Raw genomic sequence first — 115,343 nt, forward strand, 5'->3', positions numbered from 1 at the left:
TCCGAGCATCCGGCCCTAGGGTTGGTCGCGTGTCGACACGCATCTACATCACGTCAGCAGAGGGCCACACCGGCAAGTCGACTGTGGCGCTCGGGGTGCTCGACACCCTGAGTCACGAGTTGGGCCGGGTGGGGGTGTTCCGGCCGGTCGCCAGGTCGACGTCGGAGCCCGACTATGTGCTTGAGTTGCTGCTCGCTCACGACAGCGTCGATCTGCCGTATGACGAGTGCATCGGCGTCACCTACGACGATGTCCACGCGGATCCGGATGCGGCGCTGGCGACGATCGTGGGGCGTTTTGCAGCCATCGAGCGGCAGTGTGACGCCGTGGTGATCGTCGGTTCCGACTACACCGATGTCGGCAGCCCGACCGAACTGTCGTTCAATGCCCGTATCGCTGCCAACCTCGGGGCGCCCGTGCTGTTGGTGCTCGGCGGGCGCACGGCCGATGGTGACCGGTCTCGCACGGGGGCCGATATGCGTCAGGTCGCCGAGCTGACGACCATCGAGCTCCGCAACGAGCACGCGAGTCTGCTGGCCGTCGTTGCGAACCGCGTCGAGCCCGACTTGATGGCGGAGGTCGTTGCCGGCATCCGCGGGGCCCTCGAGGCCGGCCCCGAGGGCACCGTGCCGGTCTGGGCGCTGCCCGAAGACCGCGTGCTGGTCTCGCCGACCCTTCGCGCCGTGATGTCGGCGACGCGGGCTCGGCTGATCCGTGGTGACGACGCTCTGCTCGACCGCGAGGCCGTCGGCGTCGTGGTCGCCGCCATGTCGATGGAGAACGTGTTGCCCCGCCTCACGGAGGGCGCTGTCGTCGTGGTTCCCGGCGATCGCTCCGACGTGCTCGTCGCGACCGTTCTCGCGCACGCGTCCGACACGTTCCCGTCGCTGGCCGGCATCGTCTTGAACGGCGGGTTCGACCTCGCGCCGCAGGTGGTCCGCCTCATCGGCGGCCTGAACAGCCCGCTCCCCATTCTCTGGTCGGAGCTCGGCACCTACGACACGGCCCTGCGCATCACGCAGACGCGCGGTCGCCTGGCGGCCGAGTCGCCGCGCAAGTACGACCTCGCCCTGTCGCTGTTCGAGACCAACGTCGACGGCGCCGAGCTGCTCCGGCTGCTGCAGGTCAGCCCCTCCGAGGTCGTCACACCGCTCATGTTCGAGTACCAGTTGCTCGAACGCGCTCGCGGCAACAAGAAGCACATCGTGCTGCCAGAGGGCGACGACGACCGCATTCTGCGCGCTGCCTCGTCGCTGCTCCAGCGCGGGGTCGCCGATCTCACCCTGCTCGGCAACGAGTCGAGCGTGCGCTCCCGTGGCGCTGAGCTCGGCCTCGACCTCGACGACGCCACCGTGCTCGATCCGAACGATCACGACCTGCAGACGAAGTTCGCCACTGAGTACGCCGCCCTCCGCGCGCACAAGGGCGTGACGATCGATATGGCGATGGACACCGTCACCGACGTCTCGTACTTCGGCACGATGATGGTGACGATGGGGCTCGCCGACGGAATGGTCTCGGGCGCGAAGCACACCACGGCGCACACGATCCGTCCGTCGTTCGAGGTCATCAAGACCCGCCCGGGTGTGAAGGTCGTCTCGAGCGTGTTCCTGATGGCGCTCGCCGATCGCGTGCTGGTCTACGGTGACTGCGCCGTGATCCCCGACCCGACGGCGGAGCAGCTCGCCGACATCGCTATCTCGTCGGCCGAGACGGCAGCGCAGTTCGGAATCGAGCCGCGCATCGCAATGCTCAGCTACTCGACCGGAACCTCAGGATCCGGCGCCGACGTCGAAAAGGTCCGCGCCGCCACGGCGCTGGTGCGCGAACGCCGACCCGACCTCCTGGTCGAGGGCCCGATCCAGTACGACGCCGCCGCCGACCCCGGCGTCGCGGCCACCAAGATGCCCGACTCGCAGGTGGCAGGCCGGGCGACCGTGTTCATCTTCCCCGACCTCAACACGGGCAACAACACGTACAAGGCCGTCCAGCGGAGTGCTGGCGCGGTCGCTATCGGGCCGATCCTGCAGGGGCTGAACAAGCCGATCAACGACCTGTCGCGCGGCGCCCTGGTGAGCGACATCGTGAACACGGTCGCCATCACCGCGATCCAGGCCGGTACCCAGTAGCAGTCGGGTCTGTCTCGGATCCTCGTTTTCTCTTCTTAGGAGCACCACTGTGAGCGCAGTCCTCGTCGTCAACTCCGGTTCGTCGTCGTTCAAGTACCAGCTGATCGAGCTCGAGGGGGAGCGGACTCTCGCCTCCGGCCTCGTCGAACGGATCGGCGAGGTGACCGGCGTCACGAAGCACAAGAACGCGAAGACCGGCGACGAGACGTCGAACGACTCGATCGCGATCCCCGATCACGCCGCGGGGTTCGCGGCGATGCTGAAAGCCTTCGAGCAGCACGGGCCCTCGTTCGACGAGCACCCGCTGATCGCGGTCGGGCATCGGGTCGTGCACGGCGGCTCGGAGTTCGATCGCGCCACCGTCGTCACCCCCGACGTCGAGAAGGCCATCGAGCGGCTCTCCGCTCTCGCGCCGTTGCACAACCCGGCGAACCTGCAGGGGATCCGCGCGGCTCGCGAGGCCTTCCCCGACTCGCCGCAGGTCGCCGTGTTCGACACGGCGTTCCACCAAACGCTCGCCCCCGCCGCCTACACGTATGCGATCGACGCGGCGCTCGCCGAGAAGCACTCGATCCGCCGCTACGGGTTCCACGGCACATCGCACAAGTTCGTCTCGCAGGCCGCCGCAGACTTTCTCGGCAAGCCGCTCGCCGAGCTGAAGATGATCGTGCTGCACATCGGCAACGGCGCCTCCGCGACCGCAATCGACGGCGGACGCAGCATCGAGACGTCGATGGGTCTCACGCCCCTCGAGGGCCTCGTGATGGGCACGCGCTCCGGCGACGTCGACCCGGCTGTCGTGTTCCACCTGCACCGCGAAGAACGGCTCTCGTTCGAAGAGCTCGAAACGATGCTCAACAAGAAGAGCGGACTGCTCGGCCTCACCGGCAACGGCGACATGCGCGACGTCCAAGACGCGGCTTCGCGGGGCGACGAGGTCGCCGAGGGGGCCCTCGCCGTCTACCGGCACAGGATCCGGCACTACGTCGGCGCGTACATCGCGCAACTGGGCGGTCTCGACGCGATCGTCTTCACCGCCGGCGTCGGCGAGAACAACGCGCTGCTGCGGCGCCGAACCCTGCTCGGCCTCGACTTTCTCGGCATCACGATCGACGACGACCGCAACGAGCTCGGATCCCGCGACGCCCGCTACATCTCGGCGGAGGGGGCGCCGGTTGCCGTGCTGGTCGTGCCGACCGACGAGGAGCTCGAGATCGCGCGGCAGGCGGCTGCTTTGGTCTGAGTCTGTTGGGCGCGACAGCGGTCGCGGCCCGGGCTGTATTTGTTGGGCGCGACAGCGGTCGCGGCACCGGACCTCCGACAAGCTCCGGTCGTTCGATGCTGCGACCGCTGTCGCGCCGCCATGGCGTAGGGAGGGGCGCCGGCATGCGGGCAGACCCTGTACGGACTGGGGGACGTGCCGCGGCGCGGAGGTTAGTCCGGAGGGGGTGTGGATCGGAGGCGGCGCGAATTTGATAGCGATCGGGTTCGGCGCCCGGGCGGTTGGGGCGATCTGTGGGGTGCCGGATCCTGATTGCTCTCAAATTTGCGCCGCGACCGGCATCACGATCGGCACCGCGACCCACGCCGCGACCAATAAGTTCAGTACTTGATGGTGCTCAGGGCATCGCCGATCGGGATCTCACCGGCGGTGACCTCGAACTGCGTCTTGACCGCGGTGCCCTCGATCAGCGACGTGGCGATGACGTCGGCCACATCGGCGCGCGAGATCTCGCCGCTGTCGAGCCGCGATCCCACGGCGATCGTGCCCGTCGCGGGGTCGTCGGTGAGGGTGCCGGGGCGGACGATGGTCCAGTCGAGCCCGTCGCGAGCGCGAACGTTGGCATCGGCCTCGCTCTTCGCGCGCAGGTAGACCTGGAACACGTCGTCGTCGGCCGCGGGAAGCTCAGCACGCTTCGCGTCGAAGTCGTCGGTGTGCATGGCTGACACGAGCACGTAGCGCGAGACCCCCGCCGCCTCAGCGGCATCGGCCAGCAGGATCGCGCCATCTCGGTCGATGGTGAGCTTGCGCTCCGCCCCGCTGCTACCGCCGCCACCGGCAGCGAAAACGACGGCGTCGGCCCCGTCGAGGTGACCCGCGAGGGTGGCGACATCGGTTCTCTCAAGGTCGAGCACGAGTGCGCGCGCCCCGACTTTCTCGAGATCAGCGACGTGATCGGTGTTGCGGACAATGCCGACCGGGTCGTGACCCGCTGTCGACAGCTGACGTTCAAGGAGCTGGGCGATCTTGCCGTGACCACCGGCGATGACGATTCTCATGGGTCTATCCAACCCGGGTGTCCTGCACGCGCGGTGGAAACCGCTAAAGTGGATGTCGGCTCCCCACGTGGCGCCATCCAGGCCAACTCCCCCAGGGCAGAAATGCAGCAAGGGTAACCGGGCTCTGGCGGGTGCGTGGGGAGTCTTTTGTTTTCTCGCTTCGCTCGAAGACCGCAGCGCACCGGCCAGTGGTGCTTTTAGGCAGCGGCTTCGCCGCGCCGGCGGGTGCGTGGGGAGTCTTTCTTTTTGCGCGCTGGTGCGCGGGGCAGGCTGCAGGGGGTCTGCAAATTCGAAGGAGAAACGTCGGGGGTAGGCCGCCCGATCGGCATAAGTGCGCTCGGCTGGGGCGGTTTTTCCTTCAAATTCGGGCGGGGGGACGGCGCGACACTCGTTCTGGGGGTACGAGCGAACCAGATTGGTTGGTTCGGCGTCCAGTGATCTGCTTATGATTGCCACACCAAAACGGCCTAGCTCCTCACCAGAGTGAAGCCACCTCCCTCACCAGGAGGTCCTCGCAGGGAAAGGACGCGACCGTGACGTCGCACACCAGGATCAGGATCACCGCGGCACGCGGCAACTCACCCTTGTCGTCTTTTGCCTTGCGCACTCCGTCTCGCTGCCCCCGTGCGGCGCGAGGCGGCTCCGCGGGATGCGCGCCTCACCACCGCGCATCCCGCATCTCTCCGTCGACCCACTCGGCCTGACGGCACCACCCGCACACCGCCGACCCTCACCAGGTCGGCACTCGCACCACCTGCACCACCGCCGACCCTCACCAGGTCGACAGCCGCAGCACCAGCACCAGCACCACCCGCATCGCCTCACCAGCACCGCGGCAGCTCGACCCTCCCGACCCACCACCGGGGGGTTTCCGGATCAGTGACAGGCCCGACCTGTCAGGAAGAAGCACCCCATGCACCGCCAGAGGTCTACCCGAACCCTCCTCCGAGGCCACCTTCTTCTCCGCGCCGGTGTCGCCACCGTCGTGGGCGCACTCATCGCCGCGTCGGCCGTGGTCCCCGCGCAGGCGGCCACGACTGACGTGACCGAGGCGGAGGGTGCGCTCCTCTCCGGTTCGGGGATCGTCGACCTCGACAACATCGCGGCACTGCGCGGGGCGTACTCCGCGACTCCGACCGCCGGGGGAGTCGTGGCCAACCCCCTCGACGTGACGGCTGCCAACGCGGTCAACGTCGATCTCGGCAACGGCGTGCGCCTGCTCGGCACCAACGGGCTCCTGACGCTCGGCGTCACGGGGCAGTACGCGAGCACGACGCCGACGTCGGCGACCGCCGCTTCGGGCCTGATCGGCTCCGACGGCTCCATCGGGGTCGGGCCGGGCACCGCCGGGGGCGTCTCGACGCTGAACCTCACTCCGCTGCTCAGCCGGGTGGGCGCAGCATCGGCTGTGGCCTCCGCCGCCCAGCTCGACATCGGCGCTCTCGCCTCCCGCATCCAGGCTCAGCGCGGAACCACCGTGCAGCCCACCACCGACTACGGCATCGCGAGCGCGAAGTTCGCCGTCACGAGCCCGGCTGTCGCCGGCCTGAACACGTCACTGCAGACGTCGGTCAACGGCATCGGCAGCAGCATCAACAACCTCGCGTCGAACCAGTCCGCGCTGAACGGCGTTGTCTCGGGAACGACGGGCGACCTCACGACGGCTCTAGGCACTCTCATTCCGGGCGTGGTGAGCGTCAACAACACGAATCTGACCGCGACGATCACCGGCCTGAACCTCGGAGCGGTGACCGCGCCGGTTCTCGCCCGGAGCTACACCTCCGGTGCCGTGACGATCACCCCCTCGACCGGTCAGATCGTCATCGACCTCAACACCCTCCAGGCTCTGAACGGCCAAGCCCCCAACACTGAGTTGCTCTCGACGCCTGCTCTGCGGAGCGTCATATCGGCGGCCATCCAGGACATCCTCGTCACCCAGGTTCCCGCGGCTCTCAACACCGCGGTCGTCGCGGCGATCGGAACCGCGACCGTCAACGCCACGCTCACCGCCAACGTCGCTGTCGCCGGACTCAATGTCACTCGCCTCAAGGTCGGCATCACGACGACCCTCGGGAACCTGCTCACGACCACCGGTCGCACTCCGGCGACGGTCACCGCGACCGGTCAGGCTCTGGGCCTCGGCGGCATCGCGCTCTCGTCCGCAGTCCTCACCCCTGCACTCCAGTCGGTTGTCGACGGCACCCTCGTTCCCCTGCTCGGCGGAGTGTTCCAGCCGACGGTCGCCGGCATCCCCGATACCCTCGCGGCCGTCACCCGGCCCGTGAGCACCACCCTCGGTGGGCTGCCCGGGATCTTGAACCAGCTGGTCTCGATCACGGTCAACGCGCAAGACGCCTCCGGGTTCCAGGACGGGCGCGGCACCGACGCGGGCTCGCGATCGGTTCACGCGCTGCGCCTGAGCGTGCTACCCGCGGTGAACGCGGCCACCGTCGATCTGGCGACGTCGACAGTGAAGGCCACCGTCACCGCGCCGGTCACGATCACGGCGCCGACGGCGGGCCAGCAGTTCACCGTCGCCACGTCGACCGCAACCCGTTCGATCACCGTCACGGGAACCGGCGAACCCGGTGCCGACATTGCCGTTGACCTGGGTCAAGGCCGCACCGGCACCGCGACGGTCGCCGCCGACGGCACCTGGAGCTCCACGATCCCGGCCGTGGGGGTGGGCTCTGTCACCGCCAGTGTCACGCAGACGTTCGGCGGCGCCACCACCGGCCCGGTGACCCGCGCCTTCACCGTCGTCGCGCAACAGCCGCTGACCATCACGGCTCCCACCGCGGGTCGCGCCTTCACCGTCGTCTCGCCGACTGCGAAGACGCCCGTCACCGTCTCCGGTACCGCTACACCGGGCGCTTCGATCGCCCTCAGCCTCGGCGCCCCGTCGGGCATCACGGGAACAGCGACCGCAGGATCCGACGGCACCTGGACCACGGATCTCACGGGCGTGCCCGTCGGCACGTACACGGTCAGTGCGACCCAGACATCGGGCGGTGTCACCTCGGCCCCCGTCACCCGGCCCTTCTCGGTCGTGGCCGGTGCAGCCCTCACCGTGACCGCGCCCGCCGACGGCACGCAGATCGTCGTGCCCGGCGCCGACTCCACGGCGACCGTCACGGTCGTCGGAACCGCCCAGCCGAACGCGACGGTCGACGCCTCGCTCGGCGGCAGTCTCACCGGCACCACGACGGCTGCGGCCGACGGAAGCTACAGCATCCCGGTCTCGGGCGTCGGCGTCGGACCGCACACCGTCAGCGTCACGCAGACCGTCGGCGGCGGGACCTCCGCTGCCGTCACCCGCGACATCACCGTCGTCGCGTCGTCGCCGCTCGTGATCCAGTCGCCCGCCGCGGGCGCCGAGTTCCGCGTGGCCGGGCCGACCGCCACGACGCCGGTGACCGTCTCGGGCACCGCCCAGGCCGGCGCGACCGTCGCCGTTCAGCTCGCCCCGGGCATCTCCACCTCGGTGACCGCGGGCGTGACCGGCACCTGGTCGGCTCCGTTCAGCAACGTCGGGGTCGGTGACTACACGGCCAGCGTCACCCAGACCGTTGCCGGCACGACCTCTCCCGCTCAGACCCGCGGGTTCCGAGTCATCGCTGGTGACCCGGTCGTCATCGAGGCGCCGGCCGCCGGTACGACGTCCGTCGTCGCGGCACCCACCTCTACTCGCCCCGTCACCGTCTCCGGCACCGCCGAGCCGCGTGCCGAGGTCACCGTCGTCCTCGACGACACCCACCAGGCGACCGTGACCGCCAGCCCGACCGGAGCCTGGACCACGACCTTCACCGCCATCCCCGTCGGCGACTACCAGATCAGCGCTGCGCAGACCGTGAATGGCTCGACCTCGACCCCGGTCGTCCGGCCTTACTCGATCGTCGCCGCTGCGCCGGTCACGATCACGAGCCCCGACCCCGCGGTCGACGTCGTCGTGGCTCAGGACGGCCAGACCACCGCAGTGACGGTGGCCGGAACGGCCCAGCCGAACGCCGGCATCGCAGTCAGCCTCGGTGGCGGACTCACCGCCACGACAATCGCTGACGGCACCGGAGCCTGGAGCGTTCCGGTCACCGGAGTCGGCACCGGCGACTACGTCATCGCCGTTACCGAGACCGTCGGCGGCACCACCTCCCCGGCCGTCACTCAGCCCCTGACCGTCCGCGCGGGTGACCCCGTCGTGATCACCGCTCCTGCTCCTGGCACCGAGGTCACGGTGTTCGGAGCGAACGGAACCACCACGGCGGTCATCACCGGTACGGCTCAGGCCGGAGCGCGGGTGACAGCCGACCTGGCTCCGGGATTCACCGGAACCACCACGGCGTCGGCCGGCGGATCCTGGACTGTCCGGATCGCCGATGTGCCGGTGGGCGACTACCGCCTCAGCGCGACCCAGACGATCAACGGCACCAGCTCGACCACTGCGGCGCGTGACTTCTCGGTCGTCGTCGGTGGCGCCATCGTCATCGAGACGCCGGCCACCGGAACGGCATTCGCCGTGGCCGACCCCGACTCGGTGCGAGCCACCACGACCATCGCCGGTCGTGCTGACGGCGGCGCCGCGGTCGAGGTGACCCTCACGCGAGGCAACGACGCACCGATCATCCGCGACACCGTCGCCAGCGGGGCCGGCGCCTGGACGGTCTCGTTCGCCGACTTGCCCGTCGGTGACTACTCGGTCGAAGCGACGCAGACCGTGGGCGGCGCGACGGACTCCGCCACGGCGACGACGTTCTTCGTGGTCGCGGGCGAGCCGATCGCGATCACCGCACCCGTGGCGGGCACCGCTTACCGGGTGGCCGACGACGCTTCGGTGCTGCCGGTGACCATCCGCGGAACCGCTCAGCCGAACGCGACGGTCGACGTGCTCGTCGACGGTCGCACGCTGACCACGACCGCCTCCGCGGGCGGCACCTGGTCGGTTCGCGCCGACGGCACGGCCGACGGCACCGGAGCGGGCCTCGCCACCGGAACCTACCCCGTCTCGGCGACCCAGACGGTCGGCGGAACGACCTCGGCCACCCCGGCGACGACTTCCTTCTCGATCGTCGCGGGGGCGCCCTTCGACATCTCGACTCCGATCGCCGGAACCGAGCTGCAGGTGGCCGACGCCGACGCCACCCTCACCGTTCCTGTGACCGGCACCGGCGAACCCGGCGCCAGCGTCGCGGTCACCTATAACGGCGTCACCAAGACCGTCACGGCCGACCCCGTGACCGGTAACTGGTCGACCTCGTTTTCGGGAGTCGGGGTCGGTACCCCGACCTTCCGCGCCATCGAGACCGTCGGCACCACGTCCACGCCGGCCAAAACCCGCACCATCACGGTGACGGCCGCCGCGGCGGTCCGCGTCACCTCACCCGCTGCCGGCGACGTCATCACCGTCGCGGGCCCGGGCTCCACCGTCGACGTCACCGTCACCGGTCGTGCCGAGCCGAATGCTCCCGTGAACGTGAACCTCGGCGGCGGCCTCACCGCAGCGGTGACCGCCGACGGCAATGGCGTCTGGACCGCTCCCTTCGCAGACCTGCCGGTCGGCGGCTACACCGCCTCCGTGACCCAGACGGTCAACGGCACGGTGTCGACACCCATCACCTCCTCCTTCTCGGTGGAGGCGGGCGACCCGGTCGTCATCACCAGCCCGGTCGACGGCGGTCGGATCACGGTGGCCGATGCCGACGCCACCGCAACCGTGCGCGTGGTCGGCACCGCCGAGCCCAACGCCGACATCAGCATCGACATCGACGGCCGCACGGCCGCGACGACGGCCGACGCCAACGGCGACTGGGCGGCACCCGTGACCGGTGTCGACGTCGGGACGCACACCATCGCGGTGACGCAGACCGTCGACGGCACGACCTCCGACCCGACCACCTCGACGGTGACCGTCGCGGCGGGCGCACCCCTCGTGATCGCGGCACCCCGGGCCGGCAGCACCATCACCGTCGCCGATGCCGCCTCGCGGGTCGACGTGCCGGTCTCGGGCACGGCACAGCCGCGCGCCACCGTCCGCATTCGCCTCGACGCGGGTGACCCCGTCGACGTGACCGCCGACGCCGACGGCAACTGGGCGACGACGTTCGCCCGCGTCGCCGTCTCCGCCGACGCCTACACGCTGCACGCGACCCAGACGGTCGGCGGCACGACGTCGGCCGAACTCGACCGCAGCTTCCGGGTCGTTGCCGGCGCCGAGGTCACGATCGCCACGCCGACGGCCGGACAGACCTACACGGTCGCCCGCGACGACTCGACGACCGATCTCGTGGTGCGCGGAACGGCCCAGCCACGAGCGACCGTCACGGCCGAGATCGCCGGCGGAACCGCGGCGACGACTACCGCGACCGTGGGCGGCACCTACGAGCTGACGCTCGAGGACGTCCCCACCGGCACTCCGACGATCGAGGTCCGCCAGACCATCGGCGGCACCACGTCGACCGATCCCGCGACGGTCCGCATCGTCGTGGCACCGGCTGCGCCCGTCACCATCACCGACCCCGCGACCGGCACGACCCTCCTGGTCGGCACCACCGGCGAAACGGTCGACGTGCCGTTCAGCGGCACCGGCCAGCCCGGCGCCGACCTCACGGTGTCGCTCGGCGGCGGTCTCACCGCCACCACGACGGTCGACGGCGACGGCAACTGGACGACCATCGTCCGCGACGTGACTGTCGGCGACAAGACCGCCACCGTCACGCAGACGATCGACGGAGTCGACTCGACCCCGGCGACCCGCGACCTGACCGTCGCCGTCGCGGATGGCGTGACCATCTCGGATCCTGCCGTCGGAGCCTCGTTCCCCGTCGCGACAGCCACCGGGCTGGTGGATGTGCCGGCCGCCGGCACCGCGCAGCCGAACACCACGGTGCGCGTCACGCTCGACGACGGCACCGCGGTGACCGTGACGTCGAACGACGACGGCCGCTGGAACCACACGTTCCTGGACGTCGCCGTCGGTGACCACACCGTCAGCGCCCTGCAGATCCTCGACAACGGCGCCACCCCGGCAGTCGTCCGGGCCTTCGAGGTGGCCGTCGCTCCGGCCGCGACCATCTCGACGCCCCGCCCCGGCCAGCAGTTCGCTGTGGCTGCGGGTGACACCGCGACGGTTCCCGTCTCGGGCACCGGGCTGCCGGGCGCATCGATCCTGGTGACGCTCGACGGAGGTCGCGCGAGGACCGTCACGGTCGACGGCTCCGGATCCTGGTCGACGACCTACGCCGGCGTCGCAGTCGGCACGGGACAGGTGGTCGAGGCCACGCAGACCGTCGGCGGAACAGCGCAGGATCCGATCGATGTCACCTTCGACGTCGTGGTCAGCGCCGCTCCGGCGGCTCCCGTGGCGATCACCAGCCCCGCAGCGGGCGCCGTGATCCCCGACACGACCGGTGACGGCACGGTCGACGTGCCCCTCACCGGAACCGGCGAGCCGGGTTCGACCATCGACGTCGACCTCGGCGGCGGGTCCACCGCCACGACGACCGTCGGCACCGGCGGCGACTGGGCGGTCACCGTCTCGGACGTGCCGGTCGGACCGATCACCGTCGTCGTCACGCAGACGACCGACGGCGTCGTCACGGGCTCCGACAGCCTCGCGATCGTCGGCGAGACCGTCGCGCCGGCCGTCATCACGGCCCCGGATTCGGGGGCTTCGTTCCCCGTGTCGACCGCTGACTCGACCGCCGACATCACCGTGCGGGGTACCGGCGAGCCGGGAGCCCGGGTGACCGTGTCGCTCGGCGCCGGCCTCACCGGCACCGACACCGTCTCTGCGGGCGGCACTTGGTCCGTCATCGTGGCCGACGTCCCCGTGGGTCAGTTCACCGTCACGGTGAGCGAGACCGTCGACGGAGCCACCCTGCCCGATGTGACTCAGCCGCTCGAGGTGGTGGTCGGCGACGCCGTCGCGATCACGACACCGCGCGACGGATCGACCGTCGTCACTCCGGTGGGCAGCACGACGTCGAGCCTGCCGGTCTCCGGGACGGCCGACCCGGGAGCCCTCGTCAGCGTCACGCTCGACGGCGGCACACCGAAGACGGTCAACGCCGACTCCGACGGCGACTGGTCGGTGACCTTCACCGGCGTCGACAACGGCGACCACACGATCGCCGCAAGCGAAACGCTGGCCGACGGAGCCACGACACCGGTCACGAGCATCATCACGACGCGGGCCGCGGCCGCCGCAGCGATCACCTCGCCGCAGCGCAACCAGCAGTACGAGGTCACCGCCGGAACCACTCCCACGATCGTCGTGACCGGAACCGGTGAGCCCGGTGCCACCGTCTCGGTTGCGGTGACGGGTTCGCCAGCCACGACCGTCAGGGTGACCGCGCAGGGCACCTGGTCGGCACGGTTCGCGAACGTCTCGGTCGGAGATCACGTCGCCTCGGCGACGCAGACCTTCGGGGGAGTCGCCGGCGATCCCACGCGGGTGCCGTTCTCGGTCGTCGAAACCACGACCCCGGTCGTCGGACCGACGATCACCAGCCCGACCACGGGTCAGATCGTCCGCGACGACGACGGTGACGGCTACTTCGACGTCACCGTCCGCGGAACCGGCGACCCCGGCTCGACCATCGAGGTCGACCTCGGCTCCGGGATCACCCGCACGGTCACGGTCGGCACCGACGGAACCTGGGCGACGACGGTCACCGCAGTTCCCGACGGCCCGCAGACGATCGTGGTCACGCAGACGACCGGCGGCGACGTCACCGGCTCGGCGAGCGTCTCGATCGAAGGATCCCAGGCAGCGCCGATCACCATCAGCGCACCGACTGCGGGTCAGCGCATCAACGCCCCGGCGACCGGACCGGCGACGATCACCGTCACCGGTCGGGCCGAACCCGGCGCCGCCATCCGACTGCGACTCGACAACGGGACGGTCGTCACGACCACCGCCGCCGGCGACGGATCCTGGAGCATCCCGCTCGAGGGGGTCGGCGTAGGCAGTCACAGCGTCTCGGCCACCGAAACCGTCGGGGCCTCGACATCGGCTCCCGTCAGCGTCGCCTTCACGGTGGTCAGCGCGGCTCCGGCAGGCACGATCACGGTTCTCGCCCCGGCGCCTGACGAGCTGATCGTCGACCGCGGCGGCAACGGCTCCGAGCCGGTCACCGTCTCGGGCACCGCGACCGCGGGCGCCCTGGTGACCGTGGTCCTCGACGACGGCGTCACCCTGACGACGACTGCGAGCGACGCGGGAGAGTGGAGCGTCCTGTACCCGGGAGTCTCAACCGGTTCGCACTCGTTCGTGGCATCGCAGACCGCTAACGGACTCACGACGAACGCCCCGAGCCAGGACTTCTTGGTGCGGGCGACCGATCCGATCGTGATCTCGCAGCCGGCACCGGGCTCGACGTTCCTGGCGACCACAGACGGAACGGCCACCATCCGCGTGGCCGGGACGTCGGATCCTGGAGCTCTCGTGACGGTGTCCGTCGACAACGGCCGCAACTTCACGACCACGGCCGATGACAACGGCGCCTGGACGCTGGACATCCCGGGGGTCGCTCCCGGCCAGCACACCGTGACCGCGACGGAGACCGTGCTCGGCTCCACCTCCGACCCGGTGTCGACCGTGTTCGGCGTGATGAGCCCGCCGTCGACCGGTGGTGGCCAGCCCGGTACCGGTGGCGGCGAGCCGGGCACCGGAGGCGGCGACCCCGGCACCGGTGGCGGCGACCCCGGCACCGGAGGCGGCCAGCCGGGAAAGGGTGGCGGTCAGCCGGGCACGGGTGGCGGCACAGGCGGCGGTACCGGTACCGGTAACGGCGGCACGGGCTCCGGCTCTGGTGGCACCGGAACGGGCTCCGGCTCGGGAACGGGCTCCAACCAGGATCCGGCTCTCTCGCCAGCAGGCACCGGCGTAACCGGCACCCCCGGGTCGCTGGTCGACGGCGCCCTCGCTTTCACAGGCTCGACCGTCCTCCCATGGGCGGCCGTGGGCGCAGGCATCCTCGCGCTCGGTCTCGGGATGTTGGGTGCATCCCGCGCACTGAGCAAATTCAGGTCGAGGAGACGCTAGCGCCGTGAGGAGCGGCCTTCCCCCTTCGGGTGGGGGAGGGCCGCTCCGTTCGTGTTCCCGGGGCTCCGAGTGTCGGTGGCGACGGCTAGTCTTTCTCCGTGGTCACCGCTCTATATCGCCGCTACCGGCCCGAGACTTTTGCCGAACTCATCGGTCAGACTCAGGTGACCGATCCGCTCCGCACAGCGTTGCGCACCAACCGCGTCAACCACGCCTATCTCTTCAGCGGCCCCCGGGGCTGCGGTAAGACGACGTCGGCGCGGATCCTTGCTCGCTGTCTCAACTGCGCTGAGGGCCCCACCGACACGCCCTGTGGCGTCTGCCCCAGCTGTGTCGAGCTCGCTCGCGACGGCAGCGGCTCGCTCGACGTCATCGAGATCGACGCCGCGAGCCACGGTGGTGTCGAAGACAGCCGCGACCTTCGCGACCGGGCGATCTTCGCGCCGGCTCGCGACCGCTACAAGATCTTCATCCTCGACGAGGCCCACATGGTCACGAACCAGGGCTTCAACGCCCTGCTCAAGATCATTGAAGAGCCGCCCGAGCACGTGAAGTTCATCTTCGCGACCACCGAGCCCGAAAAGGTCATCGGCACGATCCGGTCGCGTACCCACCACTACCCGTTCCGGCTGGTTCCGCCCGCGCAGATGCTCGACTACATCGGGTCGCTCTCCGAGACCGAGGGTGTCGTGGCCGCACCCGGCGTGCTGCCGCTCGTCGTCCGCGCCGGTGGCGGGTCTGTGCGCGACACGCTCTCGCTGCTCGACCAGCTCATGGCCGGGTCCGAGGCCGGGTCGATCGAATACGAGCGGGCCGTCGCGCTGCTCGGCTACACGCACGCATCACTCCTCGACGGCGTGATCGATGCTCTCGGTGCCCGCGACGGTGCCGCGACCTTCGCCGCCATCGATCGAGTCGTCCAGACCGGTCAAGATCCGCGCCGGTTCGTCGAAGACCTCCTCGAGCGCCTGCGCGACCTCATCGTCGTCGGCGCCACCAACGAGGGCGCCTCCGCCGTGCTGCGCGGCATCACCGCCGACGAGCTCGATCACCTCGGCCGCCAGGCCCACTCGTTCGGCCAGGCCGAGCTCTCTCGCTCGGCCGACGTGGTCAACCGGGCACTCACCGACATGACCGGCGCGACCTCGCCGCGACTGCACCTCGAGCTCATGGTGGCGCGCATCCTCGTGCCCGAGAGCGACGAGTCCGGCCGCGGTGCCCTCGCGCGGGTCGAGCGGCTCGAGCGTCGGGTCGGGGTGTCTGATTCTTCCGCTCCTGCCGGGGCTTCTGCTGGTGGCGCGCCTGCTAGTGCTGCCCCTGCTTCTTCGGCTCCTGCTGCTCGTGCCGCCTCTGCGGCTGCCGGTTCGTCCTCTCCCGGTGCAACCGCATCGTCGTCGGCGCCTGCTTCGGCAGCACCGACTTCGTCGACGCCTGCCTCGTCGGCACCTGACTCGTCGTCTCCTACTTCGTCCTCTCCAGCGGCCGCCGCCGACGCTTGGGCCCAGGTCGCGCCGGCTGCTGCGCCTGCCGCCTCTAGTGTCTCTGCGTCTTCCGACGTGCCTGCCGCCTCTTCTTCTTCTGCTGCCGTGCCTGCCGCTGCCGCTGCCGATTCGTCGCCCGCATCGGCGTCGTCGTCTCCGTCGTCCGCCGCTCAGCCGGATCCCGCCGAACCGTCGCTGCCTGGCTCGTCGCACTCCGCAGCCTGGGCGCAGACGCCCGAGGTCGAGAACGCGGTCGAGAAGCCCGGCGCCGGTGTCGCCGGGGGCACCGTCAGCTTGCAGCAGCTCCGCGACAGCTGGCCCGAGATCCTCGAGATCGTCGAGCGCGACAAGCTGTCCGCCTGGATGGTCGTCATGACCGCCACCGTTCGCGACTTCACCGGCGACGTTCTGACACTGCTGTTCCCGAGTCACAACGACGTCGAGCTGTTCAAGCGACCCGTCGGTGCCGGCGAAGGAGTCAGCGAATTCCTCCGACGTGCCATCCAGCAGGTCCTCGGCATTCGTGTCAAGTACATCGCCCGCGTCGACGAGGCGGGCGGCACCTCGCAATCGACGACACCGGCCCAGCCGTCAGCCCCGGTGGCTACGCCGGCGCCCGTCGAGTCGGCCCGCGCCAGCGACTCGCCCGCATCGGCTCCGGCACCGGCTACCGCCCCGTCGGCTTCCGGCGCCTCGGCGTCGGCTCCCTCGGCATCGGCTCAGGCTCCGGCCCAGTCCGCACCACGGGCATCGGCACCGGCGCCCAGCCCCTCGACGTCCGTGTCGGCACCGCCCAGCGCGTCCGCACCCACCACGGGCTGGGATGTCGCTGCCATCCCGCAGTCCGCTCCACCCGAGCCTGACGAGCCCATCGGCGACATCCCCGAGCCCGACCTTCCAGAAACGATCACGGAGGAGCCGGCCGGAGGAGTGCCCCCGTTAGGCGCGACACCGCCGATCGAGGGCGGGGCAAGCCAGTCGCAGCCCGACGCGGCGGGGCGGCAGCCGGATCCTTCGGTTTCGACTCCGGCCACGGCACCGCGAAGCGCCGGACGCACCATTCCTCAGACCTCGCGCTACGGCGAGGCGGTCGTGCGGGAGATCCTTGGGGCGCAGTTCATCCAGGAAGAGACGATTGCGCCGCGCGTGAGCCCGCTGTCCGCACCACCGAACGAGAGCAACTGACGTGTACGAAGGCATCGTCCAAGACCTGATCGACGAGTTCGGGCGCCTTCCCGGTATCGGGCCGAAGTCGGCTCAGCGCATCGCCTTCCACATCCTGCAGACCGAAACTTTCGACACGACGCGACTCGCCGAACTGCTGGTCGACGTCAAGACGAAGGTGCGGTTCTGCGAGATCTGCGGCAACGTGACCGAAGAAGAGCGGTGCTCGATCTGCCGCGATCCTCGTCGGTCACCCGCGACCATCTGCGTCGTCGAAGAGGCGAAAGACGTGCAGGCGATCGAGCGCACCCGTGAGTTCCGCGGCCTGTACCACGTGCTCGGCGGCGCGATCAGCCCCATCGACGGCATCGGGCCCGACGACCTGCGTATCCGCCAGCTCGTGCAGCGCCTCGCCGACGACACCGTCACCGAGGTCATCATCGCGACCGACCCCAACCTCGAGGGCGAGGCCACAGCCACCTACCTGTCGCGGATGCTCTCGCCGTTCGGGCTGCGCGTCACCCGGCTCGCCTCGGGGCTGCCCGTCGGCGGCGACCTCGAATACGCCGACGAGGTCACGCTCGGGCGTGCGTTCGAGGGGCGGCGGGTCGTCAGCGACTAGCGACGCGCTTGCTCGGGGCTCGGGGCTCGGGGCGAGGCACGCTGCAACCTGACGCGAATCGGCCAAACCGACGCGGCGCGCTGCGTCTGGATGGCCGATCCGCGTCGGTTTGCCTAGCGTCAACGGTCACATCCAGTTATCCACAACTTGCTTGCAGGCCCTCCACGCGCATGCTCACTCCGACATCGTTGATGTATGACATTTTCGTCTTTCGTCTCCCGCCTTATTCGAACGTCTAACCTCCTGCGGGCCGGTCACGACGACCATTCGCTCCGACGCGCGGCCGATCGGGGCGAGCTCACGCGGATCGTGCCGGGGGTTTTTCTTCCCTCGAGCACCTGGTCCGGCCTCGACCTCAGAGTCCAGCATCTGCTCCGAGCCGAGGCCATCCGGCCAAGCGTGAGCGACAGCAGCGCCTTCTCACATCTCACGGCCGCGGCCTTTCATGGTTGGGCGTCACTCCAGCCGTGGCCCGATAGGCCGGCGGTGACCGATCCCGTCGTAGCTCGATCTCGCAAAGGGGCGACGCGGTTGGTGCACGCGTCTCCTTTGGCATCGAGCGACACGGAATGGCGCTACGGCTACCGCGTGACGGAGCCCGGTCGAACGGCGCTCGACTTGGCCACGAACCTTCCGTTTGCAGAAGCCGTCGTCTCACTCGACAGCGCTCTCCGCGATCCTCAGGAGCACGGTCCTGTGGTTCCCGGCAGCGATGAAGCCGATAAAACCGTTCTGACTCTCGATCAGCTCGATGAGGCATCTCGTCGACGAGGCGCGATTCGAGCCCACCGCCGATTCGGAACTGTTCGATCGTTCGTGGATGGGCGGTCGGGGTCGCCAGGAGAATCGCTGAGTCGAGTGGTTCTCAACGAGCGTGGATGGCCGCCACCTGTGCTGCAGCAGCCTTTCGTCGATAGGTGGGGCCTGATCGGGTACGCCGATTTTTGGTGGCCGCAATTCGGCGTGATCGGCGAATTCGACGGCTATGTCAAGTACTCACAGGGGAACTACCTCAAAGGGGCGGCCCCTGCCGACGCTGTCGTTGCTGAAAAGCGGCGAGAAGATCGACTTCGGGCGCTCCCCGAGGTTCGTACCGTCGTGCGCTGGATGTGGAGTGACGTCACCCGTGCTGAACGCCTCGATGGGTTGCTCGCGGCCGCAGGCGTGCGGAATTCAAGGTGATGTGACGCGTTTCGGCCAAACCGACGCGGCGAGCCAGGCCAGATTGGCCGAAGCGCGTCAGGTTGCACGCGCGGGGCGGACCGGGTGCATCGCCCACAGCGCCGTAACGCCGACGAAACGTCCCATACAATTTCAAGGCCAGTACCCCCGACCCCCAGGAGCCCTTCCGTGAGCTTGATCGTGCAGAAATTCGGCGGATCGTCCGTTGCCGACGCCGAGAGCATCAAGCGGGTCGCGAAGCGCATCGTCGAGACGCGCAAGGCGGGCAACGAGGTCGTCGTCGCGGTGAGCGCAATGGGCGACACCACCGACGAGCTGCTCGATCTGGCCAACGAGGTCACCCCGATCCCGGCCGGTCGCGAGCTCGACATGCTCCTGACCGCGGGGGAGCGCATCAGCATGGCCCTGCTTGCCATGGCGATCCGCGGTTTGGGTGTCGAGGCCCGCTCCTACACGGGCAGCCAGGCCGGAATGATCACCGACGCCCAGCACGGCAAGGCCCGCATCGTCGACGTCACTCCCGGCCGCATCCGCGAAGCGCTCGACCAGGGTGCGATCGCCATCGTCGCCGGCTTCCAGGGCTTCAACCGGACGACGGGCGACATCACGACTCTCGGCCGAGGCGGATCCGACACCACGGCCGTCGCGCTCGCGGCAGCCCTCGACGCCGACGTCTGCGAGATCTACACCGACGTCGACGGAATCTTCACCGCCGACCCCCGCGTCGTGCCGAAGGCCCGCAAACTCGACCGGATCACCAGCGAAGAGATGCTCGAGCTGGCCGCTGCCGGGTCGAAGGTCCTCTACATCCGCGCGGTCGAGTACGCCCGGCGCCACGGCGTCACCCTGCACGTCCGCTCGTCGTTCAACAACAACGAGGGCACACTAGTCGTCAACCCGAAAGAGGGAGAGAACGTGGAAGAGCCGATCATCGCCGGCGTGGCCGGAGACCTCAGCGAGGGCAAGATCACGGTCGTCGGCGTGCCCGACAAGCCCGGCAAGGCGGCCGAGATCTTCCGCACCGTCGCCAAGACGGGCGCGAACATCGACATGATCGTGCAGAACGTCTCCGCTGCGGCGACGAGCCTCACCGACATCTCGTTCACCCTGCCGAAGTCAGACGGAACGACCGTCATGCAGGCTCTCGAATCCGAGCGCGAGGCGATCCAGTTCCAGAGCCTCCTGTACGACGACCAGATCGGCAAGCTCGCCCTGGTCGGGGCCGGCATGCGCACCAACGCCGGGGTCAGCGCAAAGCTCTTCACCGCTCTTTACGAGTCGGGCATCAACATCGAGATGATCTCGACCAGCGAGATCCGCATCTCGGTCGTCACGCGGGCTGACACCCTCAACGACGCCCTGCGAGTCGTCCACGCCGCTTTCGGCCTCGACAGCGACGAGATCGCAGTCGTGCACGGCGGCACCGGCCGCTGACGCGCCGGGAAGAAACAAGGATCCCACGGGGTTCAGCGAGCAGACACCTCGCTACACGACACCCAACGACACCCCGCTCTACGACACGAAAGAGACGAACCCATGGCTGAAGGACTCCGCGTAGGCGTTGTCGGCGCAACCGGCCAAGTGGGCGCCGTGATGCGCCGCCTGCTCGAGGAGCGCGAGTTCCCGATCGCCGAGATCCGTTTCTTCGCGACGTCGCGCTCGGCCGGCACGACGTTGCCGTTCCGCGGCGAAGAGGTCGTCGTCGAAGACATCGAGTCAGCCGATCCCACGGGCCTCGACATCGCTCTGTTCTCGGCCGGGGCGACGGGGTCGAAGAAGCACGGGCCGCGGTTCGCCGACGCCGGAGCGCTCGTGATCGACAATTCGAGCGCGTGGCGCATGGATCCTGATGTTCCCCTGGTCGTGAGCGAGGTCAATCCGCACGCGATCGACGAGGCCGTCAAGGGCATCGTCGCCAACCCGAACTGCACGACCATGGCGGCCATGCCGGTGCTCAAGGTGCTCGACGCCGAAGCGGGCCTCGAACGCCTGACAGTCAGCACCTATCAGGCGGTCTCCGGGTCGGGGCTCGCCGGAGCCGAAGAGTTGCTGTCACAGGTGACCGCGGCTGTCGCGCAAGACACGATCGGCCTCGTGCAAGACGGTTCGGCAGTGAACTTCCCCGAGCCGGTCAAGTACGTCGCACCGATCGCGTTCGACGTGATCCCGTTCGCCGGCAACCTCGTCGACGACGGTCTGAACGAGACCGACGAAGAGAAGAAGCTTCGCAACGAGAGCCGCAAGATCCTCGAGCTTCCCGACCTACGCGTCAGCGGCACCTGCGTGCGCGTTCCGGTTTTCACCGGCCACTCGCTGTCGATCAACGTCGAGTTCGCTCGCGACATCACGCCCGAGCGGGCCACCGAGATTCTCTCGTCCGCGTCGGGTGTCGTTCTCACCGATGTGCCGACGCCGCTCCAGGCTGCGGGGCAAGATCCGAGTTTCGTCGGGCGCATCCGCCACGACGAGGGGGCGCCGGGCAACCGCGGCCTGGCCCTGTTCATCTCGAACGACAACCTGCGCAAGGGCGCTGCCTTGAACGCCGTGCAGATCGCCGAGATCGTGGCTGAGAGGCGTGCGAGCGCGACGGCTTAGAATCGGCATCGTGACTGTTGCAACGGAGCCCATCGACGTCGCCCTCATCGGCGGCGGAATCATGTCTGCGACCCTGGGGGCGCTGCTGAAGCAGCTCCAGCCCGACTGGTCGATCGAGATCTACGAGGCGCTGAACGACGTCGCGCAGGAGAGCAGCAACCCGTGGAACAACGCGGGCACCGGCCACTCCGCTCTGTGCGAGCTGAACTACACCCCTCAGAAGGCCGACGGCTCGATCGAGATCTCGAGTGCCGTCAAGGTCAACGAGCAGTTTCAGGTCTCGCGCCAGTTCTGGTCGTTCCTGATCGGCGAGGGTGCGCTGCCCGAGCCGGATCACTTCATCAACGAGACGCCGCACATGAGCTTCGTCTGGGGCGCAGCCAACGTCGAGTACCTCCGCAAACGGCACGAGGCTCTCGACGGACACCCGCTCTTCACGGGCATGGAGTTCAGCGACGACCCCGAGACGATCGCCAAGTGGGCGCCGTCGCTGATTCCCGGCCGCGCCGCGGGGCAGCCGATCGCCGCGACGCACATTCTCGCGGGCACCGACGTCGACTTCGGCTCACTTACGCGTGAGCTGCTCGACTACCTCACGAGCAACGGCGCCGGGCTGTCGCTCGGGCACCGGGTCACGAACCTGACCAAGAATCGCGACAGCACCTGGACCATCGCCCTCAACCGCGGTGCGACCAACGAGCCCATTGAGGTTCGTGCGCGGTTCGTGTTCGTGGGTGCCGGTGGCGGCGCTCTCGGGCTTCTGCAGAAGTCGGGCATCCGCGAGATTCGAGGGTTCGGCGGTTTTCCGGTGTCGGGCGAGTTCCTTCGTACCGACAACCCCGAGGTCGTGGCGACCCACCAGGCAAAGGTGTACGGCAAGGCGTCGGTCGGCGCCCCGCCCATGTCGGTGCCCCACCTCGATACACGCGTCGTCGACGGCGAGGCGAGCCTCATGTTCGGGCCCTACGCGGGCTTCAGCCCGAAGTTCCTTAAGAGCGGCTCGTATCTTGACCTGTTCAAGTCGATCCGTCTGCACAACCTCTACCCGATGATCCGGGTCGGCCTTGCGAACTTCGACCTCATCAAGTACCTCGTGAGCCAGCTCGCCGCCTCCAAGCGAACCAAGTTCGAGGCCCTTCTCGAGTTCATGCCGAACGCCGACCCGAAAGACTGGTACCGCATCACCGCCGGTCAGCGCGTCCAGGTCATCAAGAAAGACGCCAAAAAGGGCGGGGTATTGCAGTTCGGAACCGAGGTCGTCGCGGCGGCCGACGGCTCGATCGCGGGCCTCCTCGGTGCGTCGCCGGGTGCCTCTACCGCCGTCCCGATCATGCTCGACGTGCTCGAGCGCTGCTTCCCGGCGAAGAAAGACGAGTGGGCTCCTAAGCTCAAGCGCATGATCCCGACGGTCGGCGAGCTGCTTGCAGTCGACGAGCAGAAGGCGGCGGCGACCATGCAGGCCACGGCGGAAACCCTCAGGATCCACGCCTAAGCCCGATCACCCCCGACGCCGGGGTCCCTTCGGCGTAGGCGAAAGCCTCGGACTCCGGCCTGTCTGGCGAGGTTGGGTCGCGCGCGTGCGGCCAGGTTGGGTCGTGCGCGCCGGGCCAGGTTGGGTCGCGCGCGCCGGGGGCCACTCCCTCGTAGAGACGTTTTGCGCGCGGTCAAATTCGACGCGAATCAAAATGCAGGCACGCTTCGAAATCCGTCAAATTTGACGCCGCGCAAAACGCCGTCAGCAAGGTGCCGCCTCCCGGAGCGAGATTTTGGCCCAGATGTCGAGCGACTGTGCCTCTGACGGGCCCGTGCGGGCACCCCTGGACCGCGTTCGGGGCACAAATCCCGGGGAGGCGACGGTCACTTTCGCCTCTGTCCCCTGAAACCGGGGTACACAGAGAGGCGCCGGGTTTGCCATACTTCGAGTAGCCCCCGGCACCCCTCGGCGGCTGCGATGCCTTGAGAGAAGGAGGATGCGTGCTGCTCGGCCTCCCGACCCACCTCGCTCCTCAAAGCTCGGCACGGGCCATCGCACGAGCCTGTCACGCGATCGCGACGGTCCTTCTCGTAGCTGCCACGGTCCTGCTCATCACGCTCCAATTCGCGCGTCCGGCCCTGATCCTCTGGCCCGCTCTCATTGCGCTGGTGCCGATGCTCCTGCTGCTCGTTCTGGTCGAGCGGGTCCGGTCGACCCTCACGACCGTGGCGTACCTCATCGTCGGGGGTGCCTCGGTCTACGTCTATGCCATCACCGTCCTCTCGCAGATCGCCAGCGTCGACTCCTCCGACGCGTTCACGGTCTCGCTCCCCAAGCTCGCGCTCATTCTGGTCGGAGGATCAGGACTCTTCGCTCGCCGCGGCCCGCTCTGGGCCACGGTCGGTCTCGTGCTCGGGGAGGTGGCGACGCAGGTCGCGTCGTTCCAGACGGGGTCTGCTCACCGGGTCGATGTGGCGGCGCTGCTGTGCTTCCTCTTGATCGTTGCCACGATGGGCGGATCCTTGGTCGCTCGCGAACGGGCCTCGCGCCTTCAGCCGAACCTCCACCGGGCCGCCCGCGAAGAGCAGGTGTCGGTCATGCGGTTCGAGATCGAGCAGCAGGCCTCCGCGCTTGTTCACGACACCGTCCTCAGCCATCTCGCGGCGCTGTCGCTGAGCGAGCCCGGGCGACTCGACCCTGAGCTTCGCGGGGCGATGGAGCGCGACCTGCAGGTGCTCATCGGGCAGGAGTGGCTGGAGCAGGCTGACTCCCGAGACAGCACGTTCGACGAGTGGGAGACCTCACCGCTGGGGGCGGCCGTCGTCCGTGCCGAAGACCAGGGCCTCGACGTGACGGTGACGGGCGACGTCGCCGCTCTGACGAGGCTCACCGCCGAGCGGGCGAAGGCGCTCGCCCTGGCCGTGACCCAGTGTTTCGCGAATGTACTCCGGCACTCCGGCACGACCGAGGCGGAGCTGGTGATTCTCGGCGCCGGCCCCGACGTGTCGATCATGGTGATCGATAACGGCGTGGGCTTCACCGAGAGCGAGACCCCGCGAGACCGTCTCGGCGTGCGCAACTCCGTCAGGGCCCGCATCGAGCGCGTCGGCGGCACCGTGCAGATCTGGTCGTCACCCGGCAGCGGTACCTCGGTCATGATCGGACTGCCGGCCGACGCGCAGCAGGCCGACGCGCAGCAGGCCGACACGCAGCCGGCCGACACGCAGCAGACCGACGCGGAAGACGCCGCGTGAGCGCCCGAGAAGACACCGCCCAGCAGATCGATCCGCTCGGCGCTCTGAAGCTGCGACCCATTCCGCTCGGTCTCGCGTTCTTCGCCGGCGCCCTCGCCCTGTGGCGAACGCTGTTCCTGAGTGATGCGAACGTCGACCACGCTCTCACCGTGCTCGCACTCGTGTTCCTCGCCGGGGCGATCGTCATCGTCGCAGTCGGCTCGAGCAGCATGCGCGCCCCGTTGCGGCGGTCGCACTTCATCGCGCTCGTCGTTCTCGCCATCGGTGCGATGGTCGCCGAAGCGCTCGCGTCAGCGGGTTCTGACGGGTTGATCCGCGACGACTGGGGACCGACGGCCGTCGGGCTCCTGCTGCTTTCGTGCGCACCCTATCGACCGGCGCGCGACCTCGTCGTGGCGACCAGTGTCGGATCCTTGGTCGCTGCCGTTGTCGTCGCATTCGAGGTGCCGTACTTCGAGACTCCCGCGCCCCTGCTGGCCTACCTCGCCATCGGGGTCACACCGCTCTCGGCGCTGGGAGTGGGGGCGGCCGCCTACTCGTCGTCGTTCGTGTTCCAGGTGCGAGCGTGGATGGCCCGTGCCACCACGCTGAACGACGAGGATGCCTCGTCGCTCCGCCCCGGGATCGCCCGCTCGGTGCAGCAGGATCGCGTGACCGGACTGAACCGCGACGTCGTGCCGTTCTTCTCGCAGCTCGTCGAGAGCGGAGAGATCACCGCCGACGACAGCCGTCGCGCGGGCGAGGTCGCCACTGTGATTCGGCGTCGCATCGTCGACGACGCCGACCGCTCCTGGCTCGAGCAGGCCATGCTCGACGGCAGCCCGCGGGGCGAGGTGGGCACAGTGCTCGACCGGTCGCAGCTGGCAGTCCACATGACCGGCGATCAGCGCACGGCGATCCGTGCCATCGTGAGTGCGCTCGCCGTCGACGCCACCACCCGCACCTCCAGTCTGAGCGTCGTGCTTCACGACGACGACCCGGTTGTCCGGGCACTTCTCCGCATCGAGAGCACTTCGCCCGACGTTGCCATCCGGCAGCGCTACGCCCCCTATTTCGCCGTCCTCCGCATCCTTTTCGCCGACCTCCACGTCGACGTGAACGGATCCCTCCTGACACTAAGGTTTTCTTATGCCCAGCACTGATTCGAACGGTAGCAACACTCTCCGGTCGGCTTCGGCGCGGCCCGTCCCGGTCGCTTCCTGGAACTCCCTCACGCCCGATGCGCCGTCTCAGCGTCGCGTCCGTCTGGCGATCCTCGACGACCACGAAGTCCTCCTCGACAGTCTGTCGAGCTGGATCAACGTGAACGCGTACGACTTCGACCTCGTGCTCACCGCTCACACTTGGCTGCAGCTCGTGCACAGCGACAACTTCCCGACCGACCTGGTGTTCCTCGACTTCCAGCTCAAAGAGCCGGTGTCGATCGAGGCGCGCGTCCGCACCTGCCGCGCCGCCGGTGCCAAGGTCGTCGTGCTCTCGAGCCTCGACACGCGGGAGTCGCGCGAGCGGGCCCTTGACGCCGGCGCCTCGGCCTTCCTCTCGAAGGCCCTGCCCATGCGCGAGGTGATGGATGCCGCTCGCCAGGTGATGGGTGTGGCCCGCGACAGTGCTCCTCAGCGTGACTGGCGCCCGCTGCCCGTCGGTGCGGCCAACCAGAGCCGCCCCAAGCTCAGCGCGGGCGAGGCCGAGGCCTTCCGCCTCTACGTCTCAGGCTTCTCGACCAACGAGGTCGCGCAGCAGATGAACGTGCAGTACGAGACCGCCAAGACGTACCTGCGTCGCGTGCGCGAGAAGTACGCGAAGGCGAACCGTCCGGCCTCGAAGAAGGCCGAGCTGATCCGCCGCGCGGCCGAAGACGGCTACCTGCAGTAGGGCGCTGTAACCTCTCGGGGTGGCGAAACTCTACTTCCGGTACGGCGCGATGAACTCCGGCAAGAGCACGTCGCTGCTCCAGGCCGCCTACAACTACGAAGAGCGCCACCAGCGGGTGCTCCTCGCGAAGCCCGACACCGACACCAAGGGCGACGACCAGATCGTCTCCCGGCTCGGCGTAACCCGCACGACCGACTTCCTGGTGCGCCCGGGCGACGACCTCGCCGAGACGTTCGCGGCCGCCCGTCGGGCCGTGGTCGCCGAGACCGACACCGAAGGATCCAGCCGCGACGTCGCCTGCCTCCTCGTCGACGAGGCTCAGTTCCTCTCTGCGCCCCAGGTCGATGCTCTGCTGCGGATCGCCGTCCGCGACGACATTCCCGTACTGGCCTACGGCATCCGCACCGACTTCCGCACGCACGCATTCGAGGGGGCTGCGCGATTGTTCGAGGTGGCCCACTCGCTCGAAGAGCTCAAGACGATCTGCCGGTGCGGCCGCAAGGCGATCTTCAACGCGCGTCTGTTCGACGGCCGCTACGTGTTCGACGGCGAGCAGGTCGCGATCGACGGCGAGAAGGTCACCTACGAGGCGCTGTGCGGGGCCTGCTACCTCGACGAGTCGGGCGGCGCGCTGGCCTAGGTGGCACCGGTCTAGCTGACCTGGATCTCGGCGTGCCCGGCGGAGTCCACGATCGTCACGTGCGCCGTCGTCGCAGTTCCACCCGCGACGACTACTCGGCAGCTGAACGACACGCTCACGGCAAGAGCCTCGGAGGCGGGGCACGCCACCCGGGCCGGTTCTGACTTCAGGGCCGAAGCGTAGGCGGCGGCGATCGACGACTGGGCCTGCGCCCGCGAGTAGACGAGTGCTCCGTCGGGCTGTGGGATTCCGATCACGGGCGCCCGGTCAGGGGCCGAGGATCCGGCAGCTCCCGCGGGGCTCACCGCTACGGGCCCGTAACCGCCGGCCACGGCCAGCGCCGTCTCCGTCGTCTGGCCGAGCAGGGACACCACACAGAGCACGAGCCCCGCGACGGCGCGCGCACGTCCGATCGGCACGAGCCCTCGGGCCTCCCACCCGTTCGCGCGGACGATGCCGACGATGCTGCAGATGAGGCCGACGACGGTCCAGAGCGACCAGACGGTGTAGAGCCGGCCGGTCACGACCGTGGCGCCGACCACGCCGATCAGGATGAGGGTGCTAAGGATTCCGAGCGCGAACCCGTTTCGCGCAGGGCGGTTGGTCGCCCGCACGAGCGGCACTCGCCGCTGCTGACGGGCGAAGGGCACCCCGGTGCCGTATACGGCGTGATCGGGCTGCTGCGGGGCGTTGGCGATCCAGGCTGCGGGCGTCGACCAGCGGGCAGTCGCCGGCGAGGCAGAGCCGTGGTGGGCGTTCTCGTGCGCCAGAGGATTCACCGGCACGTAAGTGGACTGCGTGCGATCACTCGCCGGTGGGCAGGGGGTAGCGGTCGGGGAGGTCGCTGTCACGCCGGATGCAGGTTCCCCTCCGACCGGACGTGCCTCGCGGAGGCTGCGCCGGGTCGGGAGAGCGGCTTCGCTGCAGTCGACGAACGCCTCGGAGGGGAGGCTTTCGAGCGTCTCGGTCGTCCAGTTCTCGCCACTCCACCAGCGGTACGGCGCCCGGCCCGAGGGGTCGGCGTACCAGCCCGAAACGGGCGCCCTGGTGGTGGTGTCGGTCACGCGATTCTCCCCTGATAAGTCGCGATCACAGCCTAGGCAGGGCGTCACAGTCGGGGGAGCCCCCAAGCGGGTCACGCGGCTACTTCGTGACGGTCAGGGTGCCGGCCGAGGCCTTGCTCGACGCCGTCGAGGTCGACCCAATGAAGCTCGTCGTGATCGCGTACTTCTTCGCCGTGGTGAACTTGGGCAGCGACAGCGTCACGCGACCCTTCTTCGCGCTCGTCAGGGAGTAGCGCTTGACGACCTTGCCGTTGGCCGACACGGTCACGGTTCCCGTCGGTGCTGTAACACCCGGGGCGCTGACGGCGACGGCCACCTGGGGCGTGCCACTGCGGGCGATCTTCGTGTGCGACAGCGAGGAGCTCGTCGTCGACTTCGCTTTCGTCACTGCGACCTTGACGGTCGACGATGTCGACGCCGCGAAGGCCTCCGACGTCGGCGCATACGTTGCCTTGAGCGCGTACGAGCCGGCAGCGAGTGTCTTCGGCAGTGTGTACGCGACGGCGCCATTCTTCGGAACAGCGCCCTTTGAGACGGTGGTTCCGCCGCGCTTGAGGGTCAGCGTGCCGTTAGGAATGCCCCCCTCGCGATCCGAGACCCTCGCGGTCGCGGTGATACGGGTCGACGAGCCGTAGGTCTGCGTGGCTCGGTTGACCTTCAGGGTCGTGGTGGTCGCCGCGGTGGCGGGCTTCTTGGCCGAGAAGGTCGGGGCCGTCCCAAGACGGACCGACACGACCGCCCCGGACGACGGGTTGAGCGAGGTGACCTTGAGCGAGAAGCCGCTGCCGTAGTCGGTGAAGCTCTCGCCCTTGTCGAGGTGGGTGTCGCGGCGCGTGGGGTCGTTCTTCGAGTCGAGCCCAGCGGCGAGCACGACGGTGGCGGGGTAGGTGCGCGAGTCGTTCGAGTTGGGGAGGGTGCGCAGGATCCTGACGCTGCCGCTCGTGGCGCTACTTCCGAGCGCGCACAGCGTGAACCCGCCCGTGATCGACTCGCAGTTCTGTCGGTAGCCCGCGAACTCGGCATTCGACGCGTCGGCTCCGGACTTGATGCGGTACTCCACGTAGTAGACGGCCTTGCTGACCGGGTCGACGATGCGGAGCGAGCGGCCCGAGGCGCTACCGGAGAGCGGCTTGATGGTGAAGCTCCTGGTGCCGACCGCGCTGTCGTCGGTCACATCGCTGATGTAGCCGGCGAGGGAGCGCTGCAGGCTCGAAAGCCCGGGCCTGGCACCGTTCAAGGAGTAGCCCATGATGTCGGCGTAGTCGCCGTACTCGCGGACGGGGCACTGGACGCTCGTGGTCGTATTCGCGGGTACGAGGGAGAAGTCGTCGTCGGTTCCGTCGAAGACCTTGGCGCTGCGGCAGAAACCGGCGTTGGCGTGCTGGAAACCGAGGTTGTGGCCGAACTCGTGCAGCAGGATCGGGACGGCCAACGACTGCTCCGTGCCGTAACCGCTGAAGATCAGACCGCCGTTGCCGCCCAGGGTGCCGAAGGCCACGGTGCCGCAGGCCTCGCGGCTGAGCACGAGGAGGTGGCGGTGCGTGTTGATCCAGGAGAAGTTCGCGAACGAGCCGCCGAACGCCTTGGCTGAGACGCCGTTGAGGGTGGTGTTGGCGTCACAGGTCTTCTGGGCGAGCGAGTCGTTCTCGATTCCGGCGAGCTGGATGTCGACGGTGTGCGACGACTGCTCCCACCAGTAGTCGTGGAGCGACGAGACGGCGGCCTTGATCGAGGCGTCGTCGAGCTTGAGGCTTGACGAGTCGTCGGCCGTTGTGGCGGTTGCGGCAGCGCGGCTGACGTAAATCTTCTCGACACTGACCGTGGACGCTGCCTGAGCTGACTGGGACTGGGCCGACTCGGACTGCGCTGACTCGGACTGCGTGGATTCCGACTGCGTGGTCGCGCCGGTGCTTCGTCGGGAGGAGGGGGTGGAGGCGGTGGGCGGCACGGCGATTATGTCGCCGGAGAGGTCGGCCGTGGTCGGAGCGGCGGCGGCCGTCTGTGGCTGGGGGACCTCAGCGGCGGTGGCCGCGGTGGGTCCGGTTGTTAGCACGCTCGCGAGTATCGCGGCGGCGGTCAGGGTGGTCAGGGCAGCGCGAAGCGCTGCCGGCCGGGGTTTCATCACTGGGGATCCTCGTGGTCATCGGGGTCTTTCCCCACAACGATCAAAACAGAGAACGCTCGTTCTCACGAGTCCCCGTAGTGGGCACGTGCTGCTGCTTCTCGTGTCGTGGCTCCGAATTTGAAGGAGATCCGGCGCTTCGCAACCCAAAACATCAGGATCCGACGGGGTCGCCCCCACGTTTCTCCTTCGAATTCGGCAGCGCACCGGGCCAGAGAACTCAAAGCAAAAGTGGCCAGCCCCGAAGGGGCTAGCCATTTCGCGCCGCCCGAAGGGCGGGCCCATAAGCACAACGAAAAATGGCCACTCCCGAAGGGAGTAGCCATTTTGCGCCGCCCGAAGGGCGGGCCAGAGAGCACAAAGCAAAAGTGGCCAGCCCCGTAGGGGCTAGCCACTTTTGATCGTCGGGGTAGCGGGATTCGAACCCACGACCTCCTCGTCCCGAACGAGGCGCGCTACCAAGCTGCGCCACACCCCGAGGTGTGATGCCGCCACCAGGGGCCTAAACCCGCGGTTGCGACTCCACTACATTAGCCCATGTTCGAGGCGGTCAGTGTCACGAGCACGGCCTCGGGGCGGCAGGCGAACCGGAACGGCGCGTAGATCGAAGTGCCGAGCCCGGCCGAGACTTCGAGGTGCGCGCTCTTGAAGGCGTGCGTCCACGTGCTGAGGCCGGAGACCTGCTTGCGGGGGATGTCGCAGTTGGTGACGAGGGCGCCGTAGCCGGGTACGCAAACTTGGCCCCCGTGGGTGTGTCCGCCGAAGATGAGCTGTGCGCCATTGGTGACGAACGAGTTCAGCACCTGCTGGTAGGGGGCATGGGTGAGCGCGATGCTGACCGATTCGGGGCCGTCTTCGTCTTGCCAGCCGACGTTCTCGCGAAGCTCGTCGAGTGCTCCGGGGATCTTGTCGAGGCGAGCCCACTGCCGGTGGGCGTCGTTGACCCCGAAGAGTTCGAGGCGGGATCCTCGGATTTCGAGCGCGCGCGCGGTGTTGTTGAGGTCGAGCCAGCCGAGCGACTCGAAGAACGAGGTGAGCCGGGCATTGTCGAGATCGTCGGGGGCGCGGTGTGCCTTGCTCGGGCCGCTGAAGTAGGTGAAGGGGCTCTTAAACCGGGGCGCGACGTAGTCGTTCGAGCCGTGGACGAAGACACCCGGGATGCCGCGGAACGGCTCGAGGGTGTATTCGATGGCGTCGTACGCGTCGTCGTGCCCCAGGTTGTCTCCGGTGTTCACGACGAGGTCGGGCTCGAGCACGGCGAGAGAGCGGATCCACTCCTGTTTCGCCGTCTGCCACGGAGCCAGATGGATGTCGGAGAGGTGGAGGATCGTGAGCGGCCGGGATCCTGCGGGAAGGATCGCCAGGTGCTCGCGACGCACGGTGAAGCGGTTGCGTTCAACGAGCGCACCGTAGGCGAAGGCGCCGGCCGAGGCGACCGCCGCCGCCGTCGACGCGGCCAGGGCTACGTCGGCGGCGCGGCGGGACGTCACGAGCAGTCCCCGGGGTCGCGACCGTCTTTGCCGCCATTCACGGTCAGGGTGATGGTCGTGTCTTTGGACGCGGAGGTTCCGTCACCCGGGTCGGATGAGATGACGTCGCACTTCTGGTCGTCGTCGCCCCGCGCGTACTTCACCGAGACGTTGGTGAAGCCGGCGTCTTCGAGGTCGTTCGTGGCGTCTTCGTAGCTCTTGCCCGAGACCGCGGGCACCTCGGCCGACTTCGAGCCGTCGCTGGTGTACACCGTCACCGACGAGCCATCCGGGACGAGGCTGCCAGCGGCGGGGTTGGTCGCAGACACCTGGCCGGCGGGTAGATCGGACTCTTGCGACCCACCGTCGACATAGGTGAGGCCCACCCCGCTCAGGAGGTTCTTCGCCGAGTCGACGTCGGAGCCCGTCATAGTGGGCACGTTGACGCCGGTGCCCTGGACGAGATTGCCCGTGGGCGTCGGGAAGGCCGTGCCGGAGTAGACCGTGTTGTTGACCGCCTCGATCTCGCGGAAGAGGTTGGTTCGGCTCAGCGAGTAGAGCTGGCCGGAGGGTCCGGCATACTGCCTGAGGCTGTTGTGGTTTCCCGAAGTGTCGCCCATCCAGGTAACCGTGGTGAGTGCGGTGGTCGAGCCGTTGAGCCAGATCTGGTCGGCATCGTTGGTGGTACCCGTCTTGCCGAAGGTCGGCTGGGAGTCGGGCAGGGCGCCGCTCGCGGTTCCGCCGGCCTGGAAGACACCCTGGAGCGCCTGAATCGCGGTCGCGGCTACATCGGGGTCGATGGCCTGCTTGCAGCTCTTGGGCTGCCCCGCGATGGTCTTGCCGTTCGGAGCCCGCACCTTGTCGACGACGATGGACTCGCAGAAGACGCCCTTGTTAGCGATTCCGGCGTAGGCCGTCGCCATGGTCAGAGGCGCGATCTCGTTCGTGCCGAGGAACGACGAGAAGTTGTCTTGCAACGGCGTCCCGTCAGCACGGTGAACGCCGAGGCTCTGCGCCACGTTCTTGATGTCAGCGAGGTCGAGCTGCTGGGCCATGTCGGCGTACGCGACGTTGACCGAGGCCGCGGTCGCCCGGGCAACCGTCATGTAGCCGGAGATGTACCCCTCGTCGTTTTTCGGCGTGTAGCCAGCGGGGGAATCGCCCGTCACCGTTGATTGCTGCGCCCCGTCGATGGTCATCGTCGGGAACGGGCGCGGGGTGGCGTTGACGAGCTCGTTGAGGCCGTGACCCTTGTCAAGCCAGTCGATGAGGGTGAACGGCTTGTAGGTCGAACCGACCTGGAACCCCTTCGACGCGCCGTATTTCTCGTCGACCGAGTAGTTGAGATAGGTGGTGGGCCCGGTTGTCGACGCCTTGTTGTCAGTCGTCAGGTTTTTGTTCTGCGTCATCACGATGACGCGGCCCGTGCCCGGCTCGACCGAGTCGACCACACCGCCGAGCGGGAACCGGGTCTCGGTCGCCGGGGCGTACTGGTCGATCTTGCCCTTGGCGTTCGCCGTGAGGTCGAGGTTGATGGTGGTGAACACCTTGTAGCCACCGGTCTTCCAGGCGGCTTCGCGCTTTTCTTCGGTGGAGCCGAGGAAGGCGTACGACTTGATCATGTCGGGAGAAGTCACGTAGTCGCAGAACTGCTGGGCCCCGCCGGCCGTGACAGCCGCACAGCCCTGGACAGCCGGGGTGAGGTGGACGGAGGTGCCGACCTTCTTCGCGAGGCCAGCTTTGAGCACGGCGTCCGAGATGTAGCCCTGAGCGTTCATGGCCTTCAAGATCACGTTGCGGCGAGCGACGTTGTTCTTGTAGTTCTTCGGCGTCGACAGGTCGCGACTCTCGGGGTACTGCACGATCGCGATGAGGCTCGCGGCTTCGGTCGGCGAGAGGTCTTTCGCGCTCTTGTCGTAGTAGTGCTGAGCCGCTGCCTGCACACCGTAGGTGGCGTCGCCGAAGTAGGCGATGTTGAGGTAAGCCAGGAGGATCTGGTCTTTGGTGTATTTCTTCTCGAGGCCGATGGCGAACTTCATCTCTTGCAGCTTGCGCGAGACGGTCACCTCCTTGGCATCCTTGATAGCAGCGGCCTGCTTCTTCGGGTCTTTGATGTCTTGCGCCTCCGCGAGACGGATGTTGCGAACGAGCTGCATTGTCAGCGTCGAGCCACCGCCGCTGTCGCCGAGACCGCCCGCAACCGAGCCGACGCCGGCGCGCACGATGCTGGTCAGGTCGACGCCGCCGTGCTGGTAGAAACGACGGTCTTCACCGGCGACGACCGCGTGCTTGAGGTTGATCGAGACCTGATCCCAGGTGAGGTTGACCCGGTTCTGGGAGTAGACGGTCGCGAACGGCACCTGGTGGCCGTTCGACTTGCCATACAGCGTGTTGCGCTGCTGGAGCTGCCCGATCGAAATGAATTCGGGGAGGCCTTCGAAGATACCGATCGACGATGATGCGGTCACACTCGAGACGGCGAGAGCCGGGGTCACACCGATCGTGACGAGGAGACCGGCGAGGGCGCTGAATCCGACGAAGCCGAACAGGGCGCCGACCACGGAGGTAGGCCTCTTTTTTTGGGCAGACATAAGATCAGGGTAAGTGATTCATAACCGCAACTGACTGAACGGACGCCCAATATGGTCCTCTGGGAGTACTTCACCGCTCCGCTGATCGTGCACAACACGACAGCCATCCTCAACAACTTCGGCTCGGAGGGCTGGGAGCTCGTCCAGGTGCTCCAGACGCCCGAGGGCGGCCTTGTCGCCTACCTCAAGCGCCCGGTGCAGCAGGTATGACGTCGATCGACGCGCGCCTCGCCGAACTCGGCATCGAGCTCCCCGAGGTAGCGACCCCGGCCGGCTCCTACGTGCCCGCCCTCCTGGTGGGCTCGATGGTCTACACGTCCGGTCAGCTGCCGTTCGTCGAGGGCGCACTGCCCGCCACCGGCAAGGTGGGCGCGGCTGAAGGCCTTGTGTCAGCGGACGACGCCCACGCCTACGCGCGACAGGCGGCACTGAATGCTCTGGCGGCAGTGAAGTCGGTGCTCGGAGACCTCGACCGGGTCAAGCAGGTGGTGAAGGTGACCGGGTTCGTCGCGTCGGATCCTTCGTTCTCGGGTCAGCCCGGTGTGATCAACGGCGCCTCGAACGTGCTCGGCGAAATCTTCGGCGAGGCGGGCGTGCATGCGCGCAGCGCCGTGGGTGTTGCGGTATTGCCGCTCGACTCACCCGTCGAGGTGGAGATCATCCTCGAGATTGACTAGTTCTTTTTAGCGCGCCGAAGGGATGTGCGTCAGAGGCGCCCAGCTCCAGCGAGCTCTCGCCAGGCGCGTCGCGGGTCGCAGTGCCGGACGACCGAGGCTTGTCCGAGGTCCGGCACCGCGACCCGCGGAGCGCCAATAGGGTCGGCGCGTCGCGGGTCGCTGTGCCGGACGACCGAGGCTTGTCCGAGGTCCGGCACCGCGACCCGCGGAGTACCAATCAAATACGAATCGCGTTCATCACGCTGGTGTCGGCGAGAGTCGTCGTATCGCCGATCTCGCGCCCCTCGGCCACATCGCGAAGTAGCCGACGCATGATCTTGCCGGAGCGCGTCTTCGGCAACTCCTGCACGATCATGACCGTCTTGGGCTTCGCGATCGATCCGATCTCGTGAGCAACGTGACCCCGGAGGGCCGACGCCGCCTCCTCCGGCGACATCGAGCCCGCCTGTGAGGTGCGGAGGATCACGAACGCGACCACCGCCTGCCCGGTCGTCTCGTCGGACGCCCCCACGACAGCGGCCTCGGCCACCAGCGGGTGCGATACGAGTGCGGATTCGATCTCGGCGGTCGAGAGTCGGTGGCCGGAGACGTTCATGACGTCGTCGACGCGGCCGAGCAGCCAGATGTCGCCGTCTTCGTCTTTGCGCGCCCCGTCGCCGGCGAAGTAGACAGTCGGGCCGAACTTCGACCAGTAGGTCTCGACGTACCGGTCGGGGTCGCCCCAGATGCCGCGGAGCATCGACGGCCAGGGCTCGGTGATGACCAGCAGCCCGCCCTCGCCGTGGCCGACGGGCACACCGGCGTCGTCGACGACGTCGATCGCCACACCGGGGAGGGGAACCTGGGCGGCGCCCGGCTTCAGGGTCGTGAGCCCGGGCAGCGCCGAGATCATGATCGAGCCGGTCTCGGTCTGCCACCAGGTGTCGACGACGGGCGTCTTTCCGCCTCCGATCACGTCGCGGTACCAGACCCAGGCCTCCGGGTTGATCGGCTCGCCCACGCTGCCGAGCAGTCGGAGCGATGACAGGTCACGTGTCGCCGGGATCTGCCGCCCGGCCTTCATGAAGCCGCGGATGGCCGTCGGGGCCGCGTAGAAGAGCGTGACGCCGTACTTCTCGATGATGTCCCACCAGCGCCCGGGCTCGGGGGAGTCGGGGGTGCCCTCGTAGAGCACCTGCGTCGCCCCGTTGGCGAGCGGGCCGTAGACGACGTAGGTGTGCCCCGTGATCCAGCCGACGTCGGCCGTCGACCAGTAGACGTCGGTCTCGGGGTGCAGATCGAAGACGTTCTTGTGCGAGTAGGCGGCGCCGGTCAGGTAGCCGCCCGAGGTGTGGAGAATCCCCTTCGGTTTGCCCGTCGTGCCGCTCGTGTAGAGGATGAAGAGGGGATGCTCCGCCTCGAACGCCTGGGGCTCGTGCTCGTCACCGGCCTCGGCCAGGAGGTCATGCCACCACGCGTCGCGGGAGTCGTTCCAGTCGATGTCGTTGCCGCCGCGCTTCACGACGACGACCTTCTCGACGCTGCTCGAGCCGTGCAGGGTCTCGTCGAGTGCCTCATCGACCGCGGGTTTGAGGGCCGAGACGGCACCCCGACGCCATCCACCGTCGGCCGTGATGACCACCTTCGCTTGCGCGTCGTCGACACGGGCACGAATGCTCTCGGCGCTGAAACCGCCGAAGACGACGGAGTGCACGGCGCCGATCCGCGCGACGGCGAGCATCGCGACGACGGCCTCGGGAATGAGCGGCAGGTAGATGATCACGCGGTCGCCGGCCACGACGCCGAGCGCCAGCAGCATGTTGGCGGCCTTCTTCACATCCGCGGTGAGCTCGGCATACGTCAACGTGCGGGTATCGCCGGGCTCACCCTCCCAGTGGATGGCGACTCGATCGCCGTTGCCGGCCTCGACATGACGATCGAGGCAGTTGTAGGCCACGTTGAGTGTGCCGTCGTCGAACCACTTCGCAAAGGGCGGGTTGGTCCAGTCAAGGATCCTGGTGAACGGTTTCGACCACGACACCGACTCGCGAGCCTGCTCGGCCCAGAATTCGAGTCGATCCTGCTTCGCCCGGGCCACCAGGTCTTCCGTCGCGACCGCCGATCGGGCGAACTCGGCAGAGGGGGAGAACCGCCTGGTCTCGGTGAGGAGATGGTCGATGTTGTCCGGCATGGATCCTTCTTTCGCGACGGTGCGAGGTATCGACACACGACACGTGTGGCTCCCGGGAACGATACTCCGGGTCGGGATTCGGATCGACGCGAAATCGCCGATGCCAGCCGGTTGCGCCGCGCGCGTTTTGGGGTACACTCGTTCTTGTCGGACTTGTTCCGGCAGGTACCGCCCACGATTCCCCCCAATCGCGCGGTACCGTGGCGGCACCCGTTCCCCCCAACTGGTGCCGCCCCTCTCGTTTAACCCGCCGGTCGGTTTTCGCCGCCCGCGGGTGACGGTCACAGCGATGGTCAGCGGTTCGCTTCTTACTGGACGAACCGCCAAGAAGCTCAGCTGCCCCGGTCTCCACAAGCGCGCTGGCGCGCGGAATTCTCCACCCCCGCGGCCGACGTGCGCTCAAGCCGCAGCGGCGATTTACCGTCGACCATGAATTCACCTCAGCACCGGTCGCCTACCGGGTCAGCAGCCGTGTCGTTCCTTCCCGAGCACGACCGACCGCCCGGTCACTCACCCGTCCGATTCGTGCCGTCACCCCTCGGCTCGTCGACCGCCGACCGGGGGACGACTGATCAGATCGGGGTACGAAACGGGGTACGCCGAACCGTACCCCGCCAGTTCGGCCCGCTCCGCCCGCTGATCGCCGATCCGAGCGTCACCGACCTCTTCGTGAACGCGACCGGCGAGGTCGTCGTCGACCGGGGCGCCGGTCATGAGCTCTTCGACGATCTCGTTCTCGGAGAACCGGCCGCCCGGGCGCTCGCGACCGCTCTCATCGGCGCGGGCGGCCGACACGTCGACGAAGCGAACCCCTGCGCCGACGTGCGACTGGCCGACGGGATCCGGGTGCACGCGGTGCTCCCTCCCATCTCGACCGGTGGTGCCCTGCTGTCGATACGCGTGCCCGCACTCGAGCCGCTCTCGCTGGACGACCTCGAGACTTCCGGCGCCTTCGCGACCGTGCCCCGCTCTCTGCTCGTCGACCTCATCCATCGCCGAGTCAACCTGCTCATCACCGGTGCTGCAGGCTCGGGCAAGACGACACTCCTCTCGGCGCTCCTCGCCGAAGCCTCACCCACCGATCGCATCATCACGCTCGAAGACGTCGCCGAACTCCGCATCGATCACCCCCACGTGGTGTCGCTCGAGACTCGGCAGGCCAACCTCGAGGGCGCCGGAGAGATCGGTCTGGCCCGGCTGGTACGCGAAGCCCTACGGATGAACCCGGGTCGGCTGATCGTGGGGGAGTGCCGCGGGCCCGAGATCAGAGAGCTGCTGACAGCGCTCAACACGGGGCACGACGGAGGCGCCGGCACCCTGCACGCCAACGGACTCGATGCTGTTCCGGCACGACTCGAAGCCGTGGGTGCTCTCGCCGAGCTCTCGCCCGCGGCGGTCGCCCGCCAGGCGGTGTCGGCGTTCGGCGCGGTCGTCCACCTGAGCGTCGGCCCACTCGGGCGTCGGGTCTCCGGCGTCGCGCGCCTGACCCTCGACGACGACGGACGCCTCACCACGGAGGCGTACCGGTGAGTCGTCGCGCACATGGTCCCGGTTCATCGACATCGGTGACGTCGGCCGCGCGATCGCTTGAGAGGCTTGCGGTACTGCTCGAGGCGGGGATCGCGCCGGCCGCCGCGTGGAGGCATCTGGCCGAGTCGACTCTCGAACCGGACGAGCGCAGGATCCTGGCGCTCACCGCCGACTCCCTCCGCCGCGGGCTCGTCGGCTCGGCGGCGATCTCCTCCGCGTGGTCCGACGCGCGCGCCCCGGTGGTCGCCCGCGCCCAGTGGCTGCAGGCCGCGGCAGCGTGGGAGGTCGCGGAAGCCTCCGGCGCCCCGCTCGCGCACTGCCTGCGGTCGAGCGCCGAGTCGGCGCGGGTGCTCGTGCAAGCCCGTCGAGACGCCCGAGTCGCTGCCAGCGGGCCGGTGGCGACGGCACGGATCGTGCTCGCTCTGCCGGCGTTCGGGATCCTCGTCGCTTTAGGGCTCGGAATCGATACGGTGCGGGTGCTCGCCTTCACTCCGATCGGCTGGGTTTGCGTGGGCGTGGCCGGTGCCCTCGTGCTGGCGGCCCGGGCGTGGAACCGGCGGCTTCTCGCCGCGGCGGCGCCGCCCGATGGGATTCCCGGGCTCGACCTCGAGCTGATCGCGCTGGCGATGCAGGGTGGCGGCGCCTGGGGAGAGGCCCGGGCCCGGGTGAGCGCGGCGCTCGAGCGGCACTGCGCGGGGCTCACGATCCCCACCGCTGCGGCCGAGATCGATGCGCTGGTCACCCTGTCGGAGAACGCGGGGGTGCCGGCGGGAGGGCTGCTCCGGTCGGCCGCCGACGAGCTGAGGCGCGACTCTCGCGCAAGGGCCGAAGAGGCCAGCGAGCGGCTGGGCGTTCGACTCATGCTGCCGCTCGGCGTGTGCATCTTGCCGGCGTTCCTCCTGGTCGGGGTCGTGCCGCTGATGGTGGCGCTCCTCGCCTCCACCGGGCCGATCGGGTGACGGGTTCTCCACCTCGTCGACCGGAGCAGCCGGATCCTGCCCCCGCCTCGATCAGGCTGGAGTCACCGACGAAAGGACATCCGTGCTCATCCCCTCTCTTCCTTCTTCTGTTGCCCTCCACTTCTCGCGCGGTCGAGCTGCCCTACGGCGGATGGACCTCGCCGACGACACGGGTGCCGCGACCGCCGAGTATGCGGTCGTGATCATGGCCCCCCGTTTTCGGTTTCCCCGTCTGCAGGTGTGAACAGGCGTGCATCGAACCGTCCGGCAATGTGGACGTGGTCGGGACGGGACGCGGCGTAAGGCCCGGCCATCTGCACCTCAATGCCCAGAATTTCGATCACTTCGCGGCGCTGCTCACGATCCATGCCCCGGAGCCTTCCCTTGGCCCTCTCGGCAAGCTGCACGATGTCGGTAAGGCTCTGGGCCTTCGCGGTCTCCGAGGCCAGGAGAAGGGCGTAGGCGGCTTTGCGCTCGCGGAGGTCGGCCAGCTCCTTGCTCAGGCCCGAGACTGCCTGGCGCAGCGGTTCCGGGTCGTCGGCCAGCAGAATTTCGCGAGATGCTCGGCCCAAAGCTCGCTCCCACTTCTCGATCTGCCGGTCGATCCCTGACACGGCGTCGGCGGTCCCCGACACAGTCGCATCTGCGGGCACTTCGAGCCATTGACGGGCAAGGGATTCGAGGCGATTTGGATCACCGAGGAGTTGCTCGACCTGAGCCCACACGCGAGCGTCGAGGTCCTGCACCTGCACCTGGACACAGGAGCATTTGTCCTTGCCCTTGAGGTGCTTCCGCCCAGAACAGCGATACACGTCGTAGTCCTTCCCAGCAGTGCTGACGCCGTAGTAGACCTCGCCACACTCACCCTTGAGGCGAGTCGCCAGCATCTGCTTCACCTCTGGTCGAGACTGGCCCCGCGTACTGCGGCGAGCGAACTCCCGGATCAGGGCCAGATGCTGTCGTCGGGTAAGCGGAGGGTCAACCAGCTGGAGTTCGATGGGATCGCCGTAAAGAGGTTTGCCGTGCCGGTCGAGTTTCGTGTGGTGGCTCCGCTTGTACATCGACCCGGATTCAACCGCGCCCCAGATGGTCTTCCCCGTGTAGAGCACGTCGTTCGCGAAGGTGCGACGGAGGACTTGCGGATCCCAATGTGCCCCGCCTGCGCGTCCCCGTTCGAGATTCTCCTGGGCCGACCGAGTAAGCATCCCAGCGTCGTTGAGGCGGTCGGCCACTTGCCCCGCAGTGAGGTGCTTCCGGACCAACAGGTCGTAGACGAGGCCGATGACGTGCCGCTCACGTTCGTCAGGTACGGGTCGGGCGTTCCGGCCCACATCTTGGAGTCGCCAGCCGAAGGGAGGCTTTCCGCCGGGCCAGTCTCCGTTGGTGGCTTTCGCCCGCTGCCCGCCGACAGTGCGGCTGACAATCACGTCGCGTTCCATCTCCGCGAATCCAGCCAGCATCGTTCGCATGAGCCGTCCCTGTGGGGTCGACATGTCGATCTGCTCTTTGACTATGAGCAGTGGAATACCCAGCGCCTGCAGACGGTCGGTCTCCGCGATGGCGTGCCCGGCATTGCGGGCGAACCGGTCGAGCTTCGCCACGACAACTGCGCCGACGGTGCCCGCCTGCGCGTCGGCCAACATGCGCCGCCAGGCCGGGCGCTCGTCGGAGGTGCCCGACAGGCCCTCGTCGGCGTACACCTCGGCCACAACCCAGCCGGGGTGCCCGGCGATTGCCGCCTCGCAGACGAGACGCTGTTCCGCCAAGGAGGTGTTGTCGACCTGATCGGACGTTGACACGCGCAGGTAAATAGCGGCTCGGACCGTCTCCGCACTGGTCTTCATGATCGGCGCTCCTTGGAGTTGCGAGCCTGCCACGCGTCCACCGCGGGGCGGGTCGAGTTGAACGCGCTACTCGCGCGGAACAAGGCGACGACGCTGGCAAACCCGAGGTGGCCGCGGACGTGCCGCGCCGTGTTGATTGCCATGTCTTCTGTGGCGTCGGCCCACCCGGCGGCTTCGTCGATATGCCCCGCCCGGAGTGCCATACGGCATCGTCGGGCGAGGTCTTGGCATGCCTGCGCCATCTCAGTGGCGCGGGCGGACGGGTTCAAACTTGAGGCGGTCATAGAGGGTTCCAATCTCTGCTGGTGGTGAGTGGTTCAGCTCGGTGTGTTCACCTGTTGGCGTTCCCAGGCGATACGAGCCTGGGTGGCGGTCGTCGCGGCCTCGACGGCTTGCACCGCGGCCTTGCGGACCTCGTCGAGGGGGATGCTGCTTTCCGTGCCGATGGAGCGGGAGAGGTCAGGGTGGTCGGTGCCGACTAGGCGACCAATTGCCAGAACGACAGAATTGCCGCGAGTGACGGGCCGTAGCTCCGTGATTCGGTAGGTCTCGATCACGTCCACCATCTCGATCGGTGCGTGCCGGTCAGCACGGGTCCCGTAGCCAACGGTTTTGGTAATCAAACCGTCGAGACCAGCGACCTCAGCTTTCGCGGCCTCTGCCCATTCGTCGGCGCGATCAGCCCAGGCCGCGGCCTCGGTCGTCCGGCCCGCTTTAAGGTCGCGAAGTGCGTTGACCGCGGCTTCCACGGCGCGCTGTCTGGCATGCTCTGCGCGATCTGCGGGGGTGCTGTCGGTGGTGTCCATCGAGGGTTCCAATCTCATGTGATATATCAATTCAATCACTTGCGATCGGTTTCGCATAAGTACCCGGGCCGGTCACCGGTCACCCCGGCGGAACAACGCCGCGGGGCCTCCGGAAGACCGGCGGGACCATTAGTCGCCCGGCCCACACCCCGCCGGACTCCGGCCAAAAGTCGACGTAGGCAGCGCAGTGCGCCAAGACGGGGCAGTCCCAACAACGGTCGGCGGCGATTGCTTGTGCTCGCGGGTCGCTGGAGGTCCAGCCGCCCTCGGGGTCTTCGACGCATGGCACGGCGAGGGTCGAGGTTTCGACGGCTGCCAGGAGGGCGCCGTGGGCCTCGCGTCGCCCCTCCCGCGCCTCCCGCTGGGCCTCCGTCAACCTGTCGACGCCCGGCTGGTGTTCTCGGCGCTTCGTCACTCGAAGGTCTCCGGAGCGCCCTCTGGGGCTTTAGGCGGGGCCCAGCGTTCCGAGATTCCGCCGAGGAACCACAATTGGAAGATCATCGTGGCGCGCTCATAGCGCTCCGGACGCCACCCCGGCAGGGTCGCTATCCACCGCCGAAGGTCAATGTTGACGTTCCACTTGTTGAGCCGGTGGGCGTCCTTCGCCAGGCCGATAGCTGCCATCGTCAAGGCAATGGGATCTTTACCGAGCCCGTGTATCACCACGGTTGTACGGGGAGCCCGGGCGGGATCAGTTGTCGCGACGTAATCGCCCTTCTGGTTCAGGCCGATGAATGCGAACGGGCCGGTCTCGGGCCTGCCCTCGGTCCACAACTGCTTGACGGTCCCGACCCAGCAGACGGTCTCGGTCTCAGTAATAGTGATGGCGAAGGAGGCGCGAAAGCCCTCCACCCGGTGATGGCGGCCCCACGGTTCTGAACCGCGAAACTGCTTGGGGTCCCGGGGTGCCCCGGCGGAACCGGCAGTGCTGCTGTTCGTCATGTTGTCTTCCTCAGGTTTGTTGTCGTTCTCAGTCATCGGTTCCGCCCGCCGTTCGTCTCGCGTCGAACCTGCGGGTCAAACTTCTTGCGGGCCATCCGATGGTGAGGACGGCAGAGACCCCCGAGCCACACATCGCGCTCGCAGCAGGCCACGAAACAGGTCTTCGCTTCTTGCGCCGCGGGCGGGAACTCCGAAATTTCCTCGTAGTTACGGGTGAGCCAGTCGGGTGTGGGTTTGCTGGCGGTCATGAGAGCCCTCCTTGGGCCGAGTCGTGGGAAAGTTCGATTTCTCGTTGAAGGTGAGTGCCTCGCGCGCGAGAGGTGTCTGGAACACCGGCCACCTGCTGCCGAGGCTGCCTTCGAGGGCGCTCCGAGCAGACCGGGTGACGTGGTGACGTGGGTGACGTGTCTCTCGGGGACCCGGGTCGGTCGGGGGTTCTCCGGACCTCTCCCGGGCTCCTACCCCCTTCTTTCAAAATTGGATGGACGTCCCGAACCCCCGTTTGGAACGTCACCCGCGTCACCCGCGTCACCTCCCGCGTCGTTCCGGGCCTCTCGGGGTGACGCGGGGTGACGTTGTGGGTGACGCGGGGTGACGTGCCCCTCCCCAGGAACGTCGCCCCGGGGCCGGTCACGACTCGCTCCCGTCGAGCGGCACGGTGAACGACGAGCCGGGCCGGTAGAACTCCAGCTCGCGCTTGGCTCGGGTTCGGACCGTGCGCACTTGGTAGCCGAGGGCGTGAAGAGGTTCGGTGTTCTTCTGGAGCAGGGCCGTGAACGCCGATTGTGACTGTGGCCACCAGGACCGACGGTCCTCTATCGACGCCCGATCGCTGTGAGCGCGGGCCTGCTGCCACGCCTCGGTGGAGGCGAGGCGGAGCGGCAGGGTCTCGCCCGCCAGCCAGTCGGTCACGGCGGACACGAAGGGGTCGGAGACTGCAGCCTCGACCATGACGTTCTGCACAGACTCCGCAAACAGGTCGGCGGTCGCGGGGTTGTAGGCGTGCAGCACGTCCTGAAAGTCGGCCATTCGCACACGGTCGGCGTCCCGGGCGCGGCTCGTAGGCAGATTGCCGAGCACCCCGACCAAAGCATCCATGAGGCCTCCGAGGATGGCCGCATGAGCGGCGTCGAACTCCTCCCGTATTTGCGCCTCGGTGCGTCTGGCGCGGCTCTCGATTCGATCGCAGGCGATCGGGATTAGCCGTTCGAGCGCGTCGGCTCGCAGGTTCGGCTGGGCGACCGCGGTAAGTGCCCCGGTTCGGCGGAACGAGACTGTGGCCTGGTCGAAGTCGCTGTACAACTCGCGCTTCACGACTTCCTCGCCGGTCACCATGCGGCAGAGTCGGTCGGAGACTTCGTCGGACGCCTTGGTGATGTTGTCCCAGCCGACGAGGTAGCGCCCTGCGGCCATCGCTTGCTCGTCGCCCTCGTTGCGGCCGAATGAACTTCCGAGTTCCGCCCTCGGGTCGAGGACGGAGAGTACGAGTCGGGCGCGCGTGGTCTTGGCCGACCCGGGCTGTCCGGTGAAGGCGAGAAGCGGCCTCGGGATGGTGGGGAAGCAGGCTGCGATGAGCCAACCTGCGACGAGCCTCCAGCGGCTGTCCTGTGCGGTCCAGCCAAGGAATTCGCGCAGTTGCCCGAGGTGACCGTCGGCCGTGGGGGCGGGTAGGGGCTTACTGGTGCGCGTGATGCGAAAGAGGATGCCCGCCGGGGGCCGGTTTTGGACCGTCCAGCCGAATGCGGTGATGACTACGCATCGGGCCGTTCCGGGTTCCGCAAGGTCAAGGACGAGCGTCCCGGGGCGCTCTGCGATACGGAGTTCGAGAGAGTGGACTGTCGGCTCAACCTGTGCTTTGGCGTAGATCGTCTGAAGCGCAAGTTCGACTGCCGCGCCGCCTGCAGGCTCGCCCTGGTCGAACATGGTCGCAATGACGTGTGACCGGAGACGACCGCCGCCGTTCGGGTTCATCATGATCGGCCGTGCGGCCCCGTCTCGATCCACGGCGAAGGGTTCCCCGTCTGGGGTCGTGTAGATGTCGAACCGTTCCTGGACCATCTTGATGATCCGGACGGACTGCGACTCCTTCTGCTCCTTGGCGGGCTTGGCAGGCTTCTCGTCGGGGTGGCGCGCCTTGTCGCCGCCCCAGATGGAATCGGCGGTCTTGCCCCGTTCAAGAGCGTGTAGGGGTTGGGGCAGTCGGTCGTTGACTTCCGTGACCGCTTGGTCGTACGCGCCGCGGTCGTCTCGGTGCTTTCGGGCGAGGTGCCCAGCGACTCGCGCCAGCCAGTCGTTGCGCCCGCCTTCCGCGGGCGGGTCGTCGAGAAGCTCCGCAAGGGTGAGGTTGCGCTGGGGTGTGCTGATCCCCGGGACCGTTGCGCGCTTCTCGCCCTGGCGGGTAGTGACAACCTCGACGAGAGCAGGCGACGCCTCGGGTATTTTGGCGAATGGCGGGAGCGTGCCGCCCGCCGTTCTCTCGTAGGTCTTGCCACGGACTACCGAGCCGGGGCCGACAATGTAGCCGCCCTCGGAGCGAATGTCGACGTGATCAGCGACCTGACTGGCGTTGGTCTGTACTGCCGGGCCACGCCAGATCAGGTGCCGTCCACCGGTCGGCGTGGTCACCTCGACGGGCGGGCCGATTGGTAGTCCGTGCGTCCGTTTCGACCAGTTCGCCTCGCCTGGCACGGGGTTTCCGTGCTTGTCGCGCACGTCGATGTCGACCACGATGAGCCCGTGGCCGGTTGCCACGCCCACGTTGGCGTTGGGGTACCGGTCAGCCCACGCCCGAACTTGAGCCTCGTCGGTCGTGGCTTCTTTGAGACCTGCCGAACCCTTGATCGGTACTTTCGTGCCTGGGGCGAGGGGGAAGACGTGATAACCGCCGTCGAGCAGGGGCAGGGCGCGGCGCAGGAAGGGAGCGAGCGATGCCCCTCCGTCTTGCATCTGCTCCGGAAGAAGGCGCGTCATCGGCGTGCCGACGGGGCGTCGTCTGCCGAGAACAGCAACGCCAACAGGCGTTCGAATTGGTCGTCTGGGATTGCGTTGTCAGTTGAGCCAGCGAAAGGCATGGTGGTCCCTCAGAGACCACTCGCTGTTTCTCTCTCGGCGCGGGCTGACAACCCCTGCGCTTACAGTCACGTTCGCAAGACGAGTGCTTTTGTAGGCTCTGGTGTCTGCCGGACCACTGACTTTGTGTTGCGTCGCCCGCCACCTCCGTTTCAGATGGCTCAGGGTCGTACCCAGGCTGTGGCCGGTTCTCAGACGTGACGTAGAACCGTTGTGATGTTGTTCCACCAGGAAACCACGCCAGGGACTACTCGCACAAGTTCGTCATGCGACGCCCTGGACAACGCTCGACCCCCGACACCAGAGCGGTAGACGGGGGTCGAACTCAACATTCACAACATGAGCCGGGAGACCCACTCCCAGGGAATCACGGCGTGATTCCGCGGCACAATTCCCGATACACCTCAGCCCCCGATCCGAAGACCAGGGGCTGAGGGTGGATTGGAACCCTTGCACCACGCCAGTGGGCAAGTTCCAGCCAAGCATGCGTGACTCTGCCGCACAATTGCCGCCGTCAGTCAGGCTCCGGGTCAGAGCGCTTCATCAATGCTCGGATGTCGCCCTCATGCTGCAACATCCACGCCACCGCCGAGTTGAGAGTCCCGAAAGTTCGAAGCCATGGGCGCTTCCCCGCCGCATCCCTGCAGTGGGCGTAAGCATCGAGCACCCAAACGCCGTTATCCGAGCGGGCCAGGACCCAGCCGAGAGGTGGGGCGGGTTTCTGCTCGATCAGCCAAAAGCCGAAGCTGCCGTGCGCGTACGGGTGCGATTGCGCCGGTCGCCTCAGGATCCTGTCAACGGTTTCACCACTGTTCTGCACACCCATGTGGACACATTGGCCGGAACCACCGACAGTGCCTTCGCCCTGCCTCGACTCGCTCGGGCTAGGAGCGGATGAGTTGGGAGAGCGAGACGGCCAGCGCGACAACTGTCGCGGCTATCGCGGCGACTCTGGGTAAGCGTTCGAGACTTTTCGATCTAGCCCCTGGGACCACGCGCTGGACAGCAATGTCGAGAAGGCTATTGGTAACGCTGGCCCTTCCTGGTCGGCCATCTGTAACGAAAGAGAATTCGGCCGAAGCACCTCTCGCGATCTTCTGCGGCAGGATCTGAAAGCCCCGCGCAGTCGGCAGGGCCGAAAGCTTGCCCGTCACTTGGAAGGAACCTTCAAGCACGTCCGCGGCGAAGTCAAAACTGACCGGCATTCCTCCGTCGAAAGACGCGGAGCCAATGTCTGCGCGACTCCGGGACTCTACGGTCCCGATCGTCAGGAACGGTTCTGCAACCGCCACATCCCTGTAAAGAACCTTGAATGAATCTGAACGGATGGCGACGAGTCGGCCTGACTTTCCGAAGTAGGCCAAGGATCGCTTGGGTGTCTGCCGCCTAAAGATCACCACGGCAACCACAACGCCGACCGCGGTGACGCTGGCCCCAACTATTGCCCAGAAAATTCCCCAGTCCATGTTGAGACTCTATCGACAACGGACAACCGGACAGGGCACGGCGGCCCTCCGTGGGGCTTCTCGCCCTCGCAGATTGCGCGAGACCCCAGCGAGCGCCGACGCGATCCCTGCAAATAGCCTCGGGCCGTTTGTGCGAGCCTTCTCGTATGAGTCTTGGTCAGATAATCGCTCTAGTTTTGGGAAGCACGGCAGTTGCCGCCGTTCTGAGCGCGGTGATCACAGGTTTATTCAATATGTTGAATGGCAACAAGGTGGAGCGGAATCGCCTCGCCATCTTGGACCAACAGCGATTGACAGAAAATAGCAATCTCCTCTCGAAGCTTGCGGCCACAGCACACGGCAGACCTGCTGATGGGCGGGATGGGGCGGGAACAACTGAGCAGATCGTGGCTGTCGAAATGATCACTGCTCTCGGCAGTGCTTACGAGCCGCTCCGCAGAGCGGCTTATTCGATGCTGACCAACATCCCGATCGATCTAAGCGTCGACTCAACAAACGCCGAAGGGCTCCAGCGAATAAGGGGCGCTGCTAGTCATGGAGCGAAATCTCTAGAGGCCCTTCCGGACTTCGATCCGGAGGGCGTCTAGCAAGTCACATGCGAGCGAGGATGTCGGCTTTCTTCGCGTCGAACTCCTGAGGAGTCAGGATGCCGGAATCGCGCAGACCAGCTAGCTTCTGCAGCTGATCTGCAAGGTCGGGCGCAGCCGCTACCGTCTGAGGCTGGTGTGCCGTGCGGACGGCATCGGTCAAAGCGTCGGCCAATTCTTGGAACTCGGCCTGCTGCTTCTTTGTAAAGATCACCGAGTTCTCGTCGGCCGCAGCGCCGGTTACGCGTGACCCCAACTGGTTATTCCGTTGCGAGACCTCGCCCTGAACACTGAACTGTAAGTAGCCGTTAACCAGTGCACTAGCAGGCTTGAACTGCACCGCCCCGATGGAGCGAATCGGCAAACTCTTGGTCGAGCGTCCCTGTCCGATCCTGCCGAAGAATCCTTCGCGAGTGATGGCGACGGTCTCGCCGTCGAATGTGATCTGGCCGTTGTGGCCCTTTACTGAATAATCCATGAGCACCATTCAACATTGACGGTCCGGCAAGGGGAAGGTCCCCCGTCGAGGATCGCGGCTCAATATCAGCGCTCGGTCCCTCGAAGGAGTTCATCCATCCGCTCTTCCAAAATCGGCGCTGCATGCGCCAGAAGGCCAGCCGCTCGGACAACCGTGTCTAGAGGCGCAGACGAACTCGACACCGTCATAGCGCCAAAATCGACCTTGGCGCTGGCATCCTCCTCATCTTCGACCAGCCGTATCGACGCGTGAGGCACATGGAAATCGTCCTGGATTGTGTCTCTAATTCGCGCAACGTCTTGAAACACGTTGTTCGAAGACTCACCCTGGACACTAACTGAGCGGGACAGGCCGCGAAGCTCGACTGACTGGACGACGAACGACTCCAGCATGGGTTTGAGAGTGTCCCAGCGGCCCGAACCCTCGGAGTCACGGCCCTTCAAACGACGTTGGTCTGCAGTCACGAAGAGCGTCCATTCGCCTGCGTGGGCAGCGAGGCGCTGAGCTCGGATATGCCAGCCTTCTGCATTGACAACTGGCTCATCCGATGAACTTGAACTTCGGGACGGTGCGTCAACGGCCTGAATAGTGAAGGTTCGGGAAACGCCCTCGATGTTGACGGGCACTTCGACAGGAGGTGTGGGCGCGGCAACTTCAACTTCTGCCTCGGGAACTCTGGCAACGACCTGCGATCGCGCAGCCTTCCATGATCGTGCATTAGCTGCCACCAGCGGTGTGAGGTCTAGCCCGACGAGGCCGTCTGCAATTTCTTCGAGTCGTTTGAGGTCCATCAGGGCCCCAACGGCTGCCCAATACCGCTCGTCGGTGGTTATGCGTTCGTCCTGCAGTAGGAACGGCAATAGAACGCGAAGCTCACTATTCGACAGACCGCGCGTCTCTTCCAGCGCTGGTAGCTCGACAAGGTTGCCGCTAAGACCTAAGCGAATAAGACGGACCGCATCATGGAGACGAGAAGCGGCGGGAGCGAGGAAGAGGGAATCGATGGTGCTCTGGAACTCGTCGAGACTTTCTTGCGACTCGTCAGAGTTGTTACCTGAAAGTACGAGAGCTTGAGAATCCGACTCGGTCAACACTCCCTTGCCGCCGCGAAGCAAGCTGCTGCTCACAAGCTCCAATAGCGGGCTTGATGTGCGACCCGAGGAGGTCTGGCGGCTACTGGTGTTGAGACGCTTCTGGACTCCGAGGTCGGCGAATGCGCCGATTTCAGTAACGAATGCCCTTGGCGAGCTGCTGAACACGTCGCGAGCTTCCTCCACGACCGCCGGAGTCTCCTCCTTTCGAAGGCCCAGTAAGACGGGTTCGAGACCCGCCAAGGCGTCCGGCTCGTCGCCCAGAACCATCTCCGTGAGGGATGTCCGGAGATAAACCCGACGCTCCTTCTTCTTGCCCTGTTCTCGCCATCGGATGACCATGTCAGGAACGTAGGAATGGTTGAAGTACTCAGTGAAGACAATTTCAGAGTCTCGGTCCAAGTCCGAGAGCTGGTCTGCCACAGCAGTTTTGACGCCTGTGATGACGTCCTCCGGCCTGTTGGCAGACATCGCTGAATTTATGGCCGAAACCGTGTCGCGAATATCGCTCATTCTCCACCCCTACGTCCGAGAACTCCGTGGACTTTGTCTAGTTCCGCCTGAGTCAAATTCAGTTCGTGCTGTCGCGTATTCACGACGAGAACCCAAAGCCGCGCGGCAACACGAGTTAGGGTCTCTTCGTCGAGCGTGTGGTCTGTAAACCAACGGGGAAATTTTTCGACGGCTTCCTTGAGACGTTCGCGAGTTGCGAGCTTGATCCATGCGGTCTGCTCGAACGGATGCGTCGTCACCCACATAAAGTTGTATTTCGGGTCGCCCAGACCCTTGGCCTGAGCCTTCACGGTTGCGCTGTACGCGTGAGCGAGGAACTCCCAGAATTCAGCGGGCTGGCCACCACCGACACTGTCATACGTCTTTACCTCCACGTACAGAGGCTCCTTAGAAGCAAGAAACTTGCCCATCAGGTCGTAGGTCTTGATTCCATCGAGAAGATCAAGAGTGCAAACCGTCGTGTAGTTATAAGCATCGAACGACAACTCGATATGGGTGGTGCTTTCGAGCCAGCGCTTGGTTTTAAAAACACCAACGCGCCCTTTCTCGTGCGCGCCTTCGCGTAGTGACGACAACAGCTTCCCCTCAAGTGTTCAGTTTCCGTAGCGTAGCAACGCTGCCGTCCTGGAGCGCCGCCCCACGCTCGGCTCTTAGGCCTCGGCTCAGGGCGAAGTTTCGGGCGGGAATTTCGGTCCCCCGGGAAATCGAGCCGTTAGAAGGGCGTGATGTCCACTCGTCTTAGTGAAATCCACATGAGCTCGTCGCTCTCTGCTTGTGCGACCCCCACCACAACAACGCCCTGTTTGCTAAGTCGAACGTCCGTAACAAGACCTTGCTTTGTTTCGTCGTAATTGGCGGTCGCATAATCGCCACCAAACTCTTCCCGTAACCACTCAAGCCGGGCCTCCTTGTTGTTTCGGCCCGAAAGCAATCGAAGAGCCGCCACCCAACTCGCCTGACGGTCCCTGTCGCGTTTCGAAACCTCTTGTATGAATCGCTTTGCGGCTTCATGACTAGAGGACGACGTAGCCGCGGGGACCGGCTCGGACTTCGAGCGGGAGCCCAGCGTCCGGACGATTTCCAGCACTTCGTCGACCTTCTCGTCGAGACCACGAGGTGGCGTCGTCATCCCGCTCGTATCTTCCTCACGCGCCTTGATAACGGCCGCGTCTAAATCTGGCCACTCACGGTCGAACGTCGCCCTAAGTACAGACTCACCCAACGGGCGATCACATTCAGAATTGATTGTCGTCAATAAGGCCATCATGTCGTCTTTATCCGACAGGTCCGTCAGCTGGAGGTTTTTCATCGGTCCTGCGTAGTCCGATTTAGACAGGCCGACAAGGACGGGGCACAGCCGCCTATCACCGAGACGGGTGATGAGAGCGCCACTTTCAAAATTCAGCCATGGCTCGTTCTGATTCTCGGCCGTTATGAATACGAGGCCCACCTTGGCCGTCTTTAGCGCTTCATCGATGGTGGAGAACCAAGGGTCTCCCTTATCCGTGTTCGAAGATAGGAACGGGTCGGAGCACTCTTGAATGACCATCGGCAGCCACGTCGAGAACTCGGTTGCAATCGCTTTACTGGTGTTTTTCGACCAGCTAAGAAATACCTTCACGCGGCGAGCTTAGAGCGCCACAACCGGACGCATCACACCGATATTGTTGAGTCGTGCCAACATTTTCTGATCGCATGGGCTTCACAACGCCTCGCACTCTGGTGCAGCGGACCGAACTCGACAAGACGACTCGAATTGATCTTTGGAATGCGATCAGCATTGTCAGGGAGAATTACGCCGAACGTTATGGCGAAACCGCCGAGATTCTCCTTCACACCCGACTCTGGCTCTTTCATTTTCACCTCCCTCACGATGAACAGCCGTCCACTTATAGAGTCTGGGACCACATTAAGTCGCGGGTTCTCGATGGCACTTTCATTGAGGCTATGAACATGCTCGAAGATTTTCTCTTCTACCTCGAACCCGACGAGGATAGTTACCAGTCTTCGGAGCTCTTCGAATGGGTCCGCGACGCCGTCAACGCGCGTCTGGAATCGAATATGGTCGGCTACCGCGTTATGGACGCGCAGTTCGTTCCTTTCGACAGCGAGGTCGAGGTTGGGGCAGTCGCTGAAGCTCTTGAGGGAACAGCTCCAGCCGTGGCGCGGGAGCATCTGAAGACTGCGTTGGGATTGCTCTCCGACCGCGACAACCCGGACTACCGAAACTCGGTCAAAGAATCGATCACAGCCGTCGAGTCACTTGCGCGCAGCATCGCCGGGGGTAAGACGTTGGGAGAAGCTCTTCCAAAGCTATCCATTCAGGGAATCGAGACTCATGGGGCACTCGTGAATGCCTGGAAGGGTTTCTACGGATACACGTCCGACGCTGGTGGAGTTCGTCACGGCAAGGACACCATCGCCAAGGTCGACCAGGCCTTCGCCAAATACGTGCTTGTCATCTGCTCCGCGTTTGTCACTTGGCTGACCGAGGAAGCGCGCATCGCCGGCAAGTTGTGAGCTTGGGTACGCGGGAGCGCCGGAACTTGGAAGTATTCCGGCGCTCGAAAGACGATTAGGAGTTACCCGCCACCGGCCCACTTGAGGCCAGACGCGGACCGTCTGGGGAGCCGTCGTTGAACTCGCGGGTGGTCTGCGCCTCATGCTCGGCCTTGCGGCGATCGAAGTCGGCTTGCGCCAGTTCGAGTTCGCCCTCTTGCCGTTGCAGGCTCATGGCCTGCGCCATCTGCATCATCGAACCCATGATCGACTTGGCCTCGTCAATCGGCGTCGTGTCCGGGCCATCTACCCTTGCCAGGTTCACGTAAGACCGCACCAGGGCGTCGAGGCCTTGCGCCGCCGCCTGGAACCCACGCGGATTCAACTCTCGGACCAAGCGCAGGCGGGCCTCCTCAATGTCCGCGAGCATCCGTGCGCCTAGAGCGCGGCGACGACTTTTTGCATCCACGGAAGATACCTCCGCCGCCCGCGCAGTGGACGTCCGGTCGAACCCCAAGTTCTCGGACGCCGCCACACGGCTGACCGTGGTCGGGGACACACCTACTACTCGGGCAATCTCGTTGCGCCCGCGTTCCTGCCGAACGAGGTCGACAATGTTCTGTCGCTTGGCGGCATCCAGAGGCATCAGCGGTCACCAAAGACACGGGAAGCGTCCACATGCTTGCGGGCGCTCTCGAACTGCGCGTCGAAGGCCAGGCCGGACTGCACTGTCTCGTGGTCGTCCCGCGACGCGCTGTACAGCGCCGTCAGAGTGTTGACGCTGGGGTTGGGGAAAGGCTCGGTGGTCTCCGCGATCACCCCACGCCAGGCGGAGTTGTACGTGGCCGACTTGTCGAGCTCTGCGGCGGCGACGGCGGACGGGTTGCCGAGATCGGCCAGGCGCGACATGGCCAGGTCGGTAACTTCTGCCACCACTGCCGCGGGGTCGTCGTTACCTTTGTCGATCAGGTACGTCGGGTAGCGGTCCATGATGGCCGCGATCCGCAGGGGCGTGGCGTTCTCGACTAGCTGGCCGATGCCCCGCCCTGAGCGGAGCAGCGCCTCGACCTTCGCCCACTCATTGCCGACCGTAGCCACGGTGTCAGCGTTGGTGGGGACGAGCCCAGCCAGCGCTTCCTGGCGTTTCGCCTCGGCCTCGTCCGACCCCTGGCCCGACTCCGCGGGGCTCACCTTCTGGAGTTCCTTTCGGGCCGCAGTGAGGCGGCGGGCCCGCTCCTGCTGGAGGGCCTGAGGCGTCAGGTCGGCGTTGTTGTATTCGACCGCGGCGCGTTCGGCGGTCTTGAAGCGGCGGAATGCATCTGCGAGAGAGGTCATTTTGGTTCCTATCGTGGTTGCCCTGTTGGGCGGTGGCCTCGCCAGCGGAAGCCGACGAGGAAGTCGGTCTAGGCGGCGAGCCGGAAGTCGAACGCGGGAAAGCCCAAGACGGGGCGGGATGGCGGGTGTCGCGTTCGCGGGCGTGCTCGTATCGATCGTGCGCTCGGGCCAGGTGCAGGCCATGCTGACCGACCTCGTGCAGAAAGCGCTGACGGTCGCGTGAGCGCGACGATCGAATTCGCGCTCGTGGCGCCGGCCGTCGCAGTGATGATCGGCGTCGCCGTGGCGGCGGTCGGCGCCGCGGGAGAGTCGATGAGGCTCGCCGATGCGGCGGGCGCCGCGGCCCGCGCAGCCGGTCGTGGTGACGACCCGGGTGCCCTCGCCCAACGGCTCGTGCCCGGGTCACGGGTCGAGGTCGCGGGCGACGATCCCGTCTGCGTTCGGCTCGGCCGCACCGTCGCGCTCGGCTGGTTGACGAGTGGCCTCGACCTCTCGGCGCGAAGCTGCGCTCCCGGTGGCGGGCTCTAGCGCCGTGCCGCTCGCGAAGGTCGCGGCGCGCCCGGTTCGTTCCGCTTATATGCAGTGCTCGTTCTCGGGGTGGGCCGACGCGCGCGGCAGCGTCTCGGTCGTGCTCGCGGGGGCGATCGCCGCGGCGACCCTCCTCGTGCAGGGGGTGGTGGCCTCAGGCGCTTTGCTCGTGGCGCGACACGCCCTCGCGGCGACCGCCGACTCGGCCGCCCTCGCGGCTGCCGACGCTGCCGTGGGCCTTCGCGCTGGGCCGCCGTGCGACGCCGCTTCGGCGCTCGCGGAGGCTCAGGCGGCCGGGCTCGATGCCTGTCGGGTGGAGGGCGACACGGTCACCGTCCGCGTGTCGCGCGGGGTGGGGCTGGTGCCTCTCGCCGCGGTCGCGACGGCCGGTCAGCCACCCGGTTCTCTCGGCGCGCCCACGGTCGGCTCCAAGAAATGAGGAGCAAGACCCCGGCAGTAGGTGTGTATGGTGTGGCTGTCGGATGCGGCGACTCGCTCGATCTCTCGGATCGGCAGGCGACGAGGCCGTCGCGCATCGCGAACGACGTGGGCCCAACCAGGCCGACACCGCGTCTCCAAGCCGTCTGCACCGTTTGCAGGCAGTCCTTCTGTTCCACCATTCAAGGAGTCCCGTGCCAGGCACGAAGAAACTGGTAATCGTCGAGTCGCCCGCGAAGGCCAAGACGATCGGTCAGTATTTGGGCAGCGACTACGAAGTGCTGGCCTCCGTCGGCCACATCCGCGACCTCGTCGAGCCCAAGAACCTCCCCGCCGACAAGAAGAAGGGCTCGCTCGGCAAGTTCTCCGTCGACGTCGAGAACGGCTTCGAGCCCTACTACGTGGTCTCCGACGCGAAGAAGAAGACGGTCGCCGACCTCAAACGCGCGCTCAAGGGCGCCGACGAGCTCTACCTCGCCACTGATGAGGACCGCGAGGGCGAGGCCATCGCGTGGCACCTGTTGCAAGAGCTAAAGCCCAAGGTCCCCGTCAAGCGCATGGTCTTCCACGAGATCACCAAAGACGCGATCCAGAAGGCCCAGGAGAACACCCGTGAGCTCGACACGGCTCTCGTCGACGCCCAGGAGACGCGCCGCATTCTCGACCGTCTCTACGGCTACGAGGTCTCGCCCGTTCTCTGGCGCAAGGTCGGGCCGGGTCTTTCCGCCGGTCGTGTGCAGTCGGCCGCTACCCGTCTCGTCGTCGACCGCGAGCGCGAACGCCTCGCGTTCGTCTCGGCCAGCTACTGGGATCTCTCCGGCATCTTCAGCCCCACCGAAGAGCGCTCGCCGTTCCCGGCCCGCCTGGTGCGGGTCGACGGCAGCCGGATCGCCAGCGGCCGCGACTACGACGACCGCGGAAACCTCAAGGGCGACGCGGTCGCCCTTGACGCTGACGCAGCCCAGGCGCTCGCCGCAGCCCTCTACGCTCCCGGCGTCGACGTGGTCGTCCGGTCGGTTGAGGCGAAGCCGTACACGCGTCGCCCCGCCGCCCCGTTCACGACTTCGACCCTGCAGCAGGAGGCCGCCCGTAAGCTCCGCTTCTCGGCCCGCCAAACCATGAGCGTGGCGCAGTCTCTCTACGAGAACGGCTACATCACCTACATGCGAACCGACTCGCCGTCGCTCTCGCAGCAGGCGATCACTGCGGCACGCAACCAGGCCTCCTCTCTCTACGGGGCCGACACGATCCCCGAGAAGCCGCGCCTCTACACAGGCAAGAGCAAGAACGCGCAGGAGGCCCACGAGGCCATCCGCCCCTCGGGAGACACCTTTAAGACGCCGCAGCAGCTCGAGGGCACCCTCCGCGGCAACGACTGGAAGCTCTACGACCTGATCTGGAAGCGCACCGTCGCCTCGCAGATGGCCGACGCGAAGGGCTCCACCGCCTCCGTGGTGGTCGCCGCGACGACCGAGGCGCCCGTCACCGGCATCGCCAGCTCCGGCCCGAAGGGCACGATCGCCGAGTTCGTCGCGACCGGCACCGTCATCACGTTCCGCGGCTTCCTCGCGGCCTACGAGGAGGGGCGAGACGAAGACCGTCACTCCACTGACGCCTCGAAAGACGACGCCAAGCTCCCCGTGCTCAAAGAGGGCCAGAAGCTCTCGATCGACGACGTCGAAGCCAAGGGTCACGACACATCGGCACCCCCGCGCTACACCGAGGCGAGCCTTGTCAAGACGCTCGAAGAGCTCGGTATCGGGCGCCCCTCGACCTACGCGGCCATCATGTCGACCATCGTCGACCGTGGTTACGTGACTCCCCGGGGCACCGCACTCGTTCCGAACTGGATCGCCTTCTCCGTGGTCAGGTTACTCGAGGAGTACTTCGGCGACCTCGTCGAGTACGACTTCACCGCGGGCATGGAAGACGACCTCGACCTCATCGCCGGCGGAGAGGCCGACCGCGTCGACTGGCTCAACGGGTTCTACTTCGGCAACGAGTCGCACCGCGGCCTCCGCAAGGTGATCGACAACCTCGGCGAGATCGACGCGCGTGAGATCAACTCGATCGCTCTCGGCGAAGGGTTGACGTTGCGCATCGGTCGCTACGGGCCCTACCTCGAGACTCCGAGCGACGACCCCGAGACCCCGCGTCGCGTCAACGTGCCCGAAGACCTCGCTCCCGACGAGCTGACACCGCAGCGTGCCCGCGAGCTCATCGACGCTCCCGTCGTCGGCGACCGGGTGCTCGGCCTCAACCCCGAGACGGGCAAAGAGGTGCTGGCGAAAGACGGCCGCTTCGGCCCCTACGTGACCGAGCGCACCCCCGAGGTGCCCGAGGCGGAGCCCGCCGTCGACGCGGCCACCGGCGAGGTGCTCGAGAGCGCACCCGAGACCGACACTTCCGCGACCGCCGCTGCCACCGAGACGGCTGCTGCCGCCGGTGCGACCACGGCGAAGGCCCCGGCCAAGAAGGCGCCCGCCAAGAAGACGCCGAAGAAGGCCGCCCTGCCGAAGGAGCGGACCGCCTCGCTGTTCAAGTCGATGGACGTCGACTCGATCGACCTCGCAACCGCCCTGCGCCTGCTCGACCTGCCTCGCACCGTGGGTCTCGACCCGGAGTCAGGCGACGAGATCCAGGCCCAGAACGGCCGCTACGGCCCCTACCTCAAGAAGGGCACCGACACCCGGTCGCTCACGAGCGAAGACCAGATCTTCGACATCGACCTCGCGGGTGCGCTCGAGCTCTACGCGCAGCCGAAATACGGAGCGAAGCGTGCCTCCAGCGCCCTGAAGGAGTTCGAGGCACCCGACCCGGTGAGCGGCAAGGCGATCAAGATCAAAGACGGTCGCTTCGGTGCCTACGTCACGGACGGTGAGACCAATGCGACGATCCCGCGCGGCGAGACCGTCGAAGAGGTCGACTTCGATCGCGCCGTTCAGCTGATCGCCGACAAGCGCGCCAAGGGGCCCGCGGTCAAGAAGGCCCCGGCGAAGAAGGCACCCGCCAAGAAGCCCGCGGCGAAGAAGCCCGCAGCCAAGAAGCCGGCCGCGAAGACGACGGCTGCCAAAACGACGGCCGCGAAGACGACCGCTGCCAAGACGACGGCCGCGAAGACGACGGCTGCTAAAACCGCCGCGGCGAAAAAGCCGGCGGCGGCGAAGACCACCGAGTCTGAGTAGTGGCGGGTCTCTTCATCACGCTGGAGGGGGGCGACGGGGTCGGCAAATCGACCCAGGCCGCCCTCCTCGAGGCGTCTCTCACCGAGGCCGGGCACACCGTCGTCCGCACCCGCGAACCCGGCGGCACCGACCTCGGCGGTGAGATCCGCTCGATGGTGCTCCACCGCCGCGGCCACATCGCGCCGCGCGCCGAAGCCCTCCTCTACGCCGCCGATCGCGCTCACCACGTGGCCACCGTCGTCCGGCCGGCCCTCGAGCGCGGCGAGGTCGTGCTCCAAGACCGGTACCTCGACTCCTCCGTCGCCTACCAGGGGGCCGGCCGCGTGCTCGGAGCCGAGGAGGTCCGTGACCTGTCGCTGTGGGCCGTCGAGGGGCTCCTGCCCGACCTCACCGTGCTGCTCGACCTCGACGAGACCGCGAGCAGGTCGCGCCTCGACTCGTCGCGCACCGAATACGACCGGCTCGAGGCGGAGGCCGCCGACTTCCACGCGCGAGTCCGCCACGCCTTCCTCGACCTCGCCGCGGCCGAACCCGACCGCTTCCTCGTGCTCGACGCCTCCCGCGACCGCGCCGACATCGCCCGCGCCATCGGCGACCGGGTCAGAGAGCTTCTCGGCTGACATGGGCGTCTGGAGCAACCTCACCGGCCAAAACGAGGCCATCCGCACGCTGCAGGCCGCAGCCAGCCACGATCCGGGCAACCGGGCCATGGCGCACTCCTGGCTGATCACGGGCCCCCCAGGATCCGGCCGCTCCAACCTCGCCTACGCGTTCGCGGCGGCGCTTCTCTCCCGAGGCCCCGACGAAGAAGACGCGACTCTGCGGCAGGTGCAGGCTCGCTCGCACCCCGACCTGGCCGTGCTCGCCACCGAGCTCGTCATCATCACCATCGACCAGGTGCGCGAACTCGTCAAAGCGTCGTACTACTCGCCGAGCGTCGGCCGCTACCGCGTAGTCGTCGTCGAAGACGCCGACCGCATGAGCGAGCATTCGTCGAACGTGCTGCTCAAAGCCCTCGAAGAGCCACCCGTGTCGACCGTGTGGATCCTCTGCGCCCCGAGCGAGGCCGACCTGCTGCCGACCATCCGGTCACGGGTCCGGAGCCTCGGACTGCGCGTGCCGTCCATCGACGACGTGGCGGCGCTGCTTCGCGACCGAGACGGCGTCGACCCCGAGACGGCGGTCGTGGCCGCTCGGGAGGCCCAGAGCCACATCGGGATGGCGCGGCGTCTGGCCACGGATCCTGAAGCGCGTGCCCGTCGCCGCCAGACCCTCGAGACAGCCCTCTCGATCCGGTCGACCTCCGACGCCGTGATCGCCGCGGCGACCCTTCTCGCGGTTGCCGGCGAAGACGCGAAGTCGTTCACGGCCGAACACGACGAAGAAGAACGCAAAGCGGCACTCCGATCGCTCGGCGTCGCCGAGGGCGGCACAGTGCCGCCAGCACTGCGCGCACAGCTGCGGGCGATGGAAGACGACCAGAAGCGTCGCGCAAAACGGGGGCTGCACGACGGGCTCGACCGGATCCTCGTCGATTTGCTCTCGCTCTACCGCGACGTGCTGCTTCTGCAACTCGGAGCCGCGGGGGAGCCGATCAACGACAGCATCCGCCCGGCCCTCGAAAGCGCCGCCGGAGCCTCGACCCCGGCGACCACCCTCAAGGTGCTCGATGCGATCAGTACGGCCCGCACCCGGGTCGACCGCAACGTGTCGCCGGCCCTCGTGCTCGAGGCCATGCTGATCGCTGTCAGCCGCCACGCTGTCCGGTAAGCAAAGATAGGCACATGCCCGAAGCACAACCCGGACTCCGCGAACGCAAACGACTCGCGACACGTCGAGCCATCCAGGTCGCAGTGCTGCGACTCGTCCGCGACAACGGCTACGACGCCGTCACCGTCGACATGATCGGTCGGGAGGCCGACGTGTCGCCGCGCACCTTCTTCAACTACTTCCCCTCGAAAGAAGAAGCGGTCGTCGGCGACCCGCCGCACATCCCCGACGGCCCCGAGATCGACCACTTCGTCGCCGGGGGAGGGCGCGACCGCCTGCTGGCCGACCTCGTCGACCTCGTCGAGCGCGCCATGGAGGTGCTCGTCACCGACCGCGAGCTCGTGCACTGGCGCCGAGCCGTGCTCCGCGACCACCCCGAGCTCTTCGCACGGCGCAGTGCCGGGTTGCACGAATTCGAAGCGCAGCTGCTCGACCTCCTCGAACGCCGCTTTGCCGTCGACGACCCGAGCCTCGCCGCCGACCCTGCGGCGCTCCGGGCAGAAGCGGGCCTCGCCTCCCTCGTCGTCATGGCGACCCTCCGCCACGCCTGGACCGCCTGGATCGACCCCGCAGTCACCCCGGCGCGCGACGACAACCCCGAAAAGAGCCTCCGCGCGCAACTCGACGCGAGCTTCCAGGCCCTCGGCACCCTGTGGTCACGGCAGAGCCCCGCGATCGGGTAATGTATCTGACTGTGCGTTCGGGCTAACCCCCGAAACCACGCCGCCTTAGCTCAGTCGGTAGAGCGTCTCACTCGTAATGAGAAGGTCGTCGGTTCGATTCCGACAGGCGGCTCACCTCCCTGTGCCGTGTTCGCAGCCCCTTCGGGGCGCTTCCCGATGTCGGTGTTTCGTGCTTGTCTGGCGGCTCTCGCCGCTGCGGCATCGCTTCGCTCGCCGCGGAGACGCGGGAGGCGGGGATGCGCTGGGCCCCGCCAGAGACGCGGGCCCTCAGCATGCGAAAACCGGGCTTGGCGGCTCGAAGGCGGCCCATTTGCCCGAATTCGTAGGGTGAAGGCCCGGGCGCCGCAGCCGGATTGCGAGCAAGGATCCGGCACAAACCCTCGCAGTCGGCCACGGCGACGGGCCTAGGACCGCCGCGGACGCCGAACCCGAGGGTCTAGCGCGCCCGGTCGCCTAGAGGCGAGTGGCCGCCGCGAAGATGGCCCACGCGATGGCGCTGACCGCCAGCCAGAGAATGAAGAAGAGTGCCCCGATACCCAGCGACACGAGGCCAATCGAGCTGAGAAGGAGCTGGGCCGCGACGTTGTCGGTGCTCGCAAGCCCGGCGATGACCAGCAGCGCGCCACCTCCGACCAAGCCGAGAAGGGCGAAGACCATGAGCACGGTCGAGTACGGGTTGCGCCGGTGTTCCATGCCTAGAGCCTAAATCGATTGACGCTCAAATTAGCTTTCACCGCGCGGGCCTGCGGCGAGCCGGGCGCGTGCCTCTCGGCACGCGACGTACCCCGCAATAGCGCCGTTGGTCCCCCAAAACACCGACTGTTCACCATCGGGACGGGCCGTCGTCATCAGTTGATCCCCATCGGATCCTTATCGAACTGCCAGGTTTAGGCGTCCCCGGGAGGACGCCCCGGCAGCGGAGCGAATGAGCCCGGGACGACCCACCGCCGTCCCGGCCTCGCCGGCGGCACCGCACCTCGAAGGACACCGTGTCAACCGATTCCCCCCGCCTCCTGAGCGTCGTGCGCGACCCCGCTGACCTCCGGTTCCGGCTCGCCGCCCATGCCGGCGGTGTCACCGTGCTCGCGATCATGTCGCTCGTCGGCCTGTTCCTCGCCTTCCGCGCCGCGCAGGCGATCGGCGTCGCGAAGTTCAGCTTCTTCACCGAGCAGGCCTGGGAGCCCGACGCCGGCAAGTTCGGCATCGCCGCCGTGCTGGTCGGCACGATCCTCATCGCGCTGGTCGCGATCTTCTTCGCCGTGCCGCTCGCTCTCGGCACGGCGCTCTACATCACCGAGTACGCGCCCATCCGCGTCCGGGGCTTCTTGATCGGCCTTGTCGACCTGATGGCCGCGATCCCGAGCGTCGTCTACGGCCTCTGGGGCTTCTTCTTCTTGCAGGGTCAGATCACGCCCGTGTCGAAGTGGATCTCGCAGTACTTCGGCTGGATCCCCCTCTTCCGGGTCGACGGAACAGACCTCAAGGATCCGCTGGCGAGCCCCACCGTCTACACGTCGTCGACGTTCATCGCGGGCATCGTCGTCGCTCTGATGATCACGCCGATCATCACCTCGATCATGCGCGAGGTCTTCTTGCAGGCGCCGCTGGGGGAGCGGGAGGGGGCGCTCGCTCTCGGCTCGACGAAGTGGGGAATGATCCGCTCGGTCGTGCTGCCGTTCGGCCGGGGCGGCATCATCGGCGGCACCATGCTGGGGCTCGGCCGCGCGCTCGGCGAGACCATCGCCGTCTACATGATCATCTCGCCGATCTTCGTGATCCAGCCGCACATTCTGCAGGCCGGCGCGAGCTCGGTGTCGTCGTTGATCGCGCTGCGCTATGGCGAGGCGACCCCGTTCGGCACCTCGGCCCTCATGGCTGCCGGGCTCACGCTCTTCTTGATGACGCTGTGCATCAACTTCGCCGCGTCGGCGGTCGTCGCCCGATCGCGATCGGGGGCGAGCAGCTGATGACCGACCTCCTCGAAGCACCGACCCAGCCGGAGACCGAGCTGCCCTCTCGGGAGTCGCGCCGTGACGAGCGCGCCCGGCCGGAGGTGCGCCGTACCATCGGCGTCCGCATCAGCGACGTGCTCGCAATGGCGGGTGCGGCCGTCGCCTCGCTCAGCGTCACGATCGTGCTGTTCTCCTGGATCGCCCCGCTCACCGGCGGCATCGCCTTCGTCGTGGTCGGCTACGTGCTGTTCCTCGGCTTCTACGCGTTGCTCGTCGCGATCGATGAGAGTGCCGCCGTGGTTCGCGACCGGTTGATCGCGGCCGTCGTGCACAGCCTCGCGTTCCTCGTCATAGCGACTCTCGTCTTCGTCGTCGTATTCAGCTTCGTGCGGGGTGCGAAGGCGATTCCCCATCTCAACTTCTTCACCCAGGACATGGCGCTGACGGGGCCGCTCGATCCGCTGACACAGGGTGGTGTGCTGCACGCCGTCGCCGGATCCTTGATTCAGATCACCATCGCGCTGATCATCACGATCCCGCTCGGTGTGACGACGGCGCTCTTCCTCGGCGAGATTCCCGGGCCGTTCTCGCGGTTCGTGCGCACCATCGTCGAGGCTATGACGGCGCTGCCGTCGATCGTGGCCGGCCTGTTCATCTACGCGAGCGTGATCCTCTTCCTGGGCGTCGACAAGTCGGGCTTCGCCGCCTCGCTCGCCATCAGCGTCATGATGCTGCCGATCATGATCCGCTCGGCCGACGTCGTGCTGCGTCTCGTGCCCGCGACGCTCAAAGAGGCGTCGCTGGGGCTCGGCGCGGGGCAGTGGCAGACCGTCTGGCGGGTGGTGATTCCGACCTCGCGCTCGGGGCTGATCACGGCGATCATCCTCGCGACGGCGCGCGGAATCGGCGAGACCTCGCCCGTCCTGCTCACCTCGGGCTTCACTGCGGGCCTCAATCTCGACCCGCTCCACGGTCCGATGCTCTCTCTGCCGCTGGCGATCTTCGAGTTCGTCAAGTCGCCCGAGCCGACCATGATCGCCCGTGGCTTCGGCACGGCCATCGTGCTGATGCTTCTCGTGCTGGTGCTCTTCGTCATCGCCCGTCTGATCGGCGGCGAGACGGTTGCGCGTCGCGAGAGCCGCCGCGACTTCCTGCTCAGGATCCGGGCCGCAACCGCACGGCTCCCCGTCTCAGCCCGTATCCGCCCCCGCAGCACCCGCCCCTCGAAGGACACCACCCGTGATCTCTCCTAAGCGCTCCGTCGCCGCCCTCCTGATCGGCGTCGTCGCCGCGGCCGCGCTGCTCGCGATGACCCCGTCGGCCGCCCAGGCCGATACCTACAAGGCCATCTCGGGCGCCGGCTCGTCATGGAGCTCGAACGCGATCGCGCAGTGGGCGGTGAACGTGCAGCAGTACGGCCTGAAGGTGAACTACGCCAGCACGGGCTCGTCGGACGGCCGCAACCAGTTCAAGAACGGCACCGTCGACTACGCCGTGTCGGAGATCCCCTACGGCATCAAAGACGGTGGCGTCGTCGACTCGGCACCGACGGTCGGCTACGCCTACATGCCGATCGTCGCGGGCGGCACGGCGTTCATGTACAACCTCACGTCGGGCGGCAAGCAGGTGACGAACCTGCGGCTGTCGGGTGACGTCGTCACCAAGATCTTCACCGGCAAGATCACGAGCTGGAACGACAAGGCCATCAAGAAAGACAACCCGGGCCTCGACCTGCCGAAGCGGAACATCGTGCCGGTGGTGCGCTCCGACGGCTCCGGCTCGACGGCGCAGTTCTCCACCTGGATGAGCCAGGAGCACCCCTCCGATTGGAACAGCTACTGTGCCGCGGCCGGGCGGCCCACCCCGTGCGGTGTGACGTCTAACTACCCGACGATCCCCGGCAAGGGCTTCATCGCTCAGCCGAACTCACAGGGTGTCTCGGGCTACGTCGCCCAGAAGGCGAACGTCGGCACGATCACCTACGTCGAGTACTCGTACGCCCTCAAGACCGGCTTCCCGGTCGCCAAGATCTTGAACAAGTCGGGCTACTACGTCGAGCCGACCGCCTCCAACGTCGCCGTCGGGCTGCTCGGAGCGAAGATCAACCAGGACAAGGGTTCGGCGCAGTACCTCACGCAGATCCTGACCGGTGTCTACAACAACCCGGACCACCGGGCCTATCCGCTGTCGTCGTACTCGTACATGATCATTCCCACCGAGATCTCGTCGTCGCGCAGCTTCACGAAAGACAAGGGCAAGAGCCTCAGCACCTTCGCGAACTACTTCCTCTGCGAGGGGCAGCAGCAGGCCGAGGTGCTCGGCTACTCGCCGCTGCCGATCAACCTCGTGAAGACGGGTCTCAGCCAGGTCAAGCGGATTCCCGGCACGGTCTCGAAGGCGATCGACGTCAAGAACTGCAACAACCCGACCTTCTCCAAAGACGGCACGAACACCCTGGCCAACAACGCCCCGCAGCCCTCGGCCTGCGACAAGATCGGCGTCACGCAGTGCACGGTCGGCACGGGCGGGGCTAAGGCGGTCTCGACGCCGACCAGCGCAAACGCCTCCAGCGGCGGATCGGGTACGACCAAGTCGACGGCAGGGAAGGCAGGATCCGGCTCGTCGTCGGCGGGATCCTCGTCGTCTGGCTCGTCATCGGGCTCCGGGTCGTCGGGCGCAGGATCCGACGGCACGGCCTCGGGATCGGGGTCCGCCAGCGCCTCCTCCGCCGGAGCGGCTGGCCAGGGCACCCTCGTCTCGTGCGACGCCGACTCGGGAGTCTGCTCGAACGTGGTCGCCCTCCCAGTCGAGAGTGACGCCGGAACGGGCTTCGGGTCGAAACAGTGGTTGATGATCGGCTCGGTGGCGGCGCTCCTGGCACTCGTGTTCGTGCCCGCGGCCATCGGCATCGCCGTGGCGAAGAAGCGAGGCCGTCGATGAGAAACCGCACCCTCGTCCGCGTCGGCAACGGCGTCATGGCCTTCGGCGTCGTCGTCGTGACGGCCTCCGCTGCCCTCTTCGTCTCGTCGATCCCCGCCGCCGCGACCGCCGTGCCGGTGGGCTCCGACTCGGCGAAGACGGTCAGCTGGGTCGAGGCCCAGACCGCGCTCGGGCAGACCGACAACACCACCGAGGCGGGCGGCAACCCCGACCTCGACTCGTTCAAAGACCTCTCGTTCACCGTCAGCCAGACGGCCAACCTCCTCGACCAGGCCGTCACGGTGACCTGGAAGGGCGGCCACGAGACCTCGCAGGGCGAGTACGCGAACGACTACGTGCAGCTGATGCAGTGCTGGGGCCACGAGGCCTCCGGACCCTCGCCCGAGCAGTGCGAGTGGGGCGCGCCCTCGACGGCGCTGAGCAGCCTGCTCGGCGTGAACACCGCCAAGCGCGACCTCGTTCGGGGCGACGACCCCGCCATGGACCCGGTGCTGAGGGGCGATGCCGCGGATCCTGATTATCTGCTCGACCCGCCGCTCGAGAACCCGAACCTCAAGGCCTACCGGGTGCCGTTCCGGAGCGTCGACGGCACGCTCGCGAAGTCGACGGGCGATCTCTCGAAGATCTACGACGCGTCGACGACGAACGAGGTGACCGCCGCCCGCACCGCTGCGAACGGCTCGGGCCAGGTGCAGTTCGAGACCCAGTCAAGCCTCGACGCGCCCCAGCTCGGCTGCGGGGCCGACCAGAAGACCGCGACCGGAACAGCGCCGCGGGCGTGCTGGCTCGTGATCGTGCCCCGCGGCACGCACAACCTCGACGGCAGCCCTCAGACCGAGACGGCGTCCGGCCGCATCTCGGGCTCGCCCCTGTCGACGACCGCATGGAAGAACCGCGTCGTCGTGAAGCTGGCATTCCAGCCGGTCTCGCAGGCCTGCCCGATCGGCAACCCGGAGCAGCGACTCGTCGGCTCGGAGCCCGTGCTCGAAGCGCTCACCTCTTGGCAGCCGGCGCTATGCCGCCTCGGCACCACCTACGGCTACTCGCAGATCGGCGACGCCGAGTCGCGCCGGCAGATCGTGAGTTCAATCACGGGGGCCTCCCGGCTGGGCGTCGTCGACGGCCCGCTCGATCCGGCCACAACGACGGGAACGACCATCCGCTACGCGCCGGTGGCGCAGAGCTCGATCGTCGTCGCGTTCGATATCGACTATCGGCTCTATCCGGACGCCCCGGCCGCCGACCGCAACGGGCTCCAGGCCACCGATCTGACTTTGAACGCTCGGCTCGTGGCCAAGCTGCTGACGCAGTCGTATCCGATCGACGTCCCGGGTCTCGGCAAGGGTGACGCCACGCTGGAGGCGAATCCGGCGAGCATCATCCAGGATCCCGAATTCGTGCAGCTGAACCCCGCGTTCACGAAGTCGACGAGCGCTAACTCGCCGGCCGGCCTCATGGTCGCGCTCGGGTCGTCGGACGCCTCCTCTGCGGTGTGGAGCTGGCTGCGCGCCGACCCCGACGCGAAGGCCTTCCTCTCGGGCTCGGCCGACCCGTGGGGCATGAAGATGAACCCCTCGTATTCGAAGCTGAACCTGGCGACCGACGCGACCCTCGACTCGTTTCCGAAGACCGACCTCACCATCGCGAAGGGCGGCGACCCGGACGAGACCGGCTACGGCACGCTCGACATGCGTCCGTACATGAACGACATGCACGAGGGGGCCTATCGCACCCTGCGCGCCGACCCCAACGAGAAGGATTCCTGGAACCCGTTCGGTCAGCCGAAGGGCTACACCTCGACCGGTCCGCAGGTGCCCGGTCACCGGTTCCTGCTCTCGATCACCGACTCGGCGTCGGCGGAGCGCTACGGGCTGTCGACAGCGAAGCTCGTGAACGCGAACGGCGAGGCTCTGGCGCCGACAAGCGACTCGGTTACGGCTGCCGTGGCTGCGATGAAGACCACGAGCGTGCCCGGTGTGGTCGCGACCGATGCCGTAGCGAAGACGCCGGGGGCCTACCCGCTGACGATGCTCAGCTATGCCGCGGTCAATGTCTGTGCCGCATCGACAGCCGAGCTGAGCGACTACGCGAAGTTCATTCGCTACGGGGTGGGCGCGGGCCAGGTGTCAGGAGACGACCGTGGGCAGCTGCCGCGGGGCTACGTGCCGCTGAGTGCGACGCTGACCGCCCAGGCGGTCGCCACGGCGAAGGCGATCTCGACTCCGGCTACCGTGACCGCGGAGTGCCCGAAGCCCGCCACGCCGCCGACCGCCGCGCCGGCCGCGCCAACCACGAGCGAGAGCTCGCAGCCGGCAGCAACCGTCGACGAGACCCCCCAGGGCACCGCCGATCTCGGCGACTCGTCCGCGGCAGTCGCCGATGAGAGCTCGACCGATACCGGGGGAACCGCTGTCGCGGTGGCTCAGGATCCGGATGCGGCCGGGCCGTCGGGGACGACTCCCGACACCCTGCTCGGGCGTGGGCGCCTCGGGCTCGTCGGGGCTCTCGGGTTCGGCGTGCCGGCCCTGATCGCCGGGCCGTTGCTCGCGCGCTGGGGCAGACGGCTCGCTCTGCTCGGCGGCTAATGAGAACTCCTCGAGAGTTGTCGGCAACTGCTCGCTGACCGTATGGCAACTGTTAACACAAAAACTCCTCACATCACCCTCCACATCTCCTAGCTTCATGATCGACCCGAACACGAGCGCTATGAGGCACTCGGGCGGGCCCACCACGAAAGGACCACCCACCATGAAGGTCACCACCTTCTGCAAGGCCGGAGTCGCCCTCGGCGCCGCCGCCCTGCTCGTCGGCGGCATCGCCGTCCCCGCCATGGCGGACCCCACTCCCGTCGGCTCGTTCGGCACCCTCGTCGGCCTCGGGTCCGACACCACGCAGGACGTCGTGAACGGCCTCGCCACCTCGATCGGCTCCGGCAAGATCGCCTCCTACGACGCCAACCAGGGCGCCGCTCAGATCATCACGCGCAAGGGCGCGACCGCCATCCCGCGCGTCTCCGGCTCCGGTGCCGGCCGCGACGAGCTGCTGGTCGCCATCGGCGCCCTCGGCTCGAAGTCGGGCATCGCCCTCTCCGACGGCACGAGCGCCACGATCACCACCCCGGACGTCGCCGGCAAGATCGACTTCGCCCGCTCCTCCGGCGGCCCCGGCGCCTCCGACCAGAACGCCTCGGGCGTCGTCACCTACGTGCCTTTCGCGCGGGACGCCGTCGACGTCGCGTACTCGAACCCCGTGCTCGCCAAAGTCCCCCTCTTCGTCGGCAGCAACGCGGATGCCGTCAACGCTCCCTCGCTGTACCGCATCTACGCGGGTGACGTGCGCTTCGCGTACATGAACGCCGACGGAAGCTACAACTCCGTGGGCAAGACGGCGGACGCTGCTCCGACCGGAACCACCGCCTACAAGCTCCAGCCCCTTCTGCCCAAGTTCGGCTCGGGCACGCGCTCATACTTCGCCGGTCAGGTCGGCATCACCGACGCGAGCGGCTACGTCGCCACGCACGACTGGATCAAAGACACGTCGGCCGGCGCGCCGATCGAAGAGCACAACGGCAAGGCCATCGCCGACGAGACCAGCGGAAACACGATCGCCATCGCGCCGTTCTCGATCAGCCAGTGGGTCGCCCAGGCCAACAAGGTCTCGGGCGTCACCGACCGCCGCAGCGGCGTCACCCTCGCTGCGCTGAGCAAGACGGCCACCGGCCAGGTCGCTCCCGTCACCGGCAGCGGCACCGACTACGCGACCAACGCCGCCTACGGCGCCATGGTCCGCGACGTCTACAACATCGTGCCGTCGAAGCTGGCCGACGACGCCACGAGCGACATCTCGAAGACCTTCATCGGCAAGTCGTCGCTCGTCTGCACGCAGACGGCCGTCATCACCAAGTACGGCTTCCTCCCGGAGCCCGGCACCAGCGCCGCCACCACCTGCGGGTACGACGGCCTCCGCGCGTTCACCGCTTCGGCCAGCTCGACCACGCTCAGCGTTCCCGCCACGGGCACGCAGGGCAGCACCGTCTCGGCCACCGCCACGGTCACCTCGAACGGTGACCAGGGCGGCACGGTCAACTTCGTGATCGCCGGCAAGGTCGCCAAGACCGCCGCGATCAAGGCCGGTGCCACCAGCGTCACCGCAGCGGTTCCGCTCACGGCCGCGGGCAAGCAGGACGTCACCGCCGTGTTCGTGCCCGCTCTCGCCGGTATCGGCGCCTCCACGAGCGCGCCGGCCTCCGTCGACGCCGCTGCCGGGGCCACCGCCTCCTCCGTGACGTTCTCGGCTCCCGCCGAGACCGCCGGCAAGTCGACGACGGTCACCGCGACTGTCAAGGGCGTGGACGCCCAGGGCGGAACCGTCAAGCTGCTGAGCTCCGGCAAGACCGTCCTCGCGACCGCGAAGGTTGCCGCCGGATCGACCAAGGCGTCGCTGAAGTTCGTGCCGCTCAAGGCGAGCTACTCGCTGTCCGCCTCCTACACCCCGGCCACGACCGCGGTGAAGGCGTCGACCAGCGCGGCGAAGACCGTGAAGGTCGCCAAGGGTGCAGCAACGATCACGACCAACAAGGTCGCGACCACGCACTCGACCAAGGGCGCCGCGCTCACCGTCAAGGTGGCCGTCTCGAAGTCGACGGCGACCGGCACCATCACGGTCAAGGAGGGCACCAAGACCCTCGTGGCGAAGAAGGCGCTGAAGAGCGGCAAGCTCTCGGTCACGTTGCCGAAGCTCAAGGTCGGCACCCACAAGCTGACCGTGAAGTACAGCGGCAGCTCGATCTGGAAGACCGCCGCCAAGTCGGTCTCCGTGAAGATCGTCAAGTAGCACCCCTGCGGGCCGGTCGCCTCGTGCGACCGGCCCGCTTCCCCGTTCCTCCTCCCGACTGGCACACCACATGACCACCAGCGTCCGCCCCTCGAGCGGCCCGAGCGCCCTCCTGCGGCGTCTCCGTCGGCCGACCCGCCCCGTCTCCCGGGCAGCCCGCTCGGCCGCCTCGTCCGCGGGCTGGTCGGATCTCGACACCACGAGCCCCGCCGCCCAGTCGTTCCCCGCGCTGTCGACACCCGACCGCCTCCGCTTCTCGGGCTCGGCCGTCATCGTCGTCGGCCTGCTCGCGGTCGGCTTCGTCGCCCAGTTCGCCGGCGTCTCGCAGATCAGCGCCGTCCGCGACCAGCAGCTGTCGGTCTCGGATTTTCGTTACCAGCTCGCGAACGCCACCGCCCCGGTCGGCCAGACCGGCACCGACGGGCACCTGCTCGCCCTCGGCACCCCGGTGGCGATCCTCGAGATCCCGTCGATCGGTCTGAACCAGGTCGTGCTCGAGGGCACCTCCTCGTCGGTTACCGAGGGCGGGCCGGGTCACCGCCGCGACACACCGCTGCCAGGCCAGCAGGGCGCCAGCGTGCTCTACGGCCGCCAGGCCTCGAACGGTGCGCCCTTCGCCCACCTCGCCTCGCTCAAGGCCGGCGACGTCATCGTCGCGACGACCGGACAAGGATCCGCGAAGTACTCCGTGATCGGTGTTCGCCACGAGGGGGATCCCGTGCCGAAGGCGATGGCGTCGGGCGGCGGCCGACTGACCCTGGTCAGCGCCGAGGGGATGCCGTTCTTCCCCGATGGGATCGTCCGCGTCGATGCGACTCTCACGTCAGCCGCTCAGCCAACACCCCAGACCGTGCTCGACTACGCCGCGCTCGGCCAGGAGGAACTCCCGATGGTCGGCGACGGCGAAGCCTGGCCGTTCCTGCTGCTCGGGCTGATCCTCCTCTTCGGCCTGATCACGCTCTTCGCACTGAGCACACGCTTCTGGGGACGACGGCAGACCTGGGTCGTCGCCGTTCCGGTGCTCCTCGCCGTCGGGCTCGTCGCCGCCCGACAGACCATGATCCTGCTTCCCAACCTGATGTGATTCGAGAACTCCCATGACTACTGCACCCGTTCCCGCACCGGTGTCCGGCACGGCCCCGCTCGACGCGCCCTCCGGTCCGTCCGCCGGTATGCCGACCGGCCTCTCCACCACCGCCGAGTTCGGCGCCTGGTTCGACGAACCCGCCGTCGACACGGCCGCCCTGCCCACCCTCGCCACCCTCGACGCTCGCGCGATCTCCGCCTGGTTCGGCGACCGCAAGGTGCTCGACCGGGTGTCGCTGACCATGCAGCCGGGGGAGGTGACGGCGCTGATCGGACCCTCGGGGTGCGGTAAGAGCACGTTCCTCCGGATCCTCAATCGCATGCACGAACTGGTGCCGAGCGCCTCACTCGCCGGCGAGGTGCTGCTCGACGGCGTCGACGTGTACGACGCGAGCCGCCGCATCACCGACGCCCGTCGTCAGATCGGAATGGTCTTTCAGAAGCCCAACCCGTTCCCGGCGATGAGCATCCAAGACAACGTGCTCTCCGGTCTGGCGCTGACCGGCGTCAAGCTCGACAAGTCGGCGAAGGCGGATCTCGTCGAGGAGACCCTCCTCAAGGCCGGCCTCTGGACCGAGGTAAAGGACCGCCTGCGCCAGCCGGGCGGCGGCCTCTCGGGCGGCCAGCAGCAGCGGCTCTGCATCGCGCGCTCGCTCGCCGTGCGCCCGCGAGTGCTGCTGATGGACGAGCCGTGCTCCGCACTCGACCCGACGTCGACGCGCCGCATCGAGCAGACGATCACCGAGCTCGCGACCGACGTGACCATCGTCATCGTGACCCACAACATGCAGCAGGCCCAGCGTGTCTCGAAGCGCTGCGCCTTCTTCCTCGCCGAGGCGGGCACCCCCGGTGCCATCGTCGAACACGGGCTCACCGAGGCCATGTTCGACCGCCCCCAGGATCCCCGGACTTCCGACTACGTCAACGGCCGCTTCGGCTGACGGGTCGTCCGGGCGAGGGAGCACCGGTGCTGGTGCGCCCTCCGGGTCCCGTCTCGCGCGAGCAGTTTCGGGACGGCGAGACGGGACCCCACCAACCGCGCCGAGCGCGGCAGCTCGGCGCGGCTGTTCGGCGTGGGGCTCGGTGAATTGAGGGCGGGATCGTGACAGTCTTGACGGCGTGAACAGCTCGCGCGTCATCGTCGTCGGATCAGCGAATCAGGACTACCTCGTCCGCACCCCGAGGTCACCCCGTCCCGGTGAGACGACCATCGCGACGAGCCTCGCCAAGCAGCCCGGCGGCAAGGGCGCGAACCAAGCCGTCGCCGCCGCGCGGTTGGGGGCAGACGTCCACTTCGTCGGCGCAGTCGGTCGGGATGACGACGGCGCGCGGATCCTCCGCTCCCTTCAGACCGACGGCGTCTCGATCGACGACGTCTCGATCATCGACAGCCAGCCGACCGGCCTGGCCGTGATCATGGTCGACGACGCCGGCGAGAACTCGATCACGGTCGTCTCGGGGGCCAACAGCACCGTGACGGCCGACCGCGCCTCGCGGGCCGTGCGGCGCCTGGCACAGCCCGGGGCGATCCTCTCGCTCCAGGGAGAGCTCTCCGTCGCGGTGCTCGAGGCCAGCGTGCGGGCCGCCGCCGACACGGGGCTCCGCGTTCTGATCAACCTCGCGCCCTTCACATCGATCGCGAGCGACGTGGTCGCGCTCGCCGACCCTCTCGTGCTCAACGAGGGCGAGGCCGCCGAGATGACGGGGCTTCCCGTCGCCGACCGGGCGGGGGCCGACGCGGCTCTCGAGGCCCTTCGGTCGCGGGCACGATCGGTCGTCATCACGCTCGGGCCCGAGGGAGCGATCTGGGCGACATCCGACGCGACCGGGCACGCACCCGCGGAGGCGACCGGCGAGGTCGTCGACACGACCGGGGCAGGCGACGCCTTCACCGGCGCGATGGCCTCGGCGATCGCCCGTGGCAGCTCGCTCGCCGACGCGGTGAGCCTCGGCACCCGTGCTGGCAGCTTCGCAATCCACGGCCTTGGGGCGCAATCCTCGTACGCGAGGGCCGCGGACCTCGGCATCTGACAGGATCGACCCATGTCACGTATTCGCTGGGGAATCCTCGGTCCGGGCGGTATCGCGTCCACCTTCGTCGCCGACCTCGTCGGTGCTCGCGAACAGGGCGTCGACCTCGACGTGACCGCGGTCGGCTCGCGCACGCTGGCCACCGCACAGAAGTTCGCCGACGAGTTCGGCATCGCCCACGCGCACGGCAGCTACGAAGCTCTGGTGGCTGACGACACCGTCGATGCGATCTACATCGCCACCCCGCACGCCTTCCATCGAGACCAGGCCCTGCTCGCCATCGCCGCCGGCAAGCACGTGCTGATCGAGAAGCCGATCACGTTGAACGCCGACGAGGCACGCGAGGTCTACGCCGCGGCAGAGCAGGCCGGCGTGATCGCGCTGGAGGCGATGTGGACGCGATTCCTGCCGCAGAATCGGGAGCTCCGTCGGATCCTGCGCTCGGGAGCCATCGGCGACCTCCGTCTCTTCACCGGCACGCACGCGCAGAAGCTGCCGAGCGACCCCGACCACCGTCTCAACGACCCGGCGCTCGGTGGCGGGGCTCTGCTCGACCTCGGGGTCTACCCCGTCGCGTTCGCGCTCGACGTGCTGGGAGCGCCGACCTCGGTCAGCGCCAGCGGAGTGCTGAGCGACCGCGGCGTCGACCGATCGTCAGGCGTCGTGCTGTCGCACGACGGAGGAGCGACGTCGCTGATCTACAGCGCCCTCGACGTCGCGCTCGTCAACAGCGCCCGGATCGACGGCACCGACGGCCGTATCGAGATCGACGACACGTTCTTCGCCCCGTCGGGGTTCAGCGTCTACGCCGCCGACGGGTCGCTGGTGACGCGGTACGACGCCGACGACGACGGGCTGCGCGGAATGCAGTTCCAGGCGTTCGAGCTCGCGCGCCTCGTCGACGAAGGCTGGGGCGACGACGCCGCCCTCACGCCGGCCGCGTCGATCGCCGTCATGGAGACGATGGACGAGGTGCGGCGCCAGCTCGGCGTCGTGTATCCCGGCGGCCGGTAGGGGCCAGCCTCGCTCGGGGGCTGGCGTTCTCGCTGACGTTTCGTAGGATGGCCTGGATGACTTCCGACGACGAGGCCACCTCGGCCGGCCCGCTTTCCCGCGCCACCGCCTTCATTCGCTCCCACCCCCGCGGCTCCGCGATCACGGGAGGGGCCCTGGCGCTGGTGCTGTTCGGCGGCTCCGCGCTCGCCGCCGGTGCGGCGACGGCCCCGACGGCGCCCTCGACGCAGGCGGGTGCGGTCGCCGACTCCACGCCGTCGCCGTCCGCTTCGTCGTCGAAGAAGGCCACCCCCAAGGCCACCTCGACCCCGAAAGCGACCGCGTCGGCCGAGCGTGCCAAACCGTCGCCCGTCGCCTCGCCCGTGCCGCTACGCACCTGCTCTGTCGCCTCCGCGGCCGCCGACGGCCGCCTCGGCACCTTCGAGGGCACGGTCGTGAACGCAGCGACCGGCGCGACCCTCTTCGACCGCAACGGCCAGACCCCGGCGCGCACCGGAAGCGTGATGAAGACGCTCACGACGGCAACCGCGCTCTCGGTGCTCGGCCCCGACTACCGCTTCACGACCAAGGTCGTCGGCAAAGACGGCGACATCACGCTCGTCGGCGGCGGCGACGCCACTCTCTCGGCCACGCCGGCCGGTTCCGAGAGCGTCTACAGCGGAGCGCCGAAGCTCAGCGACCTCGCCACGCAGGTCAAATCACGCCTCGGCACGAAGGCGCTCAAGTCGATCCAGCTCGACGACAGCTTCTGGAACGACGCCGACCGCTACGACGCCAGCTGGCCCCTCACCGAGCGCACCATCGGCTACCAGCCCGAGGTCGTCGCGCTCATGGTCGACGGCGATCGTGCCAACCCCGCCCTGGCGACGAGCCCGCGCAGCACCGACCCCGTTGGCCGTGCCGGTGAGGCCTTCCGCGCGGCCCTCGCCGCGGCCGGGGTGAAGGGCGCCTCGACAGCCCCGCTCACCCGAGGCGTCGCGACCAGCAAGACCGTGCTCGGGCAGGTGCAGTCGCAGCCGGTGTCGACCCTCGTCGGGCAGATGATCCCCAACAGCGACAACACGCTGGCTGAGATGTTCGCGCGCGTCTCGTCGAAGGTCTCAGGATCCGACGGCTCGGCCGCATCCCTGACGAGCGTCTACCAGGCGGCCCTGAAGAAGTCGTACAGCCTCGACTCGTCGAAGATCAAGATCGTCGACGGCTCGGGCGAGAGCGCCAACAACGGCGTTCCGACAGCTTTCGAGGCGAACCTGATGATCAAGGTGCTGAACCGCGAAGGATCCCTCGGGGTGCTGTACGACGCCCTGCCCGTCTCGGGTCAGAGCGGCACCCTGGCGACACGGTTCACCGGCGCGAACGCCGTCGCCCGCGGGGCCGTCCACGCCAAGACCGGCTGGATCGACAGCGCCTACACGCTCGCCGGAACCATCGACGCTAAAGACGGCACCAAGCTGGCGTTCGCGTTCTACGCCATCGGCAACGTCACCGGCACAGCCCGCGAGGCGCTCGACACGCTGACCACCGCCGCTTACTCGTGCGGCGCCAACCTGACCAACTCGTGACCCGCGCGCTCCTCATCGTCGACGTACAGAACGACTTCACGGAGGGCGGAGCACTCGGCGTCGACGGGGGAGCGGCCGTCGCGCGGGGGATCACGGCGTTGGTAAGGGGTGGTGCCGGGGGTGCTGCCGGGGGTGCTGGTGCTGGCGGTGCTGGCCGTGCCTCGGGTGTGTCTGGCGCTTCTGCCTCGGGTGTGTCTGGCGCTTCTGCCTCGGGTACGTCTGCCGCTTACGACCTCGTGGTGGCGTCGCGGGACTGGCACGATGCGGGGAACGACAACGGTGGGCATTTTGCGGGGGGCGCGGATCCTGATTTCGTTACTACCTGGCCTGTGCACTGCGTGGCCGGCACAGTCGGCGCGGACTACCACCCGAGCCTCGACACGGCTCTGATCGATGTGCACGTTCGCAAGGGCATGGGCGAGCCCGCGTACTCGCTGTTCGAGGGCGTGACCGACGACGGCTCGCGCGTGGCGTCGGTGCTGGCCCGAGCCGGCGTCGACTCGGTCGACGTGGTCGGCATCGCGACCGACTACTGCGTGCGGGCCTCGGCGCTCGACGCGGTGGCGCTGCTCGGGGCGGGCGTGGGTGGCTTGCGTGGTTCGCGTGGTGCTGGTGCTGGTGCTGGTGGTGTTGGTGCTGGGCGGGTGCGCGTCCTTGGCGACCTCGTCGCGGGCGTCGATGCCCGCTCGAGCGCCGCGGCTCTCGACGAGATGCGTGCTGCGGGCATCGAGGTCGTGTAGTCGCGCTGCGCCGGTCTCGCTTCTGCCCGCGCCGAGATCGCACTTCGCGTCGGGTGTGGGCGCCGTCAAGTGCGATTTCGGCGTTGCAGGCTGCCCGGGCCCGCCCGCGCGCCGCGAGATGGCCCTACCTACGCCGAGCGTGGCTGAATCCCGTCGGTTAGGCCATCTCGTTGAGGCTCGTTGCCTGCGCCGAGATCGCACTTCGCGTCGGGTGCGGGCGACCTCAACTGCGATCTCGGCGTCGTGGGTCGCCCGGGCCCGCCCGCGCGCCGCGAGATGGCCCTATCTACGCCGAGCATGGCTCAGTCTCGTGGATCAGGCCATCTCGCGGGGGGAGCGAGCGCCGTTCGCGCATGCACCCTGGGCGGTGGCCCGCACCATCGGCCTAAACCCGCAAGAGCGGCGTACACCCGCCGGCTAGGGCGGCTGCTTACGCCGACCTTGCGGGCGTGAGCCGGCCGTGCGGGTGTGAGCCGATCGGGCGGGTGTGAGCCGACCGCGCGGGTGTGAGCCGGCTGGGCGGGTGTGAGCCGATCCTGCGGATGTGAACCGACCGTGCGGGTGCAGCCGAAGCCAGCACGCAGACGCGAACTACACGAGCAGCTGGTGCTTGGCGAGATCGCGGTAGAGCGGCGTGGACTGAACCAGCTCGGAGTGCGTGCCGACACCAACGACGGAACCCTCGGCGAGCACGACGATCTGGTCGGAGTCGACCACCGTCGAGAGGCGGTGGGCGATGATGATCAGCGTGCGGTTCTCGGCGACGGCGTCGATCGCCTCGCGGAGACGCTGCTCGTTGATGCCGTCGAGAGACGAGGTCGACTCGTCGAGCAGAAGGATTGGCGGTGCCGCGAGAAGGGTGCGAGCTATGGCGAGGCGCTGCTTCTCGCCACCGGACAGCATCACGCCGTCTTCGCCGACCTGAGCGTCGAGGCCGTGCTCGCCGCGCTCGAGAACGGCGGTGAGGTTGACGGCCTCGAGCACGCGGCGGCAGTCGTCGTCGGTGGCGCCGGGAGCGCCGAGCACGAGGTTGTCTCGGATGGTGCCGGCGAGCACGGGAGCGTCTTGCTCGACGTAGCCGATCTGAGCCCGGAGCTCGAAGCGGTCGAGAGCCCGGATGTCGACGCCGCCGAGTCGGATCACGCCGGCTGTCGGGTCGTAGAAGCGTTCGATGAGCGCGAGGATGGTCGACTTGCCGGCACCGGACGGCCCGACGAGCGCGGTGCGCTTGCCCTGGGGTGCGGTGAACGAGACGCCGCGGAGCACTGTCAGGTCGGAGTCGACTCCTGATGACGGCGCGGCCTTGGGGGTGACAGGGGCGAGGAGCTCCTCCTCGCTGGGAGGAGCGGTCGGGTAGCTGAACTCGACGCCCTCGAAGGTCAGCGAGTGGTCGGCCTCGGCCACGGTCCCGATAGTCGCAGCCGCTCGGGCCAGAGTCTCGTCATTCGCGGTCTCACCGGGGAGATCGATGATCTCTTGGATGCGGCCGAGAGCACCAAGCGCGGAGTTGACGCTTGTGACGGCGCCGAACGCCTGGCCGAGAGGCATGATCATGAGGAACAGGAACAGAATGAACGACACGAGGTCGGCGATCGTGTCGGCACCGGTCGCGACGCGGTAGCCGCCCACGCCGAGGACGACCAGGAACGACACCTGCATGGCGATGCTGGCGATCGGTACGACGACGGCGGAGGCGCTCGCCACCTCGAGACCGCGGTCGTAGGCGCCGCGGGCATCGACGTCGATGGCATCGATTTCGCGTTCCGTGGCCCCGGAAGCGCGGACGGTGCGAATAGACGAGATAGCCCGCTCGACGGCGGCGGTCAGGTCGCCGACCTTGCGCTGGGCCCGCTGGCTGGCAACGCGGATGCGACGCGACAGCGTCACGACGACCACGACCGAGATGGCCACGATCAGCACCGTCAGGGCCAACAGCACGGGATCGATGATGGCCATGCCGATGATGGCGCCGATGAAGGTGAGCGAGCCGCCGACCGCATCGACGAGCCCCTGCGTGAGGACGGCCCGGAGCAGGGTGGTGTCGGAGCCGACGCGCGACACGAGGTCGCCCGTCCGTCGCGCGTCGAATTCGCTGATCGGAAGGTTGAGCATCCGTGCGACGAGTCGACGGCGGCTCGAGAGGACGACCGCCTCGCCGGTTCGTTGCAGGAGGTAGTGCTGGAACCCGTTGACCAGTCCCGAGACGACCACCAGGGCGACCAGAGCGAAGACCAACGGCCCCAGAGGCTTGTTGGCCTGGACGAAGCCGATCACCTGCTGAACGAGCAGCGGCTGCGCCAGCGATGCGGCCGCACCGAGAACACTGAGCCCGACGATCACGAAGAGCACCGGTTTGTTCTCGAAGAGGTAGGGCAGCAGCTGGCTGAACTTCGCTCTCGGCCCCTCGGGGATGGGCCGCCCGTTGCGGTCGAGACGCGGCGGGCGAGGTCGACGCGCGCGCTTCTTCGTGCCGGACGCCGAACCCGCAGCAGACGAAGACGCCGAGTCTGCAGAGGGCACCGACGCGGTCGGAGAAGCGGTGGGGCGCGAGTCGGTGTCGGAGCTCATTCTGTCCTTCTAATGGGTGCTCCGTCGATTTTAGCCTCGGCGTCCGACACCGCCCACGAATCCCTCGGGTCTGCGGATAACAGCCAGACGGCTAGCTCAGGTTGTCGCCATACTCGACGTCGCGCGTCTCTTTGCTGAGCACCAGCGCGACGAGCGTGATGAGCGCCATCGCCGACAGGTAGACGCCGACGAGCCAGGTGCTTCCCTCGGCTGCTTTCCAGAGCGCCACGGCGATGAAGGGGGCGACTGCGGCGCCCAGGATGCTCGCAAAGTTGTAGCTGATGGCGGATCCTGTGTATCTGACGTTCGCGGGGAACAGCTCCGGCAGCACCGCACCCATGGGCCCGAAGGTGAGCCCCATCAGGATGAACCCGACGATCAGCAGACCCTGCGCACCGGCGAACCCGGCCCCGAAGAGCGGGGTGAACAAGAAGCCGAAGACGAGGATCCCGCTGGTCACCGCGAGCAGGAGGCGTCGCCGACCGAAGCGCTCGGCCAGCGGCCCCGACACGAGCGTGAAGATGCCGAAGAACGCGACCCCGACGATGAGCATGAGCAGGAACTTCTCGCGGGTGTAGCCGAGCCCGGCCACGGGGGCGTCGGCCGGGGTCGTGCCGTAGGTGAGCGTGAAAGTCGTCATCAGGTAGAAGAGCGTGTAGGTCGCCAGCATGATGAAGGTGCCGAGGATCAGCTGACGCCAGCTGGTGCGGAACACGCGGCCGAGGGGGAGCTTCGACACGTTTCCGGTCTCGATGACCTTGGTGAAGGCGGGGGTCTCGACGAGCTTGAATCGGGCGTAGAGGCCGACCGCGACGAGCAAGGCCGAGCCGAGGAACGGGATTCGCCAGCCCCAGCTCGCGAACGCCTCGGCCGACATCGACACGTTGAGCACCAGGAACAGCCCGTTGGCGATCATGAAGCCGATGGGTGCGCCGAGCTGCGGGAACGTGCCGTAGATGGCGCGCTTGCCCCTGGGGGCGTTCTCCGTCGCGAGCAACGCCGCCCCGCTCCACTCGCCGCCGAGGCCGAAGCCCTGGGCGAAGCGCAGGATGACGAGGAACGTCGGAGCCAGAATCGACCATCCGGTGGTTGTGCCGGCGGGGATGAGTCCGATCAAGAAGGTCGCGATGCCCATCGTGAGCAGCGATGCGATGAGGGTGTTCTTCCGACCGATGCGGTCGCCGAAGTGGCCGAAGACGATCGAGCCGACCGGTCGGGCGACGAAGGCGACGCCGAAGACCGCGAACGACTGGAGCAGAGCGATCGTCGGGTCGGAGTTCGCGAAGAAGAGGGTGGGGAACACCAGCACTGCCGCGGTCGCGTAGACGTAGAAGTCGTAGAACTCGATCGAGGTGCCGATGAGGCTCGCGACGATGACGCGGGAGCGCGAGTTCACCGGCGCGGCGTTGGAGCCGGTCGCGGTGGGCTTGCCGGGTGTTGCGGGCGTGGTGGTGCGGGCTGACATGCGAGTGTCTCCGTCGCTGACGTGCAGGGTGCGAGCCCGAGAGATCGCACCGCGAGAGGCGGCGGAGAGGCGCTTCGAGAGGCGGCGCGGGGTGAGGCGGGGCTCCCGAGCATCGTCGCCACCGGGGAAGTGATCGGCCGTTTGTAACAGCCGAGTGGCAGATTACTACGACACGCCCGGCCCGTCGAACCGCGCGGCACGGTTTCGATAACTCAGGCGGTACCGAGCGACCCCGGAAGCTGGTGTCCCATCCGGTCGCGCTTGGTGTCGAGGTACGACTCGTTGAATGTGCCGACGCCGACGACGAGGGGCACCATCTCACTGACCTCGATGTCGTGCTGCGTGAGCTGCAGACGCTTGTCGGGGTTGTTCGACAGCAGCCGCACCGACGTGATGCCGAGGTCGCGCAGGATGTCGGCGGCCGCGACGTACTCGCGGGCGTCGGCGGGGAGTCCGAGCGCGAGGTTCGCGTCGAGCGTGTCGAGGCCCTCCTCCTGCAGCTTGTAGGCGCGCAGCTTGTTGATGAGGCCGATGCCTCGGCCCTCGTGGCCCCGGAGGTAGATCACCACGCCGCCGTGGTCGCGAATGGTGTCGAGGGCGGCGTCAAGCTGGGGCCCGCACTCGCATTTGAGCGAACCGAACGCTTCACCGGTGAGGCACTCCGAGTGCACGCGCACGATCGCCCCGTCACCGGGACGCCCCGACACGATGGCGATGTGGTCGGCTCCGGTGTCGAGGTCGCGGTAGGCGCGCATGCGGAACGTGCCGTGCGTCGTCGGAACTGTGGTCTCGACTTCGAATGAGACGTGCGGTCGAACCGCGGGGGTGTCGGTCATGAAGAGCTCCCGCTCCGGGTGCGGGCGAGGATCGCGAGATCGTCGCCGAGGGGTGTGACGTGCGTCACGGTGAGACGGTGCTGCCCGTCGATCGTGTCGACGCCGAGGTCGCCGAGGGCGAGCCCGGGGCCGCCGATCAGCGTCGGCGCCAGGTAGACGAGGATGTCGTCGGCGAGACCCCGACGGATGAATTCGGAGGCGACTGTCGGCCCGCCCTCGACGAACACGGTGCGGATCTCGCGGGCGTAGAGGTCGGACAGCACCGCGTCGAGGTCGCGTGTGCCGGTGACGATCGCTTCGCGAGTGTGCTTCAGGATCCGACTGGTCGCCGGAAGGGACCGTTCGCCAACCACCACCGGCACGGGCTGGCTCGCAAGCAACTCGCCGCCGTCGCCCCGGGCGGTCAGGCTCGGGTCGTCGCTGAGGACCGTGCCTGTTCCGACGAGGATGGCGTCGTGCTCCGCACGCTGCTCGTGCACGTGCTGGCGAGCGGCCGCGCCCGTGATCCACTGGCTCGTGCCGTCGGCGGCCGCGGCGCGGCCGTCGAGGCTCGACGCCCATTTCACAGTGACGAACGGTCGGCCGAGTCGCACGGCGGTCAGCCATCGGCGCATCCACTCCGAGACCTCGTCGACCAGGACGCCCTCCTCGACCGGGACGCCGGCGTCTCTGAGACGCTCCTTGCCTCCGCCCGAGTGAGCACCGGGATCCTCGACGGCGAAGACGACCCGACTAATTCCCGATTCGATGAGGGCTTCGCTGCACGGGCCCGTCCGCCCCCAGTGGTTGCACGGCTCGAGCGTGACGACGGCGGTCAGGCCGCGGGCGTCGCCCCCGGGGAGCTTCGCGAGTGCGTCGACCTCGGCATGCGGTGTGCCGGCCCCGCGGTGCCAGCCCTCGGCGACGGTCGCTCCGGCGTCGTCGAGCAGGACGCAGCCGACTCGAGCGTGCGGGCCGGTGACCGGACCGTGGGCGGCGAGGCTGAGTGCGTGCCGCATCGCAGTCGCGAGTCGGTCGGGGGAGAGGGGCACTGATCGGTCTTTCGAGTAGGGGGTTGCTGTTCGACCTTAGCCAACGCCCTCCGCCGTGCTGTATTCCGGGCAGGGTCGCAGGAGAGCAGTGGTGGCGCGGCAGGCAGGGTCAGAGCGGAGAGCCGACTCAGGGCCGAGCGACGCTCTCGGCCGGCCAGCCGGGCTTCTCGGTGGCGTCGTCGGTAGCCGAGAGAATGCCCTTCCAGCACTCCGGGTGACGCCCGGCGCGGTCGGGCTGGAGCCCGGGGCCCGTACCGGTGTACCTGAAGCCGGAACGGCGGGCGACTCCGGCCGAGCCGGTGTTGCCGACGTAGCCCTCCCACCGGATGTCAGGAAGGCCCTCGTCGAAGGCCCAGTCGCTGACCAGGCGCAGTGCCTCCGTCATCAGGCCGCGCCCCCGTGCCTCGGCGGCGGACCAGAAACCGACGTCGCGGTGCAGCAGACGGATGCTGATCATTCCGACGAGCAGGCTCGACCCGGGCTCGCGGAGCCCCCAGGTGTACTCGCGGCCGGTCGTCCAGCCGCGCTCGACCACCTGCGAGACGAAGAACTGGGCGTCGCGGAACGTGTACGGCACCGGCACCGTCGTGTATTCCTGGAGCTGTTCGTCTTGGCAGGCGTTGAAGATGGCGCCGACATCGGCCGTCCGCGGCACTTCGAGCCGCAGCCGCTTCGATTCGAGCACGAACGGCAGCATGGTGTCGTCAGCCGAGCTGTCGACCGGAAGGGCGCCGACGGACGAAGCCGATCTTGTCGTACACCTTCGCCAGAGTCGCCTCGGCGATTTCGGCCGCACGGTCGGCGTTGTGGGCGAGGACCCGGTCGAGCTCGGCGGGGTCGTCGAGCAGCTCGAGGGTGCGCTCGCGGACCGGGGTGAACTTCTCGACGACGGCCTCGGCCACGTCGCCCTTGAGATCGCCGTAGCCGCGCCCGGCATACGACTCTTCGAGCGCGGGGATCGCGGTGCCGGTGAAGGCCGACAGGATGGCGAGGAGGTTGGAGACCCCGGGCTTGGCACCTCGGTCGAAGCGGATTTCGCGTTCGGTGTCGGTGACCGCACTCTTGATCTTCTTCGCGGTCTTCTTCGGCTCGTCGAGCATCCAGACGATGCCGGCGTCGCTCGCCGCCGACTTGCTCATCTTCGACTCCGGGTTCTGGAGGTCGTAGATGCGCGCGGTGTCTTTGAGGATGTAAGGCTCGGGCACGACGAACGTCTCGCCGAACCTCGAGTTGAAGCGCCCGGCCAGGGTGCGCGTGAGCTCGACGTGCTGCTTCTGGTCGTCGCCGACCGGAACGAGCTCGGTGCCGTAGAGCAGGATGTCTGCGGCCATCAGCACCGGGTAGGTGAAGAGCCCTACCGAGGCGGAGTCGGCGCCCTGCTTCGCCGACTTGTCTTTGAACTGGGTCATCCGGCTCGCCTCGCCGAAGCCCGTGAGCGTGTTGAGGACCCAGGCGAGCTCGGCATGGGCCGGCACGTGCGACTGGATGAAGAGAATGGACCTCGACGGGTCGATGCCACCGGCGATGTACTGCGCGGCAGTGCGGCGCGTGGTCGCCCGGAGCACCTCGGGGTCTTGCGGCACGGTGATGGCGTGCATGTCGACGACGCAGAAGAGGGCGTCGTATGTGTCTTGCAGCGCGACCCACTGCTGGAGGGCGCCGATGTAGTTGCCGGCGTGGAGGGAGTCGCCAGACGGCTGCATGCCGGAGAAGAGACGGGGGAGTGACATTGCGTTCCTCGGAGGAAGAGAGGGGAAGGAAAGGGGGAAGAGTTCTACAACGAGTAGTCGACGACGACAGGGGTGTGGTCGGACCATCGCTTGTCGTACGACTCGGCACGGTCGACGGCGTAGGCGGTGACCTTGTCGGCCAGAGCCGGAGTCGCCATCTGGTAGTCGATGCGCCAACCGGAATCGTTGTCAAAGGCCTGACCGCGCCACGACCACCAGGTGTATGGCCCGTCGACCTCGCCAGCGGCCCGCCGACCAACATCGACCCAGCCGAGACCCGGGCCGGTCGTGCCGTCGACACCCTCGACGCTCGTGCCCGCCTCGCCGAAGAACCGGTCGAAGTAGGCACGCTCGCGGGGCAGGAACCCGGCGCGCTTGACGTTGCCCTTCCAGTTTTTGATGTCGAGGGGAGTGTGCCCGACGTTGAGATCGCCCGTGACCACGGCCAGCTCGTTGTGCTCCTGGAGTTCGGGAAGTCGCTTCGACATGGCGTCGAGGAACTTCCACTTCTCGTCTTGCTTGGGAGTGTCGACCTCGCCGGAGTGCACGTAGGTGCTGACGACGGTGACGATTGTGCCGTCGACGTCGTAGTCGGCCTCCAGCCAGCGGCCGGCGCTGTCGAAGTCGGTCGGGCCGAGGTCGACGCGGTGGATCTCGGCCTTCTTGCGGCTGGCGATCGCGACACCCGCGCGACCCTTTGCGGACGCGGGGTCGTGGAGCACGTTCCACTCGGGGCCGAGGAGGCCCTCGATGTCGTCGGTGGACGCCCGCACCTCCTGAATCGTGAGGATGTCGACGTCACGGCTCTCGACCCACTCGCCCATGCCCTTGCGGTAGGCGGCGCGGATGCCGTTGACGTTGACAGTGGCGAGACGGAGACGTGAACCCATGCCGAAAAGACTACTGGCGCCCGCCGACATGAGTGTCGAGGGCGCCAGAGGGGAAGAGCGGAGTGGTCAGGCTGCGTCGTGGTCGGTCGTGAGGAACTCGACCAGCGAGTCGGCGGTGGTCTCGGCGTCGTCGCCCGAGACGGTGAGGACGACCTCGTCGCCCGTGTTCACACCGAGGCCGAGCAGGCCGAGGATGCTCGCCGCGTTGACCGACTTGTCGCCCTTCGCGATGGTGACCTGGTGGCCGGAGGCCGTGACCGTCTGGACGAACAGCGACGCGGGTCGGGCGTGCAGGCCGGACGACGAGGCGACGGTGACGGTACGGGTGGCTTCGGACATGACTCCTCCAAGGGAAGTGGCTAGATGGTGATGGTGGTCGCCGATCAGGCGCGGCCAGGCCAGAAGACCTCGGTGCCGGCCCCCTCGACCTCGCGGACGAGATCGAGGTTGACGCTCGGGTCAGTGATGATCGTATCGATCGCGGCGATGGGTGCGACGCGACCGAACTCCTCTCGGCCGAACTTGGTGTGATCTGCCAGGAGAACGCTGCGGCGGGCCGACTTGATGAGGGCCGACTTCACGGCCGCCTCCGAGATGTTGTGGGTGGTGAGGCCCCGTTCTGGCGTGATTCCGCCGACGCTGAGGAACGCGGTGTCGACCGAGACCATGCCGACGAGCTGGTGCGTCCAGGTGCCGACACCGGCGAGCGAGTCGCGGCGGATGCTGCCGCCGAGTAGGTGGAGGTCGATGCCCGGGCGGTTGGCGACGGCCATGGCCACCGGCAGCGAATGCGTCACGACCGTCAGGCCGCGGTCGGACGGCAGCATCTGGGCGAGCAGGATCGTCGAGGTGCCGGCGTCGATGATGATCGAGCCGTTCTCCGGGATCTCGTCGACGGCTGCCTGCGCGATGACCATCTTCTCGGCCGTGTTGATTCCGCCTCGGTCGCCGACGCCCGGGTGAAAGGTGATGCGTTCCACGGGGATCGCCCCGCCGTGCGCCCGACGGACCAACCCTCGCCGCTCCAGGCTGGTGAGGTCGCGACGGATGGTCTCGGGAGTGACCTCGAGCAATTCGGCGAGGTCTCGGACATCGACCCGACCGTGCTGCCGAGCCTCTTCGACGATGCGGAGGTGGCGTTCTGGAGCGTACATCGGTCCTCATCGGTGAGAAATGGGCATCTTCGGGGTCGCAAACTCGGATCCGGAACCCAACCAAGCGCAAACAAATGTCTGTTGATGCATTTTTAGCCCTGATTTTGTTTGTTTGTCAATTCACTTCGAGGTATGGTCGTCCTTGCGCCTCGTGCGCGTTAGTCATGCGACGACAGTCGCTCCCAGACAGCTCAGCCCAGATGAAGGAGTCTCGGATGCCCGAACTGACCGGTGTAGGCGTAGGTCGCGGTACCGCGTCCGGTCCCGTCCTCCGTATGGCCGAACCCCTCGGCGAACCCGACCAGACCCCTCTCCAGGGCGACGCGGCCGACGCCAAGGCCCGAGTCGGCGAAGCGCTCGCGTTCGTCGCCGCGGATCTCGGCACGCGAGGCGCGGCAGCTGGCGGAGACGCGCAGGCCGTTCTCGAGGCGCAGGCCCTCATGGCTCAGGATCCCTCGATCCTCGATGACGTCCACGCACAGATCGACTCCGGCACGAACCCCGAGCGAGCGGTCTTCACGGCCTTCAAGTCGTTCCAAGACATCTTGAGCGGCATGGGCGGCTACATGGGCGAGCGCGCCGCCGACCTCGGCGACGTGGCCCAGCGGATCATTGCGCACCTCCGCGGCGTCAACGCTCCGGGCGTGCCCGAGTCGGCGACCCCCTTCATCCTCGTCGCCCGTGACCTCGCACCGGCCGACACGGCCCTTCTCGACCTCGACAAGGTGCTCGCTCTCATCACACGCGACGGCGGTCCCACGTCTCACACCGCGATCCTCGCCCGGTCCAAGGGCATCACGGCGATCGTCGGAGTCACCGAGGCCGAGAAGCTCAGCGACGGCGACGTCGTCATCGTCGACTCCGCTGCCGGAGTCGTCGTGACCGACCCCACCGCCGAGCAGATCGCCGACGCCGAGCAGAAGCGGGCCGAGCGTCTCGCTGCCGCCTCCGCGCCTCTCACGCCAGGCGCCCTCGCCGATGGCACGAAGGTTCCCCTCCTCGCCAACCTCGGCTCTCCGAAAGACGCCGCCGCGGCTGTCGCCCTCGGCGCCGAAGGTGTCGGGCTGTTCCGCACCGAGTTCCTGTTCCTCGACGCGCCCTACGCCCCCGACGTCGCCTCGCAGAAGGCGTCGTACGTCGCCCTGCTGAAGGAGTTCCCCGGCAAGAAGGTCGTCGTCCGTGCCCTCGACGCCGGTGCCGACAAGCCTCTGCCGTTCCTCACCGACACGGGCGAAGAGAATCCGGCCCTCGGTCGCCGCGGCCTCCGTGCCCTCCGCGCCCACGAGCAGATCCTCCGCGACCAGCTCACGGCGCTCGCCGAAGCAGACGCCGAGACCGACGCCGACCTCTGGGTCATGGCGCCGATGGTCGCCGACGTCGAAGAGACCGAGTACTTCGTCGACCTGGCTCGCGAGCTCGGCATCAAGACCGCCGGAGTCATGGCCGAGGTCCCGTCGCTCGCACTGATGGCCGACCAGGTGCTCGGCGTCGCCGACTTCGTCTCGATCGGCACCAACGACCTCACCCAGTACACGATGGCCGCGGACCGCATGCTCGGCACCGTTGCCTCCTACCAGGATCCCTGGCACCCGGCAGTTCTGCGCCTCGTCGCCCAGCTCGGCGAGGCCGGGGCTCGGGCATCGAAGGGCGTGGGCATCTGCGGTGAAGCGGCCAGCGATCCGCTCCTCGCGGTCGTGCTCGTCGGCCTCGGCGCCACCACCCTTTCCATGACGCCCGCGGCCCTGGCCGATGTGCGCGCGGAGCTCTCGACTCACACCCTCGACGAGGCGAAGGCGATGGCTCAGGCCGCCGTCGCCGCTCCGTCGGCTGCAGCGGCTCGTGCCGCGGCGGCGTCCTCCGTCTCCACCTCGTAATCAGCAACCCTGCCCTCCCGCATCACAACCCCCCCCACCACACGACAGAAAGATCCGACAATGACAACGACGTCTCCTGACGCCCGAGTGAAGGAAAGCGAAGGCGCCCGCGTTCGCATCCAGCGCTTTGGTGCCTTCCTCTCCGGCATGGTGATGCCCAACATCGCGATCTTCATCGCGTGGGGCTTCATCACCGCCTTCTTCATCGAGACCGGCTGGACTCCGGTCGGCATCCTCGGCGGCTTCGGCACCACCGACGGGGTGGCCAACATCGGCCTCGTCTCGCCGATCCTCACCTACCTGATCCCCCTCGCGATCGCCTTCCAGGGTGGCCGTATGGTCTATGACACCCGCGGCGCCGTCGTCGGATCCATCATGGCCATGGGTGTCATCGTCGGTGCGAACGGCACCATCATGATCCTCGGTGCGATGGTCTGTGGGCCCCTCGGCGCATTCCTCATCAAGCGCCTCGACCGCATCTGGGACGGCAAGATCAAGCCCGGCTTCGAGATGCTGGTCAACAACTACGCTGCCGGTATCCTCGGCTTCGCGCTCGCCCTCATCGGCTTCTTCTGGCTCGCGCCGCTCTTCAAGCTGATCGCCACCGGCCTCGGCAACGCGGTCGAGACCCTCATCAACGCCGGTCTGCTGCCGCTCGCGAGCATCATCATCGAGCCCGCCAAGATCCTGTTCCTCAACAACGCGATCAACCACGGCGTTCTCGACCAGCTCGGCGCCCAGCAGGTCCAAGACTCGGGCAAGTCGATCCTGTTCCTGCTCGAGGCCAACCCCGGCCCCGGCCTTGGAATCCTCCTCGCGTTCACCTTCTTCGGAATCGGTGCGGCTCGTGCCTCGGCTCCCGGCGCGATCATCATCCAGTTCTTCGGTGGAATCCACGAGATCTACTTCCCGTTCGTGCTGCAGAAGCCTCAGCTGCTGCTCGCCGTCATCCTCGGTGGCGCCACCGGCGTCGGCACGAACGTCGCGTTCAACTCGGGTCTCGTCGCACCGGCCTCGCCCGGCTCGATCATCGCCGTCCTGGCCAACACGTCGCGTGACAGCTACGTCGGTGTGATCCTCTCGGTCGTCCTCTCGGCAGCCGTCTCGGGTGTCGTCGCCTCGCTGCTCCTCATCGCCAGCCGCAAGAGCGACCTGGCTCGTGAGGGCGCCGGCGACATGACCGAGGCGCTCGCCAAGATGCAGGCCTCCAAGGGCCGCGACGCCAACGCCGCGACCACCGCGCTGTTCGGCAACAACGCCCCCGCGACCGAAGAAGAGGCCGAGTCCTCCTTCGGCGGCGTCGGCACCGCTGGCGGAACGACGACGACGGCGACGCGCATCGACAACATCGTGTTCGCTTGCGACGCCGGAATGGGCTCCAGCGCCATGGGTGCGAGCGTGCTCCGCAACAAGATCAAGAAGGCCGGCATCGAAGGGGTCACCGTCGTCAACAAGTCGATCGCCAACCTCACCGGTGACGAGCAGCTCATCATCACGCACCAGGATCTGACCGCCCGTGCCAAGCAGAAGAACCCCACTGCCCAGCACATCTCGGTCGACAACTTCATGAACTCGCCGAAGTACGACGAGGTCGTCAACGAGATCTCGCACCAGAACTGATCCGCGGCCGGGTCGGATCCCTCAAGGATCCGACCCGGCTCACGATTCACACCAAGGACGGCGCCCTTTCGAGGGCGCCGTCCGTCGAACGAAAGTAGCATCAGAGTTATGACCGATTCCGTCCTGCAGAAGAGCCAGATCAAAGCCGAAGGCACCGCCACCACCAAGTTGGAGGCGATGCGAGAGGCCAGCGAGATCCTTCTGGAGGCGGGCTCGGTCACCGCCGACTACCTGCCCGCCATGATCGAGCGCGAGAAGAGCGTCTCGACCTACATGGGCAACTTCCTCGCAATCCCGCACGGCACCAACGAGGCGAAAGACGCGATCCTCAAGTCGGCCCTCTCGTTCGTCCGCTACACGACCCCGATCGACTGGGACGGCAACCCCGTCCACTTCGTCGTCGGAATCGCCGGCATCGAGAACGAGCACCTCGACATCCTCTCCAAGATCGCGATCATCTTCTCCGACGACGACCAGGTGCAGGCGCTTCGCGACGCCGCCGGCGTCGACGAGATCTTCACGCAGCTCGAAGAGGTCAACGAGTGAGCGACAGCACCGACTCGACTCCCGGCACCGCCGTCCACTTCGGCGCCGGTAACATCGGCCGCGGCTTCGTCGGCCTGCTGCTGCACGAGGCCGGCTACGAGGTCGTCTTCTCTGATGTCAACGCCGAGCTGATCGACGAGCTCGCAGCCGCCGACTCCTACGTGGTGCACGAGGTCGGAACGGGTGCCCGCGACCACGAGGTCACGCGCTTCCGCGCGCTCAACTCGTCGGCCGATCCCGCGGCGGTCGTCCAGGCCGTCGCCACCGCCGACATCGTCACCTGCGCCGTGGGCCCGAACGTGCTGCGTTTCATTGCGCCAGCGATCGCCGAGGGCCTCGCAGCGCGCGACGCCGCATTGCCGAAACTCGCCGTTCTCGCCTGCGAGAATGCGATCAACGCGACCGACCGTCTCGAGGAGTTCATCGTCGCCGCCCTGCCGGGCGGAGCCTCGGATCCTTCGCTCGCCAAAGCGATCTTCGCCAACACGGCCGTCGACCGCATCGTGCCGGCGCAGGCCCCGGGCCAGGGCCTCGACGTCACCGTCGAGACCTACTTCGAGTGGGCCATCGACCGCACGCCGTTCGAGGGCGCCGAGCCCGAGATTCCCGGAGTCCACTGGGTCGACGGCCTCGAAGCCTCGATCGAGCGGAAGCTCTTCACGGTCAACACCGGCCACGCGACGACGGCGTACTTCGGTTTTGCCGCCGGTGCCGAGAAGATCTCGGACGCCATCGCGCTGCCCGAGGTCCGAACGGCTGTCGAGGCAGTCCTCGCTGAGACGAGCGCGCTGCTCATCGCCAAGCACGAGCTCGACCCGGCCGAGCACGCGAAGTACGTCGCGGCGATTCTCACTCGCTTCGAGAACGCGAGCCTGCCCGACACGGTTACCCGTGTTGGTCGCCAGCCGCTCCGCAAGCTGTCGCGAGACGAGCGGTTTGTATCGCCCGGTGCGGCCATCGCCGAGTCAGGCACCGAGCCGACGGCGCTGCTCGACGCCATGGGCGCGGCGTTGAAGTTCGACGTCGCCGACGACGAGCAGAGCGTCGAGCTGCAGGCGATGCTGGCCGACACCTCGCTCGACGACGAGACCGTCGCGACGACGATCACGGGCCTCGATGCCGGGCACCCGCTCGTCGCCCCGTTCGCCGCACGAGTAGCTGCCGCGCGCGCCTAGCCCGCACCTCGAACCGACCTGAATCGGCCACCCCGACACGAAGACCGTGTCGGGGTGGCCGATTCGCGTCTGGCCGCTGCGGCGGCTGACGAGTTCGCACCGCCCAGGATCCGACCCGGCTGGGCCGGTCGCGCACGTCCGGGAGTTCACTGGGCGGGTGGGCATACCGATTCGCCACCCTCTGATCGACGAGGTCACTCCGCACGTCGTGCGGATCGACTCTCGGGCGGTCGTGGTGCGCCTCAGTCCGCCGCTCGCCGAGCTGCTGGCTCGGCCGGCTCTCGGTGGGAGGCGCTTCGTGCTCGTCACTCCCGACACGTCGCGGCTCACGATCGGGCTCCGGGCTGCGCTGGTCGCCGCCGGGGGCGTCTGGGCGGTGACGATGCCGACCGGATTTCGCGACGGGATCACCCGTGTCGAACGTGCGTCGATCGACGACGCCGTCGAACCACCCGTGGCTCCGCCTGGACAGGAGGCCGACGGTAGTCAGCCCGCCGCATCGCGGGAGCAGGCTGTCGCCGAGACGACGCAGCTCAGCATCGACGTGGCGCTGCTGCACGCGGAGGCGCACGACACCGTGCTCGGCGGGGCGCTCGAGGCCCTGGCCGACGCTGTTTCGGGGACGAAACCGCTCGTGTGGGGCCGGACCGAGCCGCTCGATCACGTCTGGGATCGCTGGGTGCTCACGCAAGACGCACGGCATCGTGCTCCGGTGCCGTCTCGGATCCTCGTCGAGGGAGACCGTCTCTCCGCCGCCGTCACCGCCCGTGTCTCCGACGACGGGATCGAGGAGACCATCGCGCTGACCGTGGAGGTGCCGGGCGGAATCGAGGGGCTCGACCATGCGATCGACCGGCTCCGGGCCGCGCTGGCCGAGCTCAGCAGGCGTTCGACGCCGACCTTCGCGCTCGTGCTCGCCCGCATCGGCGAACTGGATCGATGCCTGCGACCCGTCGAGTATCCGCCGCCGAACCCGGTCGCGCTTCTGATCGGTGCACCCTCGGTGGCACGCCTCGATCTCGACAGCCGGGACTTCGCCGGCGAGCAAGACGTGGTCGTCGTGGGCAGGCCCGCAGAGCCCGCCTACCTTTTGACGCTGGGGAGCGCGGCCAGCTCGGGGTGGGAGAGGCTGAACGACGCACTCAACTCGGTCGGCGGTGAGCCGATTGACCGGCGCGGCAGACGGGATCCTCATGCCCCGTGAGATCACAATTTTGAGCCCGGTCGACTTCGGCCTCACCGCTGTCGCGACGGCGTCGGAGGGGTTCGGCGCAGCGGTCGAGGTGCGCGAGATCGATGCGGGGACGGCGCTTCAGGTCATGGCCGGCGACGGGGCCGTGCTTCTGACCGTGTATCGACCGCTCCTGCTGAAGAGTGCGGGCGAGGTCGCTCGACTTCTGCCCGACGCACCCGACGTGGCGCTGCCGATCTGGTGGAGTGATGCGTTCTCGCCTCTCGGCAGCTCTGGTGAGGCGGGAGTGTCGATTGCCCTGCGGCTCGCTCTCGCGCTCGACGCGGTGTGTGTGGTCGCTGACTAGTGGGTGTGCGAGCCGATTGGACCCTCGCGATCGGCGCCGACCTGCACGATGGGCGCCGACGCAGTCAGCGAGATGGCACAAACAACGCCCGATCAGAGTGATCGGGCGTCGTTAGGGCCATCTCGCGAGCAAAGCGGCGAGCTGCCGGAGGAAGCGCTGGGCCTACGCGTGGCCCCGCAGAACAGCAGCCTTGACCTCGGCGATCGCCTGAGTCACCTGGATGCCACGCGGGCACGCCTCGGTGCAGTTGAACGTGGTGCGGCAACGCCACACGCCCTCTTTGTCGTTGAGGATATCGAGGCGGACCTCGGAGGCCTCGTCGCGGGAGTCGAAGATGAAGCGGTGCGCATTGACGATGGCCGCCGGGCCGAAGTACTGGCCGTCGGTCCAGAAGACGGGGCACGACGAGGTGCACGCGGCGCAGAGGATGCACTTTGTGGTGTCGTCGAAGCGGGCGCGCTGCTCTGCCGACTGAAGTCGCTCTTTATCGGGCTTCGACGAGGACTGCAGGAAGGGCTGCACTTCGCGGTAGGAGGCGAAGAAGGGCTCCATGTCGACGACGAGGTCTTTCTCGAGGGGCAGACCCTTGATCGCCTCGACGTAGACCGGCTTCGAGATGTCGAGGTCTTTCATGAGCGTCTTGCAAGCAAGACGATTGCGGCCGTTGATCCGCATGGCGTCAGAGCCACAGACGCCGTGGGCGCACGAGCGGCGGAACGTCAGCGAGCCGTCTTGCTCCCACTTGATCTGGTGCAGCGCGTCGAGCACGCGGTCGGTGGGGAGCATCTCGACCGAGAACTCCTGCCAGCGGGGCTCGGTGTCGGTGTCGGGATCGAAGCGGCGGATCATCATCGTCGCGGTGAACTTCTGGATCGCGTCGGCTGCGGCCGGACGCTCTTCGAGGACGGTGCTCATGTCAGTACTTCCGTTCCATCGGCTGGTAGTTCGTGATGACGACCGGCTTCGTGTCGAGTTTGATGTGGTCGCCGGCGTCAGCGGAGTGCGCGTCGCCCGTGAGGTAGGCCATCGTGTGCACGAGCCACTTCTCGTCGTCGCGCTTCGGGAAGTCTTCGCGGAAGTGACCGCCGCGGCTCTCCTGGCGGGACAGCGCCGAGTAGACGACGACCTCGGCGAGGTCGAGCAGGAAGCCGAGCTCGATCGCCTCGAGCAGGTCGGTGTTGAAACGCTTGCCCTTGTCTTGCACCGAGATGTTCAAGAACCGCTCGCGCAGCTCCTCGATCTTCTCGGTCACGGCGGTCAGCGTCTCTTCGGTGCGGAACACCTGGGCGTTGTCGTCCATCGAGTCTTGAAGCTCTTTGCGGAGTGTTGCGATCCGCTCAGTGCCGGTCGCTCCGCGCACCTGATCGATGAGGCCCTTCACGAAGTCGGCTGCGTCGTCGGGGAGCGGCACGAAGTCGGCGGTCTTGACGTACTCGACGGCGTTGTCACCGGCGCGCTTGCCGAAGACGTTGATGTCGAGCAGCGAGTTGGTGCCGAGGCGGTTGGAGCCGTGCACGCTGACGCAGGCGCACTCGCCGGCGGCGTACAGGCCGGGCACGACCGTGGTGTTGTCGGCGAGCACCTCGGCTTTGACGTTGGTGGGGATGCCACCCATCGCGTAGTGAGCCGTCGGGAGCACTGGAACGGGCTCGGTGTACGGCTCGACGCCGAGGTAGGTGCGCGCGAACTCGGTGATGTCGGGCAGCTTGGCATCGATCACCTCGGGAGAGAGGTGGGTGATGTCGAGGTACAAATAGTCTTTGTTGGGGCCGGCGCCGCGACCCTCGCGGATCTCCGTGCGCATGCACCTGGCGATGATGTCGCGGGGCGCCAGGTCTTTGATCGTGGGGGCGTAGCGCTCCATGAAGCGTTCGCCCTCGCTGTTGCGGAGGATGGCGCCCTCGCCGCGGGCCGCCTCTGAGAGGAGGATGCCGAGGCCCGCGAGGCCGGTGGGGTGGAACTGGAAGAACTCCATGTCTTCGAGCGGGAGGCCCTTGCGCCAGATGATGCCGACGCCGTCGCCGGTGAGCGTGTGCGCGTTCGAGGTCGTCTTGTAGATCTTGCCGAAGCCGCCCGTCGCGAAGATGACGGCCTTGCCCTGGAACACGTGCAGCTCGCCGGTCGAGAGCTCGTAGGCGACGACGCCCGCGGGGCGCTTCTCACCGTCGACCTCGGTCATGATCAGGTCGAGCACGTAGAACTCGTTGAAGAAGTTGATGCCCAGCTTGACACAGTTCTGGAAGAGCGTCTGCAGGATCATGTGGCCGGTGCGGTCGGCCGCGTAGCAGGCGCGACGCACGGGTGCCTTGCCGTGCTCGGACGTGTGGCCACCGAAGCGGCGCTGGTCGATCTTGCCCTCGGGGGTGCGGTTGAACGGCAGCCCCATGTTCTCGAGCTCGAGCACAGCGGTGATCGCCTCTTTGGCGAGGATCTCGGCGGCGTCTTGGTCGACGAGGTAGTCGCCGCCCTTGACGGTGTCGAAGGTGTGCCACTCCCAGTTGTCGTCTTCGACGTTGGCGAGAGCCGCGGCCATGCCGCCCTGAGCCGCGCCGGTGTGCGAGCGGGTCGGGTACAGCTTCGAGATCACGGCGGTCGACGCACCGGCACCGGCCTGGATGGCGGCGCGCATTCCGGCACCACCGGCACCGACGATGACGATGTCGTGCTGGTGGTAGTGGATGCCGTCGACGGTGCGTGTCGGGGCGGTGGAGGAGTCGGGGATGTCTGACACGAGAGCCTTACGAGAGTGGGATTACTGGGCCGGGCAGAATGACGGGAGGTCGCTCGGAAGTGCGCCGGCGGGGCAGGGGCTGAAGGTCCACACGACGAGCGTGCCGAGGACCAGCAGGACGACGCTGGAGATGAGGAGGGCCAACACGATGATCTTGCGGAGGCGCTGGTTGCCCACGTAGTCGTTCACGATCGTGCGGATGCCGTTCGAGCCGTGGATCAGGGCGAGCCACAGCAAGAGGGTGTCCCAGACCTTCCAGAACGGGTTGGCCCACTTTCCGGCGACGAAGCCGAAGTCGATGGCCTTGACGCCGCCCTCGCCCGCGATCAGGTTGGTGAAGAGGTGGGCGAAGATCAGCACGACGAGCAACACGCCGCTGCCGCGCATGTACAGCCAGCCCCACTTCTCGAAGTTGGTGCTGCGCTTCGATACCCGCGCCGAGCGAGGAGCTTCGATGGTCTCGATGGTCATCAGTGCATCACTCCGAGAAGACGTTCATGAGCTGGCGGGGAACGAAGCCGATGAGGAGGATGATCCACAGCGCGATCACGATCCAGAACATCAACCTCTGGTGCTTCGTGCCGTTGCCCCAGAAGTCGATGAGGATGATGCGCAGCCCGTTGAGGGCGTGGAAGCCGATCGCGGCGACGAGAGCCGTCTCGCCGAGCCCCATGATGGGCGTCTTGTAGGTGCCGATCACGGCGTTGTAGGCCGCGGGGCTGACCCGTACGAGAGCGGTGTCGAGAATGTGCACCAGGAGGAAGAAGTAGATCGACACACCGGTGATGCGGTGGAGCACCCACGACCACATGCCTTCACGACCGCGGTAGAGCGTTCCCTGCACCCGGCCAGGTCGGGGTGCAGGGATCTTCGGTGCGGGGGATCCGGTAAGGACCCCTGTCTGCTCGGCCATGAGCAACCCTCCAACTGGTCGGGGTGTGTCCGTAAGAAACTATTCCATCCTAGGCATCAGCCGAGAGCGGCCCGGACGGGGCCCTTCCACTTATCTCGATACCGAGAGAATGCCGGGACGCCGGGCGGCCGGCCTTCCTACACCGGTGACGAAGGTCGAGCGTGCCGTCTCGTAGTGCTCGATGAGCTCGTCGCCGAGGGCCGTCCAGGTGCGCGCGACGACGGCGCGACGGCCGGCCTCGCCGAGACGGGCCCGCTGCTCGGGCGACTCGACGAGAGACAGCACGGCGCGGCGGAGCGAGTGCTCGTGCCGTGGGTCGAAGAGGTAGCCGTCGACGCCGTGGCGCACCAGGTCGAGCGGCCCTCCGGCGGCGGGGGCGACGACCGGCAGACCCGAAGCGTGCGCCTCCTGCAGCGTCTGGCCGAAGGTCTCGGTCGTGCCCGTGTGCACGAAGACGTCGAACGCCGCGTACGCCGTAGCGAGCTCCTCTCCGCGGAGGGCGCCCGTGAACATCGGGTCGAGCGGCGCGAGCTTGCGAGCGAGGGCACCCCGGCTCGGACCGTCACCGACGACGACCAGCCGGATGTCTCGGATCCTGCGCAGCGCCGTGAGCCGCTCGAGCTCCTTCTCGGGTGCCAGACGTCCCACGTAGCCGACGACGACCCGGTCGTCGCCGCCGAACGACGAGCGCAGGATCCGAGTGCTCGCGTCGAGACGCCGGTTCGGGTGGTAGAGGGCCGAGTCGACCCCTCGCCCCCACGTGGCGAGCGATTCGACGCCGATCCGCTCGAGGTCGCGGCGCGACGCCTGCGACGGCACGAGCGTGAGGGTCGCCCCCTGGTGCACGCGGCGGATCAGCTTCCAGACGAGAGCGGTTCCGGCGGCGCCGAAGCCGTTGCGGCCGGCGTACTTGGCCATATCGGTCTGGAAGATGGCCACGCTCGGCACACCGAGGCGGGCTGCCGCGGTGATCGCCTGGGCGCCGAGCACGAGGGGCGACGCGGCGTGCACGACGTCGGGATCGAAGCCGGCGAGGAGGGCGCTCAGCTGGGGGCCGGGGATGCCGACCGGAAACTGGCGGTAGCCCACCGCCGGCATGCGGTGCACGGGAAAACCGGCGAAGCGATCGGGCCCGCGCCCGGCCGGGGCGATCACCATCGCCTCGTGGCCGCGGTCACGCAGGTGCTCCAGCACCCGGCACACGCTCGTGGTGACCCCGTTCAAGGTCGGCAGGAAGCTCTCGGTGACGATGGCTACGCGCAATCTGTTCCCCTCGGTTGCTGCTTGGAGGCTAGAAGCCCGGCGTGACGGGGGAGTGGCGGTGCTGTGAACGGCGGGTAGCGCAAGAGGGGCCGGGTCAGGGGGCTTCTCGCGGATCCTCGGCGGCTCGCCGATAGGGTGTGGCCATGACAGCACTCGACCGCTTCTACAGCATCATCCCGGCCGGCGGGATCGGCTCGCGCCTCTGGCCGCTCAGCCGGGCCGACGCCCCCAAGTTCTTGCACGACCTCACCGGCAGCGGATCGACGCTGCTCCGGGGCACATGGGATCGCTTGGCGCCGCTCAACGGCGATCAGCGGATCATGGTGGTCACCGGTCGCTCGCACCGGGCCGCCGTCGAAGCGCAGCTGCCCGACCTCCACGATCACAACGTGGTGCTCGAGTCGGAGCCCAAAGACTCGACCGCGGCGATCGGTCTCGCCGCCGCCATTCTGGTGAAGCGCGAGCCCGATGTGATCATCGGCTCGTTCGCGGCCGACCACGTCATCGCCGACCAGCGCGGTTTCGTCCGTGCCGTGAAGGAGGCCATCGCGGCCGCCGACGCGGGCTACATCGCCACCATCGGCATCACGCCCACCGAGCCCGCGGTCGGATTCGGGTACATCCACCGGGGCGAACCCCTCGAGATCGAGGGGGCGCCGCACGCCGCCGCCGTCACCTCGTTCGTCGAGAAGCCCGAGTTCGAGACCGCCGAGGCCTACCTCGCCGACGGCAACTACCTCTGGAACGGCGGCATGTTCATCTCGCGCGCCGACCGCCTCCTCGAACAGCTCGGCGAGACGCGCCCCGAGCTGCTCGCCGGGCTGCTCGAACTGGCCGACGCCTGGGACACCCCGGCCAGGGGCGCCGTGGTCGACCAGATCTGGCCGAACCTCGAGAAGATCGCCATCGACTACACGGTCGCCGAGCCCGCTGCCGCGCAGGGGCGCCTCGCGGTGATCCCGGGCGACTTCGACTGGGACGACGTGGGCGACTTCGCCTCGATCGCCAAGCTGCACTCGAAGGGGCGCGCCTCCGATCTCGCGATCCTTGGCGAGAACGCGCGCGTGCTCGCCGACTCGTCGTCGGGCATCGTCGTCAGCCAGGGCGACCGTCTCATCTCACTGATCGGCGTCACCGACATCGTCGTGGTCGACACCCCGGATGCCCTGCTTGTCACGACGAGCGCCAACGCGCAGAGGGTGAAAAGCGTCGTCGACGCGCTCAAGCTCTCGGGGCGCAACGACGTCCTCTGAGCTGCCCGGCCGAAGCGAGCGGCACCGGGAATCGCTAGCACATCGCAGATATCGGCGCTGTTTCGCGTTGGTCGCGAGTCGGTAACGCTTGAGTCAACCGGGTCGACCGTGGTCAATACACCGCGTCACTTTGGGTAACCTGCCAGACATAGTGCTCAGCACCCGATGCTGGGCCGATTCTTGAGAATGACTGTCTGGGAGGACACTTTGACAATCTCAGCGCGGAAGGCCGTACTCACCGGCCTCGCCATCGTGGGCTCGACGGCGATCCTCGCCGGCTGCGGCTCCGCACCCGAAGCAACCGGAACTGCCAGCAGTGGCGCGAAGTCGAGCTACCTGCCGTGCATGGTCTCCGACTCGGGCGGGTTCAACGACAAGTCGTTCAACCAGCTCGGCCTCGAGGGTCTCCAGGAGGCGGCGAAGACGCTCGGCTCCGACGAGAAGCACGTCGAGTCGGCCGACGAGACCGTGTTCAACTCGAACATCACCAGCCTCGTCAACTCGAAGTGCAACCTGATCATCACCGTCGGATTCCTTCTCGCCGACGCGACGAAGACGGCCGCTGCGGCGAACCCGAACGTGGACTTCGCCACCATCGACGACTCGTCGAACACGGGCAAGAACGTCCAGGCGATCACGTTCAACACCTCCGAGGCCGCGTTCCTCGGTGGCTATGCGGCTGCTGCCTACTCGAAGAGCGGCGTCGTCGGCACCATGGGCGGTCTCCAGATCCCGACCGTCACCATCTTCATGGACGGCTTCGCCGACGGTGTGAAGTACTACAACGAGCAGAAGAACAAGAACGTCAAGGTCGTCGGCTGGAACGTCGACAGCCAGAAGGGCGTCTTCACCGGTGGCTTCGAGGCCGGAACCTCCGCCAAGCAGGCCGCTCAGAACCTCCTCGACCAGGACGCCGACGTCATCATGCCCGTCGGTGGCCCGATCTACCAGAGCGCCGCACAGGCCGTGAAAGACGCTGACAACGGTACCGTCCTGATCGGTGTCGACTCCGACACCTACGAGACCGACCCCGCCAACAAGTCGCTGTTCCTCACCAGCGTGGAGAAGGGCATCAAGCCCGCCACCAACGACGTCGTCACCGCGGCCGCGGAGGGCAAGTTCTCGAACAAGGCCTACGTCGGAACCCTCGCGAACGACGGTGTCGGACTGGCGCCGTTCCACGACTACGCAGACAAGGTCCCCTCGACCCTGCAGGGCGAGCTCGACAAGATCAAGGCCGGCATCATCGACGGTTCGATCCCCGTCGAGTCGAAGGCCACCGAGAAGTAGCACCTCAGGAGGGCCCGGAGCGACTATCGTCACTTCGGGCCCTCCGCTCTGCTCCGCCCCCTGCCCCCGATCCAGGGAGAACCACCATGAAGCTCGAACTCCAGGGCATCACCAAGCGCTTCGGCGCCCTCACCGCGAACGATCACATCAGCCTCACTGTCGAGGCGGGTGAGATCCACGCTCTCCTCGGTGAGAACGGCGCCGGTAAATCCACCCTCATGAACGTGCTCTACGGCCTCTACCAGGCTGAAGAGGGCGACATTTTGCTCGACGACGTCGTCCAGCACTTCGACGGCCCCGGCGACGCCATGGCGGCCGGTATCGGCATGGTGCACCAGCACTTCATGCTCGTGCCCGTCTTCACCGTCGCCGAGAACGTCATGCTCGGCCACGAGGAGACCACCTTCGGCGGCCGCCTCGACCTGCCGGGCGCCCGCGCGAAGGTGCGCGAGATCTCACGGCGCTTCGGCTTCGACATCGACCCCGACGCCCTGGTCGAAGAACTGCCCGTCGGCGTGCAGCAGCGTGTCGAGATCATCAAGGCGCTCTCGCGCGACGCCAAGGTGCTCGTGTTCGACGAGCCCACCGCCGTGCTCACCCCGCAAGAGACCGATGAGCTGATGGTCATCATGCGGCAGCTCCGCGACGCGGGCACCGGCATCGTGTTCATCACGCACAAGCTGCGCGAGGTGCGCGAGGTCGCCGACCGCATCACCGTCATCCGCCTCGGCAAGGTCGTCGGCGAAGCCTCGCCCACCGCGTCGAACGCGGAGCTGGCCTCGCTGATGGTCGGTCGGTCGGTCGAGCTGACCGTGCAGAAGAACCCGCCGCAGATCGGCGACACAGCGCTCGTGGTCGACGACCTCCGGGTAATCGACGCGATCGGCCAGGTCGTCGTCGACGGTGTCTCGTTCGAGGTCAAGCGCGGCGAGGTGCTCGCCATCGCGGGTGTGCAGGGCAACGGGCAGACCGAGCTGACGGAGGCCCTCCTCGGACTCCAGGAGCGCGTCGAGGGGTCGGTCACTCTCGACGGCAAGCAGATCCAGGGCCTGAGCGTGCGCAAGGTGCTCGACGCCGGTGTCGGCTTCGTGCCCGAGGACCGCACCGAAGACGGTCTCGTCGGTCAGTTCACCATCGCCGAGAACCTCATGCTCGACCGCACCTACTCCGGCCCGTTCGTCAAACGGGGCTGGCTCAAAATGGTCGACCTCGCTGCGTTCGCGACCGAGAAGGTGCGCGAGTTCGACATCCGCAGCCAGGGCATCGCGACCCCGGTCGGCCGACTCTCCGGCGGAAACCAGCAGAAGGTCGTGCTCGCCCGCGAGCTCTCGCGCGACCTGCGCCTGTTCGTGGCGGCCCAGCCGACGCGAGGCATCGACGTCGGCTCGATCGAATTCGTGCACAAGCGCATCGTCGAGACCCGCGACTCGGGCGTGCCCGTCATCGTCGTGTCCACCGAGCTCGACGAGGTCGTCGCGCTCGCCGACCGCATCGCCGTCATGTACCGCGGCACGATCATCGGCATCGTCCCCGCCGACACCCCGCGCGACGTGCTCGGGCTCATGATGGCCGGCGAGACGCCGCCCGAGCTCGTCCCGCCCACGACCCACGAAACGGAGCCGGTCGCATGACCGAGACGACACCCACCCCGCCCGGGGAGACCGGGCTGGTCGAAGCCGCACCCGCCGCTGCCGGAAACCCGGCGCCGAACCGCGACGAGCCTGACGACCGCACCGCCAGGATCCTTCGCGACATCGTCTCGTCGAACGCGATGATCTCGGTGCTGGCCGTCGTGCTCGCCCTGGTGATCTCCGGGATCCTGATCGCCGCCACCGACCCCAACGTGCAAGAGACGGCGGGCTACCTCTTCGCCCGCCCGAGCGACTTCTTCGGAGCCGCGTGGAAGTCGATCTCGGTCGCGTACGTGTCGATCTTCCAGGGGTCGATCATCGACTTCAGCGCCTACGGGTTCGCGGCGGGTATCCGCCCGTTCACCGAGACGCTGAACTACGCGATGCCACTGATCGTCGCCGGTCTCGGTGTCGCGCTCTCGTTCCGTGCCGGGCTCTTCAACATCGGCGGCCAGGGGCAGATCCTCGCCGGTGCCGCCGCGGCAGGCTGGGTCGGCTTCTCGTTCGACCTGCCGATCGGCATCCACCTGCCGCTGGCGATTCTCGCCGGTATCGCCGGGGGCGCGTTCTGGGGCTTCATCGTCGGGTTCTTGAAGGCCCGCACGGGTGCCCACGAGGTGATCCTCACGATCATGCTCAACTACATCGCTCTCTACCTGCTGTCGTTCATGCTACGCACCCCGGGCCTCCTCCAGATTCCCGGCTCGGCCAACCCGCAGTCGCCCGCGACGCTGCCGTCGGCGATCCTGCCGAAGATCCTCGGCCCGAATTACAACCTCAACCTCGGCTTCATCCTGGTGATTGCCGCGACGATCTTCTGCTCCTGGCTGCTGAACCGCTCGAGCCTCGGCTTCCGCTTCCGCGCGGTCGGCGAGAACCCGCACGCGGCGCGCACCTCGGGCATCAACGTCAAGAACGTCTACATCTACGCGATGGTGCTCTCGGGCGCCCTCGTCGGCATCGCCGGCGCCACCCAGGTACTGGGCACGCTGACCACCGGTTTCTCGTCGGGAATCGACGCCGGCATCGGCTTCGACGCGATCACCGTCGCCCTCCTCGGACGCTCGCGCCCGTGGGGTGTTTTCGGTGCAGGCATCCTGTTCGGTGCCCTGAAGGCCGGTGGCTATGCCATGCAGGCGGCCAACGGCGTTCCGATCGACATCGTGCTCGTCGTCCAGTCGCTGATCGTGCTGTTCGTTGCTGCGCCCCCGCTGGTGCGAACGATCTTCAGGATCCGGCAGCCCGGCACCGGCACACCGCCCCGCGCCCGTAAGACCTCGTCCTCCAAGACCGCCGTGGTGACCAAATGAGCACTCTCGCCCCCGACACCGCCATCCCCGCCGGAGATATCCCCGGCCTGGCCGTCGCCCGTACCCGCTCGTGGAAGGCCCCGATCGCGCTCGGCATCTTCGTCGTCGTGGCGCTCCTGCTCTTCGTCGTCGGCCACCGCGACGGCGACTCGACGTTCCGCCTCTCGACGTCGACCGACTTCGTCAAGCTCCCCAACGCGGTGCTTCCGTCGTTCGGAGCGGGCATCGTCGTCACGATCGTGCTGGCCCTCATCGCCCTGATCGCGGCCTACCGCGTCTCGCGGTACCAGCGGGTGCCGCTCTGGCTCATCGCGGTCTTCGGCGTGCTGTTCTTCGTCGCTTTCCTCGCCTGGGCCGGCGCCGGTCAGTCGATCCTCGTGCCGGGCCTCCTGGTCGGCTCGCTGGGCCTCTCGACCCCGCTGATCTTCGGCGCCCTCGGTGGCGTCGTGTCGGAGCGGGTCGGCGTCGTCAACGTCGCCATCGAGGGCCAGCTGCTCGGCGGTGCGTTCGTCTCGGCCGTCGTCGCCAGCATCACGGGATCGCTCTGGGTCGGTCTGATCAGCGCCATGATCGCCGGTGCCCTCGTCTCGATGGTGCTCGCGGTGTTCAGCATCCGCTACCTGGTCGACCAGGTTATCGTCGGCGTCGTTCTGAACGTCTTCGTCACGGGCCTCACGAGCTTCCTCTACTCGGAGGTGCTCACGAACACGCCCGACCTCAACCAGGGTCTGCGATTCCCGAAGCTCGACATCCCGGGGCTCAGCACCATCCCGCTGATCGGGCCGCTGCTCTTCCAGCAGAACGTGATCGTCTACCTGATGTACATCGCGGTCGCGGGCGTCTTCTTCGGCCTCTTCAAGACCCGCTGGGGCCTTCGCCTCCGCGCCGTCGGCGAACACCCGCAGGCCGCCGACACCGTCGGCATCCGGGTCAACGCCACCCGTTTCTGGAACGTGACTCTCGCCGGCGCCATCGCCGGCCTCGGCGGCGCGTTCTTCACGCTCGGCGACCTGGGCGAATTCCAGAAGTCGATGACGGCGGGCGCCGGCTACATCGCCCTCGCCGCGGTCATCTTCGGCCGCTGGGATCCCATCCGAGCGACCCTCGCAGCCCTGCTCTTCGGATTCGCCAGCAACCTGCAGAACGTGCTCAGTTCGGTCGGCTCGCCCGTGCCCAGCGAGTTCATGCTGATGCTTCCGTACGTCGTCACGATCCTGGCCGTCGCTGGCCTCGTGGGTCAGTCACGCGGGCCTGCGGCTTCGGGAAAGGCGTACATCAAGTCATGACCGAGACAGATGCTGCGCAGCCGGATCCTTCGCTCCGATCCGGTTCTCCGGTCGGGGTCGACTGGAACCTCCTGCGCGAGACGGCCCGGGCCGCGATGGAGCGCGCCTACGTGCCGTACTCGAAGTTCCCGGTGGGGGCTGCCGCTCTCACCGACACCGGCCGCATCGTGTCGGGCTGCAACGTCGAGAACGCCTCGTACGGGCTGACGCTCTGCGCCGAGTGCTCGCTCGTCTCCGACCTCGTCATGGGCGGTGGTGGGCACCTCGTCGCCTTCGCCTGCGTCGACGGCAACGGCGGCGTGCTGATGCCCTGCGGTCGCTGCCGCCAGCTGCTCTACGAACACTCTGCCGAGGGAATGGTGCTCGACACCGTCTCGGGATTCAAGACAATCGACGAGGTGATCCCGGACGCGTTCGGGCCCCGTCAGCTCGAGGCCTACGAGGCCTCGCAGAAAGGCCGCTCATGACCACCTCCGTAGAACCCTTCGACGTCGTCGACCTGATCCGTACCAAGCGCTCCAAGGAATCCCTGTCGACGCCCGAGATCCAATGGCTGATCGACGCCTACACGCGCGGTTACGTGGCCGACGAGCAGATGGCCGCTCTGATCATGGCCATCTTCCTGAACGGCATGGAGCGCGCCGAGATCCGCGATATGACGCTCGCGATGATCGCCTCGGGCGAGACCATGTCGTTCCAGACGCTCGGCAAGACGACCGTCGACAAGCACTCGACCGGCGGAGTGGGTGACAAGATCACCCTGCCGCTGGCCCCGCTCGTGGCGTCGTTCGGCGTCGCCGTGCCGCAGCTCTCGGGCCGCGGGCTCGGCCACACCGGCGGAACCCTCGACAAGCTCGAGTCGATTCCCGGCTGGCAGGCCGACGTCTCGAACGAGCGCATGTTCGAGATCCTGAAAGATGTCGGCGCCGTGATCTGTGCCGCAGGATCCGGCCTGGCCCCCGCCGACAAAAAGCTGTACGCCCTCCGTGACATCACCGGCACGGTCGAGGCCATCCCGCTCATCGCCTCGTCGATCATGTCGAAGAAGATCGCCGAGGGCACCTCCGCCCTGGTGCTCGACGTGAAGTTCGGCTCGGGTGCGTTCATCCAAGACATCGACCAGTCGCGCCTCCTCGCCCGCACGATGGTCGACCTCGGCACCGACGCCGGAGTCACGACGTCGGCCCTCCTGACCGACATGAGCATTCCCCTCGGACTGACCATCGGCAACGCCCTCGAGGTGCGCGAGTCGGTCGAGACTCTCGCCGGAGGCGGTCCCGCCGATATCCGCGAGCTCACGGTCGCCCTCGCCCGCGAGATGCTGACCGCTGCCGGCCAGCCCGACGCCGATGTAGAGGCCGCCCTCGACGACGGTCGCGCAATGGACAGCTGGCGCCGCATGATCGAGGCGCAGGGCGGCGACCCCGACGCCGCTCTGCCGGTCGCTCGAGAAACCCACGTCGTCACGGCGCCCCGCTCGGGTTTCCTCGACAAGCAGGAGGCGCTGCCCTTCGGCATCGCGGCCTGGCGCCTCGGAGCCGGCCGTGCTCGCAAGCAGGATCCGGTGATGGCGACGGCCGGCATCGAACTGCACGCGAAGCCGGGTGACCGCGTGGAGGAGGGGCAGCCGCTCTTCACCCTGCACACCGACGAGGCATCGCGGTTCGAGCGCGCCCTGGCGTCGGTCGAGGGAGCGTGGGGCATCGGATCCTCGGCTCCCGCCGCTCGTTCTCTCGTCGTGGAGCGAATCTCCTAGATTCGTCTACCTCGCTTGTGGTCGCCGTTCAGAGTGTCGCCTCCGAGCACTAGTACGGTGGTGCGTATGAGCGCACCGGACCAGGAATACCGTCTGCCCAACGGAGGGCCGAGCATCGCCGCCCTCCCCAAGGTCAGCCTGCACGACCACCTCGATGGCGGGCTTCGGCCCGCGACGATCGTCGAGCTCGCCTCTCAGGCCGGCATCACCCTGCCGGTCGACGATGCCGCCGGTCTCGAATCGTGGTTCCAGACGCAGTCCGACTCGGGCTCGCTCGTCGAATACCTGAAGACCTTCGACGTCACGCTCGCCGTGATGCAGACGGCCGCCAACCTCCGACGGGTCGCGCACGAGTTCGTGCTCGATCTGGCCGCCGACGGCGTCATCCACGGTGAGATCCGCTGGGCGCCCGAGCAGCACCTACGCGAGGGCCTCACCCTCGACGAGACGGTCGAAGCGGTCCAGGCCGGTATCGACGACGCGATCACCGACCTCGCCGAGCGCGGTCACGAGATCACCATCGGCCAGCTGGTCACCGCGATGCGCCACGCCGACCGGTCGCTCGAGATCGCCGAGCTGGCCCTCCGCCACCGAGAGAACGGCGTGATCGGCTTCGACATTGCCGGCGCCGAGCTCGGCTTCCCGCCGTCGGCCCACCAGGCCGCGTTCGACCTCCTGGCGCGCGAGTTCTTCCCCGTCACGGTTCACGCCGGCGAGGCCGACGGGCTCGACAGCATCAAGAGCGCCCTCTTCGACGGACGCACCCTCCGCCTCGGTCACGGCGTGCGCCTCGCCGAAGACATCAGCGTGCTCGGCCGCGAGAGCGACCACACGACCGTCGGCCTCGGCCCGATCGCCGCCTGGGTGCGCGACCGCGAGATCGCCCTCGAGCTGTCGCCGTCGTCGAACCTCCAGACCGGGGCCATCGCCCAGTGGGGCACCGAGCTGTACGACCACCCGTTCGGCCTGCTCTACCAGCTGGGCTTCCGGGTCACCGTCAACGTCGACAACCGCCTGATGAGCGCCACGAGCCTCAGCCGCGAGCTGTCGTTGCTGTCGCAGGCCTTCGACTACGACCTCAGCGACCTCCAGGCGTTCCAGCTCAACGCGTCCGCAGCGTCGTTCCTCTCACTCGAAGATCGCGACGACCTGGCCGACCGCATCGTCGCCGGGTTCGAGCAGGCCTGAGATGGCGCTGCCCCCGCTTCCCGACGAGGCCATCGTGCTCGGGTCGCTCGCGCCCGACTGGCGTTCCGCCGTCGCGGTCGCCGGGGCCGCTCTCACGTCGTCCGGGGCCGCGCGTCCGGGCTATTCCGATGAGATGATCCGCATGATCGACGAGCACGGCCCATACGTCGTGATCGCCCCCGGCCTCGCCCTCGCGCACGCCCGCCCCGACGATCAGGTGATCAGCGACGGCCTCGCCGTCGTCACCCTGGCCTCGCCGGTCTCGTTCGGGCACCCGCACAACGACCCGGTGCGCGTTATCGTCGGCCTCGCGGTCGAATCGGTCGGCGGCCACCTCGACCTCATCGCCGACATCGCCAACGTCTTCAACGACCAGAGCCGGATCGGCGCCCTCGCCGACGCGACCCGGGCCGACGATGTACGGGCGATCATGGGTGTTGGTGCGGGGTCTGGTTCGTCTTCGGGTGGCTCTGCTCCGGGCTCCTCTTCGGGTGGTTCTGCTTCGGGTTCGCCTTCTGAGGGTGGCTCGTGAAGATCGTCACGATCTGCGGTGTCGGCATCGGGTCCAGCGGAATCCTGAAGGTCAATGCCGAGCGCGTGCTCGCCAAGCTCGACATCGAGGCCGACGTCGTCGCGGCCGACCTGGCAAGCGTTCGGTCTGTCGCCGACGACGCGCAGGTGATCCTGACGTCGGCTGAGTTCGTCGACGCGATCGGGCCGACCTTCGCCGACGTGATCGTGATCGTCAACCACTTCGACCTCGCCGAGCTCACCGAGAAGCTGGAGCGCGCTCTGGGCTGAGCCCGGCCTTCTGCTGTGCGCCGCGGGGTGCTCCGCTTCGGGGTGCGGGGTGCTCCGCTTCGGGGTTCAGTGCTGCTCTGCGGGGTGCGGCGACGCGGGGTGCCGTGCCTCGGCCTCTCGCCCGGTGAGGTGACGCGAATCGGCCAACGTGCCAGCGCCGCGGCGCGCGAGGTTGGCCAATTCACGTCAGGTCGCGGGGTTGCGTGGCAAAGCGACGCGGTTCGGCCAAAGCGAGGTGGCGCGCCGCGTCAGTTTGGCCGAACCGCGTCGGGTCGCTGATCCAGGCGACCGCGCCCGCGCCCGCCGCCGCGCCCGAGACCGCGCCCGCGATCAGCGCAGCAGCTCGCGCACCCCGGAGTCGAGGGCGGCGACCACGGAGTCGGCCGCGGCGCGACGCTCGGCCGCATCACCCGCCGTGCTCCACGCGTCGATGTAGACCTTGAGCTTGGGTTCGGTGCCGCTCGGACGCACGATGACGCGCGACCCGTCGTGTGACTCGTCGCCTGCCAGCCAGAAGCGGAGGATGTCGCCGGGCGGGAACTGCTCGAAACCGTGGGCGAAGTCGTCGAGCCGGTCGACCGGATACCCGCCGATCGTCGTCGGGGGCGCGGCTCGGAGCGCAGAGGTGATGCGGGGGATCTCGGCGAGGTCGCTGACGCGCAACGACACCTGGGACGACGCGAATGCGCCGAAGGTGGCGTCGAAGGCGCCGAGATGCTCCGCGAGACTCGACCCGGAGGCGTGCAGCTCCGTCGCGAGAGCGAGGATGTCGAGTGCCGCCGAGATGCCGTCTTTGTCACGGACCTTGGCTGGATCGACGAGGTAACCGAGGGCCTCTTCGTAACCGTAGATGAGCCCGTCGACGCGCGAGACCCATTTGAAGCCCGTCAGGGTATCGACTGACTCGAGGCCGTATGCGGCGGCGACTGTGCGAAGAGCGGGGGAGGAGACGATCGACGCCGCCAGCGCACCGGTCGAATCACCCGCTGACTTGGCGCGTTCGGCCGCACGCCACCCCAGGATCGCTCCGACCTCGTTGCCGGTGAGACGACGCCAGCCGTCGCCGAACGGGTCGGGGATGGCGACGGCAAGCCGATCGGCGTCGGGGTCGTTGGCGAGGATCAGGTCGGCCTCGACACGATCGGCGGTGGCGTACGAGAGGTCGAGAGCGCCGGGCTCTTCGGGGTTCGGGAAGGCGACCGTGGGGAAGGCCGCATCGGGTGCGACCTGCTCGGCGACGGGAATGGGCTCGGGGAAGCCCGCGGTGGCGATCGTGCGGCGAGCCACCTCCCACCCCACGCCGTGCATCGCCGTGTAGACGACTCGAGGCGCTGCAGCAGCCACGGCAAGCGAAGCCGAGCGCCCGGCGACGGCTGCGGTGAGCCTGACGTAGTCGGCGACGATGTCGTCGCCGGCGATCACGTATTCGTCGGAACGAGGCAGGTCGAGCACGGAGCCGGTGGCTGCCCGCTCGATTGCGGAGGCGATCTCGGCGTCGACGGGGCTGACGATCTGCGAGCCCTGATCGGCGCCGCCGAGGTAGACCTTGTAGCCATTGTCGCGCGGCGGGTTGTGGCTGGCGGTGACCATCACGCCGGCTGAGACGTCGAGGTGGCGCACGGCGAAGGCCAGCACGGGGGTGGGGAGTGCCCGCGGGAGGAGGGTCGCGCGCACGCCGGCGGCGGTCATGATCTCGGCGGTATCGCGGGCGAAGACGTCGCTGTTGGTGCGGCCGTCGTAGCCGATCACGATGCTGGGGGAGGCAGAAGTGGCATCCGACGCTGCCCGGTCGACGAGGAACGCAGCAAACCCGGCGGCGGCCTGAGCGACGAGCACGCGGTTCATCCGCTTGGAGCCGGCTCCGAGTTCGCCTCGCAGGCCTGCCGTGCCGAACTCGAGCCGGCCATCAAACCTGTCGGCCAGGTCGGCGTGGGCTTCCGCAGCCACTTCGGCATCGTCGCCGTCGAACCGAGCGAGCAACTCAGACAGCTCGGCGCGCGTCTCGGCGTCGGGGTCTTGTGCCAACCAGGCTGATGCGGCGGCGCGAAGAGTATTCGCGTCGCTCACAGTGCCGCCACCACCCGCGCAAGCAGCTGGCTGATCGCACCCTCGGCGTCTTTGCCGGCCTGGAGTACCTCTTCGTGGGCGAGGGGCGTCTTCTGGATGCCGGCCGCGAGGTTGGTGATCAGCGAGAAGCCGAGGATCTCCATGCCGGCCTGGCGTGCTGCGATGGCCTCGAGGCTCGTGGACATGCCGACGATGTGGCCTCCGATTGCCTTGGCCATCTGCACCTCGGCCGGCGTCTCGTAGTGCGGGCCTCGGAACTGCGTGTACACGCCTTCGTCGAGGCTGGGGTCAACTGAGCGTGCCACGTCTCGGAGTCGCTTCGAGTAGAGGTCGGTGAGGTCGATGAACGTGGCACCCTCGAGCGGCGAGTCGGCCGTGAGGTTGATGTGGTCGCTGATGAGCACGGGCTGCCCGGGCTTCCAGGTCTCGCGGATGCCCCCGGCCCCGTTGGTCAGAACCATGATCTTCGCGCCTGTCGCGGCGGCGGTGCGCACGCTGTGGACGACGCGTCGCACGCCGTGGCCTTCGTAGTAGTGCGTGCGCGCACCGATGATCAGCGCATGACGGCCATCGGCCAGGCGGATGCTGCGCAGCGACCCGGAGTGGCCGACGACGGCCGAGGCACCGAAACCAGTGATCTCGGTCGCGGGAATCTCGGCCACGGTCTCGCCGATCAGCTCGGCGGCGCGACCCCATCCGCTCCCGAGCGTGAGTGCGATGTCGTGACTTGCCACGCCGGTGGCCTCCGCAATCTCGGCGGCGGCCGTGGCTGCGACCTCGAACGGGTCGGTCGACGGATCGTCGAGGGGGTTCGCGGGGCTGCCGAGTGAGGGGCTGGAGGTCGAAGACATGCGAACAACTCTAGGGGCGACGGAGGGCGGTCGGGGGCACTCTCCACAGGGTGGCGCGGGAGCGCAGGATCCGGGCGGCCTCTGCCGGATCCTGCGTCTTCGTCTCCACAGACAAGGATCCGGCCCCACCTCTGCACAGATCGCCGCCGCCCGCGCCCCGGCCGCTGCCGACCCGCCACCCTCGTGGGATGGACACTGTGCAAGCGACAGTCCGCCGACTTGGCGGCCTCGTTCCGGCCAAGCTGCTACTCGAAGCGGGGGCGAGCCCGCGAGATCTTCAGCAGGCGGTGGCGACTCAGACACTTCTTCGCGTCCGGCGGGGTTTCTACGCCGTACCGGAGACTCCCGCCGTGGCCCTGACTGCGGTTCGGGTCGGAGGTCGGCTGTCGGGGTTGAGTGCCACCGATTCTCACGGGCTCTGGGGCGGTTGGAGTGAGCCCGTCCACGTCAGCGTGCTGCCGAATGCGAGCAGACTCCGCACTGTCTCCGTTCCCTTGGGCCGTCACCCGGGCACCTGCCTCGTGGACGATCGATGGCACCGGCCGGTCCTCCTGCACTGGGACGACGATCATCGCGACGCCGACCAGTGCTGGCGGGTCGGCCTGCCCCGTGCGGTGGCGCAGGTGATGCGCTGGCATGACACAGAGACGGCGGTCGCATGCCTCGACACGGTGCGCTCGCTTCGTGGTGTCGGCGAGGTCGCATTGCAGCGACTCGCCGACGGCATCCCGCGCCTGGAAGCCCTCGTCAGGGCGAGTCGGCCCGGCATGGGATCAGGAGTCGAGTCGATCACACGGCAGAGGCTGACGGCCCAGGGCGTCGAACTCGAGGCGCAGGCCGACATCCCGTTCGTGGGGACCGTCGACTTTCGCGTCGTCGGTACGGCCGTGCTCATTGAAGTCGATGGATTCGAGTTCCACAGGTCGAAAGCGCAGTTCGACGAGGATCGGCGGCGCGACGCCGTGGCTGTCTCGCGCGGCTGGATCCCGCTGCGGTTCAGCGCCGACCAGGTGCGCGATCGCTGGCAGTGGGTGCAGGGCACCGTGTTGGCGACGGTGGCTCGAGCGCGGCTGTGAGTGACGGGTCGGCTCGTTCCAGACGCCCGAGCCTGAATTCAGGTGTGGGCGAGCGCGGTCGGTGGCCTGAATTCAGGAGTGGAGGATCCTGGCGCCTGCAATCAGGAGCGTCCAAGGGGCCGACTCCTGCGTAATACGCTCAGCGCGTCCCCACTCCTGAGTGGGGAGACGACGCACCTGAATTCAGGAGCGAAGCGTTGAATTCAAGAGTGCGCCGTGTGAATTCAGGCAAGCAACGCGATCGGCGGCAGGTAGGCAGAGCACACAACAGTGAGTGCTGACATGAGCGCACGCCGCACACGCGAAAGGAGCCAAGCAGGCAGCTAGCCCAGCTAGTCGCCGATCGACAGCAGCACGTGCCCCGCCGACACGGTGGTGCCGACGGCTGCATCGATGCCCGTGATGACGCCATCGCGGTGGGCCGCGACGGGCTGCTCCATCTTCATGGCCTCGAGCACGAGCACGAGGTCGCCCTTGACGACGGACTGGCCTTCGGTGACGGCGAGCTTCACGACGGTGGCCTGCATCGGAGCAACGACCGCGTTGCCGGTAGCAGCCGAGCCGGCGTTGCGGCCGGCACTGCGACCCGAGCGCGATCCACGCGGGGCCGGAGCGGAGGCACCGGCGCCGGCGGCACCGGAGCGCGAGCCGAGAGTCGCGGGGAGCGTCACCTCGATGCGCTTGCCACCGACCTCGACCACGACGGTGGAGCGGGCCGCGGCGACGGAGGGCGCGGAGGCCCCACCCGACCACGGCTCGATGGTGTTGTCGAATTCGGTTTCGATCCAGCGGGTGTAGATCGAGAACGGCGTGCCGGGCTCGGGCGCGAACGCGGGGTCGTCGACGATCACGCGGTGGAACGGCAGCACGGTGGGGAGACCGGCGACCTCGAACTCGGCGAGAGCGCGGCGCGAGCGCTCGAGGGCGTCTTCGCGCGACGAACCCGTCACGATGAGCTTGGCGAGCAGCGAGTCGAACGATCCGGAGATCTCATCGCCCGCCTGCACGCCAGAGTCGACGCGAACGCCGGGGCCGCTGGGTGCCTTGAAGACGTGCACCGGGCCGGGTGCGGGCATGAAGCCGCGACCGGCGTCTTCGCCGTTGATGCGGAACTCGAAGGAGTGGCCGCGCGGCTCGGGGTCGGCGTAGTCGAGCGTGCCGCCCTCGGCGAGACGGAACTGCTCGCGCACCAGGTCGATGCCGGTGACCTCCTCCGAGACGGGGTGCTCGACCTGGAGGCGCGTGTTGACCTCGAGGAACGAGACGGTGCCGTCTTGGCCGATCAAGAACTCGCAGGTACCGGCGCCGACGTAGCCGACCTCGCGCAAGATCGCCTTCGAGGCGGTGTACAGCGCAGTGAGCTGGTCAGGGGAGAGGAACGGCGCGGGTGCCTCTTCGACCAGCTTCTGGTGACGACGCTGGAGCGAGCAGTCGCGGGTCGAGACGACGACGACGTTGCCCTCGGCATCGGCGAGGCACTGGGTCTCGACGTGGCGGGGCTTGTCGAGGTATTTCTCGACGAAGCACTCGCCGCGACCGAAGGCGGCGACGGCCTCGCGCACGGCCGAGTCGTACAGCTCAGGGATCTCTTCGCGGGTGCGAGCGACCTTGAGGCCGCGACCGCCGCCGCCGAAGGCCGCCTTGATCGCAACGGGAAGGCCGTGGGTGTCGACGAAGTCGAGCACCTCGTCGGAGCCGGTGACGGGGTTGAGGGTGCCGGGGGCGAGCGGCGCTCCGACCTTCTCAGCGATGTGACGCGCCGAGACCTTGTCGCCGAGCTTCTCGATCGCGTCGGGCGACGGGCCGATCCACACGAGGCCGGCGTCAGTGACGGCTCGGGCGAAGTCGGCGTTCTCGGCCAGGAACCCGTAGCCCGGGTGGACGGCGTCGGCCCCCGAGCGGCGGGCGATCGACAGGATCTTGTCGATGACCAGGTACGTGTCGGCACTCGTGGTGCCGTCGAGCGAGTAGGCCTCGTCGGCGAGGCGGGCGTGGAGGGCGTCTCGGTCTTGGTCGGCGTAGACCGCGACGGACGCGATGGAGCTGTCTCGCGCGGCGCGGATGACCCGGACTGCGATCTCTCCACGGTTGGCAATGAGCACCTTGGTAATTCGCGGCATAAATCCCAAGCCTACGGCCCCGGGAGGTCGCTCCTTTGGTCGCCCCGCACAAAAAGCCCGATTGCGGACGGGCCGGATCCTACAATTTTGTGACGACCGGAGACCTCAGGATCCGGCGGCGGCGCCGCTCAGACCACCCTGAACGGCGTTCCACAGCTCGGGCCACTCGATGCC

General features: G+C 67.7%; 92 protein-coding genes, 2 tRNA genes, 1 other RNA gene and 1 pseudogene (1 of these 96 only partly in view). 56 read left to right on the top strand and 40 right to left on the bottom strand.

Going from position 1 to position 115,343, the window contains the following annotated elements:
* Positions 1 to 29: 29 nt before the first annotated feature.
* A complete protein-coding gene (gene pta, locus EDF39_RS07905; protein ID WP_123941903.1) occupies positions 30 to 2,129 on the top strand; it encodes a phosphate acetyltransferase in 2,100 nt (699 codons plus the stop codon).
* A 49-nt stretch (positions 2,130 to 2,178) separates the two neighbouring features.
* Positions 2,179 to 3,372 (top strand): acetate/propionate family kinase, encoded by a 1,194-nt coding sequence (locus tag EDF39_RS07910; protein ID WP_123941905.1) that lies wholly within the window; start codon positions 2,179 to 2,181, stop codon positions 3,370 to 3,372.
* A gap of 359 nt (positions 3,373 to 3,731) precedes the next feature.
* On the opposite strand, the gene EDF39_RS07915 is transcribed toward EDF39_RS07910, so the two are convergent.
* Positions 3,732 to 4,409: an SDR family oxidoreductase gene (locus tag EDF39_RS07915; protein WP_123941907.1), complete on the bottom strand. Its 678-nt coding sequence runs from the start codon at positions 4,407 to 4,409 to the stop codon at positions 3,732 to 3,734.
* A gap of 54 nt (positions 4,410 to 4,463) precedes the next feature.
* Between EDF39_RS07915 and ffs the strand changes: the two genes are divergently transcribed.
* From ffs to EDF39_RS07975, 12 genes are all read left to right on the top strand, one after another.
* An RNA gene (gene ffs, locus EDF39_RS07920) (signal recognition particle sRNA small type) lies at positions 4,464 to 4,560 on the top strand.
* A 762-nt stretch (positions 4,561 to 5,322) separates the two neighbouring features.
* Positions 5,323 to 14,448, top strand: a complete 9,126-nt coding sequence (locus tag EDF39_RS07925) for an S-layer family protein (protein WP_123941909.1) — start codon at positions 5,323 to 5,325, stop codon at positions 14,446 to 14,448.
* A 98-nt stretch (positions 14,449 to 14,546) separates the two neighbouring features.
* The gene (locus EDF39_RS07930) at positions 14,547 to 17,114 is read left to right on the top strand and encodes a DNA polymerase III subunit gamma and tau (protein WP_123941911.1); all 2,568 of its coding nucleotides are present in this window, start codon (positions 14,547 to 14,549) and stop codon (positions 17,112 to 17,114) included.
* A gap of 1 nt (position 17,115) precedes the next feature.
* Complete coding sequence (recR, locus tag EDF39_RS07935) at positions 17,116 to 17,715, top strand: recombination mediator RecR (RefSeq protein WP_055959575.1); 600 nt, start codon at positions 17,116 to 17,118, stop codon at positions 17,713 to 17,715.
* Positions 17,716 to 18,201: 486 nt separating this feature from the next.
* Positions 18,202 to 18,897, top strand: a complete 696-nt coding sequence (locus tag EDF39_RS07940; RefSeq protein WP_123941913.1) for a hypothetical protein — start codon at positions 18,202 to 18,204, stop codon at positions 18,895 to 18,897.
* A gap of 168 nt (positions 18,898 to 19,065) precedes the next feature.
* On the top strand, positions 19,066 to 20,331 hold the full coding sequence (locus EDF39_RS07945; RefSeq protein WP_055959571.1) for an aspartate kinase: 1,266 nt from the start codon (positions 19,066 to 19,068) through the stop codon (positions 20,329 to 20,331).
* Positions 20,332 to 20,433: 102 nt separating this feature from the next.
* Positions 20,434 to 21,492, top strand: coding sequence for an aspartate-semialdehyde dehydrogenase (locus tag EDF39_RS07950; protein WP_123941915.1), 1,059 nt, complete (start codon positions 20,434 to 20,436; stop codon positions 21,490 to 21,492).
* Between the two features lie 10 nt (positions 21,493 to 21,502).
* Positions 21,503 to 22,984, top strand: a complete 1,482-nt coding sequence (locus EDF39_RS07955) for a malate:quinone oxidoreductase (RefSeq protein ID WP_123941917.1) — start codon at positions 21,503 to 21,505, stop codon at positions 22,982 to 22,984.
* A gap of 482 nt (positions 22,985 to 23,466) precedes the next feature.
* Positions 23,467 to 24,720 carry a sensor histidine kinase gene (locus EDF39_RS07960; protein ID WP_123941919.1) on the top strand — a complete coding sequence of 418 codons (1,254 nt, stop codon included), beginning with the start codon at positions 23,467 to 23,469 and terminating at the stop codon, positions 24,718 to 24,720.
* Positions 24,717 to 25,862, top strand: a complete 1,146-nt coding sequence (locus EDF39_RS07965; RefSeq protein WP_123941921.1) for a hypothetical protein — start codon at positions 24,717 to 24,719, stop codon at positions 25,860 to 25,862. Before EDF39_RS07960 ends, EDF39_RS07965 begins: the two co-directional genes overlap by 4 nt.
* A complete protein-coding gene (locus EDF39_RS07970; RefSeq protein ID WP_123941923.1) occupies positions 25,849 to 26,592 on the top strand; it encodes a response regulator in 744 nt (247 codons plus the stop codon). The genes EDF39_RS07965 and EDF39_RS07970 overlap by 14 nt, the downstream gene beginning before the upstream one ends.
* A gap of 19 nt (positions 26,593 to 26,611) precedes the next feature.
* The gene (locus EDF39_RS07975) at positions 26,612 to 27,232 is read left to right on the top strand and encodes a thymidine kinase (RefSeq protein ID WP_123941925.1); all 621 of its coding nucleotides are present in this window, start codon (positions 26,612 to 26,614) and stop codon (positions 27,230 to 27,232) included.
* Between the two features lie 11 nt (positions 27,233 to 27,243).
* Here EDF39_RS07975 and EDF39_RS07980 read toward each other — a convergent pair whose 3' ends face one another.
* The 5 genes from EDF39_RS07980 to EDF39_RS08000 all read right to left on the bottom strand — a co-directional run bounded on the left by EDF39_RS07980 (position 27,244) and on the right by EDF39_RS08000 (position 34,478).
* Positions 27,244 to 28,296 (bottom strand): DUF4333 domain-containing protein, encoded by a 1,053-nt coding sequence (locus EDF39_RS07980; protein WP_158613195.1) that lies wholly within the window; start codon positions 28,294 to 28,296, stop codon positions 27,244 to 27,246.
* Positions 28,297 to 28,375: 79 nt separating this feature from the next.
* The gene (locus tag EDF39_RS07985) at positions 28,376 to 30,418 is read right to left on the bottom strand and encodes an Ig-like domain-containing protein (protein WP_123941929.1); all 2,043 of its coding nucleotides are present in this window, start codon (positions 30,416 to 30,418) and stop codon (positions 28,376 to 28,378) included.
* A 404-nt stretch (positions 30,419 to 30,822) separates the two neighbouring features.
* A tRNA-Pro gene (locus EDF39_RS07990) sits at positions 30,823 to 30,896 on the bottom strand.
* 52 nt (positions 30,897 to 30,948) lie between these two features.
* Positions 30,949 to 31,914, bottom strand: a complete 966-nt coding sequence (locus EDF39_RS07995; RefSeq protein WP_370275175.1) for a metallophosphoesterase — start codon at positions 31,912 to 31,914, stop codon at positions 30,949 to 30,951.
* The gene (locus EDF39_RS08000) at positions 31,905 to 34,478 is read right to left on the bottom strand and encodes a transglycosylase domain-containing protein (RefSeq protein WP_123941931.1); all 2,574 of its coding nucleotides are present in this window, start codon (positions 34,476 to 34,478) and stop codon (positions 31,905 to 31,907) included. Before EDF39_RS08000 ends, EDF39_RS07995 begins: the two co-directional genes overlap by 10 nt.
* Positions 34,479 to 34,529: 51 nt before the next feature.
* Between EDF39_RS08000 and EDF39_RS17610 the strand changes: the two genes are divergently transcribed.
* The gene (locus EDF39_RS17610; protein ID WP_199726160.1) at positions 34,530 to 34,688 is read left to right on the top strand and encodes a hypothetical protein; all 159 of its coding nucleotides are present in this window, start codon (positions 34,530 to 34,532) and stop codon (positions 34,686 to 34,688) included.
* Entirely contained in the window at positions 34,685 to 35,155 is a 471-nt protein-coding gene (locus EDF39_RS08005; RefSeq protein ID WP_123941933.1) for a RidA family protein, read from the top strand. The genes EDF39_RS17610 and EDF39_RS08005 overlap by 4 nt, the downstream gene beginning before the upstream one ends.
* A gap of 217 nt (positions 35,156 to 35,372) precedes the next feature.
* Here EDF39_RS08005 and acs read toward each other — a convergent pair whose 3' ends face one another.
* A complete protein-coding gene (gene acs / locus EDF39_RS08010; protein WP_123941935.1) occupies positions 35,373 to 37,325 on the bottom strand; it encodes an acetate--CoA ligase in 1,953 nt (650 codons plus the stop codon).
* Positions 37,326 to 37,754: 429 nt separating this feature from the next.
* Here acs and EDF39_RS08015 point away from each other — a divergent pair, with 429 nt between their 5' ends.
* Together EDF39_RS08015 and EDF39_RS08020 are read left to right on the top strand one after the other, a co-directional pair.
* Positions 37,755 to 38,855 (top strand): TadA family conjugal transfer-associated ATPase, encoded by a 1,101-nt coding sequence (locus tag EDF39_RS08015; RefSeq protein ID WP_123941937.1) that lies wholly within the window; start codon positions 37,755 to 37,757, stop codon positions 38,853 to 38,855.
* Positions 38,856 to 38,890: 35 nt separating this feature from the next.
* A complete protein-coding gene (locus EDF39_RS08020) occupies positions 38,891 to 39,814 on the top strand; it encodes a type II secretion system F family protein (RefSeq protein ID WP_158613189.1) in 924 nt (307 codons plus the stop codon).
* A 203-nt stretch (positions 39,815 to 40,017) separates the two neighbouring features.
* On the opposite strand, the gene EDF39_RS08025 is transcribed toward EDF39_RS08020, so the two are convergent.
* The 8 genes from EDF39_RS08025 to EDF39_RS08060 form a co-directional block, all read right to left on the bottom strand.
* Positions 40,018 to 41,658 carry a recombinase family protein gene (locus tag EDF39_RS08025; protein WP_123941941.1) on the bottom strand — a complete coding sequence of 547 codons (1,641 nt, stop codon included), beginning with the start codon at positions 41,656 to 41,658 and terminating at the stop codon, positions 40,018 to 40,020.
* A complete protein-coding gene (locus EDF39_RS08030; RefSeq protein WP_123941943.1) occupies positions 41,655 to 41,942 on the bottom strand; it encodes a hypothetical protein in 288 nt (95 codons plus the stop codon). Before EDF39_RS08030 ends, EDF39_RS08025 begins: the two co-directional genes overlap by 4 nt.
* 33 nt (positions 41,943 to 41,975) lie before the next feature.
* Positions 41,976 to 42,464, bottom strand: a complete 489-nt coding sequence (locus EDF39_RS08035; RefSeq protein ID WP_123941945.1) for a hypothetical protein — start codon at positions 42,462 to 42,464, stop codon at positions 41,976 to 41,978.
* Positions 42,465 to 42,875: 411 nt separating this feature from the next.
* Positions 42,876 to 43,442, bottom strand: coding sequence for a hypothetical protein (locus tag EDF39_RS08040; protein ID WP_123941947.1), 567 nt, complete (start codon positions 43,440 to 43,442; stop codon positions 42,876 to 42,878).
* Entirely contained in the window at positions 43,439 to 43,654 is a 216-nt protein-coding gene (locus EDF39_RS08045) for a hypothetical protein (protein ID WP_123941949.1), read from the bottom strand. The genes EDF39_RS08040 and EDF39_RS08045 overlap by 4 nt, the downstream gene beginning before the upstream one ends.
* A gap of 382 nt (positions 43,655 to 44,036) precedes the next feature.
* On the bottom strand, positions 44,037 to 46,376 hold the full coding sequence (locus tag EDF39_RS08050) for a bifunctional DNA primase/polymerase (RefSeq protein ID WP_123941951.1): 2,340 nt from the start codon (positions 46,374 to 46,376) through the stop codon (positions 44,037 to 44,039).
* Positions 46,377 to 46,989: 613 nt separating this feature from the next.
* Complete coding sequence (locus EDF39_RS08055) at positions 46,990 to 47,301, bottom strand: hypothetical protein (protein WP_123941953.1); 312 nt, start codon at positions 47,299 to 47,301, stop codon at positions 46,990 to 46,992.
* 58 nt (positions 47,302 to 47,359) lie between these two features.
* Positions 47,360 to 47,941, bottom strand: coding sequence for a hypothetical protein (locus EDF39_RS08060; protein WP_123941955.1), 582 nt, complete (start codon positions 47,939 to 47,941; stop codon positions 47,360 to 47,362).
* Between the two features lie 146 nt (positions 47,942 to 48,087).
* Between EDF39_RS08060 and EDF39_RS08065 the strand changes: the two genes are divergently transcribed.
* Positions 48,088 to 48,528: a hypothetical protein gene (locus EDF39_RS08065; RefSeq protein WP_123941957.1), complete on the top strand. Its 441-nt coding sequence runs from the start codon at positions 48,088 to 48,090 to the stop codon at positions 48,526 to 48,528.
* A 4-nt stretch (positions 48,529 to 48,532) separates the two neighbouring features.
* Here EDF39_RS08065 and EDF39_RS08070 read toward each other — a convergent pair whose 3' ends face one another.
* The 4 genes from EDF39_RS08070 to EDF39_RS08085 form a co-directional block, all read right to left on the bottom strand.
* Positions 48,533 to 49,006, bottom strand: a complete 474-nt coding sequence (locus EDF39_RS08070) for a DUF4429 domain-containing protein (protein ID WP_158613190.1) — start codon at positions 49,004 to 49,006, stop codon at positions 48,533 to 48,535.
* A gap of 65 nt (positions 49,007 to 49,071) precedes the next feature.
* Positions 49,072 to 50,610, bottom strand: coding sequence for a hypothetical protein (locus EDF39_RS08075; RefSeq protein WP_123941959.1), 1,539 nt, complete (start codon positions 50,608 to 50,610; stop codon positions 49,072 to 49,074).
* A complete protein-coding gene (locus tag EDF39_RS08080; protein WP_123941961.1) occupies positions 50,607 to 51,185 on the bottom strand; it encodes a hypothetical protein in 579 nt (192 codons plus the stop codon). Before EDF39_RS08080 ends, EDF39_RS08075 begins: the two co-directional genes overlap by 4 nt.
* 137 nt (positions 51,186 to 51,322) lie before the next feature.
* On the bottom strand, positions 51,323 to 52,231 hold the full coding sequence (locus tag EDF39_RS08085; RefSeq protein ID WP_123941963.1) for a TIR domain-containing protein: 909 nt from the start codon (positions 52,229 to 52,231) through the stop codon (positions 51,323 to 51,325).
* Positions 52,232 to 52,284: 53 nt separating this feature from the next.
* Between EDF39_RS08085 and EDF39_RS08090 the strand changes: the two genes are divergently transcribed.
* Complete coding sequence (locus tag EDF39_RS08090) at positions 52,285 to 53,130, top strand: AbiJ-NTD4 domain-containing protein (RefSeq protein ID WP_123941965.1); 846 nt, start codon at positions 52,285 to 52,287, stop codon at positions 53,128 to 53,130.
* Between the two features lie 55 nt (positions 53,131 to 53,185).
* Here the strand turns inward: EDF39_RS08090 and EDF39_RS08095 are convergent, their stop codons facing one another.
* Positions 53,186 to 53,539, bottom strand: coding sequence for a hypothetical protein (locus tag EDF39_RS08095; protein ID WP_123941967.1), 354 nt, complete (start codon positions 53,537 to 53,539; stop codon positions 53,186 to 53,188).
* A 215-nt stretch (positions 53,540 to 53,754) separates the two neighbouring features.
* On the bottom strand, positions 53,755 to 54,444 hold the full coding sequence (locus EDF39_RS08100; protein WP_123941969.1) for a hypothetical protein: 690 nt from the start codon (positions 54,442 to 54,444) through the stop codon (positions 53,755 to 53,757).
* A gap of 118 nt (positions 54,445 to 54,562) precedes the next feature.
* On the opposite strand from EDF39_RS08100, the gene EDF39_RS08105 reads away from it, so the two are divergent.
* From EDF39_RS08105 to EDF39_RS08140, 8 genes are all read left to right on the top strand, one after another.
* Positions 54,563 to 54,667, top strand: coding sequence for a DUF4244 domain-containing protein (locus EDF39_RS08105; RefSeq protein ID WP_123941971.1), 105 nt, complete (start codon positions 54,563 to 54,565; stop codon positions 54,665 to 54,667).
* On the top strand, positions 54,664 to 54,972 hold the full coding sequence (locus tag EDF39_RS08110; protein ID WP_123941973.1) for a TadE family type IV pilus minor pilin: 309 nt from the start codon (positions 54,664 to 54,666) through the stop codon (positions 54,970 to 54,972). Before EDF39_RS08105 ends, EDF39_RS08110 begins: the two co-directional genes overlap by 4 nt.
* Entirely contained in the window at positions 54,959 to 55,411 is a 453-nt protein-coding gene (locus EDF39_RS08115; protein ID WP_123941975.1) for an Rv3654c family TadE-like protein, read from the top strand. Before EDF39_RS08110 ends, EDF39_RS08115 begins: the two co-directional genes overlap by 14 nt.
* Positions 55,412 to 55,604: 193 nt before the next feature.
* Positions 55,605 to 58,595 (top strand): type I DNA topoisomerase, encoded by a 2,991-nt coding sequence (gene topA, locus EDF39_RS08120; RefSeq protein WP_123941977.1) that lies wholly within the window; start codon positions 55,605 to 55,607, stop codon positions 58,593 to 58,595.
* Positions 58,595 to 59,215, top strand: coding sequence for a dTMP kinase (tmk, locus tag EDF39_RS08125; RefSeq protein ID WP_123941979.1), 621 nt, complete (start codon positions 58,595 to 58,597; stop codon positions 59,213 to 59,215). The genes topA and tmk overlap by 1 nt, the downstream gene beginning before the upstream one ends.
* A 1-nt stretch (position 59,216) precedes the next feature.
* Complete coding sequence (locus EDF39_RS08130; RefSeq protein ID WP_123941981.1) at positions 59,217 to 60,365, top strand: DNA polymerase III subunit delta'; 1,149 nt, start codon at positions 59,217 to 59,219, stop codon at positions 60,363 to 60,365.
* A gap of 14 nt (positions 60,366 to 60,379) precedes the next feature.
* A complete protein-coding gene (locus tag EDF39_RS08135) occupies positions 60,380 to 61,048 on the top strand; it encodes a TetR/AcrR family transcriptional regulator (protein WP_084815958.1) in 669 nt (222 codons plus the stop codon).
* Positions 61,049 to 61,087: 39 nt separating this feature from the next.
* Positions 61,088 to 61,160 (top strand) — tRNA-Thr (locus tag EDF39_RS08140).
* A gap of 341 nt (positions 61,161 to 61,501) precedes the next feature.
* On the opposite strand, the gene EDF39_RS08145 is transcribed toward EDF39_RS08140, so the two are convergent.
* Complete coding sequence (locus EDF39_RS08145) at positions 61,502 to 61,741, bottom strand: hypothetical protein (RefSeq protein WP_055959536.1); 240 nt, start codon at positions 61,739 to 61,741, stop codon at positions 61,502 to 61,504.
* 296 nt (positions 61,742 to 62,037) lie between these two features.
* Between EDF39_RS08145 and pstC the strand changes: the two genes are divergently transcribed.
* The 11 genes from pstC to EDF39_RS08200 all read left to right on the top strand — a co-directional run bounded on the left by pstC (position 62,038) and on the right by EDF39_RS08200 (position 77,206).
* A complete protein-coding gene (gene pstC / locus EDF39_RS08150; protein ID WP_055959534.1) occupies positions 62,038 to 63,015 on the top strand; it encodes a phosphate ABC transporter permease subunit PstC in 978 nt (325 codons plus the stop codon).
* Entirely contained in the window at positions 62,955 to 64,253 is a 1,299-nt protein-coding gene (gene pstA / locus EDF39_RS08155; protein WP_233573014.1) for a phosphate ABC transporter permease PstA, read from the top strand. Before pstC ends, pstA begins: the two co-directional genes overlap by 61 nt.
* A complete protein-coding gene (gene pstS, locus EDF39_RS08160) occupies positions 64,240 to 65,940 on the top strand; it encodes a phosphate ABC transporter substrate-binding protein PstS (RefSeq protein WP_233573015.1) in 1,701 nt (566 codons plus the stop codon). Before pstA ends, pstS begins: the two co-directional genes overlap by 14 nt.
* Positions 65,937 to 68,525 (top strand): hypothetical protein, encoded by a 2,589-nt coding sequence (locus EDF39_RS08165; protein WP_158613191.1) that lies wholly within the window; start codon positions 65,937 to 65,939, stop codon positions 68,523 to 68,525. The genes pstS and EDF39_RS08165 overlap by 4 nt, the downstream gene beginning before the upstream one ends.
* 163 nt (positions 68,526 to 68,688) lie before the next feature.
* Entirely contained in the window at positions 68,689 to 70,773 is a 2,085-nt protein-coding gene (locus EDF39_RS08170) for an Ig-like domain repeat protein (RefSeq protein WP_123941985.1), read from the top strand.
* A gap of 70 nt (positions 70,774 to 70,843) precedes the next feature.
* A complete protein-coding gene (locus EDF39_RS08175) occupies positions 70,844 to 71,857 on the top strand; it encodes a sortase (RefSeq protein WP_123941987.1) in 1,014 nt (337 codons plus the stop codon).
* A 13-nt stretch (positions 71,858 to 71,870) separates the two neighbouring features.
* Entirely contained in the window at positions 71,871 to 72,800 is a 930-nt protein-coding gene (locus EDF39_RS08180) for a phosphate ABC transporter ATP-binding protein (RefSeq protein WP_084815957.1), read from the top strand.
* 178 nt (positions 72,801 to 72,978) lie between these two features.
* Positions 72,979 to 73,890, top strand: coding sequence for a ribokinase (locus EDF39_RS08185; protein WP_123941989.1), 912 nt, complete (start codon positions 72,979 to 72,981; stop codon positions 73,888 to 73,890).
* A 12-nt stretch (positions 73,891 to 73,902) separates the two neighbouring features.
* On the top strand, positions 73,903 to 74,904 hold the full coding sequence (locus EDF39_RS08190; RefSeq protein WP_123941991.1) for a Gfo/Idh/MocA family protein: 1,002 nt from the start codon (positions 73,903 to 73,905) through the stop codon (positions 74,902 to 74,904).
* Positions 74,905 to 74,960: 56 nt separating this feature from the next.
* The gene (locus EDF39_RS08195) at positions 74,961 to 76,466 is read left to right on the top strand and encodes a D-alanyl-D-alanine carboxypeptidase/D-alanyl-D-alanine-endopeptidase (RefSeq protein WP_123941993.1); all 1,506 of its coding nucleotides are present in this window, start codon (positions 74,961 to 74,963) and stop codon (positions 76,464 to 76,466) included.
* The gene (locus EDF39_RS08200) at positions 76,463 to 77,206 is read left to right on the top strand and encodes an isochorismatase family protein (protein WP_123941995.1); all 744 of its coding nucleotides are present in this window, start codon (positions 76,463 to 76,465) and stop codon (positions 77,204 to 77,206) included. Before EDF39_RS08195 ends, EDF39_RS08200 begins: the two co-directional genes overlap by 4 nt.
* Positions 77,207 to 77,797: 591 nt before the next feature.
* Here EDF39_RS08200 and EDF39_RS08205 read toward each other — a convergent pair.
* From EDF39_RS08205 to EDF39_RS08245, 9 genes and pseudogenes are all read right to left on the bottom strand, one after another.
* Complete coding sequence (locus EDF39_RS08205) at positions 77,798 to 79,774, bottom strand: ABC transporter ATP-binding protein (protein ID WP_123941998.1); 1,977 nt, start codon at positions 79,772 to 79,774, stop codon at positions 77,798 to 77,800.
* Between the two features lie 91 nt (positions 79,775 to 79,865).
* On the bottom strand, positions 79,866 to 81,239 hold the full coding sequence (locus EDF39_RS08210) for an MFS transporter (RefSeq protein ID WP_123941999.1): 1,374 nt from the start codon (positions 81,237 to 81,239) through the stop codon (positions 79,866 to 79,868).
* Between the two features lie 212 nt (positions 81,240 to 81,451).
* Positions 81,452 to 82,045, bottom strand: a pseudogene (gene ribA / locus EDF39_RS08215) (GTP cyclohydrolase II); the annotation flags it as partial.
* Positions 82,046 to 82,071: 26 nt separating this feature from the next.
* Complete coding sequence (gene ribD / locus EDF39_RS08220; RefSeq protein WP_123942396.1) at positions 82,072 to 83,073, bottom strand: bifunctional diaminohydroxyphosphoribosylaminopyrimidine deaminase/5-amino-6-(5-phosphoribosylamino)uracil reductase RibD; 1,002 nt, start codon at positions 83,071 to 83,073, stop codon at positions 82,072 to 82,074.
* 160 nt (positions 83,074 to 83,233) lie between these two features.
* A complete protein-coding gene (locus EDF39_RS08225; RefSeq protein ID WP_158613192.1) occupies positions 83,234 to 83,791 on the bottom strand; it encodes a GNAT family N-acetyltransferase in 558 nt (185 codons plus the stop codon).
* 19 nt (positions 83,792 to 83,810) lie between these two features.
* Complete coding sequence (gene trpS, locus EDF39_RS08230; RefSeq protein ID WP_199726161.1) at positions 83,811 to 84,836, bottom strand: tryptophan--tRNA ligase; 1,026 nt, start codon at positions 84,834 to 84,836, stop codon at positions 83,811 to 83,813.
* A 44-nt stretch (positions 84,837 to 84,880) separates the two neighbouring features.
* Complete coding sequence (locus tag EDF39_RS08235) at positions 84,881 to 85,726, bottom strand: exodeoxyribonuclease III (RefSeq protein WP_055959511.1); 846 nt, start codon at positions 85,724 to 85,726, stop codon at positions 84,881 to 84,883.
* Between the two features lie 66 nt (positions 85,727 to 85,792).
* A complete protein-coding gene (locus tag EDF39_RS08240; protein WP_123942003.1) occupies positions 85,793 to 86,065 on the bottom strand; it encodes an HPr family phosphocarrier protein in 273 nt (90 codons plus the stop codon).
* A 44-nt stretch (positions 86,066 to 86,109) separates the two neighbouring features.
* Positions 86,110 to 86,880 (bottom strand): DeoR/GlpR family DNA-binding transcription regulator, encoded by a 771-nt coding sequence (locus EDF39_RS08245; RefSeq protein WP_055959507.1) that lies wholly within the window; start codon positions 86,878 to 86,880, stop codon positions 86,110 to 86,112.
* Positions 86,881 to 87,095: 215 nt separating this feature from the next.
* Here EDF39_RS08245 and ptsP point away from each other — a divergent pair, with 215 nt between their 5' ends.
* The 6 genes from ptsP (at position 87,096) to EDF39_RS08275 (ending at position 93,633) form a co-directional block, all read left to right on the top strand.
* On the top strand, positions 87,096 to 88,754 hold the full coding sequence (gene ptsP / locus EDF39_RS08250) for a phosphoenolpyruvate--protein phosphotransferase (RefSeq protein ID WP_123942005.1): 1,659 nt from the start codon (positions 87,096 to 87,098) through the stop codon (positions 88,752 to 88,754).
* Between the two features lie 60 nt (positions 88,755 to 88,814).
* The gene (locus EDF39_RS08255; RefSeq protein WP_055959503.1) at positions 88,815 to 90,374 is read left to right on the top strand and encodes a PTS mannitol transporter subunit IICB; all 1,560 of its coding nucleotides are present in this window, start codon (positions 88,815 to 88,817) and stop codon (positions 90,372 to 90,374) included.
* A gap of 108 nt (positions 90,375 to 90,482) precedes the next feature.
* Positions 90,483 to 90,920, top strand: coding sequence for a PTS sugar transporter subunit IIA (locus EDF39_RS08260; RefSeq protein ID WP_055959501.1), 438 nt, complete (start codon positions 90,483 to 90,485; stop codon positions 90,918 to 90,920).
* A complete protein-coding gene (locus EDF39_RS08265; protein ID WP_123942007.1) occupies positions 90,917 to 92,095 on the top strand; it encodes a mannitol-1-phosphate 5-dehydrogenase in 1,179 nt (392 codons plus the stop codon). Before EDF39_RS08260 ends, EDF39_RS08265 begins: the two co-directional genes overlap by 4 nt.
* 157 nt (positions 92,096 to 92,252) lie before the next feature.
* Positions 92,253 to 93,299 (top strand): DUF6177 family protein, encoded by a 1,047-nt coding sequence (locus tag EDF39_RS08270; RefSeq protein WP_123942009.1) that lies wholly within the window; start codon positions 92,253 to 92,255, stop codon positions 93,297 to 93,299.
* On the top strand, positions 93,289 to 93,633 hold the full coding sequence (locus tag EDF39_RS08275; protein WP_123942011.1) for a hypothetical protein: 345 nt from the start codon (positions 93,289 to 93,291) through the stop codon (positions 93,631 to 93,633). The genes EDF39_RS08270 and EDF39_RS08275 overlap by 11 nt, the downstream gene beginning before the upstream one ends.
* Positions 93,634 to 93,795: 162 nt before the next feature.
* On the opposite strand, the gene EDF39_RS08280 is transcribed toward EDF39_RS08275, so the two are convergent.
* From EDF39_RS08280 to EDF39_RS08300, 5 genes are all read right to left on the bottom strand, one after another.
* The gene (locus tag EDF39_RS08280; protein WP_055959493.1) at positions 93,796 to 94,548 is read right to left on the bottom strand and encodes a succinate dehydrogenase iron-sulfur subunit; all 753 of its coding nucleotides are present in this window, start codon (positions 94,546 to 94,548) and stop codon (positions 93,796 to 93,798) included.
* Between the two features lies 1 nt (position 94,549).
* Positions 94,550 to 96,364, bottom strand: coding sequence for a succinate dehydrogenase flavoprotein subunit (gene sdhA / locus EDF39_RS08285; RefSeq protein WP_233573016.1), 1,815 nt, complete (start codon positions 96,362 to 96,364; stop codon positions 94,550 to 94,552).
* A 21-nt stretch (positions 96,365 to 96,385) separates the two neighbouring features.
* Positions 96,386 to 96,835: a succinate dehydrogenase hydrophobic membrane anchor subunit gene (locus tag EDF39_RS08290; RefSeq protein WP_123942013.1), complete on the bottom strand. Its 450-nt coding sequence runs from the start codon at positions 96,833 to 96,835 to the stop codon at positions 96,386 to 96,388.
* Positions 96,836 to 96,842: 7 nt separating this feature from the next.
* Entirely contained in the window at positions 96,843 to 97,277 is a 435-nt protein-coding gene (sdhC, locus tag EDF39_RS08295) for a succinate dehydrogenase, cytochrome b556 subunit (RefSeq protein ID WP_123942015.1), read from the bottom strand.
* Positions 97,278 to 97,367: 90 nt separating this feature from the next.
* Positions 97,368 to 98,540: a glycosyltransferase family 1 protein gene (locus EDF39_RS08300; RefSeq protein ID WP_123942017.1), complete on the bottom strand. Its 1,173-nt coding sequence runs from the start codon at positions 98,538 to 98,540 to the stop codon at positions 97,368 to 97,370.
* A 143-nt stretch (positions 98,541 to 98,683) separates the two neighbouring features.
* Between EDF39_RS08300 and EDF39_RS08305 the strand changes: the two genes are divergently transcribed.
* From EDF39_RS08305 to EDF39_RS08350, 10 genes are all read left to right on the top strand, one after another.
* On the top strand, positions 98,684 to 99,793 hold the full coding sequence (locus tag EDF39_RS08305; protein WP_123942019.1) for a mannose-1-phosphate guanylyltransferase: 1,110 nt from the start codon (positions 98,684 to 98,686) through the stop codon (positions 99,791 to 99,793).
* A 207-nt stretch (positions 99,794 to 100,000) separates the two neighbouring features.
* Complete coding sequence (locus tag EDF39_RS08310; RefSeq protein ID WP_123942021.1) at positions 100,001 to 101,083, top strand: BMP family protein; 1,083 nt, start codon at positions 100,001 to 100,003, stop codon at positions 101,081 to 101,083.
* A gap of 86 nt (positions 101,084 to 101,169) precedes the next feature.
* The gene (locus EDF39_RS08315) at positions 101,170 to 102,714 is read left to right on the top strand and encodes an ABC transporter ATP-binding protein (protein ID WP_123942023.1); all 1,545 of its coding nucleotides are present in this window, start codon (positions 101,170 to 101,172) and stop codon (positions 102,712 to 102,714) included.
* Positions 102,711 to 104,024 carry an ABC transporter permease gene (locus tag EDF39_RS08320; protein ID WP_123942025.1) on the top strand — a complete coding sequence of 438 codons (1,314 nt, stop codon included), beginning with the start codon at positions 102,711 to 102,713 and terminating at the stop codon, positions 104,022 to 104,024. The genes EDF39_RS08315 and EDF39_RS08320 overlap by 4 nt, the downstream gene beginning before the upstream one ends.
* Positions 104,021 to 105,310: an ABC transporter permease gene (locus EDF39_RS08325; RefSeq protein WP_123942027.1), complete on the top strand. Its 1,290-nt coding sequence runs from the start codon at positions 104,021 to 104,023 to the stop codon at positions 105,308 to 105,310. The genes EDF39_RS08320 and EDF39_RS08325 overlap by 4 nt, the downstream gene beginning before the upstream one ends.
* The gene (locus EDF39_RS08330; RefSeq protein ID WP_123942029.1) at positions 105,307 to 105,777 is read left to right on the top strand and encodes a cytidine deaminase; all 471 of its coding nucleotides are present in this window, start codon (positions 105,307 to 105,309) and stop codon (positions 105,775 to 105,777) included. The genes EDF39_RS08325 and EDF39_RS08330 overlap by 4 nt, the downstream gene beginning before the upstream one ends.
* The gene (locus tag EDF39_RS08335) at positions 105,774 to 107,066 is read left to right on the top strand and encodes a thymidine phosphorylase (protein WP_123942031.1); all 1,293 of its coding nucleotides are present in this window, start codon (positions 105,774 to 105,776) and stop codon (positions 107,064 to 107,066) included. The genes EDF39_RS08330 and EDF39_RS08335 overlap by 4 nt, the downstream gene beginning before the upstream one ends.
* Positions 107,067 to 107,132: 66 nt before the next feature.
* On the top strand, positions 107,133 to 108,254 hold the full coding sequence (locus tag EDF39_RS08340) for an adenosine deaminase (protein ID WP_123942033.1): 1,122 nt from the start codon (positions 107,133 to 107,135) through the stop codon (positions 108,252 to 108,254).
* A gap of 1 nt (position 108,255) precedes the next feature.
* Positions 108,256 to 108,786: a PTS sugar transporter subunit IIA gene (locus EDF39_RS08345; RefSeq protein WP_123942035.1), complete on the top strand. Its 531-nt coding sequence runs from the start codon at positions 108,256 to 108,258 to the stop codon at positions 108,784 to 108,786.
* Positions 108,783 to 109,055: a PTS sugar transporter subunit IIB gene (locus EDF39_RS08350; protein WP_123942037.1), complete on the top strand. Its 273-nt coding sequence runs from the start codon at positions 108,783 to 108,785 to the stop codon at positions 109,053 to 109,055. Before EDF39_RS08345 ends, EDF39_RS08350 begins: the two co-directional genes overlap by 4 nt.
* A gap of 330 nt (positions 109,056 to 109,385) precedes the next feature.
* Here EDF39_RS08350 and EDF39_RS08355 read toward each other — a convergent pair whose 3' ends face one another.
* Both EDF39_RS08355 and EDF39_RS08360 read right to left on the bottom strand, forming a co-directional pair.
* A complete protein-coding gene (locus EDF39_RS08355; protein ID WP_123942039.1) occupies positions 109,386 to 111,122 on the bottom strand; it encodes a phospho-sugar mutase in 1,737 nt (578 codons plus the stop codon).
* Positions 111,119 to 111,973, bottom strand: coding sequence for a purine-nucleoside phosphorylase (locus EDF39_RS08360; protein ID WP_123942041.1), 855 nt, complete (start codon positions 111,971 to 111,973; stop codon positions 111,119 to 111,121). The genes EDF39_RS08355 and EDF39_RS08360 overlap by 4 nt, the downstream gene beginning before the upstream one ends.
* Positions 111,974 to 112,161: 188 nt before the next feature.
* Here EDF39_RS08360 and EDF39_RS08365 point away from each other — a divergent pair, with 188 nt between their 5' ends.
* Entirely contained in the window at positions 112,162 to 113,049 is an 888-nt protein-coding gene (locus EDF39_RS08365) for a DUF559 domain-containing protein (RefSeq protein WP_123942043.1), read from the top strand.
* Between the two features lie 332 nt (positions 113,050 to 113,381).
* Here EDF39_RS08365 and EDF39_RS08370 read toward each other — a convergent pair whose 3' ends face one another.
* A complete protein-coding gene (locus EDF39_RS08370) occupies positions 113,382 to 115,169 on the bottom strand; it encodes a biotin carboxylase N-terminal domain-containing protein (protein ID WP_123942045.1) in 1,788 nt (595 codons plus the stop codon).
* 105 nt (positions 115,170 to 115,274) lie between these two features.
* Positions 115,275 to 115,343, bottom strand: partial view of a nucleoside triphosphate pyrophosphatase gene (locus EDF39_RS08375; RefSeq protein ID WP_123942047.1) — the end only. It continues 621 nt past the right edge of the window; the window shows 69 of its 690 coding nt (coding positions 622-690); the start codon falls outside the window, past its right edge; the stop codon is at positions 115,275 to 115,277.

The organism is Frondihabitans sp. PhB161 (assembly GCF_003814635.1).
Classification (GTDB): Bacteria; Actinomycetota; Actinomycetes; order Actinomycetales; family Microbacteriaceae; genus Frondihabitans.

Excerpts from the sequence above, each read along its gene's own strand:
- EDF39_RS08325 (WP_123942027.1), top strand. The coding sequence starts at position 104,021 with ATGAGCACTCTCGCCCCCGACACCGCCATCCCCGCCGGAGATATCCCC.
- EDF39_RS08030 (WP_123941943.1), bottom strand. The coding sequence starts at position 41,942 with ATGACCGCCTCAAGTTTGAACCCGTCCGCCCGCGCCACTGAGATGGCG.
- EDF39_RS07985 (WP_123941929.1), bottom strand. The coding sequence starts at position 30,418 with ATGAAACCCCGGCCGGCAGCGCTTCGCGCTGCCCTGACCACCCTGACC.
- EDF39_RS08330 (WP_123942029.1), top strand. The coding sequence starts at position 105,307 with ATGACCGAGACAGATGCTGCGCAGCCGGATCCTTCGCTCCGATCCGGT.
- EDF39_RS08100 (WP_123941969.1), bottom strand. The coding sequence starts at position 54,444 with ATGACCTCTCTCGCAGATGCATTCCGCCGCTTCAAGACCGCCGAACGC.
- EDF39_RS08275 (WP_123942011.1), top strand. The coding sequence starts at position 93,289 with ATGCCCCGTGAGATCACAATTTTGAGCCCGGTCGACTTCGGCCTCACC.
- EDF39_RS08320 (WP_123942025.1), top strand. The coding sequence starts at position 102,711 with ATGACCGAGACGACACCCACCCCGCCCGGGGAGACCGGGCTGGTCGAA.
- acs (WP_123941935.1), bottom strand. The coding sequence starts at position 37,325 with ATGCCGGACAACATCGACCATCTCCTCACCGAGACCAGGCGGTTCTCC.
- EDF39_RS08245 (WP_055959507.1), bottom strand. The coding sequence starts at position 86,880 with ATGTACGCTCCAGAACGCCACCTCCGCATCGTCGAAGAGGCTCGGCAG.
- EDF39_RS08165 (WP_158613191.1), top strand. The coding sequence starts at position 65,937 with ATGAGAAACCGCACCCTCGTCCGCGTCGGCAACGGCGTCATGGCCTTC.
- EDF39_RS08170 (WP_123941985.1), top strand. The coding sequence starts at position 68,689 with ATGAAGGTCACCACCTTCTGCAAGGCCGGAGTCGCCCTCGGCGCCGCC.
- EDF39_RS07915 (WP_123941907.1), bottom strand. The coding sequence starts at position 4,409 with ATGAGAATCGTCATCGCCGGTGGTCACGGCAAGATCGCCCAGCTCCTT.
- EDF39_RS08145 (WP_055959536.1), bottom strand. The coding sequence starts at position 61,741 with ATGGAACACCGGCGCAACCCGTACTCGACCGTGCTCATGGTCTTCGCC.
- EDF39_RS08095 (WP_123941967.1), bottom strand. The coding sequence starts at position 53,539 with ATGCTCGCGGACATTGAGGAGGCCCGCCTGCGCTTGGTCCGAGAGTTG.
- ptsP (WP_123942005.1), top strand. The coding sequence starts at position 87,096 with ATGCCCGAACTGACCGGTGTAGGCGTAGGTCGCGGTACCGCGTCCGGT.
- EDF39_RS08050 (WP_123941951.1), bottom strand. The coding sequence starts at position 46,376 with ATGACGCGCCTTCTTCCGGAGCAGATGCAAGACGGAGGGGCATCGCTC.
- trpS (WP_199726161.1), bottom strand. The coding sequence starts at position 84,836 with ATGTCACTCCCCCGTCTCTTCTCCGGCATGCAGCCGTCTGGCGACTCC.
- EDF39_RS08040 (WP_123941947.1), bottom strand. The coding sequence starts at position 43,442 with ATGACTGAGAACGACAACAAACCTGAGGAAGACAACATGACGAACAGC.
- EDF39_RS08075 (WP_123941959.1), bottom strand. The coding sequence starts at position 50,610 with ATGAGCGATATTCGCGACACGGTTTCGGCCATAAATTCAGCGATGTCT.
- EDF39_RS08015 (WP_123941937.1), top strand. The coding sequence starts at position 37,755 with ATGAATTCACCTCAGCACCGGTCGCCTACCGGGTCAGCAGCCGTGTCG.
- EDF39_RS08370 (WP_123942045.1), bottom strand. The coding sequence starts at position 115,169 with ATGCCGCGAATTACCAAGGTGCTCATTGCCAACCGTGGAGAGATCGCA.
- EDF39_RS08000 (WP_123941931.1), bottom strand. The coding sequence starts at position 34,478 with ATGTCTGCCCAAAAAAAGAGGCCTACCTCCGTGGTCGGCGCCCTGTTC.
- EDF39_RS08210 (WP_123941999.1), bottom strand. The coding sequence starts at position 81,239 with ATGTCAGCCCGCACCACCACGCCCGCAACACCCGGCAAGCCCACCGCG.
- EDF39_RS08070 (WP_158613190.1), bottom strand. The coding sequence starts at position 49,006 with ATGGATTATTCAGTAAAGGGCCACAACGGCCAGATCACATTCGACGGC.
- EDF39_RS08240 (WP_123942003.1), bottom strand. The coding sequence starts at position 86,065 with ATGTCCGAAGCCACCCGTACCGTCACCGTCGCCTCGTCGTCCGGCCTG.
- EDF39_RS07950 (WP_123941915.1), top strand. The coding sequence starts at position 20,434 with ATGGCTGAAGGACTCCGCGTAGGCGTTGTCGGCGCAACCGGCCAAGTG.
- EDF39_RS08315 (WP_123942023.1), top strand. The coding sequence starts at position 101,170 with ATGAAGCTCGAACTCCAGGGCATCACCAAGCGCTTCGGCGCCCTCACC.
- EDF39_RS08060 (WP_123941955.1), bottom strand. The coding sequence starts at position 47,941 with ATGGACTGGGGAATTTTCTGGGCAATAGTTGGGGCCAGCGTCACCGCG.
- EDF39_RS08305 (WP_123942019.1), top strand. The coding sequence starts at position 98,684 with ATGACAGCACTCGACCGCTTCTACAGCATCATCCCGGCCGGCGGGATC.
- EDF39_RS08105 (WP_123941971.1), top strand. The coding sequence starts at position 54,563 with ATGGCGGGTGTCGCGTTCGCGGGCGTGCTCGTATCGATCGTGCGCTCG.
- EDF39_RS08190 (WP_123941991.1), top strand. The coding sequence starts at position 73,903 with ATGTCACGTATTCGCTGGGGAATCCTCGGTCCGGGCGGTATCGCGTCC.
- sdhC (WP_123942015.1), bottom strand. The coding sequence starts at position 97,277 with ATGGCCGAGCAGACAGGGGTCCTTACCGGATCCCCCGCACCGAAGATC.
- EDF39_RS07970 (WP_123941923.1), top strand. The coding sequence starts at position 25,849 with ATGCCCAGCACTGATTCGAACGGTAGCAACACTCTCCGGTCGGCTTCG.
- EDF39_RS08235 (WP_055959511.1), bottom strand. The coding sequence starts at position 85,726 with ATGGGTTCACGTCTCCGTCTCGCCACTGTCAACGTCAACGGCATCCGC.
- EDF39_RS08365 (WP_123942043.1), top strand. The coding sequence starts at position 112,162 with ATGGACACTGTGCAAGCGACAGTCCGCCGACTTGGCGGCCTCGTTCCG.
- EDF39_RS08180 (WP_084815957.1), top strand. The coding sequence starts at position 71,871 with ATGACTACTGCACCCGTTCCCGCACCGGTGTCCGGCACGGCCCCGCTC.
- EDF39_RS08135 (WP_084815958.1), top strand. The coding sequence starts at position 60,380 with ATGCCCGAAGCACAACCCGGACTCCGCGAACGCAAACGACTCGCGACA.
- EDF39_RS08035 (WP_123941945.1), bottom strand. The coding sequence starts at position 42,464 with ATGGACACCACCGACAGCACCCCCGCAGATCGCGCAGAGCATGCCAGA.
- EDF39_RS08045 (WP_123941949.1), bottom strand. The coding sequence starts at position 43,654 with ATGACCGCCAGCAAACCCACACCCGACTGGCTCACCCGTAACTACGAG.
- EDF39_RS08055 (WP_123941953.1), bottom strand. The coding sequence starts at position 47,301 with ATGGGTGTGCAGAACAGTGGTGAAACCGTTGACAGGATCCTGAGGCGA.
- EDF39_RS08025 (WP_123941941.1), bottom strand. The coding sequence starts at position 41,658 with ATGAAGACCAGTGCGGAGACGGTCCGAGCCGCTATTTACCTGCGCGTG.
- ribD (WP_123942396.1), bottom strand. The coding sequence starts at position 83,073 with ATGCGGCACGCACTCAGCCTCGCCGCCCACGGTCCGGTCACCGGCCCG.
- EDF39_RS08255 (WP_055959503.1), top strand. The coding sequence starts at position 88,815 with ATGACAACGACGTCTCCTGACGCCCGAGTGAAGGAAAGCGAAGGCGCC.
- EDF39_RS08005 (WP_123941933.1), top strand. The coding sequence starts at position 34,685 with ATGACGTCGATCGACGCGCGCCTCGCCGAACTCGGCATCGAGCTCCCC.
- EDF39_RS08345 (WP_123942035.1), top strand. The coding sequence starts at position 108,256 with ATGGCGCTGCCCCCGCTTCCCGACGAGGCCATCGTGCTCGGGTCGCTC.
- EDF39_RS08290 (WP_123942013.1), bottom strand. The coding sequence starts at position 96,835 with ATGACCATCGAGACCATCGAAGCTCCTCGCTCGGCGCGGGTATCGAAG.
- EDF39_RS08175 (WP_123941987.1), top strand. The coding sequence starts at position 70,844 with ATGACCACCAGCGTCCGCCCCTCGAGCGGCCCGAGCGCCCTCCTGCGG.
- EDF39_RS08260 (WP_055959501.1), top strand. The coding sequence starts at position 90,483 with ATGACCGATTCCGTCCTGCAGAAGAGCCAGATCAAAGCCGAAGGCACC.
- EDF39_RS08360 (WP_123942041.1), bottom strand. The coding sequence starts at position 111,973 with ATGTCTTCGACCTCCAGCCCCTCACTCGGCAGCCCCGCGAACCCCCTC.
- EDF39_RS08205 (WP_123941998.1), bottom strand. The coding sequence starts at position 79,774 with ATGAGCTCCGACACCGACTCGCGCCCCACCGCTTCTCCGACCGCGTCG.
- EDF39_RS08195 (WP_123941993.1), top strand. The coding sequence starts at position 74,961 with ATGACTTCCGACGACGAGGCCACCTCGGCCGGCCCGCTTTCCCGCGCC.
- EDF39_RS17610 (WP_199726160.1), top strand. The coding sequence starts at position 34,530 with ATGGTCCTCTGGGAGTACTTCACCGCTCCGCTGATCGTGCACAACACG.
- EDF39_RS08280 (WP_055959493.1), bottom strand. The coding sequence starts at position 94,548 with ATGAGCACCGTCCTCGAAGAGCGTCCGGCCGCAGCCGACGCGATCCAG.
- EDF39_RS08130 (WP_123941981.1), top strand. The coding sequence starts at position 59,217 with ATGGGCGTCTGGAGCAACCTCACCGGCCAAAACGAGGCCATCCGCACG.
- EDF39_RS08340 (WP_123942033.1), top strand. The coding sequence starts at position 107,133 with ATGAGCGCACCGGACCAGGAATACCGTCTGCCCAACGGAGGGCCGAGC.
- EDF39_RS08065 (WP_123941957.1), top strand. The coding sequence starts at position 48,088 with ATGAGTCTTGGTCAGATAATCGCTCTAGTTTTGGGAAGCACGGCAGTT.
- EDF39_RS08335 (WP_123942031.1), top strand. The coding sequence starts at position 105,774 with ATGACCACCTCCGTAGAACCCTTCGACGTCGTCGACCTGATCCGTACC.
- EDF39_RS07925 (WP_123941909.1), top strand. The coding sequence starts at position 5,323 with ATGCACCGCCAGAGGTCTACCCGAACCCTCCTCCGAGGCCACCTTCTT.